Raw genomic sequence first — 114,239 nt, 5'->3', positions numbered from 1 at the left:
GGGCGGCCCGCCCGCAACGCGCCGGAGGCGCGAGTCTGCTAATCAGCGGTAGTCCGGCTCCAATTCTCTCGCCGATCAAGTGCGTCGATATTGCAAACGCGCCATGCACCTCCGGTGCATTGCAGGCGGGGACGCCTGCGCTCCCAGCCTTGCGCGCTCTCGTCGTAGTGTCGCGGCATGACAAGAATGGGCTGGCGCTACTTCATACGGCTAAAGTGTTACGAAATTTCAAATCTCTCTTGAACACTGCGATTTATTTGTTGACATTCCAGCAAGCAAGTTGCATACGAGCAATAGACGCGTATTGAGCGAATACATATCTGGAAAAAATGGAAGACGTTTTCTTCGCAGCAAAGGCTGGCAAGAAATGCGAGAATTTTATAGTATGTAAGGTTTTAGTATTTTACAAGAGTTGCTTAACAAGAACATGGTACAATATATGCGGCATAGTAGCCGATTGTGTACAACATGTGGGTCCGCTATTAACTGGTCTTGAGACGTGACAATACCAAGGTTTGCAAAGTGGATGTCGAATTGGAGAAGATGAGGTACAAAGCACCATATTATAAGTTGACAAACAATGCGCATTCTGCCACTACTTGATCAGAGTCGTACAGTAACTGTCAGCTTTCTATCAAAGGGAGAATTGGTATGGCAACCGTTGGCGTGCACAACAACCTTACAACTATCGGCCCAGAGCTAAGCCTATTAGCTTCTCAGGCAGCGACGGCGATAGACAGACACATCGCAGGTAAGGCAACGGACTTCCGGCCAGTTGAGCAACTAGTAGACTTCTTGGGAGGCACTGTGGATGCGTCCAATGCGCGTTCAGCCGAACATATGTTCGTGATGCCTGGAACCTTGGAAGTTTTCGACAAAGCCATTTCCCTGTCGAAGACTGGAAGTCCTATTACCACTGTAAATGTCTTGGCGGAGGAAGCGAGAAAAATAATCGCCCGCCTTAGCGATAGCGTTACAAACAAACAAGCCGAACAACTTCCGCAACTTCGAGATTTCTGCGCCGCGTTCTCAATAGCAACTTCAAACTACTTGCTTAGAGTCCACGAAATGGGGCCTACGCACCCGAATCGTAGGTAAGCTCGATTCCGATGTTCACATCTCGTGACTTCGCGATTCAGCGACTCCAAGTTTTTCTTGAAGAGTTAGAAAGACTCAAGAGTTCAACATTTCCATACACGCACTCTTTGGATGCACTAGAGATACTATGCGACGACGTTAGCAAGCACATTGTGAACCTTGAATCGCTGGACGAGTCCAGCAACCCCTTGGTTATCGATGCCGCCTGTAAAGCATCGACCGCACTACTCCAGCGATACCATCCATATGCAGGATTTTTGTTAAGGGCTACAAATGTTCGCAATGCGTTTGAAGTGTACGGCCCTGTCCTCCGGATTGCACGACAGATCTTGGGGCCCGATACGAGACTTGTTTTGTCTTCAGAATGGGAGTTTTCGCCATATACATATATCGACAATGCTTCATTCAGCGAATTCGTCTTAATTGGATTACCCGCATCTGAATCTTCGAACCCACTCCTTCTTCCGACCGCCGGCCACGAACTCGGACACACCATATGGAATAAGAAAGTTGACCAAATAAAGTATTCCGAAAACTTAACCGATGGTGTATTGGAGTACATTAGAAATACTTGGTCCGAATATACGAAAAACTACTCGGAGATAAGTATTCAAAAGTCTGAACTTGGCAGTGATATGTTCGCTCAAAGAACATGGGCTCCTGCTCGCGATTCTGCATTCAGGCAAGCGGAAGAAATATTTTGCGATTTCGTAGGAGTCCGGATATTCGGGGAGTCGTACCTCTATGCTTTTGCGTATCTCGTTGCACCGGGTTCTACGCGTCGAAGCCCGATGTACCCTTTGGACCGTGTCCGGGCGCAGTATCTAATGTTGGCAATGCAGAAGTACGGCTCTACCTCTCCGTCAAATTACGATTCACTATTCACTCAAAGCGGCGCACAGGTCGACTACATGCAGACTGCTGCGGATTCAGCAGTCGAGAAAATCATCGACGACCTACTCCAGGATGCGGACAGTATAATCTCAGGAGCAAAGATCCCGTGCCCAGACCCTGCCAAGACATCTGAAATCTACCAGTCGTACAAACGCTTGGCGGTACCAGCGAGGTCATCCATCCTACTATCCAATATTTTAAATGCCGCATGGCTGGCATACCAAGACCCTGAGCTTTGGGCCCAACTGCCTCAAATTAATGACACTTCCTGTGTGCTTAAAGAGTTGGTGCTGAAGAACGTTGAAGTTCTAGAAATCGAGAGTCGATTGCAGGCTAACCAATGATTATTAAGGCAGACATCATTGCAGATCGATTGGAATCCTGTGAATCAGGTGCAGATCCGCTCGTAATCACTCCTCAGCCGGATATCGCCGCATTGCGCAAAAGCGGATCTGCTTCAATAGACCTTCGCCTTGGCACTTGGATCAGCACAATGCGCAATACAACTGTACCATACTTGAAGGTCTTGGAGCCTGACGACGCCAGTCCAAACGAGAATCAATTGACGAAGTCTCACTACGTCCCTTTCGGCAAGGACTTTGTGTTGCATCCGAACGCGTTTGTGTTGGGAGCCGTTTTGGAGTGGATCAGACTTCCCAAGGACTTGGCGGGTTACGTGATCGGCAAGTCCAAATGGGGGCGAAGAGGCCTCATCATCGCAACTGCGACAGGCGTACACCCCGGATTCACCGGATGCTTGACTCTGGAGATTACCAACGTGGGCGAAGTACCTATCTGTATTCAACCCGGAATGTCCATCTGCCAGTTGTTTCTTCACGAGGTGGGGTCAAATACTAAGGCTACCGACCCAAGCCTTCTCAGTGGCAACCGTAAACCGGTTCTCGGGACTATCAGACCGGACAGCGTTGCTATGCGGCTGAGTACCCCTATAGAGACATTAAGCTAATCATGCAATGAAAGTATTTTGCTCTCTATCAAGGTATGCGCATTCTTGAGAGTCACCCCAACAGCCCCGCCAGCGCCTTAAACCGCGGCGCCAGCGCCCCATACGCCGCCTGGTATTCGGAGAACCAGGGGTCGTAGGCGTCGGCGGCGGCTTTGTTGGGTTCCAGGCGGCTGATCTCCTTGATGATGTTGTCGCAGCCCTCCTCCACGGTCTTGTACATGCCCGCGGCGACGCTGGCGAGGATGGCGGCGCCGTAGGCGGGGCCTTCGTCGACGTTGATGGTGACCATGGGGGCCTTGCCGGTGTCGGCGAGCATCTGGCGCCAGAGTTTGCTGCGGGCGCCGCCGCCGGAGCAGCGGACCTCGCGCACGGGCACGCCCATGCCGCGCATGATTTCGAGGCTGTCGCGCATGCCGTAGGCGACGCCTTCGAGGACGGCGCGGGTCATGTGGGCCTTGGTGTGGCGGAGTGACAGGCCGATGAACGCGCCTTTGGCGTCGGGGTCCTTGTGGGGGGTCCGCTCGCCGGTGAGATAGGGCAGGAAGAGGAGCCCTTCGGCGCCGATCGGGATACTCTCGGCCTCGGCGGTGATGTATTCGTAGGGGTCCTTACCACTTTCCCGGCCCGCTTCGACTTCGACCTGGCAGAGGGCGTCGCGGTACCAGCGGAGGGCGCCGCCGGCGCTGAGCATGACGCCCATGACGTGCCACTTTCCGGGGACGCTGTGGCAGAAGGTGTGGACGCGGCCCCCGGGGTCGGTGCTGACGTCGTCGGCGAAGGCGAAGACCACGCCGCTGGTGCCGAGGGACGAGGAGATGACGCCGGTGCGGACGATGCCGCAGCCCACGCCGTTGGCGGCCTGGTCGCCGCCGCCGGCCACCACAGGGATGCCCGCGGGCAGGCCGGTCCTGGCCGCCGCCGCGGCGGTGAGGGTTCCGGTCACTTCGGGGCCCTCGAAGGATGGCGGCATGAAATCCGTGTCGATGCCGAGGAGCCCCATGAGTTCGGTGTGCCAGCGGCGGTTCTTCACATCGAAGAGGAGCGTGCCCGAGGCGTCGGCCACGTCGGTGGCGAACTCGCCCGTGAGAAGCAGGCGGATGTAGTCCTTCGGGAGCAGCACCTTCTTGACGCGCTCATAATTGGCGGGCTCGTTGTCGCGCAGCCAGAGGATCTTCGGCGCGGTGAAGCCGGTCAGCGCGGGGTTGGACACCATCTCGATGAGGCGCGCTTCGCCCACCTTGGACGTGATGGCGTCGCACTGCGCGGCGGTGCGCTGGTCGCACCAGAGGAGGGCGTTGCGGATGACCTGGTTATCGGCGTCGAGGAATACGCTGCCATGCATCTGGCCGGTGAGGCCGATGCCCTTGACGTCGCCCGGGTTGACCTGGCTGGCGAGTTCCGACAGCGCGGTGTAGGCGGCCCGCTCCCAGTCGGCGGGGTCCTGTTCGGCCCAGTTAGGTCTTGGGGCGTGGAGCGGGTACTCCACGAGGGCGGAGGCAAGGAGCTCGCCGTTTTCGTTCATGGCGATGGCCTTGGCGCCGCTGGTGCCGATGTCGAGTCCCAATACGATGCCCATGGTGTCGCTCTCCTGTGCCGCGATGGGGTTGTGGTTTGCACTTTTATACCGGGCGGCGCGCGCGCGGCGCAAGGCGCGGCCGGGCGGCTGCGGGCGTATTGGCGCGCCCGGAATGGGTTTGGTACAATCAGCGTTTCAATACTGGCGCGCAATCCGGGCCTGCCGTACGCTGTTCCGGGCGCCACGAGGCTGTATATGGGCTTAATGACCGCGGAAATATCTGCCCGGCATCTGGCGCCGCTGTGCCGGCAGATGGCGACGAGCTATGATGCCGGGATCCCCGTGATCCGCACGCTTGACCTGATGGCGGACAACGCGAAGGATGCGCGTTCGAAGCGGGTGCTTCGAGCGATGGCGGAGGATGCGCGGGGCGGGGCGACCCTCGGGGAGGCCGCCCGGCGCCAGCAGAGGTACCTTCCGCGATTCTTCATCGAGCTGCTGCATTCCGGCGAACTCGGCGGGCGGCTGGACGTGATGCTGCGCGACATGGCGGACTATTACGAGGACCGCGTGGAGATGCAGCGGAAGATCGTTGGCGCGATGGTGTATCCGGCGCTGCAATTGACCGCCGCGTGGTTCCTGGGCACCTTTGCGCTGGGCCTGATTGGCAAGCTGAATTTCGACGCGCGCGAACCGTTCAACCTGGGCGCGTATTTTGAGCAATACGTGGCGTTTCAGGGCCTTTCGATGGGCGCGCTGGCGCTGGTCTGCGCCGCGATAATCGTGCTGTCGCGCCTGGGCGTCATCCGGTGGAGCTGGAGCCTGATCCTGCATTATCTGTGGCCGCTGAACACGGTGAACAAGAAGTTCAGCCTGGCGCGCTTTTTCCGGAGCTTTTCCCTGCTGCTGGGCAGCGGGATGAACATCAAATCGTGCATTACAAACGCGGCGGCGATTTCGGGCGACCCGCGAATCGAGCGGGATCTGTTGAAGGCCGTGCCGCGCGTGGCGGAGGGCGCGACGCTTGTGGAGGCCTTTGCGCCGTGCCGGAGCCTGACGCCGGTGGCGCGCGAGATGCTGCTGGTGGGGGAGCATTCGGGGAACCTGGAGCAGTCGCTTCGCAAGGTTTCGGAGTACCACCTGGAAGAAGGCCGTCACGCGGTGGCGGTGGCGAGCAAGATCCTGGGGGTGCTTATTGTGCTGGCCGTGGGCGCCACGGTGGGCTTCATCATCATTTCGTTTTATTCGAAGTACTTCAGCCTGTTGAATTCCATCTAGCCGTATTGATGGCCTCATACCGAAGATTTGGAGGTAATTGACGATGACCCAGCAGTTCGACGACGCATCCCAGGAGCCCCGGGACTATGCCAAGTTTGTTTGGGGCGGGGTGGCGGTCCTGATCGCGGCCATGATCTTGTTTATGATCACGCGCGGCCAGAGTACGCCCCGGCGATCGGAAGTCACGACCAAACACATCCTCATAGGCTACGATGGGGGCGATCCGGCGGACAAGGCGCGCGCACTTGCGCTTATCAAGGAGATTCGGGAGAAGATCGTGAACGGCGACGCGAGTTTCGCGGAGATGGCGCTGCGTTATTCCAATGATCCCCTGAGCGCGCGGCGCGGCGGCCACCTGGGCACGCACGGCAAGGGCGAGATGTCGGAACAATATGAAAACTACTCCTGGAACGGGCCGATCGGCGAATTGAGCGAAATCCTGCAATCCGGCCATGGCTACCACATCATGGTCGTGGAGGATCGCTATATCTCCCCGTCGGACGCCTATGAAGAGGATTTGGAGCGCCGGATCAGGACGAACGAGGGCGCGGCGCCAACGGGTGAATAAGGCCCGTGATCCGGCCGGGAGCTATTCGGGCGTTTTCGCGTAGAAGGCGGCGAGATTCCGAATGACCTGCGGGCCGTTCAGCCAGTGTCCGAACACGACGCTTAGAACGGTGATGATGGCGGATTCCAGCGGGGTGGTGACGCCTTCCTGGGCCACCCGCGGCCGCCGGCTCAAGGTTTTCAGGTGGGACATTGGGCCAAACCTCCTTCATGCAGTACCCCTGCAATTGTATGCGTGAGGATAGCACGCGGGCCTGGGCCGTTTCCCGTTTTTGTCCCCTCGGGCCGGTACGGCGCCAGCCAAGCCGCGCGCATCTGATGCCATAAACAGTTTGTTTTAATGGAGTTACAGAGTTACATGCCCCGATTGACCATCGACGGAAAATGCTTGGAACTGGACCGTGGCGCGGCGATCAAGGACGCCTGCGAGGTGCTCGGCGTGCCATTTGGTTGCGCTGCCGGGAGTTGTGGGACGTGCGTGCTTGTGATTGAGTCGGGCATGGACAACCTGATGCCCCGCAACGCCATGGAACTGGACATGCGCCTGCGCCCCAACGAGCGTCTGGCCTGCCAGGCGCGCATCCATGGGGGCGACGTCATCGCGACGTGGTAGCCCCTGGGCCGCGGCATGAATCGTGGGGAACTTTTGTCCCCGGTTACGGGATATAGCCCTTGCGTGTATTGTACAGTACACGGGATGCGCGCCATTCCCGGCGCCCCGACACACGCATCTGGGAATCGGACACGTGCGGCGCTCCCGGCGCCGCCCCCGGCCACTTGCCCCGCGGGCAAGGCCAGCCACACGAAGGGATGTATCTAATGGGACCCCGTACCCCCCTCCCGCGACGTTTGACCCCCGGCTTCTACGTTGCGGCGCGACTGCTGCCGGCAATTCTGGCGGCGGCGGCGTTTCACGCATACGCGCAGCCGAGCTTTGATTTCGGCGACGGGCGCCACGGATCGTTCACGGCTCCGCCGGGCGAGACCACCGTCCAGGATCTCTGGTCGCAGGTGCGCGGCGGCTCCGACCCGGCGGCCTACAACCCGTCCGCCGCCGATCAGGTGCCCAACCTGGAGAATCTCACGATATCCAGCGGGGGCGTCCTTACGGTCAGCCCCTACAGCGGAAACGCGGGCAGCGCGGTGGATCCGTCACTCGGGGGCGTGCTTCGGCTGAAGGTGCGCGGGACCCTAACGATTGAGGCGGGCGCCTCGATCAGCGCGACGGGCAAGGGGTACCGGGGCGGGACGATGGAGGGCGGCGCGCCGGGCCTGATCGGACAACAGGGCGACTCTTGGGGCAATGCGGGGACGATCAGCACCAACGCGAATCGCGGCGGCGGCGGCGGTGGCTTTGGCGAGATCAACAACGGCAACAACCCGGGCGCGGGCGGCGGCGGCGGCCACCGCGAGGCGGGCGCACGGGGCACGACCGGCCAAGGCTCGCAGACGGGGGGCCTGGGGGGGCAATCCTTTGATTCGGCGGCGTCGGCGTTTGGACAGGGCTTCCGGGACACGTATCCGTTCCCGCGCTTCGGCAGCGGCGGCGGGCGCGGCGGCCAGGTGGCCAACTTTGCGAACGTGGCCGCGTTCGGCGGCAACGGCGGCGGCGTCATCATCATTGAGGCCGCGCGCATTATCAACAACGGCGCGATCGAGGCCGATGGCGCTCCCGGCGGATCCAATCTTTCCGGCGGTGGCGGCGGCGCGGGCGGCAGTATCCTGATCCAGTCGCTATCCGAGTCCAACGGCGCCGTAACGGTGGCCGGCGGCGCGGGCGGCGTGGGCACGGTCCTGGGGAACGATGGCGGCGCGGGCGGCAGGGGAATTCTGCTGTGGGATACGCGGTACAAACTGGACACTTCCGTGACTGGCCAGGGCAGCATATCGCTGTCGCCGAGCGGCGGCCTGTACACCGCAAACGCGATTGTGGAGTTGACGGCGGTTCCGGAGGATGGCTGGCGCTTCGATCGCTGGGAAGGCGACGCCGACAGCACGCTGAATCCCGAGCTGCTTGAAATGGACTCCAACAAATCGGTCCGGGCGGTGTTCGTGGAGTTGCCGACGCTCAGCGTGACGCCACTGGTGCGCGATATTGGCCCGAGCGGCGGGAATCTTTCGTTTAACGTTTCGGTGTCGGGAAGCGCTGGAGCGATTGACTGGACGGCCGCCGTGGATACGGGCGCCGATTTCATCACGATCAATATGGGTTCGGTTGGCGTCAATGACGATGTGATCACGATTTCGGTGGCGCCGAACCCATTGGAAGAAGCCCGGACCGGCACGCTGCTTGTATCTTCGCCCGATGTCTCTGGCGAACCTGTAACCTTGACGGTCAACCAGGGGCCGGCCACCCCGGTGCTCTCGGTGACGCCATCGGACCCCATTGTCCCGGCCGTGGGCGAAGAATTGGTCATTCGCGTGAGCAATGTGGGCACCGGCTCGTTTGATTGGAACGCGTTTATGCTGACGGGCCAGGGCTTCGCGAGCATAACGTCGGGCGGCATGGGGACCAACGACGGGACTTTTGTCGTGACAGTGGCTCCAAATCCTTCGGCGCTCCAGCGCACGGCGACCTTGTCGGTGACGGCGCCGGGCGCGCTCAATGCGCCGGCCACGGTCACTATCACGCAGCAGGCGGGCGCGCCGCTGCTTCAAGTGACGCCATCCAGCCAGCTGATTGGATCCGCGGCGGGCACGGCGTCGCTGACGGTGACGAACGGCGGTACGGGGTCGATGAACTGGACGGCGGCGGTGGTAGAAGGGGCTTCCTTCGCCACCATCACGGGCGGTTCGAGCGGCACGGACGCGGGCCTGATCACGGTGACGTTCCAGACGAACACCGCGATGGAAAACCGCACGGCGCGCCTGCGCGTGGAATCGGTTGACGCGGCGAACAGCCCGGTGGAGGTCACCATCACGCAGACCGCGCAGGAAGCGGTCTTGCTCGTGTCTCCGGAGACCCAGTCGGTGGGGTCGAGCGCGGGTATGGCCAGTTTTCAGGTGCAGAACGCGGGCACGGGGACCATGAATTGGACCGCGTCGGTAACGAGCGGCGCGAACTTCGCGTCGATCACGGGGGGTACGTCGGGGTCGAACGATGGCGCCATCACGGTGAGCGTAAGCGAAAACAGCAGCATGGAAGATCGGACGGCGACGATTCGCGTCGTCGCGCCGGGCGCGGCGAACAGCCCGCAGACCGTAATGCTGGTGCAGACGTCGCGCACACCGGTGCTGCGCGTGGTGCCCCTGGAACAGTCGGTGGGGTCCGCTGGTGGCGCGATCAACATCACGATAGAAAACGGGGGTACGGGAACCCTGAGCTGGACCGCGTCGCTCGAAACGGGCGCGGATTTCCTCTCGATCACCTCGGATTCGAACGGTACGAACGACGGCGCAATTCAGGTGACGGTGGCTCCGAATCCGCGCGCGTCGAACCGGACGGGGACGGTGCGCCTGGAGGCGCCGGGCGCCGCGGACAGCCCGCGGACCGCCACGATAGTGCAGCTCGGCTGCGAAACCCTGGACACTCCGGAAAATCTGTCGGCAAGCGACGGGGTGTTTGATGATCGTGTGGAACTCATCTGGAGCGCGGTGCCGAATACGATGATGTACGAGGTTTTCCGCGCGCCCCTGCTGGAGCCGGACCGCCGCGAACTCATCGGCACGTCCGAAGCCCCGCGCTTCTCGGATACGCTGGCGAAGGCGCCAAGCTACGTGCTTGTGAACCGGGGTTGCTTCAACCCCGGCGAGTTCATCGTGACGAATATCATCTACCACTATGAAGTCCGCGCGGTGAATGCGTGCGGCGCGAGCGGATTCAGCAACCGGACAACGGGCTACCGGGGCCTCCCGATCCGGGGGAACGGCGGCAGCACACCGTCAATCCCCGAGGACGTTCTTCCCGTGGAGAAGCGGGATGAAGGCCATGTGATCGGTTTGGAGACTTCGATTGCGCTTCGCCTGACGGCAACCGATGCGATCGATCCCGGCAGCGCCTGGGCGCAGATCGGCGGCGAGCCGGTGGCGGCCGAGGCCCTCGCATGGCGCGCGACCGATGGCGCGGACGGATACGACGGCTGGATTGTGGTTGCCGGCGAGGTGCTGCCGCCCAAGGGCGGGGCGTTTGTGGTGGACGCGGGCGCCTCGACGGTCTCGGGTGAACCCGTGGCGGCAAGCGCTCGGTTCTATCGCGCGGGCGCTCCGGAGAAAGGTGCGGGCAACGCGCCGCTGTCCGTCGAGCCGTTTGTCTTCGGCGATGCGGAGGCGGGCCAGTTCCTGGCGGGCCGGGGCGATGTGTACCAGGTGCTGCCGTCGGAGCTCTACCCGGATCCGGTGCTGGTCCAGATTCCCGTGCCGTCCGGTGTGGCGGCGGGCGATGTGGCGTTGTACTATTTCGCGTCCGACGAGCGCGGATCCGGGTGGTATCCCGCGGATCGGGTCATCGGATGGCTGGCGGCGCCGGTTACCGTGACCGAGGATGGCGCCTACATCGAGATCCTGATCCACCATGGCGGCATCGTGCGCGCCGGGCTTGCGCCGGGTGTTCCGGTCCCCGTGGCGGGGGCGGTGTTCCCGGCGGATTACGGCACGCTGCTGGTTTTTGTTGCGGCGCTGGCCGCAATGGCCGGACTGGGCCGGCGCCGGGCGGCGCGAAGCCGCGGCTGAGCAAGCAAAACAACGAATCGCGGCGGCCGCCCTCCCTCGGGAATGGCGGCCGCCGCTGTTTCTTGGGGTTGCATTGAATAATGGAATCGGGGGCATTGCGCGTTTGCCGTGCAGTTGATACAATGCCTTTCTTTTTGAGGGATTATCGATGCGCACACTGATATTTGGATGCCGGGGACAGCTGGGCCGCGATCTTTTGCGGGTTTTTGAGCGGGCGGGGGAAGCGCAGGGCCATGATCTGCCGGAGTTGGATATTGCGGACGAGGTGGCGCTACAGCCGATCGTGGAGCAGTTTGGTCCGGATCTCCTGATCAATGCCGCGGCGTATACCAATGTGGACGGCGCGGAAGACGACATGGCGGGGGCCTTCCTTTCGAACGAAACGGGCGCGCGGAACGTGGCGGAGCTGGCCGCGCACCACAATATACCGGTGGTGTATTTCAGCACGGACTATGTGTTTGACGGGACGAAACGCACCCCTTACACGCCGTCGGACCCCCTGGCGCCGCTGGGGGTGTATGGCAAATCCAAGGCGGCGGGGGAGCACGCTACGGCGGTGGCGAACCCGCGCCACTTCATCCTGCGGACGGCATGGTTGTATGGCCCCGGGGGGAACAACTTTGTGGAGAAGGTGTTGCAGGCGGCGGCATCGCGCCCGGAGTTGAAGGTGGTCGAGGATGAGGTGGGTTCCCCGACGCACACGCTGGACCTCGCGGAAGCGACGCTGGCGCTCGCCAGGACGCACGCCTACGGCATCTACCACGCGGTGAACCGCGGCGCGTGCAGCCGCTACGAATTTGCGCGCGCGTTTCTGGAGATGGGGGGCGTGCATACGCCGGTGCGGCCCTGCGCCTCCGCGGAGTATCCGTCCCGGGCCGAAAGGCCGTTGTATTCGGTGCTGGATCCCTCCGCGCTGGAGGCGGCGAGCGGCTACTCGATGCGGCCCTGGCGCGAGGCCCTGGCGCACTACCTGGAGCGCCGGAACGGGACCGGCTGAGCCGCGCGGCGGTCTGGCCCTCAGCCCGGCGCGCCACCCTCGTCGAAGCGGCGGATGACTTCGCCAACGATCCCGGCGGCGATCGCGACGCAGCCCGCGTCCATATTGTCCGCGCTGTCGAAACGCGTGTGGTAGAAGCGGGCGGGGGCGGGGTTCATGGCGACAAGCGCGGTGGCCTTGAGGCGCGCCCGGGTGAACGCCGCGGCGTCGGTGGCGCCGAGGGGAATGGTTCCAATGCGCGCCGGGTGGCCGCAGGCGGCGGCGGCCTCGGCCACGAGTTGGCTCAGCGCCTCATCGTTCCTCACGGTCCCGTTCAGATCGCCCTGGTACACGGTGAAATGATCGCGGTCGCGGATCGTGTCGAGGACGAGGATGGCGGTGTCGGCGTCGCGCAGTTCCTTCGCGTGGCGCGCGGCCCAGGCGCTGGCGCCGCGGAGGCCGGCTTCCTCCGAGCCGGTGATGAGGCACGCGATTTCGGTGTTTTCGAACGAAGATTCCGCTTCCCGCAGGGCGCGTATGACGCCGGCGGCGAGGAAGACGCCGGAAAGGTTGTCATTGGCGCCGGGCACGGGGCTGTCGAAGTCGGTGAAGAAGAGTGCGAGGACAAACGCGGGTACGAGGAGCGCCTGGAGTCCGCCGAGCCACCACAGGATTATCGAGCCGGGGTCGCCCATCCAGATCGGTATGCTGGCCACCTGGAGCACGAGGGCGGCGGGTAGCGCGGCGAGGCTGTAGCGCACGAGCCAGGGGAACGCCTTGGGCCAGAGGACATGGTACCTCCACTCGAAGGCGGCGTCCATGTGCGCGTTGAGGATGATCCGGCGTCGGGTTTCGCCCCGGGGCGCCCACCGCGCGTAGACGTTGAGGGATTCCGACTGCGGGTAGAGGGCATCGAGCATCGGGTGGTAGTGCACGAACTGACGCCAGGTCACGAAGAAGGCGAGCACGCCGGGTAGCAGGGCGAGCGGCGGGAGAAACCACCACACGGCGCACGCAACCAGCATGAGGACGCCCGCGACGGTCTGAAAGCGCATGAAGGCTTCGGGCGCGACGGGGAACGGCTCGCGCTGGACTTCGGTCGCGCCGAGTTCTTCGAGGCGGGCGGCCACATATTCCTGCGCGGCGCGCTCGCCTTCGCTGCCGGGGCCGCGCGGGCCAAAGGTATCAATAATGTGGCGGGCTTGATCCAGGACGTATTTCGCGCAGGCCGCGCGGGCTTCGGGGGAGAGCATCATTCGTAAAACCAGGCGATCGGGATGGAGCGGAAGCGCGAATCGATGCGCCCGTTCGCATCGCCCGCGACATAATAGCTGATGAGGGCGCGCCCGCGGTCGAAGGTGACGCTGGTGTAGGCGTAGCCCGTGGTAAACGACGCGGCGTCGGGATCGGCGTCCTCGATGTTCTTCTTGTGGATCCAGGTCTTCCCCTCATCCTTCGAGATGGCGACCGTCAGCGGGGCGCGCGGGCCGCCGTGGCCGGCGCCTTCCACATAGCTGTCGTTCCAGATCAAGAGCAGGTCTCCCGTGGAGGGAATGCGGCGCAGGGTCGATGGCGCCTCCGGCGCGCGCACGCCCCAGTCCGCGGCTTCCGTCCAGGTGTCGCCGCCATCTCCGGAGTAGGCCGCGGCAATGTGTCCCAGTTGGGTGCGGATGATCATGAGGATGCGCCCGTCGCGGAGTTCCAGCACCTCGGGCTCCATGGCGCCGCGCTTCGCGTAGTCCACCTCGCCCGCGCCCGCGCGCCAGGTGTGGCCGGCGTCGTCGGAAATCCACGTGCGGCACTTGAAGTGGTTGTCGGTGTGCACATTGGGCGAACTGGCGACGGGAACCAGCAGGCGCCCGCTGGACAGGCGGATCACGCGGTCGTTATTGAGGACGTGGTAGCCCGGGGCGTCGGTGACGAGGCGCGATTCGCCAAAGGTGGCGCCACCGTCCGACGATCGGCGCAGGTAGACGTCCAGATCGTCGACCTCGTTCTTCCGCAGGTAAAACATGCCGACTTCCACGTCGGAGAGTTCCTGGAAGGTGACGGACATCACGTTCTTTCCGCCCGTGTTTTCCTGCAGTTCAAAGGAATCGCCCCAGGTCTGTCCGCCGTCCGAGGAAATCCGCCCGATAATGTGGGCTCGTGCGAAATCGCTTCCATCCCCGATGAATTCCGTGGTGGCGTACAGGTAGCGCCCATCGTTCAGGACGTGGATATCGCCCTCGCTGTAGCGCGGGTTCTCCGCCGTGGCGGGATAGAGATCGCGCGCGAAGGCGCCCTCGGGGAGACCGCCCTCCCGCGCCAGCATGATGAGCGATTGCGCCGCGCGGAGCCGGGTGTCGAGGTTCGGGTCGTCCAGCAGGGAGACGAGGGCATCGCGCGCGCTGGCCACGCCGAATTCGCCGGCGAAATTCGCGGCCATGGTGCGGATGGCGGGGTCCTCGGCGGCCAGGTTTTCCAGGAGCCCCGCGACGCCCTCCGGATCGCCCAGCCCGGCCAGTGCATGGGTGAAGAACGAGCGCACGCCGGGGTCCTCGAAGCGTTCCCGGCCCGCCCGCAACACGGGGATGTCCTCGGCCGATCCAATTTGCCCGAGCGCCCAGGCGGCGATGCGGGCCACGTCCGGATCGGGCGCGGCGGCCTGTCCGCGGAGGTGTTCGAGTGCGGCGGCATGGCCCCAGTTCGCCAGGGCGGCGGCGGCCATGATCGCCTTCGACGGCGGGCCATCGCCTTCCAGGGCGGCGCGCAGCGCGTTCCCGTCGCCGATTTCATTCACCTTGAAGAGGCTCTCCGCCGCGTGCACATGGGCGTACGGATCCGCGCCCGCCAGCAGGTCGAGCATGACGCGGGCCCGGGTGCGATCGCCCGCGCGAACAAGTTCCCGCGCCAGCCCGCACTGGCGCTGGCCGTCGGTTTCGGCGGCCAGGCGCGGCGCGAGCGCGGCGGTAACCTCGATGCCGTGGCCCGCGAGGGAGAGTCCTTCGGCCGCGTGCATCGCGGGCCAGAAATCGGGATCGTCGAGACCGGCGCGCAGTAGATGTACGCACCGGTCGCGCAGCGGCCCGTCGAGCGCGATGGGGGCCGCGCCGGCGAGGGCGGAGGCGGTCAGAAGGGTCATGATCAGTGTGATACGCGCAACTTCTTGCATGCGTGGGCTCCTGTGGGTGAAGAACGGTGGACGGACTCAGTATAGGATCCGGTGGGCTTCCGCGCCAAGCTCGCGTACACGGCGGGGCGCGGCGCGTGGTGAGAAAACGGCGATAACAGCGGAAACGCCAGAAAATGGGAGCGTTGCGCGCCTGTCCATGATCGGGAGAATAGCAGTTGGTGCTAGTGTCCTATATTATATGATTTGAATCGGGCCGGGGCGCCGGGCTATGATCAGGGGCATGAGTGAACGCCTTGTAGTTCGGAATCGCGTGCGCGAGTTGCGCGTTAAGCTTAAGTTGCGGCAGGCCGACCTGGCAAAGCGCGTGGACGTCACCCGGCAGACGATACTGGCCATCGAAAAAGATCGGCTGAACCCGTCTATCCGGCTGAGCCTGAAGATCGCCCGGGAATTGGGGCGTCCGGTGGACCACGTGTTTTATCTGGAAGAACCCGCCGCAGCGGGGCCATTGTGCGAAGATATGGCCGTCGCGGGCAATTGATTCCGGCGGTCGGTGGAGCCATTGCAGTAAGGATTTCCCGATGATTCGCCTGTACGCGCGAGAAGATCTGGACGATCTGCTGGAGACGTGGTACACGGCGTCCCGGATGGCGCATTCCTTCCTTCCCGACGAGTTCTTCGATATCGAGCGCCACAACATGACGGATATCTACCTTCCGATGGCGGATACCTACGTGTGCGAGGACGAGGGGCGCGTGGTGGGCTTTATCGCGCTGATCAAGAACGAGGTCGGGGCGCTCTTTGTGCATCCGGAGTTCCACGGGCGCGGGTATGGCCGCGCGCTGATGGACCATGCCCGCCGGATGCGCGGCGATCTGGAAGTCGAAGTGTTCAAGGAGAACCGTATCGGCCGCGAGTTTTACCGGCGCTACGGGTTCACCTTTCACGAGGAGCACGTGCACGAGGAGACGGGGGAAACGCTGTATCACCTCGTGTACACGGAAAACCGCGCCAACACGCCACGCACCTGAGGGCGGGTGTATCCGCCGTACGCGGGTGTCGAAAGAAGCCACCGGTCCATACGGCGCCTTCGCGCCATTCCGCGGAATCAATGGCGTGGTCCGAGGGGCGCCGCATTTCGCACGCGGATGGACCAAACGCCACCGCCGCCGTTGAAGGCCCGCGCCCCGCGCCGTATAATCGGATCGGCTCGCTGGAGCCCCGGGCAGACGCATTGAGATTCACAGGGAAACGCCGAGGAGGGCGACCATGGATCAGCCATCGAACACATCGGAACGCAGGGCCTTCATGACGGGAAGCATCGCCGGTCTCGCTGGCGCCGCCGCTCTGGCCGCCGGATCCGCCGCGGCCAGCGCGGTGAAGCGGACCGGGCTCGACCCGGACGGCGCTCCCGCCGCGGATTCGGGCTACACGCCGGGAATCAAGGCCGAAGGCGGGCAGACGGTCGTATTTGTTTCCGGACAGGGCCCCGAGGACTACGACGCCGATATGGAAACGCAGATGCGCCAGACCTTCGACCGGATCGGGAAGGTTCTGGCCGAGGCCGGGGCGGGTTTCGAGCACGTGGTCATACTTCGATCCTACTTTGTGGACATCGCGCGGGACCTGCCCGCGTACCGCAAGGTGCGCAAGGAGTACCTGAAGCAGCCGTATCCCGCGTCCACCGCCGTGGGGACGCCGGCGCTGGCGATTCCCGGTCTTCAGTTCGAGATCGAGGCGGTCGCCATCCTGTAGCCGCCCGCCCGCGCCGTTGACTCGCGTTTGCCGCTGGCGGCGTGGGCGCGCCTCGGCTATAATGGCGGGTCACAGGAGAGTCCGCATGCGCATCGCAGTGAAATCCCGCCTGCCGGTATTGTGTGTCGCCCTTGGCATTGCGTGCCCCGTGCTCGCGAGCCCGGAAGATTTCTTCGAGAAGAAGATCCGCCCCGCGCTTATCGACAACTGCTTTGGTTGCCACAGCAGCGCGACCGACGCGGTGAAAGGCGAGTTGCTGCTCGACTCGGCGGCGGGCCTGGCCCGCGGCGGGAAATCCGGGCAGCCGGCGGTGACGCCGGGCGACCCCGCGGCGTCGCGGCTGATGCGGGCCATCCGGTACCAGCACCCCGAGCTTCAGATGCCGCCGTCCGGGCCGCTCCCCGAGACCGTGGTGGCCGATTTTGATCGCTGGATCCGCGAGGGGGCGGTCTTTCCCGAGAGCGATGCGCCCATCGACCTCTTCGCGAGCGCGCGAAAGCACTGGGCCTTTCATCCGCCGGCGCCGCAGGCGCTTCCGGCGGTCCAGGACACGGCCTGGCCGCGCACGGAAATCGACCACTTCATTCTGGCGAAGATCGAAGAGGCCGGGCTCGCCCCGGCGCCGGAGGCCGATCGCCGCACGCTGATCCGGCGGCTTTCGTTTGGTCTGCTCGGCCTGCCGCCCGCCCCGGAGGAGGTCGTCGCGTTTGAGAACGACCCCGATCCGAGGGCCTACGAGAACCTCGTGGAGCGCTATCTGGCGTCGCCGCACTATGGCGAGCGCTGGGCCCGCCACTGGCTGGACGTGGCGCGCTACGCCGACACGAAGGGCTATGTCTACGGCGGGCGCGAGGAGGTGAAGTTCGTCCACAGCCACGTGTACCGGGACTGGGTTGTGGACGCCATGAACCGGGACCGCCCGTACGACGAGTTTCTGAAGCTCCAGATCGCGGCCGACGAGATGTCGGATGAATCGAGCCGCGCGGACCTGGCGGCGATGGGTTTTCTGACCCTCGGCCAGCGTTTCCTCGGCGTTATGCCGGACATTGTCGACGACCGAATCGACACGGTGACGCGCGGCCTCATGGGGCTCACGGTGAGTTGCGCGCGCTGCCACGACCACAAGTTCGACCCCGTCCCGATTGAAGACTACTACTCCCTGTACGGCGTCTTTACCGGCAGTTCCGAGCGCCGCGTGCCTATTGAACCGGAGTACGCCGAGGATCCGGCCTGGGCTGAGTTCACCGCGGAGATGCAGAAGCGCGAGCAGGCGCTGCGGGAACGATTCCGGGAAGAAACCGAGAAACTGGAAACGCGCCTGCGCAGCCAGGTCGACCGCTACCTTGCCGCCGTCCCCGACGCGAACAAGCTCCCCACCGACGAGTTCTACGAGATCCGCAACGAGGAGGACATCAACCCGACGATCGTCCGGCGCTGGGCCGCGTACATCGCCCGGCTGGGCGAAGACGACCCGGTATTCGGCCCGTGGAACCGGCTCGCGTCGATCCCGCCGGACCAGTTCGCGGACCGCGCGCCCGAAGTGCTTGCCCGCTATGCGCCGCCGCGCGATGGCGACATCGTCCTGGCGTCCGCCGCGCAGTCCGCCACCCAGGCCGCCGCGCCGGTGTTGGGCGCGCTGCTTGAAGGCGCCGCGCCCGATTCCCTGACCGACGCGGCCCGGCGCTACGGGGCGCTGTTCAAGAGCGTGGAGGACGAGTGGATCGCGCTGGTCAAGGCCGCCGAGGAGAACGCGGTGGAGGCGCCCGCGGCCCTGCCCGACCCGGGCCGCGAGGCCATCCGCCAGATCATGGTGCGCGACGGCTCTCCCATCCGCGTCCCGGAAGGCGCGATTGTCGATCTGGAGTGGATGTTCGCCGAGCCGGCCCGCGTCGAGCTCGGTCGGCTCTACGCCGAGATCGACCGCTGGATCATTGAGTCCCCGGCGGCTCCGCCCTTCGCCGTGACGCTTGCCGACAAGCCCGACATGCCCGCGCCGCGCGTGTTCGGCCGCGGGAATCCCGCGAACCCAGGGCCGCAGGTGTCCCGCCAGTTTCTGGAGATCCTCGAAGGCCCCGGGCGCCAGCCCTTCCAACACGGAAGTGGGCGCCGCGAAATGGCCGAGGCGATCGCCAGCGCGGACAACCCGCTGACCGCGCGCGTGATGGTGAACCGCGTCTGGGGCTGGCACTTCGGCGAAGGCATCGTCGCGACGCCGAGCGATTTCGGCACGCGCGCCGCCGATCCGAGCCATCCGGAACTGCTGGACTGGCTCGCGGACTACTTCATTGCGGAGGGCTGGTCCATCAAGCAGATCCACCGCCAGATCGTGCTTTCGTCGGCCTACCGGCAGTCGAGCGCGTCCCCGGCGGACGATCCGCGCGTTACGAAGGCGATGCAAGTTGACCCGGAGAACCGTTTGCTTTGGCGTTTCAACCGCTACCGCCTCGATTTCGAGTCTCTGCGCGACGCCATCCTCTTTGCGTCCGGCGAAATCGATCTCGCGCTGGGCGGGCGTCCGGTGGACATTGCGCGCGAGCCCTACCCGGCCCGCCGCACGATCTACGCGCGCGTCGACCGCCAGTTCCTGCCGCCGGTGTTCCGCATGTTCGACTTCCCGAGCCCCGACATGCACAGCCCGCGCCGCCTTGACACCACCGTGCCGCAGCAGGCGCTATTCCTCATGAACAACCCCTTCGTGCAGGCCCAGGCGAAGGCTTTCGCCGGGCGTGCCGCCGAAGCCGTTCCGGAGGCGGGCACGGACCGCATTGCGTGGTTCTTCCAGCACGCCTACCAGCGCGCAGCCACGCCGGAGCAGGCCGCGCAATCCCTGGCGTTTATGGAGTCCGCCATTACGCCGCCGCCGCCGCCCGCCGTCGAGCCGTCCGCCTGGACCTACGGCTACGGGCGCTTCGACGAGGCCGCCGGCGCGATGGCCAGTTTCACGCCGATCCCGCACTTCAACGGCACGGCCTACCAGGGCGGGCGCTCCTGGCCCGATGATCGGATTGGCTGGGTACAGATCACGGCGGAGGGCGGCCACCCGGGCAACGATCTCGACCACGCCATTGCCCGCCGCTGGACCGCGCCCGAATCCGGCGTGTACAACATCGAGGGGCGCATTGTGCACCAGAGCCCCAATGGCGACGGCATCATGGCCCGCATTCTGAGCAGCCGCCACGGCGTGCTGGGCGCGTGGATGGCGCACAACAGCCAGGCCGACACCAATCTCTACGGCATTGCGGTGGAAGCCGGCGACACCCTTGATTTCGAGGTGGACATCCGGAAGGTGCTCAACAGCGACGAACACCTCTGGGCTCCGGTCATCACGCGCGCGGACACGGAAGACAGCGCCATGGCGAAGCGCTGGGACGCCCGGGCCGAGTTTGCCGGCCCCTGGACCGCGCCACCCGAACCGCTGGGCGCGTGGGAGAAGTACGCGCAGGTTCTCCTGTCGTCCAACGAGTTCATGTTTGTGGATTGATCGCCGTCCCGCCGCCCCGGCTTTGATTTCGGGCCGCTGGCGTGTATGCTGGCCCGATACGCAATCGAAGGAGGCTCTATCGCATGCGAATCACCCCGCGCCGCACGTTGTTTGCGGCTGTACTGCTTTTCCCCGCGCTTTCCGGCGCCGCGACCCTGCATGTGGGCACGGCGACGACTTCCATTACCCCGGACGGCCCGGTGGCGCTTTCCGGGCAGATGCACACGCGCGTGGCGACCGAGGTGGAAACGCCGGTGCTCGCCAATGTGCTGGCTATTGAAGCGCGCGAAGGCGACGCGGTCGCCGATCAGGCGGTTTTCGTCTCCTGCGGGCTGGTGGCCATTCGCGGGGGCATCCGGGAGATGGTGCGGGCGGCGGTGGCCGAGGAAATCCCCGATCTCGACCCGCGCAAGGTTATCCTGAGCGCGACGCACACGCACACGGCCCCGGTGATGCTCGATGACACGTACGCGATCCCGGAGGGGGTGATGGCCCCGGCGGCCTACCGCGAATTCTTCACGAAGCAGGTGGTGGCGGCGATTGCGGAGGCGTGGTCGGCACGGCGCCCCGCGAAGGCGGGCTGGGGCATGGCCCACGCGGTGATCGGGCACAACCGGCGCATGGTCTATGCGGACGGGACCGCGGTGATGCACGGGAGCAAGACCGATCCAGCGTTTCGGGGCATTGAGGGGCCGGACGACACGGGCGTGGAGGCCTTGTATTTCTGGGACGAAAGCGATCGCCTGATCGCGACGGCCTACAGCCTGGCGTGTCCGGCGCAGCGGGCGGGGAGCGGCAGCGCAATCAACGCGGACTTCGTGCACAATGTGCGGGAGACGCTGAAGGCGCGGCACGGCGAGGAGCTCGTGGTGCTCGCGTGGATCAGCGCGGCGGGCGACATCACGCCGCATTTGCAGATCCGGAAGGAGGCCGAAGCGCGCATGCGGGATGCCCGCGGCGTGGACGAGATCGAAGAGATCGCGCGGCGCATCGTGGACGCGTGGGAGGAGGCGTACGCGGGCGCGCAACAGGAAAAGTCTGACGACATTCCCTTCACGCACCAGGTGGCGGATATCACGCTGCCGGAGCGCATCGTGACGAAGGAGGAAATGGAAGACGCGCTCGCGGAGTCGGTGAAGTTCCTCGGCGACCCGAAGTACAACCGCCGGGGGGTGTGGCACCGCAAGGTGGCCGAACGCTACGAGCGGCAGCAGCGCGGCGAGATCGTGCCGTACATCATGGACCTGCACACGCTGCGTCTGGGCGATGTCGCGATTGCGACGAACGACTTCGAGCTGTTCCTCCAGTACGGGATCCAGATGAAGGCGAAGAGCCCGGCGCTCCAGACCTTCCTGATCCAGCTCTGCGGCCCGGGCACGTACGTCCCCACGCCCTACGCCGAATCCGGCGGCGGCTACAGCGCGATCGTGCAGAGCAACGACGTGGGCTCGGAAGGCGGCCAGGTGCTTACGGACGAGACCGTGAAGGCCCTGAAGGCGCTCTGGGCGAAGTAACGGGGGAACGCCGGCCCTACTTGCCGTACGCGATGGGCGCCCACTTCAGGTCGTCGTCGGTGAGCCCCAGGTCTGTGACCACATCCGCGCAGGTGCGCCCCGAATCGTTGTCGGGATAGCCCAGGCTGGGGATGGCGTGGGCATCGGTACCCAGGGTGAATTTCACGCCGTGGCGGCGCGCTTCCCGGATGAGATCGCGGAACCACTCCAGCGCGCGATCGGCGTGCCGCGGGTTGATCTCGTAGGCCATGTTCACCTCGGCGGACTTTTTCAGCACGGCGGTCAGGCGCTCGGTGTCGTAGGCCTTCAGGATCGCCATGAGCCCCTCGTGATCGAAAATCTTGTTCAGCTTCTGGTGGTAGAAGGGGTGGCCGATGGTGTCGGCGTAGCCCAGTTCGGCGGCGCCCCACAGCATATCGAGGTAGTGCGCGGCGTAGTTCTCCGGCGTGGCGGGCGCGGGGTTCTCCACGTGCCTGAGGTGGTAGTGGTTGCAGGAGACCAGGCGGTAGTCGAGCATCGCGGCGATTTCTTCCCCCACGGCGCACAATTTCGGGTTGATCATGGTGGATTCCGTGCCGATCATGACCTTCATGGCGCCCGGAGACGCCGCCTCGGCTTCGCTCCGGTTCGCGGCGACCTTCTCCTGGAATTCCTCGCGCTCGTCCAGGCGATCGATGTGTTCGGAAATGCCCATCAGGTCGAGGCCATACTCGGCGTTGGTCTTGATCATATCGGCCACGATCATGTCGTCCTTGCCGCCGGCGCGCCAGGTGTGCATGTGCCAGTCCTGGCGGATACGGTAGGCGGCGGACGCGCGGCGGGCCGGGGCGAGGGCCGCGAGGGCGGCGGCGGAGGTCATGAGGAAGTGGCGGCGGCTGAGGCAATGGTGCGGCATCGTGGTCTGCTCCGGTTGGGAAATCGAGTCTGCCCGCCATCCTAACAAACACGCGGCGGGAAGCCCAAGATTACGAAGTTGTAATGAATCCTCCGGCGGGCCTGTCATCTTCGCCGGTTACAGTTGGGACAGATGGCGGCGGCGCCATCGGGAAAGACTGTGAAGCCCGCCCGGAATCGGGCGCAACAACCACCGGAGGACGGTACCATGAGCAGAATCGAACGGATAGAGAAAATGGCGGCCCGCCTGGCCTGCGGCGCGCTGGTGATGGGCGCGATGGGCATGGCGTCCGGCGCGGCCGCCCAGGAAAGCGCGCCCGAGGCCATTCAGCCCCCGGCGCCCGCGGCGGCGCTCGACGCCCCCGCCGCATTGCCGGGCGAACCCCTGACGCTTGCCGAGCGGCCCGCCCCGCGGCGCGACGGCGATCGCCCGGAACGCGGCGATTTCCGGCGTGGCCCCGAGGGCGGTGATCGGCCGGAACGCGGCGACTTCCGGCGCGGCCCCGAGGGCGGCGATCGCCCGGAACGCGGCGACTTCCGCCGTGGCCCCGAGGGGGGTGATCGCCCGGAACGCGGCGACTTCCGGCGTGGCCCCGAGGGGGGTGATCGCCCGGAGCGCGGCGACTTCCGGCGCGGCCCCGAGGGCGGCGATCGCCCGGAGCGCGGCGACTTTCGTCGCGGCCCCGAGGGCGCTGGGCGTCCCGGGCCGGAAGGGATGAAACGCGCTGATGGCCCGCGCGCGCAGGGTCCGCGGCCCGAAGGGCGTGGCGGCGACTTCCGCCAGGGCCCGCCCCGGCCCGAATTCCCGGGCCCCGGCCCCATGGGCGAAGGCCCCGACGGCGCCCCCGGCCCGCGGCGTCCCTTCGGCCCGCCCGCCTTCTCGGAACTGGACGCGGATGGCGACGGCGCGGTCACGGAAGCGGAGTACAACGCGTTCCACGAAAAGCGGATGGAGGAAGTGCGCGCGCAGCGCCGCCCGGACCGAATTCCCCAGGCGCCCCCCGCCCCGCCCGTGGTAGAATAACCCCGACGTCCAATCGGCATCGCGGATGCCAGCCGCCGGCGCGCCCCCCCGGGAACGCGCCGGCGGCGTCCTATTTCCAGCGGGCGCGAAACACGCGCAGAAAGCCCCCACCCCCGCGCCCCTGAAGCCTCCAGCCTCAAGCCTAAACACCTAAAGCCTAAAGTCTAAACGCCTAACCCCTGAACACCCGCTCCCGATGCCACGCCAGCAGCGCCGGGTCCGGAAGAAAACGGCGCGGCATCCGCAACGCCGCGCCCTCCACCTCCAACACCGCCCGCGCGCCCGCCATCCCCAGCTTCCGCACCCGCGGCGACACCACCACCCGGAAATCCGCATCCACCGCGATCAGCCCCCGGTCAAACGCCTTGTCGTGAAGCACATTCAAACAAAGCCCATTCCGCGGATTCGTCCGGTTCCCCGCATCCGCCGCCCACGGCACAATATGGCTTCCCACGAGCAACTCCGGCGCCGCCAGCCCCGTGATGCAACACGCCCCGTCATACGACGACAACACCGCCCGCCGGAAAAACCCCTGGTTCACCCGCTGCCGGACCACCGCCTCGCGGGTTTTGCCCTCGGGGAGGGGGATGTCTTCCTCCAACAGCGGCGCGCCAGCCGCCGCCGCGCCTGAATCCGCCACCGGACCAAGCGCTTTCCCCGTGCGCTCCGCCCAAAGCCGCTCGCTCTCAAACGCCATCCCGTTCCAATCCGCAAAAAACTCCGCCCAAGTCGCCCGGTCCAGCTTGCTCACGTTCGACGCCCCCTTGCGCGGCAACGACGGATCAATCGCCGCAAAATTCGCCAGCTTATAGCTCACCGACCCCGGCGTCCGCCCCAAAAGCTCCGCCAGCGCAATGATCTCGGGATTCCGGATGTGGATCCGCCCAAACGGCGTCTTGCAGTAGAGATTGATTGCGAGGATGAGCTCCTCCCGGGTCCAGGGCTTGGAGGGCTTAGGCATGTGGGGCTCCGCTCAAATGAACGGCTGATTCGAACCTGCCAATACACATGCCACGATCCACGTACGCTACTTGCGTTTCGGCGATGCAGCCGTGGAAGCGGAACCACCCGACTTCGCCGGGCGCGTGTGGGCAAGGGTATTCTGCTTCCAGGTCGGCCAGCTTGACACTTGTTTCCGCGCGTACTCCAGATGCGCCATAAATGCGTCCTGTGAATTCGACTTCGCTTTTGAAGCGGCCCGTGAAGATTTGCTCATTTTCTCTATCACCTAATATGGTTCAAAAATATATTTGATGCTTCAAGTTCTTTTTCCAGGTACGAAACCGGCAACATCTGTACTCTGAGTTTGGCACTTTTCCTGGCAATCGTCAGGGTCTTGCCTTCAGCATCTTTGCGTCTCAGCGGCTTTCCCGATCCGGTGTGAATCGAGAAGAGCTCGGCAAATCGCCTCGCACCGATACCCACGAACGGCTCGAAGAGCACCTTGGTCTTGCTCGTAGTTCTCTTTCCAGACGTTGTAAGGTCCAGTTTGATTGAATCATCGTGAAACTGCAAGGCTTTGCTTTTCGGGTACGGCTCAACATAGACAACTCTCCTGATTCCTGACGCAACGATGTGTTTTGCGCAGTTGTGACAGGGAAATGTTGTGCAGTAGAGTGTTGCGCCACGGGTACTCATATTCTGCCGGGCGCAGGAAAGTATGGCTTCCATTTCGGCATGGACCACACGCCCATATTCCGTGATGTCGTTTATGCTGCTCCGTGCGATTGAACGTTTTACGACCGCTTCATCGACACCCTCCTTCAGGAAGTCAGAAACGCTTCCAAGAATGTCGTCGACGATTTTATCCTTTTCGATCTTATTCGAGTCGCAACCGCGTGTGTGGTCCCTACCTTTTGGCGCATCGGCCACCACACCTTTATAGTTCATGGTCGGCCAATAAAGACCTCCGCCGAACTTGGGACAGTCGTTGGCGCCCATGGAAAGAATTTCGTCGTCCCTGGCAATCACGGCGCCGACCTGGCGCGAGAGATCGGCCGACCTCAGCGCGGACGAGAACGCCATGAACATCGCGAATTCGTCAAAAGTTGGCGTATTGTAGACCTGTCCGAAGAGAATGTCCAGTATGCGCTGAACGCAATTCTTACGGTGCTCCTCGGGTGCTCCGGCATCCACAAAGAAATCGGCAAGTTGGAATGTATCCCTGGTCCTTTGGCCGAACTCCATGTGCTCGTCTTCATCTCGTTCCACTAGCTTTTTGGCCTTTGGAAGAGAAATCTGGTCATCCTCAATCAAGTGTTTTGTCCTAAGGTCTTTCTCCTCATATACCCCCACGACGTAGAACCCGTCACCGTAAATGTCCCGGAGCGCGTGGATTTCGTCAGGGTGCTTTAGCGACCGGATGAGAAAGGCGCTTCGGGCCTTTGGCTCAAGAGGCTTGTCGCGCTCCTGTGAGATCCGGGCGGCAACTCCAAAGGCGAGAATCGCATTGTCGCCGGTAAGTCTGCGGGCTTCATTTCCTGCGTCCATGAGAGCATTTATACGTGCCGCCTTGTCGGTTTTGGAATACCGCTTTACGGCCGCGATTTTTTTGATGATTTGCTCGGAAATATGGACCGTTTGAGCTTCATAGGAGAAGCCCCGAAGTCGATCCGAGAAGACCTTTATGACGCCGTCTAGGTCGGTGCCAACCGCTCCTACAAGCCCGATTACAAGCTCGGACTTGCTATAGCCCGAGAAGCTCTCGCTCGAAACGCCCATGTTTTTTGCCCCAATTAATACGGATTACATGTGTTGTGGTTCTAATTTCACAATTTAGGCGGCGGTTTGTCAAGAAATAAATGGATTGTGTGTCCACCGCCCGCCGGAAAACCCTGGTTCACCCGCTGCCGGACCACCGCCTCGCACGTCCTGCCCTCGGGGAGGGGGATGTCCTCCTCCGGCAGCGGAATATCCGCCTCCTCCCGCGCGACCTCTCCAGCGACTTATCCGTTAACGCCGCCAGCCGTTGTTCGCTTTCGAATACCATCCTGTCCCAATCCGCAGAAAACTCCGCCCAAACTTCACGGTCGAGTTTGCTGACATTGGCATAACCCTTGCGCGGCAACGCGGGATCGATGTTGGCAAAACTCGACAACTTGAATACGATCGAACTGGGCGTTCGGCCAATGAGTTGTGCAAAGCGGATTATTTCGGGATTCCGCATATGGATCTTCCCATATGGGGTCTTGCAATAGAGGTTTATCGCGAGGATGAGTTCCTCGCGGGTCCATGATTTGCGGGGCTTGTGCATGTAACTTCTGGGTACTCGTGGTTGACATTGTAGGCTCTAAGAGGCAAAACGACCAACCGGCATTGCGAGAACGTATCTAGCGAGCTCAGAGCAAATTACTAATGCTATCGAGCGCTGTAACAAACCCGGCACGGTTCGGCGTCATTAGTTGCAATTTGTCTATACGTCTGCACGTTGTACACTTCTCACGACCATGTTGAAATCGTTAGGTCAAAATCGTAACCTTGGTATGCATTGAAACAGCGTTTTGACGACTTGCTACTATGATAGGAAGCCACGTAATGTCTGCACCTGATGACGAGAACGACCTGGAAACTGAAAGTGAAGAAGACGAAGCGGAAGTTAGTGTAAATTACGAGATTGCCACATATCCCTCTGATTTTACGCTCTCTGGAATTTCTCAGATGTGGATCGACGGGGATATAGAAATTCCAGATTACCAGCGCGAATTCGTATGGTCTATCAAGCAATCGTCTTTGCTAATTGACTCGTTCCTTCGAGGGCTTCCGGTTCCACCGGTGTTCTTCTATGTCGACGAAGACAGCAAAAACATAGTAATTGATGGCCAGCAGAGAATACTAAGTGTTGTATTCTACCTTGAGGGCTACTTCGGGAAGGAAAGCACTCATGGAAAGCGACAGGTGTTCCGACTGACCGGTATTGGAGAGAACAATCACTTTAATAGGAGGACATTTGACGAGCTGGCAGAATCCGATCAGCGGAAACTGAAGCAGTCAGTCCTTCGCGCGATTAACATAAAGCAATTACGCCCAATTGGGGAGAGCACGAGCGCGTACCATATTTTTGAACGATTGAACACTGGTGGCGTTCCACTGAAGCCCCAAGAAATTCGCAATTGCGTGTTCCGTGGTGAATTCTGCCAGTTGCTCAAAGAAGCAAACACGGATCCCAATTGGCGAAAGATCTTGGGGCGCAAGAACATCGATAAGCATCTGAGGGATGTGGAGTTCATCCTAAGGGTATTCTCGCTTGTCGGTTCAGCGGGAGGTTATGAGAAGCCCATGAAGGAGTTTCTCAATGTCGAAATGGGGAAGCACCGCAGTGGCAAGACTTCAAAAGTACGGGAGTTCTTCAAGGCTTTCCCCATTGTGACAGATCTTGTCGTTCGAAACCTTGGAGAGCGTCCATTTCATATTCGAGGCCCATTAAACATTTCCGTCCTTGATTCGGTGATGTCTGTATGTATAGAGAATCACAGAAAACTGACAGGATCCCGAAATCTTAAGAAGAGATTTGAGCACCTTCGCCAAGACCAGGACTTCATTGACGCTGCCACAGTGAACACAACGGACACAAAGACAGTTAACAATAGACTGACAATCGTGTGCAGAGCATTGCTGGACCAGTAAATGCAATACCAACACCACTTTGAGCATGCAGATGATATCATTGCCCACTGGCGCGACTTAGTTCCAACACTTAGCGATCCGCTCTTGAGTCCTAAGTATGTGGGATTTGCGTCGATAGCCGGGGTGACGGTATATGAGTTAGCGATAAAAGAAATTTTTATATCATTTTCGCAGAAAAAACATAGGATTTTTGGTCATTACGCCGAGTCGCACTTCAGTCGGATAAATGGCCGAATCCGGGTCAAGGATATCAAGGAAGAATATATACCGCGTTTCGGTCAAAAGTACGTGAATAGGTTCTGTCTGAACGTTGAAAAGAAAGAAAAAGATCACCTCCGTCAATACAAAAGGAATATAAGGAACTCGTACGCGAACATGATTGCTTGGCGAAATCAATTTGCCCATGAGGGTCAAATAAACACTACTGCCACATTCGACGAAGTCGTAAAGGCCTACGAGGACGGAAAGGAAATCATACACTGCCTCGCGAGATCGATGACAAGATGATAGGGCCCTTTACGCGTGGCTATGGGCCACAAATCCCTCAACTTGATGAGTTCCACACCACCAGAGAGTCTATTTTTACATGCTACGAAAGTAGACCGTCGTTTACTGGTGGATTCTCCTCTGGGCGCGCCTACACCGCACGCTTCATTCCCCGCAGGCGATCTCCATCATCCGTTGGCGCACGGCAGGGGTGTCCCAGCGGGCATTGGCGGCGGCTTTCATGCGCTGGAGGAAGGCGTGGGCGGTCAGGGGGGTGGTGGGTGGCTCGGGGGTGGGTTGGAGCGCGATGATTTCGTGCCAGACGTGGTCGGCGCTGGTGGTGGGGTGTTCCTGGAGGCCGTCGAGGCCGACTTCTTCGGGGAGGAACCAGGTTTTTTCGTGGTAGCAGGGCTGGACTTCCTCCGGCGAAAGCGCCCCGCGGAGGACGGCTTCGCCGAAGGTCTTGTAGTTGTGTGCGTCGCGGTAGAGGTATTCGATTCGGGTGTTCATGGCCGCTCCTTTCGCGCGGTTCGGTGGCCCGGGGGTATGGAGCGTAGTATACCCTGGGATGCGGGGAGTCGGGCATGTCCGCGATCCTGTTGCGCCTCGCGGCGCTTTGGACAGGCGGGACGCCTATCCTACGTTTGCGCCTTTCGGCGCTGAACACAGCCGAGACGCCCGCCTCCGGCGCGTCATGAGTCTGTGCCACTTTCCCTTCGGGGTGGTCTTGGTGGGGGGGCAGGGGAACTTTTGGGGTTGGGCTCACGTTGCCGCGGACACGAATGTCCGCGATCCTGTTGCGCCTCGCGGCGCTTTGGACAGGCGGGACGCCTATCCTACGTTTGCGCCTTTCGGCGTTGAACACAGCCGAGACGCCCGCCTCCGGCGCGTCATGAGCCTGTGCCACTTTCCCTTCGGGGTGGTTTTGGTGGGGTTAGGGGAACTTTTGGCGGTGGGCTCACGTTGCCGCGGACACGAATGTCCGCGATCCTGTTGCGCCTCGCGGCGCTTTGGACAGGCGGGACGCCTATCCTACGTTTGCGCCTTTCGGGGTTGAACACAGGCGGGACGCCCGCCTCCGGCGCGTCATGAGCCTGTGCGACTTTCTTTTCGCGGTGGGTTTTGCGGCGGGCCGTGGGCGTTGACTGGGGGGCGGGGGCGGTCTACACTGCGGGGGCGTTGTGTGAGCCGTACTTTTTGCGAGGTGATTTGTGATGTGGCGTTTTTTTCGTGTTCTGGCCGCGTTTGCGGGATTGCTGTGGTTGCTTCCGGCGGGGGCGGCGGATCGCCCGAATATCGTGTGGCTTTCGGCGGAGGATATTGGCCCGCACCTGGGCTGCTATGGCGATGCGGAGGCGCGTACGCCGCGCCTGGACCGGCTGGCGGCGGAGGGGACGCGCTTTGCGCGGGCGTATACGACGGCGGGCGTGTGCGCGCCGAGCCGGTCGGCGATTATCACGGGGATGTACCAGACGTCGCTGGGCACGCAGCATATGCGGGGGAAGGCGTCGCTGCCGGTGCATATCGGGCCGTTTACGGTCGCGCTGCGCGCGGCGGGGTACTATTGCACGAACAACAGCAAGACGGATTACCAGTTTGACGCGCCGGCGGGGACGTGGGACGAATCGAGCAACCGCGCGCACTGGAAGAACCGCCCGGAACCGGACCAGCCGTTTTTTGCGGTGTTCAACTACACGGGCTGCCACGAGTCGGGCATTGAAAACGAGGAGAAATACCGATCGGTGACGGAGGGCATCGCGCCGATCGATCGGGCGGCGGCCGCGAAGACGTTGCCGCCGTATTACCCGGACACGCCGGTGACGCGGGAGGACTGGGGCCGCTATTACGACGTGATCGCGGCGCTGGACCGGTGGGCCGGTGAGCACCTGGCGGGGCTGGAGGAGGCGGGCCTGGCGGACGACACGATCGTGATCTTCTGGTCGGACCACGGGGCGGGCCTGCCGCGGGCGAAGCGCTGGCTTTATGAGTCGGGGACGCGCGTGCCGCTGATTGTGCGTATACCGGAGCGGTTCCGCGCGGCGGGGCAGGGCGCGCCGGGATCGGTCGATGAGCGGCTGGTCAGCCTGATGGATCTGGGGCCGACGGCGCTTCGGCTGGCGGGTCTGGACGCGCCGGGGCACGTGCAGGGCCAGGCCTTTCTGGGCGCGGGGATTCCGGCGCCGCGCGCGTATATCCATGGTGCGCGGGACCGCATGGACGAGCGCTACGACATCATCCGAATGGTGCGCGACGCGAAGTACCGTTACATCCGGAATTACGAGCCGTTCAAGCCGTACTACCAGTATATGAACACCCCGGAAAAGGGCGCGACGATGCGCGAGATCCGGCGGGCGCAGGCGGAAGGGGACGCGGCGCCGGCGGTGGCGCTGTTTCTCGCGGACCGGAAGCCTTTCGAGGAGCTGTACGACGTGGAGAACGATCCCCACGAGCTGCGCAACCTCGCGGAGGACCCGGCGCACCGGGAAGCGCTGGAGCGCCTGCGGCGGGCGCACCTGGACTGGGTGGCGGAGACGCGCGACACGGGCCTGATTCCGGAGCCGCTGCTGGTGGCGGAGGCGGAGGCGGCCGGGAGCGCCTGGGCCGTGCTGAATGGGCCGGACGGCGCGGCGCGGATGGAGAGAATCCGGGACGCGGCATCGCTGGCGCTGGCGGGCGCCGGCGCGCGGGAGCGGCTTGTCGGGCTGCTGGCGGATCCGGATCCTGCGGTGCGCTACTGGGCGGCGACGGGCCTGGGGAACCTGGGCGCGGCGGCGGCGGGTGCGGGGGCGGCGCTGCGGCCGATCCTGGAGGACCCGGCGCCGGTGGTGCGCGTGGCGGCGGCGCGGGCCTTCGCGCGGATGGGCGAGCCGGAGGCGGCGCTGCCCGTGCTGGTGGCGGTGGTGGACGGCGGTGCGCAGTGGGAGCGGCTGCACGCAGCGATTGTGCTCGATGAAATGGAAGAGGACGCGCTTCCGGCGCTGGATGCGATGCGGCGGAACAAGGCCTACCGCGAGGAGATGGTGGCGCAGGGCAAGTATACGGTGCGGGTGCTCAACCGGGCGCTGAACGAACTGCTGGGGACGAACGAGACGGTGGATTGAGGGGCGGGTTTTGTTGGTGAGCCGCTCGCCCGGGGCCTGCTGGCATGTCGGACGGGCAATGTACGACGGGCACACGAAGTGGTGGAGTCCCATCGCGTGGCACGGGGTTGGACGCGTACTTGGGGCCTTGCGCATGTCGGACGGGCACTGGACGACGGGCACACAAAGTGGCGGAGTCACATCGGGTGGCACAGAGTTTCCTGAAGACTATGAGGCGTTTCAATCGCGGTCGCAACGACGTAACCATCTTATTAACAGATACTTACAAAATGTCAATTTCATACTAATTTGTGTCAAATTAGTATGAAACGGGGTTGAAGCCAACCGGGCGGGCCTCTTGGCCGCGCCTTGCACCGGCTGGCGCGGGGCCCTACACTAGACGGTTTGGCGAAGTCGCAAGAGGATACCGAGGAGGTGTTATGTCCGCGTTTACCTGGCTGACGCGCTGTCTGGTGGCCGTTGTTTTCGGGGTGGCGCTTGCCGCCGTGGCGGCGCCGCCGAATATTGTGGTGATTGTTTCCGATGATCAGGGGTACAACGACCTGGGCGTGACGAATGACGCGATCCTTACGCCGAATCTCGACCGGCTTGCGTCGGAGGGCCTGCGGCTGACGGATTTCTACGTGGCGTGGCCGGCGTGCACGCCGTCGCGCGGGAGCCTGCTGACGGGGCGTTACCCGCAGCGGAACGGGCTGTACGACATGATCCGGAACGACGTGGCGGATCTTGGGGTGGAGATCACGCCGGAGGACTACCCGTATACGCCGGAGCGGATTCTGGGGATGGACACGCGGGAGATGATGATCTCCGACATCCTGAGCGATGCGGGCTATGCGTGCGGGGTCTTCGGCAAGTGGGACGGTGGCCAGCTCAAGCGCTTTCTACCGCTCCAGCGGGGCTTCGACGCGTTTTACGGGTTCACGAACACCGGGATCGACTACTACACCCACGAGCGCTACGGCACGCCGTCGATGTACCGGGACAACATGCCCACGGTGGAAGACAAGGGCGCCTACGCGACGTATCTTTTCGAGCGGGAATCGCTGCGCTTTCTGGAAGCGCGCCGGGAGCAGCCGTTCTTTCTCTATGTGCCGTTCAACGCGCCGCATGGGGCGTCCAACCTCGATCCCGCAATCCGGGGATCGGTGCAGGCGCCGGACGAATTCCGCGCGATGTACCCGGAGTTGCTTTCGGAGGCCGGGCTCCAGAAGGGCCAGCGCTACGGCCAGGAGGCCATGGTGCCGAACAGGGCGGAGCGCGATCTGGGGTATAAGGCCGCGGTCACGTGCATGGACGCCTCGATCGGCAAGATTCTGGACGCCCTGGAGGCGCATGGGGTCGCGGACAACACCATCGTGATCTTCTTCTCCGACAACGGCGGTTCCGGCGGCGCGGACAACAGCCCGCTGAACGGGCGCAAAGGCCAGGTGCTGGAAGGGGGTGTGCGCGTGCCGTGCCTGATCCGGTGGCCCCGCGTGACCCGGCCCGGGACGGTGTCGGACGCCTTCGTGACCGCGCTGGACCTCTTCCCCACGCTGGCGGCAGCGGCGGGAGCGCCGCTGCCCGAGGGCGTGGTGATCGACGGCTACGACATCCGGGCGGCGCTCGGGGGCGGGGCGTCCCCGCGCGAGGCGATGTTCTGGCAGCGCCGCGAAGAGAAGGCCGCGCGCGTGGGCCATTGGAAATGGGTGGATGCGAAGCGCGGATCGGGGCTGTACGATCTCTCGGAAGACATCGGGGAGCAGAACGACCTCTCGAAAGAGCGCCCGGAGATTCTGAAGATGATGCGGGAGCGTTTCGCCGCGTGGCGCGCGGAGATGGACGCGTCGGAACCGCGCGGCCCGTTCCGGGATTTTTGATCCGTGGGGCGGCGTCTGGCGTTTCCGCGCCCTGGCGGTGGCTCCGGTTTCGGCGCGCTTTCGCGGGCGGGAAGGCGTCCCCTGAACCGGCATATAGGCGACGCCCTGGAAGATTCCGAATCGTGATGCGGGTGCGCGATCCACGTCAGACGGCCGAAGCGTTACGCAGACAGGAACACCTGTTTCCCCGCGTTTCCGCCGGGTTTCAGTAGCGCAGGGGGGTGAGGGGGCCGCCTTGCTGGTGTTCGAGGAGCCGCTCGCAGAGGCGCCAGCAGAACCACTGCATCCGGGGGATGTGGAAGGGGCCTTTCCAGATATTGCCCTTGAGGGGGACGGAGAGGCGTCCGTCGCGGTGGAGGTAACCGAACCACTCGCCGAATTCGGGATCCGGGAAGTGGGCGTGGGCCCAGTCGTGTATCTGGGTGTGCATCCGGGCGTATTTTTCGTCGCCGGTCAGGGCCCAGGCGAGCAGGGTGGCGATGATGGTTTCGTTTTGCGGCCACCAGAACTTCATGTCGTGCCAGTATTCCTGGACGGGCAGGCCCTTGACGTCGCAGAAGTAGCGGATGCCGCCATGTTCGCTGTCCCAGCCGCGCTCCCACATCCAGTCGAGCATGGTGCACCCCAGTTCGACAAGGCGGGGGTCGTTGTCGCGGATCCACGCCTCGTGCAGGATGAACCACGCGGCTTCAATGGCGTGTCCGGGGTTGAGTAGGCGCCCGTCGAAGTGGTCGATGAGATCGCCCTCCGGCGTGGCGGTTTCGAGGACCGCTTTCCACTCCCGGTTCACGAAGTTGCGGTCGATGGCGTCGATCGCGAAGTCGATGTCGGCGTTTGCGCTTTCATACCCGATCGTGTCCCGGAGGACCTGGGCGGTGTTGATGCGGATCATGTGGGGGCCCATACCCTGGCAGGGGCGTGTGCCGGGCTCCATCTTGGGCTTGATCCAGCCGGGCGTCTCGTTGAAATCGACGAAGCGCTGGTAGTGCTCGATCGCGCGATCGCGGGGGCCTTCATCGCCGGAAACGCGGGCCCAGGCGGCCAGCGCGATGGCGGCGAAGGACTCGGTGAAGACGTAGCGGCGCTTGCGGAGAGGCTTTCCTTCGCGCGTGGCGAGGAAATACATGTGGTCGTCCGGATCGTAGCCCGCGCGCTCCATGAACTCGGCGGTTGAGGCGGCGGCGGCGCGCCATTCCGTGCGGTCCTCGATGTCGTGGAGGAGTGTCGAAAGGAGCCAGGTGAAGCGACCCTGTTGCCAGAGGCCCTTGTCGGTGTCGATGACTGCGCCGTCCCGGTTGAGGCAGGTCATGATACCGCCATAATCGCGATCGAATCCGTGGCGCAGCCAGAAAGGCACGGTGTCGTTCAACAAACCATCGCGATAGGTGGTGGCCAGCGACTGCAGGCGCGCCGCATCCAACCCTGTATGTGCTGTCATCGATCCGGAACTCCTCAACCCAGAATGGCGGGGATCATACAGAAATCACAGGGCCTTGCGCCAGAGAAAAATCATCGTAAGGCTTCAGTGGAATGAAGTTGGGTTGACTCCTCTGCGACACAAAGATGCGCCGCAATGGAAGTGCGGATCAATGGGAGCGCGGGTCGAAGCTGCGCCGTGGTGGACGGCCCGCCCGCAACGCGCCGAAGGCGGGAATCTTTTTGGTGGTGGTGTCCAGGCCGAATTGTCTGCCCGATCACTTGTGCCGTTACTGCAGACACGCCATGCACCTTCGGTGCATTGCAGGCGGGGACGCCTGCGCTCCCAGCCTTGCGCACTCTCGCCGTAGAGTTGCGGCATGACGATAAAGTGCTGGCGCCACTTCGTACGGCCAACGTGTCATTTATCATCTTGTTCAGAAGGCCTGGCCGTTGAGGTGGAGGTCCGCGAGTTCGGCGATCCGGTCCTTGTCGAGCTTGGGAAAGAGGACCTCGGGGGCGTTCAGCGGCGCGCCGGCGGGCAGGTCCTCGTTGGCCTGGATCCAGGCATCGGTTCCGCCGTCGGGCCCGCCCTGGGGCAGCGCGATGTTGAGGATGCCGGCGAGTTTTGCGGCGCCGCCGGGGAGGAAGGGGGCCATGGCGTAGCAGAGTCCGTGGACAATCTGGCAGCAAACGTAGAGGGTGGTCGCGGTCCGCTCCATGTCGGTCTTGCGGGTGGTCCAGGGGGCCTTGGCGTCGAAATAGACGTTGGCCTTGCGGCCGATGTCGATGAAGCGCTCGAGGGCCTGGCGGAACCGGAAGCCTTCCAGGGATTCGGCCACGGCGTTGAGGCCGGCGGGAATGGCTTCGAGCATGGCGCGGTCGTCCTCGTCCAGCGCGCCCGGGTGCGGCACGTGGCCGTCGAAGTTCTTGACGGTCATGGTGAGGGAGCGGTGGACGAAATTGCCGACCACATCGCACAGTTCGCCGTTGTAGCGCTGCATAAAGTCGTCCCAGTCGAAATCGGCGTCCTTCGATTCCGGGGCATTCGCGCAGAGGTAGTAGCGGATGACGTCGGGGTCGAACTGGTCGAGCGCCCACTTGACGGAAATCATGTTGCCGCGGGACTTGGAGCCTTTTTCGGACTTGCCGGTCTGGCGGTTGAAGATGTTGAGGTATTCATTGCCGACGACATTGTCCGCGGCGATGAAATCGCCCTGGCCCTGGAGCATGGCGGGGAAGATGACGGCGTGGAAGGGGATGTTGTCCTTGCCGATGAAGTGGACCAGGCGGGAGTCCGGCCCTTTCCACCAGGCTTCCCAGGCCTTCGGGTCGTTTTTCACCTCGATGCCCCACTGGCGGGTGTTGGTGACGTAGCCGATGGGGGCGTCGAACCAGACGTAGATACGCTTGCCCTGCGCCTCGGGCGCATCGAGCGGGATGGGGACGCCCCAGTCCGTGTCGCGGGTGATGCAGCGGGTGCGGAGGTCATCCACCCAGCTGTGGGCGATGCCCTTGACGTTGGCGCGCCATTCGGGGTGGGTGTCGAGCCATTCCTTGAGGCTGGCCTGGAATTTGGGCAGATCGAGGAACCAGTGGCGCGAGTTTTTGAGCACCGGCGTGGAGCTGTCCCCGGGGATGTTGGCGCGCGGATTCACGAGGTCGTGGGGCGGGTACTGGGCGCCGCAGCTTTCGCACTCGTCGCCGTTGGCGTCCTCATAACCGCACTTCGGGCAGGCCCCGCGGACGTAGCGATCCGGGAGGAAACGGTCGGATTGTTCCGAATACCACAGCTCGATGTCTTCCTGGTGGATATAGCCGCCCTCGTGGAGTTTCGTGAAGAACTGCTGGGTGGTGTCGGCGTGGAGGTCCCAGGAGGTGCGCCCGTAGATGTCGTAGGAGATGCCCAGGCGCGCAAAGGCGGCCTTGTTGGCCTCGTGATAGCGGTCGATGACCTCGCGGGGGGAGATGCCCTCCTTGAGCGCGGTGAGCGTGATGGGAACGCCGTACTCGTCGGAACCGCCGATATAGAGGACCTTTTCGCCCCGGAGGCGCTTGTAGCGGACGTAGATATCGGCCGGCAGGTAGGCGCCGGCGATGTGGCCCAGGTGGATGTGGCCATTCGCATAGGGCAACGCGCTGGTAACCAGGGTGCGGGTATAGTTATGTTCAGAAGCCATGATAATTTGGGCCTGTTTCCTGATGGTGTGGATTGGGGTAGCAAGCCCCGTATTCTACCGCATGGGCGTGGCATGGTCCAAGAGCCTCGCGCGGCAAGCGATTGCCCCGATCCCTCCCGGACAACCTTCGGGACGACTTCGTGCATTAATGGGATCGACAAACGACATTGGAAAAGAGCCGCACCTTTCTACCGGTTAGTCACGGAGATATGCGCATGGAATTGATATTGCCCAAAGGACTCGACGAATTCGTGAAGGCACAGGTCGCTTCCGGGCTTTACGAATCGCCTGAGGAGGTGTACCGCGATGGGCTTAGACTCCTCAAAGAGCGGAAAGAGGGTGAGACCTTGAAATTGGAGCGGCTGCGCCGCGACCTGGCCATCGGGATAGAGCAACTGGATCGTGGAGAGGGCGTTCCGTTTGTTGTGGACGATATTGTGAAACTGGGAAGGCAAAAGCGGGGCCGGTGAAGCGCTTGGTCCCGACCTCGAATAGCATCCGCGCCGCTACCGGATCAGTATAGGGGCATGGACGGATCGATTCTTCGGGCCCATTCCTGGATCCCGCCACGGACGTTGGATACGTTTTGGAAGCCTGCTTCGCGCAGGATGCCAACGGCCTTTGCGCTGCGAACGCCCGATTTACAATGGACCAGAATTTCGCGGGCCGGATCGAGCTCGTCCAGCCGCGCGGGAAGTTCGCCGACGGGTATGAGGATGGCCCCGTCGATACGGCAGATTTGCCACTCCTCGGGATTGCGCACGTCCAGGATGTCGAAGTCGTCCCCCCGGTCCAGCCGCGCCTTCATTTCTTGGACGGTTGTTTCTTGTTGCGCATCCGTATCCCCGGCCGGCGCTTCTTCGCCCCGGATGCCGCAAAACCATGAATAGTCGATGAGCTTGGTGAGGGAGGGGTTTTCGCCGCAAACGACACATTCCGGGTTGCGCGCGATCTTCACCTCGCGGAACCGCATATCGAGCGCGTCGTACAGCAGCAGGCGCCCGATCAGCGTCGTGCCTTTTCCGAGGATCAGCTTGATGGCCTCCGTCGCCTGGATGCAACCGATGACGCCGGGCAGAATGCCGAGTACACCGCCCTCGGCGCAACTGGGAACCACCCCGGGCGGAGGCGGCTCTTCAAAGAGGCAGCGGTAGCATGGGCCGTCCGGCGGTTTAAAAACGGATGCCTGCCCGTCGAACCGGAAGATGGACCCGTAGATGCTGGGTTTGCCCAATAGCACGCAGGCGTCATTCACCAGATAGCGCGTCGGAAAATTGTCCGTGCCGTCGATCACCATGTCGTAGGGCCGGATGATGTCGAGCGCATTGTCACTGGTCAGGCGCGTATCATGCGCATCGACTTCGATCTCGGGGTTTATATCCCGGATCCGCTCGATTCCCGAGTCCGTCTTTCGGCGGCCGACATTCCGGGTTCCGTGCAGGATCTGGCGCTGCAGATTCGAGAGTTCCACGTCGTCGAAATCCACCAGCCCCAACCGCCCAACCCCGGCCGCGGCTAGGTACAGGGCCGCGGGCGAACCCAATCCCCCCGCGCCGACAATCAGCACCTTCGCGGCCTTCAGCTTCCGTTGCCCGTCCATGGCGACTTCCGGCATGATCAAATGCCTGCTATAGCGGGCGATCTCCGGGGCAGACAAGTCTGGCGGATTGTTTGGAGACATGGCCGTGTTCCTATCCGCCCGCCATCGAGCCCACGACGAGAAAGGGTTCCGCACCCGTCGCAATGGCTTCCGGGAGAAGTGAATCCGGCGCGTCGTGGGACAGGTCTTGATTGCAGGCGTAGAACCGCACAAAGGCCCTGCGTTTCCGGGTTACGTGGTCCCGGATGGTCCCCCTGAGCATGGGGAAGCGGTCCTCGAGCGCATCGAGCACCGCGCGCTGCGTCACCTCGCCATCCAGATCAAGCGTGACTTCGCCCTCAATGCTTGCCAGCGTCTTCAGGTGGGCGGGCAGGATGACGCGAATTTGATGGCTCATAATATCACCGTGGTTCCAACGTCTCGAATTCATCAAAAGGCATTGAAATTTTTCCAGGACGTCATTCCCGCGAAAGCGGGAATCCAGCGGGTCTCGTCGGTTTGTGCGTTCGCGTTTCTGGATCCCCGCTTGCGCGGGGATGACGGATACGCTCTTATTTCCGTACAGTAGGACGTAAATAGTAAATCAACAGGCCCTTTCACGGGGATGACGGCCGTCAGCATGTTTACTAGATCGCCATAGCCCTGAACTGTATCAGCCGACCACCGCATGAGGGGCTTGTTGCGTCTATGCAACTCCTGGCTTACGGAAGCACCTGGGCTTCGACCGATAAGACGGACGGCAGATGGCTGACGATGGGGGTCCAGCTATCACCCGAATCGGCCGAAGCGAATACCTGGCCGCCCGTGGTGCCGAAGTAGACGCCACACGGGTCGAGCGTATCCACCGACATCGCATCCCGCAGGATGTTCACATAACAATTCTCCTGGGGCAACCCCTTGGTCAGCGCCTCCCACTCGTTGCCGCCGGTTTTGGAACGGTACACGCGAAGCTTTCCTTCCGGCGGATAGTGCTCGGAGTCGCTCTTGATTGGCACCACGTAGACCGTGTCGGGTTCGTGGGCATGCACTTCAATGGGAAATCCAAAATCCGACGGTAGATTGCCGCTGATTTCGTACCAGTTGTCGCCGGCGTCGTCGCTGCGCATAACGTCCCAGTGTTTTTGCATGAAGAGGACATCGGGCCGCGCCGGATGCAGCGCCATGCGGTGGATGCAATGCCCCACCTCGGCGTTGGGGTCGGGGATGTAGAGCGAGCTCAAGCCGTTCGTAATGGTTTTCCAGGTCGCGCCGCCGTCGTCGCTTCGGAAGGCGCCGGCCGCGGATATGGCCCCGAAAATCCGATTGGGATTCGTGGGATCGAGCAGAATGGTGTGGAGCCCCATTCCACCGGCGCCCGGCGTCCAATTCTCCCCGGAAGGGTGGCCCCGCAGGCCCGCCAGCTCTTGCCACGAAACGCCGCCATCCGTCGAGCGGAACAGCGCGGCGTCCTCGACGCCGGCATAGACCGTTTCGGGATCCGTCAGTGACGGTTCCACATGCCAGACACGTTTAAATTCCCATGGGTGTTGGGTTCCATCGTACCACTGGTGTGTCGTAAGGGGTTTTCCCGTCTTTTCGGAGGTGTCATAGGCGAATTTGTTGCTTTCGCCCATGGGCATTCCATCCGGCGTCGTCGCCGGCTCCCCGGGGGGCGTCCCGGGCTGGAACCAGGACTTGCCGCCGTCATCCGAGCGCTGGATAATCTGGCCAAACCAGCCGCTGGTCTGCGAAACATAAATCCGGTTCGGATCGGCGGGCGATCCCTTCATGTGGTAGATCTCCCAACCGGCAAAATGCGGGCCGCTGACGTCCCAGGTCCCGCGTTTGCCATCCGATGTGAGAATGAAACCGCCCTTTTTCGTACCGACAAGTACTCGTACCGTACTCATTTGTGGCTCCTTCGGTGTTCGTGATCGGTTCTACGGGAACGTACGGATAGGTCTGGTGATCGACGATTGCCGCACGCCAAAAAGGACAATTCTCGACCCGCGGACGCCCGGCTCCGGAAGAGTTTTTCAGACCCACATTTTCCAGTATACAGAAAAGCCCCCCGGATCGAAGGCCGGAGGCTGCTTTCTTCGGTAACCGACGGAAGTGGGAGGCAGGGTCTGTGGAAGACCTGGATACAGCCGGTCGCGCGCACTGTGGACGAACATGGCGGCTGGGGCGTGGAGACCTGGCTGGGTCTTGATTCGATTGATAATGGAATAGGGTATGGCATACGGTGTTTCCATTGCTTCTTGCGGCGTTGATGCCGGAGGGCGTTTCTTCCTGGAGATGTATCATGCGCGTTCATTCGCTTGCGGCCTGGGCCGCGCTGCTTCTGTTTTGTGGGCCGGTTGCGGCGGAGTTGCTTCCGACGAAGGTTCGGGCGCCGCAGTATCCGCTGAAAACGCAGCGGATGCTGCTGAGCGATGCGGACATTGCGCTGGCGCGCGAGCAGGTGGCGCGCTACGAAACAGCGAAGGGCATTGCGGATACGATCGTCAAGCGGGCGGACGCGTGGCTGGCGTGGGACGACGCGGCTTTGCGGGCGCTGGTTCCGACGGCGGACGTGCCCCGCGCGTTTAACGTGGGCACGGCGGGCTGCCCGCAGTGCGGGAAGGCGATCTACGAAAAGGGCGGGACGTACCCGTGGATTATCGATCCGAAGAAGCCCTTTCAGGTGACGTGTCCGGTGGACGGGAGCACCTATCCGAGCAACGACTACGCGGCGTACTACGCGGGCGGGCTGAATGATCGCACGCTGCTCACGGGGGATTATCCGGATGACGGCTGGGGCTGGGCCGGGCCGGATGGCCACCGGTACTGGTTTGTGGCGTATGCGAATCACTGGACGTGGCGGAACCATGTGATTCCGGCGGCGCACTACCTGGGGCGCGCGTACGTGCTGACGGGCAACCGGGACTACGCGCGGAAGGCCGCGGTGCTGCTGGACCGTATCGCGGAGGTGTACCCGAACATGGACTACCACACGCAGTCGCGTTACGGGCAGATGCAGGCGGCGAACGGCGCGCGGTACGAGGGCAAGATCGTCAACCTGATATGGGAGACCGGGGTGCTCACCATGATGGCGGAGGCCTACGACTACGTTTGGGACGCGATCGACGACACGACGGTGGCGGGTAAAACGGGGGAGCAGGTGCGGGCGAATATCGAGGCGAATCTGCTGGAGGAAGGCATCGACGCGTACTTTTCGGGCAAGGCGCGGGGGAACTTCGGGATGCACCAGAAGGCGCTGGTGTACGTGGGGCTGGCGCGACAATACGGGAAGCAGGACGAATGGTTTGAAGGGCTGTTGAACGACGCGGGCGACAATTACCGGATGACGGGGTTGAACTACGCGCTGTACAACCTGGTGTACCGCGATGGCGCGCCCTACGAGACGGCGCCGGGCTACAACTTTTCGTGGGTGGTGAACCTGACGACGGTGGCGGAGGCGCTGACCCGCGCGGGCTACGATGTGTACGGGATTCCGAAGATGCGGCGGCTGTACGACGCCGTGCTGGATGTGGTGAACGTCGGGAAGCACACGCCGTCGGTGGGGGACAGCGGTTCGGTGTATGGCGGCCTGGTGGGCTTGGATCCGTTTGTATACCAGAGCGCGTGGCGCGCGTATGGGGATCCGCGCTACCGGGATCACCTGCAGTCCTTCGGGGCGGTGGGCGAAGCGGGCATCCGGCGATTCGAGAGCCTCTTCGCGCCGATTGTGGAGGCGGGGGAACCTGCGTCCACGCCCGTGCGGTCGCGGCTGCTGGACGGCTACGGGATGGCGATACTGAACAACCCCGCGAACACCGTGTCCCTGGCGCTGTATTACGGATACGCCGGCGGCCACGGCCACTACGACCGGCTGCATTTCGAACTGTTCGCCAACGATCAGGTGATGATGCCGGACCTCGGATATCCGGACTTCATGAACGCGTATGTCCCGGGGATCTTTTCGTGGAGCAAGAACACGATCGCGCACAACACCGTGACGGTGAACGCGCAGCGGCAATTGGTGAACAAGCCGGGGACGGTACACCTGTTTGCGGACGCGGGCTTCGCGCGGGCGCTGGACATCGACGCGGCGGCCACCTACCCCGAGACCGACACCTACCGGCGCCGGATGATGCTGATCGATCTCGACGGTGCGCGTTCCTACGCGGTGGACTGTTTCACCGTGGCGGGCGCGGACAGCGCGCAGCACGACTACAGCCTGCACGGCCCGCCGGGGACGTTTGCGGCGGTGGACGGGGAATGGTCCGATCCGGCGCCGGGCACGCTGGCGGGTCCCGATGTGCCCGTGGGCTATCTGTACGACGAGCCCGAGATCGCCGGGGCGGATTATACCGGGAGCTACGCGAACTACCGGGGATCGGGTTTCCAGCACCTGGAGAAGGTCCAGCGGCTGACGGGCGGCGCGGCGGCGGGCGTGTGGCGGCACGAGCGGGATGCCGACGCGCGAATCCGGATCGATCTGCTGGCGCCGGACGCCGAGATCCTGCGCGCGGAGGCCCAGGTGTCGCCGATCACGCACACCCAGCGGCTCACGTACCTGATCGCGCGGCGGACGGGTGACGCGCTGGCGTCGCGGTTTGTCTCCGTGATCGAGCCGCACCGCGAATCGCCCGCGATCCAGTCGCGGCGGCTGTTGCCCGGGGACGGGGTCGCGCTGGAAGTGCGCTGGGCGCTGCCCGGGGGCGAGTCCGGGCGTGATCTTGTGCTGATAAACACGGAGGGCGGCGTAATGCGCCGGGAGGCGGAGGGCGTCGAGACGGACGCGCCGATGGCGCTCGTGCGCTTTGCGGGGGAGGGCGCCCCCCGGTACTGGATGGCGGCCGGGAGCTACCTGCGCATCGGGGACGAGCGCATTGAACAGACGCCGGGGATCGCGGGCGCGGTAACGCGGGTGGAGCCGGAATCGGGACGCGTCCACGTGGCGCTGGACGGCGCGGCGGCGGATCTATCCGTCGCCGGCGGGGGCATTGTCCATTTTGAGAACGCGTACCGGCGCGCCGCGCATCCGGTGGCTTCGGTGGAGGCGACGGCGGAGGGCGCGGTTATTACCGTGGCCGACGATCTCCGGGTGGGGCGGATTCGGGTTGCGGTGGCGCGGGAGGATGGGCTGGCGACGGCCACGGGACTGGCCTTTGCGCCGGTGTATGACGGGACGTATGCGGCGCATGAGGACTTCTCGGCCTTTGTGCCGCTGCGCGCGGTGAAGGGGGGCGTTGCGCTATTTGCCGAGCCGGGGGACGTCGCCGCGGGGTTTGTGGCGGGGGAGGATGCGTGGATCGTGAATGCGGGCCCGGGCGACCGGGTGGAAGTGACCCCGGTTCGGTTTCGGTAGGGGGGTTAGCGGGTACAGCCTCGGGCGGGTGTTGGGGTGGTTTTTTTGGGGTGTTGGGGTGGAATTTCCGCCCGATGCAGTCCCCTTGGGTTGCCCGATGCAGTCCCCTTGTGGCCGGGCGGGGCGTCTGCGGTATGATGGCGAATCAGGCTTCGCGTTGCGAGAGGAGTTCCCATGATGCGTTATTGCGCCGTTGGTATTGCGTCCTTGTTGTGTTTTTCGGTGTTCGCCGCGCCGCCGAATGTGGTGCTGATTATCAGCGACGATCAGGCGTGGGGCGATTACAGCTTCATGGGCCATCCGCATATTCAGACGCCGCATATCGACCGGCTGGCGTCGGAGGGCTACACCTATACGCGGGGCTATGTGCCTGCGAGTTTGTGCCGGGCGAGCCTGATGACGCTCGCGACCGGGTTGTTCCCGCACCAGCACAAGATTACGGGGAACGACCCGCCCAGGGGCACGGACCGAAACCTGATGCTGAAGCATATTGACGCGGCGACGACGGTGGCGCATCTGTTGGGCGAGGCGGGGTATGTTTCGCACCAGTCCGGCAAGTGGTGGGAAGGGCACTACAGCCGGGGCGGTTTTACGCGCGGCATGACGCATGGCGACGTGAACCGCGGCGGACGCCATGGCGACGAGGGCTTGAAGATCGGCCGGGAAGGGCTGGCGCCGATCGAGACCTTCCTGGACGAGACCGGGGGGAAACCGTTTTTCCTGTGGTACGCGCCCTTCCTGCCGCACACGCCGCACAACCCGCCGGAGCGCCTGCTGGCGAAGTACCGCGCGGAGGGGCGGAGCGAGTTCGTGGCGAAGTACTGGGCGATGTGCGAATGGTTCGACGAGACCTGCGGGCAGCTGCTCGGCCTGCTGGATCAACGCGGCCTGACTGACAACACACTGGTGGTGTATGTGACGGACAACGGCTGGATCCAGCTGGAAGACCGGAACGGGTTCGCGCCGCGCAGCAAGCGATCCCCCTACGACGGGGGCCTGCGCACGCCGGTTATCTTCAAGTGGCCGGGCACGATTGCGCCAGGGCGGAACGAAACCGCGCTGGTGAGCAGTGTGGACATCGCGCCGACGATCCTGGCCGCCTGTGGCGTGACGCCGCCCGGGTCGATGCCGGGGGTCAGCCTGCTGAATGGCCCGCCCGCGGACCGGGATCAGGTGTTTGGGAGCAATTTCTCGCACGACGTGGCGGATTTGGATGCGCCGGCGAAGAGCCTCGAGAACCGCTGGACGGTGGCCGGCGAGTGGAAATTGATCGTGCCGGCGGATCCAGCGGCGGAGCCGGAGTTGTACCACATCACGGCGGACCCGGGGGAGTTGAATGACCTGGCGGCCGCGGCGCCCGAGCGGGTGGCGGAACTGAAGGCTTCGATTGACGCGTGGTGGACGCCCTGATGGGGGGCAGGGACGGCAGAGACTTCAGGGACGGCAGGGTGGCACGGTGGCTTGCAATGGCGGCGGGCGCGATTTCTTCTTGACAAATTTCTCTCTTTTCGATAGTTTCATACGGGCCGGTTGGTTCCGGCGCCAGACGACACGAGGAGAGACGTTCGCCATGGGCTTCTTACTGGGTGTGCTGATCGGCGGGGCGTTGGGCGTGATGGCTGGGGGGTTGCTGGCGCGCGAGCGGCGCGGCCGCCAGGTGGCGGCGGCGATCCGGGAGGGGCGGATATCGATTCACGACGCCAGCGGCGCGACGGTGCGGGCGGAGGATTTCGGGGTAATCCTGGACGACGAATTCCGGGACGCCTGAATCGAGGTGAGGTATGGACTCGATGGGGAACGGGAGCCCCGGGGAGACGCCGGCCCGCGCCGCCGCAAAGGATTACGGCGCGGGCCGGCGCTGCGTTTGTGCGGCGCTAATAGAGCGCGCGCAGCACCATGGCGAGGCCCAGGGCGAGTAGGGGAATTCCCGCCAGGAGCCCGGCCAGGGAAAGGATGAGGACGAGTCCGATTGCGCTCGCCGCGAGGCCCGCGAGGAGCGTGATGCCGATGCCGAGCCGCCGCTCGATGGCGGAGGCGGCGCGCCAGAGGGCGCGGAAGGGCCAGGCGAGGATGCGCCCGAAGCGGGGCGTCCGCGCTGCGGTATGGGGGTTCCGGGTGTCCATTACGACAGCCACGCGTGCAGAACGGTGATCGCGATGACGGCGGCCATAATGGCGAGGTGCGGCCGGGATACCTGCGTTTCCATGGGATGCTCCGGGGTCACTTGCCGCTGTTCAGGCGCTCGTCCCAGTCGTAGTCGGGCGAGGTGACGATGTTTTCGATGCGCTGGATGCGTCGGTCGAGGTTGTCGAAGGTGTCCTTGAGGCGGCGCAGGGCCATGCTCCGGTTGGTGCTGTAGGAACTGTAGAACTCGGCGTCGCTGCTGGAGTCGAACGGAATCACCGGCTCCGGCTTCATGATCAGCGCGGCGATGATGTACGCGATGCAGCCGGGCCAGAGGCCGGTGAACAACGTGCCGGCGATGGCCAGGAGGCGAAATCCATTCACGGAGAAGTCGAGGTGTTCGGCGACGCCGCGGCATACGCCGAAGATGAGGCCGTCGCGGGAGCGGTAGGGCCCGCCGTGCCGGGATTGGTTGGTGTGGGTCATGGTTGGGGTCTCCCAGGATGGGTTGGCGGCTTACAGGTATCGCAGGAATTGGACGCGCTTGCGCGTGGCATGGCTTCAGCCCTCTCATTTGCGGTCGCGGTCGAGCAGGATGGTTTCCAGGGATTCGACGCGCTCTTCCATCTTTTTCAGGCCGTAGAAGATTTCCTGCATGATCTGGGATTCGTCTTCGCTCAGGCCGCCGGTGACGCGCCCGCCGAGGACCCGCACGATCATGTTGGACACGATGTAGAGGCCGCTGAGAATGGCGCCGAAGACAATGGCGACAATGAGTACAGTATCCATGGTTTGGTAAGTCCTTCTTGATTTTTTCGGCGAACAGGCCGGGATCCGGTCTGGGCGCGTTCCAGGCGGCGCCGCGTCATGATGAGTGGATTAGCCGTTGCGCAGGCGCTCGTCCCAGCTGTATTCGCGCGCGGTGACCGCGCTTTCGATGCGCTGGATGCGGCGGTCGAGGCTCTCGAAAGAACTCCGGATCCGCTGCAGGGTGGCCGGTCGCTCGGCGGCGCCGCAAGCTCCATACGCGTCGTCGGACGCGAGGGATCCCGCGGGCTCCAGGCGCATGACGAGCGCGGCAACGAGGTAGGCGACGACCACCGGGAAGAAGCCGGTGACGATGAAGGCCGCCACGCACAGGACGCGCATCCAGAAGGCGGAGAAGTCGAAGTAATCGGCCAGGCCGCGGCAGACGCCGAAGAGCAGGCCGCGGCGGCTGCGGTAGAGGCCGGTGGTGGTGTGGTGACGCATGGGGTATTCCTCCGTGGGGCTACGGTCTATCGTTCGGCGTGTTCATTACGCGGTATGGGCGGCGGGGTCGAGCGCCAGGCCTCGGATCGTTCCATCAGTATCGTTTCCAGCGCTTCGACGCGCCGGGACATGCGGTCCAGGCCGCGGTGTAGTTGCTGGATCATCTCCGTCTCCTCGCGGCTGCACCCGCGCACGGGACCGCTGGCCGCTCGCTTCACCAGGATATAGAGCAGCGCGGCGCATCCGGCGAAAAGCAACATTCTGATTGCGAGCGTGCTCAGGATCATGATTTGTGTCCTCCTCCATCACCGGCCGTGCGGGCCGCGTTCGAGCAACAGGGTTTCGAGGGCCTCCAGGCGTTCGGTCAGGGATTGCGCCTGGCGGTGCAGGGCCCCCAGCTCCGCGCCGTCGGCGGGCGCGGCCACCGGGGTCCGGCCCCGCAGCATCTTCAGCGCGATGAGCGCCGCGATGGCGAGCCCGAACAGGATGACGCCCACCGTCGCGGACGCCACAACGACCCCCGCCCAGGATGTGAACGGCGCTTGCGGGGCCGCATAGCCATGGCTGGAAGAGTTGTTGTAGTAGACGGCGTCTACCACGGCGCCGGCCTCCCGCGGATGCAAGAGGTGAACCTCTTCGCGGGGAACCACCGTGGCGTACATCGGGGCGCCGATGGCCACCACCACGGACAGCACGCTGAGGGCCAGCAGGCCCACGAGTCCGATCGCGGCGATCGCGGCGGCGAGTTTTACGATTCCCTTCACGGCAGTACCCTTTCCGGTTCCGGCATCAGACTATCCCAGCGCGCGGCGCGCGCACCGGGCCGATTGCACCCGGTGCGCGGCCGGAATTACGCGCCAGTCGTTTCGCCGTGCTGCCGCGCCTTCATCGCCGCCAGCTCCTTCTCGATCTCGTCGTCGGTTTCGAGCTCCTTGAACTGGTCGGCCAGGGAGGTCTTGCGGCCATAGTTGACGAGTTCGGCGTCGGCCTCCATGCGGTCGATGCGCTGCTGGAAGTTGTCGAAGCGATCCAGGGCTTCGGAGGTGTCGTAGCGGCGGATCTGCTGCTGCGCCTTCTTCTTGGTGTTCGCGTTCGTGTGGCGCTGTACCAGGGTCCGCTGCTTTTCGCGCGCGGCGCTGAGCTTGTCTTCGAGCTGCATGATATCACTCTGGCACTGGGTGACCAGGGTTTTCGCCTGCTCCAGCTCTTCCTCCAGGGACTCGGCGCGCTCCACGTGCCGGCGCTTCTCCATCAGCGCTTCGCGGGCCAGGTCTTCCCGGCCCTTGTTGATGGCGAGCTGGGCCTTGGCGTCCCAGTTCTTGGCCAGGTCGAGCACCGTCTCGATCTCGCGCTTGATCTTCTTCTTCGTGGCCATGCCGCTGGCGCAGTTGGCCTTGATCTCGATCAGCGTGTCTTCCATTTCGCGGATCATCATTTTGACCAGTTTTTCCGGATCCTCCGCCTTGTCGAGCATGGCGTTGATGTTCGAGCTGATGATGTCGCGCACCCGTGTGAAGATACCCATGGTGGACTCCTTTTAGACCGCCCGGACCCATTCGGTCCGGCCGGCGTTGGACAGGGCGGGCGCCGCCGCATCGGGCGACCACCCCGCCGTTGTTACTGTGTGGCGGTTGGTTTTATTCGACGGCCGGGCCGCATAGCCCAGCTCGGCAAAGCGCAGTGCGCATTCGGGGCAACGCCGGTCGATCGCCAGGCCGGCGCGGAACAGGAGCGTTCCCGGAATGGGGGCGCACCAGACGATACGCGCCGGGATGGCCCACGGGGCGCCCTGATCGGCGTCGGCGGGGACGAGGTGGACCCGGTGGCCGGGCCGCAGATAGCGGCCCAGCCGAACCGAGGCGCCGGTCCGGCTGATGTTCAGCCAGGCGGCGCGCCCCGCGTTGCCGCAGCCCGACACGTAGTGCAGCGTGCCCGCCAGGGGGGCTCTCAGCTCGCGTACGTGGGTGGTGGACGTTGCCATGGTATTCGCTTTCCTTTGGGGGGCGTTGCTTCTGCCAGAGATAAGGCAAGGGGTGTGCCAGAACGTGGATTTGTTGGAAGTGGTTGGTGGGAAGGGGGTTGTGGGAAACGGCGGGGTGGGGTGGCTTGGTGGTGTCGGCTAAGGGTTGGGGGATTGGGCCAGATCGTGGTATTCTGGGCTGCGCGCGGATTGCAGGGACGACAGGGACGGCAGGGACCTAAGGGACTTGATGTAACACAGGGTTCGCGGGACGGATGGTTGGAGGATGGGTGATGTACGAGCCAGGTGACACGTATCCCGATGCGCTGCCGGATGCGCTGGGCGAGTCGGAGGTCTTTCTCGACTTCCAGGAACGACTCAGCCGGGTCGCGGCGGTGGACCGGCCGGTGCTGCTGATTGGCGAGCGGGGTACGGGCAAGGAGTTGGCGGCGCGCCGGGTGCATTTCTTGTCGCGGCGGTGGCAGGAGCCGCTGGTGGAGCTGAATTGCGCGGCGCTGCCGGCGTCGCTTATTGAGTCGGAGCTTTTCGGGCACGAGGCGGGGGCGTTTACCGGGGCGCAGCGGCAGCGGCGGGGCCGCTTTGAACTGGCGAACGGCGGCACGCTCTTCCTCGACGAACTCGGGAATATTCCGCTCTCCGTGCAGGAGAAGATTCTGCGGGTGGTGGAGTATGGCCGTTTTGAGCGGGTCGGCGGCACGGAGCAGGTGTCGGTGGATGTGCGGATCGTGGGGGCGACCAACGCGGATCTGCCCCGGCTGGCGGAGGAGGGGCGGTTCATGCGGGATCTGTTGGACCGGCTATCGTTCGAGGTGTTGTATCTTCCGCCGTTGCGGGCGCGCCAGGAGGACATTCTGCTGCTGGCGCAGCATTTTTCGAGCCGGATGGCGTTTGAGCTGGGGCGCAAGACGATTCCGCGTTTCAGCGCGGCGGTGGAGAAGGCGCTGAACGCGCATCCGTGGCGGGGGAATGTGCGCGAGCTGAAGAATGTGGTGGAGCGGGCGGTGTACCAGGCGCGGGGGGAGCTTATCGACCGGGTGGTGTTCGACCCGTTTCACTCGCCGTTTGCGCCGTTGCCGGTCGGCGAGGGGTCGGTTTTGGCGGGCGGCGAGGCCGCGCCGGTGCGCGCCGCGGAAGAGGCCGGGCCGGCGGTTGACCTGGCGCGTCCATTTACCGAGCAGGTGGCGGCGCTGGAGCGCCGGTTGATTCAGGCGGCGCTGGAGGAGGCGCGGTTTAACCAGCGGAAGGCGGCGGAATTGCTGGGCCTGACCTACCACCAGTTTCGGGGGCTCTACCGGAAATACGAGGGATCGCAGGCGGGGCCGGGTGGCGATATTTCGCCGTAGATCCTTGCATACGCGGTGGCGGGCCTGATAGAACTGTATGCATCGAAACGGGGGTATGCTCTAACACTGGAATGTTCCGCACCGAGGTCACCAAGCGGCTCGCATGGCACGGATACCGAATCGTTCGACAATGATCAAGGTTTGTTCCGCGGCGATCCTGCTGATGATTGCGGCGGGCGGGGTTTTTTTTGTGCTTGCGCCGTACCAGGCGAGCCGGTTGCGGGCCGATATTCTGGGGCGGCTGCACGCGTCGGGCGAGGATCCGCTGGTGCTGGTGACGGCGGCGGAGGACGGGGCGTATTACCAGCTGGGGACGGTGTTGCGGCAGCACCTGGACGCGTTTCATTCGTATAAGCTTGACGTGCGGGCGACGCAGGGATCGGTGGAAAACCTGCTGCTGCTGCAGGAGGGGAAGGCCGACCTGGCGCTGATCCAGGGCGGGCTTGCGGCGGACCGCGCGGGGGTGCTGGCGCTGGCGAACCTGGGGCGGCAGTACCTGCACCTGGTGGTTCCGGCGGATTCATCTATTGAGAACTTTCGCGATCTGGCGGGCAAGCGGGTGGGGGTCGGCCCGGCGGGCGGCGGTTCGGACGCGCTGGCGAGGAGCGTGCTCGGGTTTTTCAGCTTTACGGAAGAGACGGTGCAGGTGCAGGATCACGAGCCGGACCTGCGCAAGGCCTTCCTGGATGGCGAGATCGACGCGGCGTTCACCGTCTATTCGCTCTTTTCGCCGGCGATGGAGCGGTTGCTGGGGGAGGGCTGGTACCGCCTGATTCCCGTGGACGAGGCGGAGGCGGTCGCGCGGTATCTGCCCGGCGTCTTCGCGGAGTCGCTGCCCGGCGGCCTGTATGGCCCCGATCGCACGATACCGCCGCACGGGGGCGCGCCCTTTCCGACGCTGGCGGTCAATACGCTGCTTGTGGCGCCGCAGCCGCTGCCGCACCGGCAGGTCTACACGATACTGGAACTGATTTTCCGGGGGGACTTCCTCCGGGCGGCGCGGCTGACGGACCTGACGGAGGCGGGCGCGCAGGAGGCGCTTCATCTGCCGCTGCACCCGGCGGCGGAGGCGTTTTACAGCCGGCACGACCCGATTTCGGCCGACCGCTTCGAAATCCTGTCCTTCTTCCTGGCGGGGATCGTGTGCCTGGCGAGCGTGTTTCATTTTCTGTCGGGCCGCCACCGGCAGCAGATCCAGGCGGAGAAGCGGGCGGCGATCCGGCCGTATTTCGAATCCATGATGGATTTCGGGGATGAGATCGAGACGGCGGCGAATCCGGCGAAGCTCACGCGGCTCATCCACAAGATCATGGCGACGCAGCGGGGTGCGGAGCGGGCGTGGCTGGAGGGGCATTTTGACACGGAGGATATGGAAAACCTGTACGCGGTGTACAGCCTGCGCTGCGACAACGCGTTCCACAAGATATTCGACCTGCACCTGCAGGCGATGCGCGGCCTGAACACGGTGGAGCCCGCGCGCCCCATTGCGGAGGACACCGGAAGCTACCGCGAGATACCCGCGCCCCGATTCGAGCGGGAGGAGGAATCGCACGCGCCGGAGCCCTGGGGGAGGCGCCCGCGGGTTGAACGCGATCCGAAGCCTGTATTCCGGTACCAACAGGACAGCGCGGAGGAGGCGGCGGGCGGCGACGGCGATGGCGATGGCGATTATTTCAGCGGCCCGGCGCTGGCCGGGATTGATACAACGAAAAGCGAGCTGGCGGAGCGCCTGCCGGGCCGTTATGACCCGACGCTGCTGTATGACACCGAGGTGAGCGGCGCGGGATCGGTGCGGGTGCGGAAATCGAAGCCGCAGGCGGATTTGCAGGCGGTGGTGGCGCCCGACGTGCCTTCCGAGCCGGATGCGCCGGCGTGGGAAGCCATGCCGGAGGCGGAGGCGGACATCGTGGCGCCGGCCCCGCTTATGCCGGAGGCGGAAGACGATGGCTATGCGGAGGAGGAGGGCCCGGATCAGATGATGCTGTTTTGAGGGCGCGGCGCGCGCGGGTACGGTCGTTTTTGGGTCTCCGGCGGGGCTGAGAAAAAAGTGCTTGCGTCAAGTAATTACCCGTGCTATACTTTTACTGGTGTTCGTGATTTCAACCGGTCTATATGGGGTATGGAAAAACTTGTACAACCGGTTGAGAAAACGCTTGACGCACCGAATTGAAGTTGGTATACTACGCCCCGAATGCATGGGGTGTACCTGTACGGGCCAGCGGTTTGGCTGGCGCCTGTGCGGGGGACCACTGGACTACACCATCGGGACCGATTCCAAATCCGAAGGCGAAAGGAGGGATGGTAGCGCGCTAGAGATAGCCAACCTTCAGGGATCGAGCAAAATCCGAGTTAGCACACGATATAGGTAAAAAGGTGTTTCCCTGGCTGCCGCCGGGTTGAGACCCGCCGCGCGGAGTGGTTCCGCGCGAGAATGCAACAAGAAACGGAGATAACGCACCATGCGTTCCTTTAAGATTATCATGATGGCAGCGCTTGCGCTGGGCGTGGTTGGCGCCGCGCAGGCCGAGCTGCAGAATGTCGAGCTGGACGGCTCGATCCGCATCCGCGGCAACTTCTACGACTGGGACAACAACATCTTCATCAACGGCGGTGAAGATCAGGCGTGGGTCGAGCACCGCACGCGTCTTGGCGCGAAGGCGGACTTCACCGACGACGTGTCCCTGTACATCGAATTCGACGCGTACAACACCTGGGGCGACGCCTTCCGCTCGAACTTCATCAGCGGTCTTGACTTCGCCAACGGCGGGAACAACGACAATGTGGACATCTACCAGTCCTACATTGAAGTGAACAACGCCTGGGGCCTTCCGCTGCGCACGCGCATCGGCCGTCAGGAGCTTCAGCTGGGCAGCGAGTGGCTCATTGGCAACAATGACACCGCCGCTTTCTTCCCCGGCCTGTCCTTCGACGGTATCCGCACCACGTACGCGACGGACATGTTCTCCGTTGACCTGCTTTCGTTCAAGCTGAGCGAGACCTTCAACGACTTCGCCGACGGCGACGTGAACCTGTACGGTATCTATGGCAGCTACCTCGGCCTCGAAGACTGGCAGTTCGACCTGTACTGGCTGTGGCTGACGGAAGATGAAGCGGTCCGCAACGCGGGCGCGCCCGTCACGAACGCCACGCTGGCGGCGCTCGGCGTCCCCGGCACGCTTGCCAAAGACACCGACATCCACACCATCGGCCTCCGCGGAGCTGGCACATTTGGTGCATTTGACCTTGAAGCAGAAGTAGCGTATCAGTTTGGCGAAATCGACCGCCAGGACCCGTTCTGGTTCGGTAACAACGACCTCGACTACGACGCGTTCGCGTTCAACATCGAAGCCGGTTACACCTTTGACATGGCCTGGACGCCCCGCGTCTACCTGGGCGGCGCCTTCTTCGAGGGCGCGGATCAGGACCGCGGCTTCTGGGACTTCCTGTTCGGCAACACCAACAACGACCTGAGCTTCAACCGCCTGTTCAGCAACTGGGAATACAGCGAGTTCATCGAGAACACCGAGCTGTCGAACGCCTGGGTGCTGCGTGCGGGTATCAGCGCGATGCCGACCGAGAAGATCTCCCTGCTGCTTGCCGCCAGCTACTTTGAAACCGACGAGTCGAACGACGCGGGCGGTTTCCTGTGGTGGCGCAATCCCCAGGACGACACGCTGGGCTGGGAAATCGGCCTCTACGGTGATTACCAGTACAGCGAAGACCTGGTCTTCCGCGCCGGTTACGCGCACTTCTTCGGCGACGAAGACGGCCTGAACGGCTTCAACAACAGCGCGCTGAACGGCTTCGCCGCTCTCGTGCACAACACGGGTCGCCGCGGTGGCTTCCTGGGCCTGTTCGGCAACCGCAAGGACGACGCCGACTACAACTACCTGTTCTGGGAAGCGGAGCTCAGCTTCTAATTCCAGCAACGGTAAACACCGTTTGAATCAAAAGCCCTTGCAGGTTCGCCTGCAAGGGCTTTTTTTAGGCATTGGGCTGTAGGCTTTAGGCTTTAGGCTTTAGGCTTTAGGCTTTAGGCTTTAGGCTTTAGGCTTTAGGCTTTAGGCTTTAGGCTTTAGGCTTTAGGCTTTAGGCTTTAGGCTTTAGGCTTCAGGCTTCAGGCTTCAGGCTTCAGGCTTCAGGCTTCAGGCTTCAGGCTTCAGGCTTCAGGCTTCAGGCTTCAGGCTTCAGGCTTCAGGCTTCAGGCTTCAGGCTTTAGGCTTTAGGCTGTAGGGAGGAGGAACAGGAGAATCTGGGGATTCGTGGGGCTGCGGGCGGGTCTGGTGGCGGCGCGGCGGGATGCGGTATACTTCGTTGTAGACGAACCAATAACGAACTTAGCGGGAATCAGGATGGTGGAACGGGCATACGCGCGAATCGAAAAAGGCCTGGTGCGCCTTGGAAATGCCTGGATGGAGCGGCGCTGGAGCGCGTTTCTGGGCACGACCATAGAGTTGCGCGTGCCGGCGGGGGGCGCGGATTGCCTCTCGCGCAAATCGCCGGAGTTTCACGTGGATTACGGGAATCGCCCGCTGGCGGCGATGGACCTGGGCGACCTGAACTGGAGCGATTCGGTGGACGACCTGGGGGCGGCGGTCACGCTCGATCTCCAGGGTCCGGGGGTCGCCATTCGGCTGGAGACGTGCCTGTATCACCGCGCGCCGGGCCTGGTTCGGCAATTGTCGGTTACGAATACCGGCGGGGACGCGGTGGCCATCACGCGCGCGGCCGCGGAGGTTCTACCCCTGGATCCCGACCGTTTCCTGTCCCGGAGCGTGCAGGGGGAGGCGGAATTCAGCCTGATGGCGGCGGGCGAACCGGTTCACTACGCGGGTCTACGGGGGGCGGAGGGCCAGTTTCTGCTTGGGGCCTTTCGCCGGGCGCGATTCGCCCTGTTCCATCCGAATCCGGCGTACTGCGCGCCGGTGTGGGAAGGGAGTGTATCGCTGGGCCCCGGGAAGACGTGGCAGGCGCCGCCGGTTTGCCTGTACTGGCTTTCCTCGGCGGGCCCGGCTCCGTCGGAGGCTTTACAGGCCTTTCACCGCCAGTGGGAAGCGCGCAACGCGGCTATTGGCGCGTTCCACCCATCGAGCAACTGACAGAAGCCAAACCGCCGGCGGGCCGGAAGCCTCCGGCGCGAGATGGGCGCCATTCATACCAACCTTGCGTGCCGGCAGCGCCGAGCACGCCCCCTTTTATCCCGATCCCACCATTGGCGGTCGGACAGATGGCCAGGAGATGCCAAGAAGTGATAACGGAAGTAGAAATCACCGCCGTGGGGCATGGCGGCGCGGGGATCGGCCGTGTGGATGGCCAGGTGTGCTTTGTCCCGTATGGCCTTCCGGGCGATCGGCTCGAAGTAAAGATTACGCGCGCCAACAAGAAGATGCTCTGGGGCGAGGTGGCGTCGGTGCTGAGCGCGTCGCCGGACCGGACGTCGCCGGAATACCCGGGCTGGCAGCCCAGCGGCGTAAGCACCTGGTTGCATTTCCGGTATCCGGCGCAGGCGGAGTGGAAGCAGCGGATCGTCCGCGACTGCCTGGCGCGCATTGCGGGAATTTCCGATGTCGCGCTGGAGTGGGATGAGGATCCCGCGCTTCGGACGGGCTACCGAACGCGGGCGGAGTTTCACGGGGATGGGAAGCGCTTCGGGTTCTACGCGCTGGGCAGCCACGAAATCGTGGACACGGCGCAATGCCCGCTGTGCCACCCGGCAATGAACCGGGCGCTCGGGAAGTTGCGCGAGCTCGAAGTGAAGGGATCGGTGACGGTAACGGTGAATCCCGAGGGAGAAGATGTCCTGGTCTGGACCAGCTTTCTGAACCGGAAACTGCGGGACCGCTTTGCGCAGTCGAACACGCCGCGCGACGAGCGCCCGCCCGCTATGTTCCTGTTTGACGGCGTACCGGTCGTCAATGGGGCCTTTTCACAGTCCAGCCTCTTGTTGAACCGGCGGCTCGTGTCGGCGGCACATGAATTCGCCGGGGACCGGGGCGCGGTCCTGGACTTGTACTGCGGGAGCGGCAACCTGAGCCTGGGGCTGGCGGAACGGTGCGACGTGCTTGGCCTGGATCACAACAAGCCGGCGATCCGCGCCGCCCGCCGGACCGGCAGGGGCCGGTACGAGAACGGCAACGAAGCCCGGATGAACAAGGAATTGACGGAAGGCGCCTGGAAGACGGTCGTACTCGATCCGCCCCGGGCGGGGGCAAAGTCGCTCGTGCCGGCGCTGGCGTCGAGCCGGGCGGAATCGATCGTGTACGTATCGTGCGACCCGGCGACACTCGCGCGTGACCTGAAGGGCCTCTATGAGGGCGGGTGGCGAATAGACCGCATTCGGGCGATCGATCTCTTCCCGAACACGCCCCACGTGGAGACGGTCTGCCTGCTCGCGCGGGGATAGCGCCGTGCTGCCGGGTGACCGCCGGGCGGCCTCGCGATACCGGCAGGGCAATCGCATTCAAACCCGATCGCGGCATTTGGACGTAAATCGGGTTGGTTTGGAGCCTTGACTCCGTGAGCGTGTTGGAGCGCCGGCATCTCTGGCAAGGTCAGGGATTCGCCGCAGGCGCAATACCAGCGATCCTTTGCGCCTTCGGCGCTTGGGCAGGCGGGACGCCTGCGCCACTTTCCTTTCGAGGTGGGCTCTTGTTGCCGCGAACAGGATTGTCCGCGATCCTTTGCCGCGCTTTCGGGTGGTCGGGGGCGGCCGGGTGGCTGCGGGGGTGAAGCATATCCGGCACAGCCTTTGCGTGCTTTCCTGACGGGGATATCACCAGGACGGGCACGAAGTCCACGAAGGAAAGAAGTAGGAGGGGGATTGATATTCATGCGAAGGCGCGAAGGCGCAAAGGAGACGATCGAGGGCGCGATGCGGGGTCACGGCGGGCGGGGGATTGGATTCGGAGCCACAAAGAGCACAAAGAACACAGGGCATCCTCACGCGCCGCCCAACGGTGGCGTCCTGGACCCAATGCGGTTGCCTGGCGCCGGCGCGTTGATCGCCGCGCGCAAGCCCGCGTATACTCTCCGCATGAACCGATGGGTCAAATACGCGCTCGTCACGGCGCTCGCCCTCGTATACGCGCTGGGCATGCCCGCCCATATTGCGCTCGATCATGCGCATACCCACGATCACGAAACCGGCGCGCACCCGCACGGCCCCGAAGACCACCACCACGAGAGCCAGAACGGCCACGAGTGTGGCGATCACGATCATCCCGGCCATGGCGCGCCGGAGCACGCCCACCTTCACAACCTCGCGGATCCCGGCGTTGATCATGCCGTCGGGGAGTCCCACTGTCACCGGCATCCCCTGCCACACCATCATCCTGGTGACGGAGACCACGGACACGATCTGCTGAATCACCGCACGGGATCGAAGCGGATACTGGCGCCCGCGCCCGACATCTTGCCCACCATCCTGCCGGTGCTCGACGCGCTGTGGCCCCCCACGCCCGCGCCCGTCACGGAATCCTTCCTCCTCCCGCGCGATCACCTGGTCGCGTCACTGCAGCGCCGCCGGGGCCCGCCCCGGGCCTGATACAGCCCCGCACCCTGTATCGCCGACAGCAGGCGGCGCGCGCCCGCGTATAACGGGACCGCGCCCCCAAACCTGAACCCAGGAACCGCGACGTATGTCCATGCTACGCGCGGCTGCCGGCGCGCTGGTGGTGTTGATTGCCCTCTCGGGCTGCCAGCACATTCCCCGGGAACCCCTGCATCTGGACGAGATCCGCGCGGCCCTCGAAGCCCGCCCGCTCGATCCGGATCCCGTGCGCGCCTACGCCGAAGAACTGCAAACTTTGACGAGGAGCCAGACAGGCCCGTTTGACACGGAAGACGGCCTGAGCCTGGCCGAAGCCGAGGCCCTCGGCCTATGGTACAACGCGGACGCCCGCCGTGCGCGCCTGGAGGCCGATAGCGCCGCCGCGCGCACTAACAATGCCGGACGCTGGCCCGATCCCGAACTTCTGCTCGGGCGGGGCCGGCAGGAAATCGATGGGCCTGACGGCGTGGATCGCGCCTGGATCTCGGAAATTGGCCTGGCCATCACGGTGCCCATCTCCGGCCGGCCGCGCGCCGAGCGCCGCTACCTCAACAGCGAGCACGCCGCCGCCCTGCGCGCCGCCGAGGCCGCCGAATGGGAAGTCCAAAGCCGCATTCGCGAGACCTGGATCGCCTGGTCAGAAAACGTGGAGCGTCTCGCCCTCCTCGACGCGCACCTCGATACGCTCCGACCCCTCTACGATATGGCGCGCGCCTTGCTCAACACCGGCGAACGTTCCCCCACCGCCCTGGGGCTCATCCTCGTGGACTACGACCGCACCCGCGCCCGGCGCGCGCTGCTCGAAGGCGCCAGCGAAGAGGCCCGGCTCGAGGTCGTCCACACCCTGGGCCTGTCGCCCGATGCCCCCATTACCTTTCTGCCGTCCCTGGCGCCGGACCTCGCGCTCCCGGACGCGCCGGAAGTCAGTCCCAGTCACACCGTGATCGCGTACCGCCGCGCGGCGTATGAAGCGGCGGAGGAACGGCTGCGGCTGGAACTGCGAAAACAGTACCCCGACATTACCTTCAGCCCGCTGCGCACCAGCGATCGGGACGAAACGGCGCTGGTGCTGGGGCTCGGCGCGCCGATTCCCGTATGGAACGCGAACCGCCCGGGCATCGCGGAGGCGGCCGCCGAACGCGATCGCGCGCGCCTGGAAGTTGAGGAGGCGTGGCGCGATCTTCTCGCCGGTCTGCGGCGCCGCCAGGCCCGCCACCAGGCCAGCGCGGCGGCCCTCGAAACGCTTCTCAACGGCCCCGCGCGCATCCTCGATACGCAGCTGGCGCAGGCGCTGGCTCTGCTGGACGCGGGCGAACTCGATCTCCCGCTGCTCTACGACGTGATCCGGCAAACCCTGGAAACACGAGAACAGATCCTGCAAACGCGGGCGGAAAACGCCCGGGCCGCCGCCGGTATTCACGCCGCCATACAGACGGCCGCACCCCTGGCCGATCCGAACGAGGAGAATGCGCCATGAATGGCATAGAACCAATCCGCGCCCGCCTCAGGGCCGCCGCGCTTTTCGGGGCCATGATCGTGCTCGCGGCCATCGCGCCGGGGTGCGGTTCTGGCTCCGCGCCCGCCACAAATCCACCCGAGAACGCCGCGAAATCGGATCCCGCGGATCCGGCTCCAGCCGCCGGCGGGATTGAACTGACCGAGGGCATTCGCGAAAACCTGGGGATCCGCTTCATTGACGTGGAGCGCCGCGCCATTGCCGATACCCGGCGCGTGCCCGGCGTCTTTGAACTCCTTCCCGGCGCCCGCCACGAATACCGGGCCCCGCTCCGCGGCCGCGTCACGCCCCGGGTCGCCCTCTTTGAGGAGGTTCAGGCCGGCGACCTGCTGGCCACTATCAACTCGCCCCAGTGGCGCCAGTTGCAACATGAAGCGGTGGAGGCCGAGGGCGAGATCAAGATGTCCGAAGCCCGGCGGGATGTCGCCCGCGCGCGCCTTGCGGAAACCCGTGGCCTGCTCACGAAACTCGACGACCGCCTCGCAAACCTGGCCGCCGCCGGCGCGCGCGATGCGGTGCTCGAAGCGGAGGCCACCGCCCTCCGTGGAAGCCTGCCCCGGCTGGAAGCCGAACTCCGCGAGCAGGAAGCCGCAGTAAGCGAGGCGCACGAACACTACCAGTCCCGCCTCCGCACACTGGCCTCCATTACCGGCCGCACCACGGAAGCCCTGGACGAATTCGTTGGCGGCGAGCACGTCTGGACCCGCATTACGGAGTTGGAACTTCGCGCCGAAGCGCCGGGGCGGGTCGCAACCCTGGACGCGGCGTCCGGCGCCTGGCTCGAGGAGGGCGCGCTCGTCCTGGTCACGATCGCGGCGGATCAGGTGCACTTCCACGCCGAGGCGCCCCAATCCGATATCGGACTCTATCAGGAGGGGCAGACCGCGCGTATTGCGCCGGCCCAGGGAAGCACGGTTGACCTGCGGGAAACCGCCGCGGGCACGCTCCAGCTCGGGCTTACGGCGAAAGAAGGCGCCCGCACCGTTTCTCTGTACGTGAAGCCCGAGATCACGGCTCCGTGGATGCGCGCCGGCGTTGCGGCCTTCCTCGAAGTCACCTTGCGGGGTGGCGCCCGCGAATACTGGGCCATCCCGAAATCCGCGGTGATACAGGATGGCCTGGAACAGGTCTATTTCCGCCGCGACCCGAAGGATCCCGATCGGGTATTGCGGGCCGTCGCCGACCTGGGAGAGAGCGACGGGCGCTGGGTGGCCCTGCGCAGCGGGGTCAAGGCGGGAGACCAGGTGGTGATGGAGGGCGCCTACGCGCTGAAACTCGCCGGCGGAACCGATCGCGCCCCCGACGGCTACCACTACCACGCCGACGGCTCGCTGCACACGAACCATTGAGATCCGCGACATGCTGAAAAGACTCATCGCATTTTCACTCGACAACACGGTACTCGTGCTCATCCTCGCCGTCATGACCCTCGGTCTGGCGGGCTACACCGCCTACCGCATGCCCGTCGACGTCTTTCCCGAGCTGAACGCCCCCACGGTCGTACTGCTCTCGGAAGCCGGTGGGCTCGCCGCGGATGAAGTCGAGCAGTACGTCACCTTCCCCCTGGAAAGCGCCGTGAACGGCCTCCCCGGCGTCCGCCGCGTCCGCAGCAGCAGCGCCATGGGCCTCTCCCTCGTCTGGGTGGAATTCGACTGGGGCCACGACATTTACCGCGCGCGGCAGATCGTGGGCGAAGGGCTCGCGGCGGTCCTGGAGCAGCTGCCCCCCCGGGTGCATACGGAAGTCGCCCCCATCACCGGAATCACCGGTGAAATCATGCTCATGGCGCTTTCCTCGCCAACGGGCGTGTGGTCCCCGCTGGAACTTCGCGCCTTCGGCGAATTTGAATTGCGGCAGCGCCTCCTCGCCGTCCCCGGCGTGGCCCAGGTGGTCGCCATCGGCGGCGAGCTTCCCGAGTACCAGGTGAACGTCCGCCAGGACGACCTGCGCCTCTACGGGCTCACCGTCACGGATGTGCTGCGGGCCGCCGAGGAGGCCCACAGCATCGCGAGCGCCGGCTATCTGACCAATGTCCAGGGCGTCGAGCTGCCCCTCCGCCAGGACGCACGGGTATCCTCCGCCGAGAACATCAGGAACACCATCATACAGCACGTGGACGGCGTACCCATCACGATTGGGCAGGTCGCCGAAGTTCAGCTTGGCCCCGCGCCGCGCCGCGGCACGGGCGGCTCCAGCGGCGGCGACGCCGTGGTCATCGCCATCAAGAAGGCCCCCTTCACCAACACCCTCGAAATCACCCGAAACGTGGATCGCATGCTGGAAGACCTCCAGGCAACCCTGCCCGAGGGTGTCGTCCTGGACGCAAACGTCATGCGCCAGGCCGACTTCATTAACCTCTCCGTCCGCAACCTCGTGCATGTCCTGCGCGACGCCGCTCTATTTGTCAGCGTGGTACTCGTGCTCTTCCTGCTCAACGCCCGCACCACCGTCATCACACTCGTCTCCATTCCCCTCTCCATCGCCGCCGCCTTTGTCGCGCTGGACTGGCTGGGCATGACCATCAACGTTATGATCCTCGGCGGCCTCGCCATCGCCATAGGCGAACTCGTGGACGACGCCATTATCGACGTGGAGAACGTCCACCGGCGCCTGTCCGAGAATGCGCGTCTCCCCGAGAGCCAGCGACGCCCCCGTGTGCGTGTCGTCTTCGACGCCAGCAACGAGATCCGGGCCTCCGTCGTCTTCGCCACCGCCATCATCGTGGTTGTCTTCGTGCCCCTGCTCTTCCTCCAGGGCATCGAAGGGCGTTTCTTCCGCCCCATGGGCCTGGCCTATATCACGTCCGTACTCGCTTCCCTGCTCGTCGCGCTGACCGTCATCCCCGCGCTCTGCAAACTTCTCCTGCGCGATGACGCGGCAAGCCACGACAAGGAAGGGCCCCTCGTGCGCTGGATGAAACGCCTCTACGCGCCCAGCCTGCGCCTGGCCCTGCGCTTCCGAAAAACCGTGCTCGCCGGCGCTTTCGCCGCCACCGCGGCAAGCCTCGCCCTCGCCAGCACCTTCGGCACGGATTTCCTGCCCGCGTTCAACGAGGGCGCCTTCACCATCTTCACCGACGCGCCCCCCGGAACCTCCCTGGAGGAAAGCAACCGCATGGTTGAGGGCATCGACCGGCGCCTCGCGCAGATCCCCGGTGTAAGCGGCGTCGTCCGCCGCACCGGGCGCGCCGAGCGCGACGAACACGCGCATGGCGTCAACCGCAGCGAGATCACGGTCAGCGCCGGCCCCGGCGCTTCCAGGGACGATATCCAGCGCGCCATTGACGACGTGCTCCAGGACACGCCGGGCCTTCAGACCGAAGTGGGGTCCCCGATCGGGCACCAGCTTTCCCATGTCCTCTCCGGCACCCAGGCCGCGATCGCGATCAATATCTTCGGGCCCGATCTCGGCACCCTCCGCGAAATCGCCCGGCGGCTGGAGCTCGCCCTGGAAGACGTGCCCGGCGCGCGCGATATCCTGGCGAACCGCGAGGCCATGGTCGCATCACTCCCCATACGCTACCGCCACGAGGACCTCAAGCGGTGGGGCCTGAACCCCGCCGACGCCGCCCGGCAGGTGGAGGCCGCCTTCAACGGCGCGATCGCCGCCACCGTCAACGAGGGTGTGCGCCGTTATGACCTCGCCGTGCGCCTCCACCCGGAGGACCGCCAGGGCCCCGAGCAGGTTCGCCAGTTCCTCCTGCGCGGCAAGGGCGGCGCCCTCGTTCGCCTGGAGGAAATCGCGAATATCGGCCCGGAAAACACCCCCTTGGGCATTCAGCGGGAAAACGGCCAGCGCAAGGCGGTCGTCTCCCTCAATGTCGCGCAGGGCCACAACCTCGGCGACGTCGTCGAACGCGTGCGAAACGTGGCCACGCCCATCGTTCGGGAATACGGCTACACGGTCAGTTACGGCGGCCAATTCGAGGCGCAGCAATCCGCAAGCCGCGCCATCCTGCTGATGAGCGCCTTTGTCGCCGTTGTTATCCTGGTCCTGCTCTCCAGCGCCTTCAACTCCACGCGCGCGGCCGTCCTCGTCATGGCCAACCTGCCGCTCTCGCTCATTGGGGGCGTCCTGGCCATTTACCTCACCGAGGGCCCGGGCCTCCTGCGGAACACCCTCGGGCTCCTGGGCCTCGGCGAATACCAGGCCCCGGTCGTCTCGATCGCCAGCCTGGTCGGCTTCGTCACCCTGTTCGGAATTGCCGTGCGCAATGGCATCCTGCTTGTCAATCACTACGCCCATCTCATGCACGAGGAAGGAAAACCCTTCGACGAAGCCATCGTCCAGGGCAGCATGGAGCGCCTCATCCCCATCCTCATGACGGCGCTCACCGCCGTGCTCGGCCTCCTGCCCATCGCCATGGCCATGGGCGAGCCCGGCAGCGAGCTCCTGGCGCCGCTTGCCGTCGTGGTGCTCGGCGGCCTCACCACGTCCACCTTCCTCAACCTCATCGTGGTGCCGGCCGGCTACGATCTGCTCTTCCGGAACAATCCCATCGAATCCCGGCAACAGGCCGCGCGTGTACTTGAAATGGAAACCCATAACGAAAGGAAGACCCCATGAGGAAGACCCTGAATGCCCTGCTGATCGCCCTCCTCGCCGCCGGATGCGGCGGCCAGACCGCCACACAGACGGAATCGCCGGCGCCCGCCGAGGCCCAGCCCGCGCCCCAGGCCGCCGCCCCGGCGGAAACGCCCGCGCCCGCCCCCGCCGAAACCGAGGCCGCAGCGCCCGCGTCTTCCCCCATCCCGATGCGCAACTTCGCCGCCGTGAGCATCGGCCCCTACCAGGTCCAACCCATGTATGAGGAGGAAATCCCCGACGGCCACTACAACCTTCGCATCGCCGGCGCCGAATTCAAGGCCGTCCGCATCTGGGCCGGCCTCGAGGACCCCGGCGACGTCATGGTCGTGAAGACCGAAGTCGAAAACGACTACATGCACGGCCACGTGGAAGTGCCCAGCCCCATCCCCGCCGAATACGCACTGTGGATCGAAATCGAAGCGCCCGATGGCCAGCTCCACACAGGCAGCACCCCACTCGAACCCGCCAATTGAACTCGCCAATACCGCGGGGCCAGGCGGCACGCGTGCCGCCCGGCCCGCCGCGTTCCCGCCATCCCGAAAAAGCAGGCGCGGGTGGCGAGGCCTGTTGCCTCGCCACCCGCGTTGAACCCTGCATGCGCCGTTGTGTGTCGTTTCGGTTATTCGCCGATCGGGGCGTCCGCGGCCGTCGCGTCCGCGCCATTCGCGAAGCGGATCACGCCGCTGGCGTCGGTGAAGAAGCCCTTGCTGCCGGTCGTCCCGTAGGCCGCGGCGTTCGCATTGGCCGTGAAGTTGTTCGCATCGCCGCCGAGCACGAAGTTGTACCCGCTCTTCGTCGTGCCATCCCACGTGCCGTCCAGGAAGGGCGGGGTCGCGCCCGTCAGGTCCGCAAACGCGGCGGTGTAGGTGTAGTTCGCGGCGTGGTAGGCCACTTCGGCGCCCACGATGGTGCGCAGGTTGCCAATCGCGCTCGATTCGTTCGACTGCATCCGCGAACGAAGCAGGTTCGGAATGGCGATCGCCGCGATAATGGCGATAATGGCGACCACGATCATCAGTTCAATCAGCGTGAAACCTTTGTTCGACTTTTTCATGAGCAAATCCTCCGGTTGGTAGTTTGTAAAACCATGCGCCAGGCGGCGTCCGCGCCGCCTGCTGACTGACTTCAACTGTCGCCTTTTACAGGGCAATCGGCATGCCAGTTTTTGCCACAATAGCGCAAAACGTTTACAAATAACCGGTTACAGCGGACACGCCTCTCGGAGAGGCCGCCTCCCGAAGCGCGCCGGACGGCCCATTGCGCGCATTGTGCGGCCTAAAGCGACAAAAAATGTCACGCCGGCCCGCGCGGTGGGGCCGCCGGCTTGCAATGGCCCCGCCCACCGCACACAATGATCCGCGAGGCGCGCTTATCCCCGAGATTAAACTGGAGATTCCAACGTGGCTGCGGTACTCGGCCTGCTCATTATCATCCTGCTCTCCGTGATCGTGAATCGCATCGGGACGGTTGCGCTTACCCTCACCGGGCTGTCCCGCGAAATGGCGCGCTTTCAGGCCCGATCCGCGTTCAGCACCACCGGCTACGTCACCAGCGAGGCCGAAGCGATCGTCAACCACCCGGTCCGCCGCCGCATCATCTACACGCTCATGTGGGTCGGGAATGTCGGCCTCGTCGGCGTGATCGCCACCGCCGTCTCCACCGTTACCGTAAGCGAGGAGGACCCCTACTCCCTCGGCGCGCGGCTCGGCATCATGGCCGCCGGCCTGGCGCTATTGCTGGTGCTCGCCATGAGCCGCTGGGTGGACGACCAGCTCTTCAAGCTCATCGGGTGGGCCCTCCGGCGGTGGACCTCGGACGAGATCCACGATTACCGCAGCCTCCTGAACCTGGCGCAGGGCTACAGCGTCACCGAACTCCCGATCGAAACAGGGGACTGGCCGGTCGGCAGGCGCCTCGACGAGCTGCGCCTGTCCCAGGTCGGCGTCAACGTCCTCGGGATCCGCCGGGAAGATGGCGATTTCGTCGGCTCCCCCGTGGGGGGCACATACGTGCGCAACGGCGACCGGCTCATCGTCTACGGCGCGCGCGCCGATGTGGCGCGCTTCATCCAGAGCCGCGGCGAGGCCGATGGAGCCCGGGCCTTTCAGCGCCTCGTTGACGAGCGCGCGCCCGAAGTCGCCGCGGCGGAAACCCGGCGCATGCAGGAGGAGCGGAAGCGGCTGAAACAGCGCCTCGCCCGGGAGGATGATGGCTAACTGGCCTCGCGGCGCGCCTCGCCGCCCTCGCCGCCCCCGGATCGCTCCCGCGCCTCCAGATCCCGAGCCAGCGCGGAATAGGCCGCTTCGTGCTGGTCCACCATCGCCTGGCGCCGCCGCGCGGCAATCACCATCAGGATGATCACGATCGCCACAATGGAAAGCCCCTGTAGGAGCGCCAGCTGGCTGTCAAACAGGCTCGCCGTGTTGCGCAGCAAAATCCCGCTGATCCCCATCGCCACCGCGATCAGGTAGATGAAGAACACCGCCTGCCGCTGCGTGAAGCCAAACCAGACCAGCCGGTGCGACAGGTGGTCGGGCGCGCAATGATCGATGATAGCGCGCAGGGTCCGCGTCTCGCCGCGTGCGATGCGCGCGATAATGATGTACGCGAAGTCGAACAACGGCACGCCCAGAATCAGAATCGGGATCGTGCACGAAATTACCCGGTTCGGCGTCCATTCCCCCATGACCCCCAGCGCCGCAAGCGTGAAGCCGAGGAAGAAGCTCCCTGAATCGCCCATGAACACCAGCGCCGGCTTGCTGTTGTAGATGAGAAAGCCCAGGTTCGCCCCGATCAGCCCCACCGCAAGCATCCCGAACCACGAAAGGCTCGTTTCCGTGCGCGCCGCCGCCCACGCCTGCAGCGCGATGACAAAAAACATCCCCGCCACAATCACCGCAAGCCCCGACGCCAGGCCATCCATATTGTCCGTCCCGTTGAATGCGCTCGTCACCCCCACGATCCAGAGAATGGTCAGCGGCACGTCCAGCAGGGGATTCTGAAACACATTGATGCGGACCCCGAATCGCGACAGAATAAACGTTGCGGCGACCAGCGTGATCAGCTTATAGAAACCCGGGATCCCGCCGAAGTAGTCGTCCAGCGCCCCCACCGCCAGGCAGATGAACGCGCCCAGGAGTATGCCGTTCATGCCGTCGCTCCGGTAGCCCGGCAGCAGCACCGCCACCGCAAACGCCGCGAAAATCGCCAGCCCCCCGCCGCGCGGCACGGATCGCGTGTGAATCTTGTTGGAGGCGGGGGCGTCGACCATGTCCAGGCGCCGGAGCAGCACGATCGCGAGCGGCGTGAGGATCGACGCCAGAACAAACGCCGTACAGCCCACCATCAGGTAGGTGCGCGGCCAGTAACCTGGCAGATTGAATAACATCCGTGTTATCCCTTGCGCCGCGCCCCGGCGCGCGGCAGGCCGTGGGCGGATGGTATGCGGCGATGGGCGATGGCCCGGCGCGCACAGCCCAGAAGATCGCGGCGCATGGCGCGGCTTAAGCGCCCGCGCGCTGCCCATCCGCCCGTTCAAGAAACGCCAGCGCCGATTGTAACACAAACTCCGCCTCCCGGCGAGCCAGCGCCGGATAGAGCGGCAGCGAAAGCGCGCGTTCGTGCCGCAGGTCCGCTTGCGGACACGTTCCGCCGGCCAGGCGGTGCAACGGAAGGTGCACCGGGCGGCTCGCCCCCACGCCCAATTCACGGAGCCACGTCATCATCGCCTCCCGCGCCGGCGTCTCTATCACGTAGCGGTAATGCACCCGCCCCTCCATACGCGGGCGCAATACGGGAGACCCCGCCAGACCCTCATGGTACAGGGCGGCCAGCGCTGCGCGGCGCTCCACAAATTCCGGCAATCGCGACAGCTGCACGCGCCCCATGGCCGCCTGAAAATCCGTCATCTTGTAGGCGTAGCGCGTCTTGAAGTCGTCCCGCCTGTCATAATCCCGCAGGTCGCGCGCCTCGTCCGCGATGCCCTCCTCGTCCGTCAACAACATGCCGCCTTCTCCGGTCGTCATCATCTTCGTCGCGTAAAACGAGGTAATCGCCACGCGGGTGGGCGGCGACGCCGGGCGCCCGAAGGACTGCGCAAGATCCTCGACCACCGCCGGATGCGGCGGCAGCGCCGCCGGCACACCAAACAAGTGCGCGGCGATCACCGCCGACACGTCCGACGGGACGCACGCGGCATCCAGATTGCCGTCGGCCCCCACGTCGCACGGAACCGGATCCGCGCCCGCCCACCGCACGGCCTGCGCCAGCGCCGCACAGGCGTACGAAGGGACGGCCACCCGGTCCCCGGGCTTCACGCCGAGCCCGATCAATGCCAAGTGAAGCGCCGCCGTGCCGCTGTTCACCGCCACCGCGTAGCGGCGCCCCGCGAAGGCCGCGCAAGCCTCCTCGAAGGCCGCCACCTCGCGCCCCTGCGCGATCTGGCCGCTCTCCAGCACCCGCGCCACCGCGCGGGCTTCTTCCGGGCCGATCGCCGGCTTGCTGTGCGGGATCACAGGGGCCTCCCCAGCAGGATTTCCCGCGAATCCGGGCCGCATTCCATCAATAAATCCACGATGGATAGATCCGGCTCGAAGGCCCCGTGCCTCTGCGGGTAGGGTACCGCGCGCCACTCCTGGGTCTTAATCGAAATTCCCGCATCCTTCAGGGCGGTCGCGTCCAGGTAGGCGTCCACGGCATACGCTCCGGTAAGGTAGGCCGTGCCGCCGGCCGCGCGTATCAGACGCGCCAGCCGATCCGTCGCGCTTCCACCCGCACCCATCTCCGACGCGTACAGTACCGGCGTGCCGATATCCAGCTCGCGGAGAAAGTAGGCGAGCATCGCCCGGTTCAGCGCATTGAGCGATTCCCATTCGCGCGCGTAAAACGGCTCCATACCCGCCGCATAACGGTCAAACCAGCGGGCGCGTCGGTAATGCTGCGCAATGCTGCGCCAATGCTTCCGCGCCCAGCGGCGGCTATTGTCGATCCGCACCGATTCCAGATTCTGCCCGAAGCGATCATACACCGGCACGGTCAACATCAGCGGCCCTTGCGGCGTCTTGATGCGGTTCCGGTTCTGATACCCGTTCTTGTTGTATTGGGCGTTGTCCAGCACGACAAACACATCCGAACAAAGAATCTTATGAAAGTATCGCAACCACGGCAGATAATGCGGCTGATGAATCCCAACAAGCACGAAACCACGACTCCCGCTACCGGCGCAATCCCGCCGCCCGCGAAACGACTATACGCCTCAAGGCGCGCGCGCGTCCAGCCCGCCGCCAGGGATCGCCAAGTTTGGCGCGCACACTTTCCCGACAGCAGTTTCCCGCCCTCGCGCACACGCCCCCGCCGTGATCTATACTGGCCCCCAGGCGCCGTCCGGCGCGCCCGGAGATACCATGCTCTTCACGATTGAAATGCTCGTTCTCGGCGTCTGCGTCGGGATCATCAGCGGCGCCCTCGGGCTCGGCGGCGGCGTGTTCATGGTGCCCGCGTTTCTGTTCTTCGCCCCCGGCATCGACGCGCACACCGCAAAGGGCTCCAGCCTGCTCGTCATCTTCTTCGTCGCCACCATCAACGCCTGGCGGCTCAATCGCCACGCCGAGCGCGTGCCCTGGGCCCTGGCCGCGCGGCTCGCGGCGGGCGCGATCGCCGGCGGCTACGGCGGCGCCTGGCTCACCACGAAGCTCCCGGAAACCGCTGTGCTGGCCGTGTTCTGCGCCCTCCTGCTGGGCATGGCCTGGCGCCTCGTCGCAGGGGCCACGGCGCCGGAGCCCAAGCCGGGAAAACGGCCCCGGTGGCTGAGCAGCCCCCTCGTCGGCGCCTGCGGCGGACTCGCCGGCGGCGCCACCGGCACGGGCGGCGGCCTCATCCTCGTGCCCCTCACCCTCCAGGCCGGCCTCACCACCAACAAGAACGTTACCGCCGTGTCCAATCTCGTGATGGCCGCCATCGCCGCCTCCGGAAGCATCGCCCACCTGCGCGCCACCGCAACGGCGGCGGGCGCCTGGGTGATCGGGCACGTGGACCTCTCCCTCGTCCCCTGGGTGCTCGTTGGCGCGCTTGCGGGCGGCGTCGCGGGCCGCCGCATCAACCAGCGCCTGCCCATCGCCCGCCGCCGCCGCGTCCTCGCCGCCGTCCTGCTCCTGATTGTCGCGGGCCTGCTGCTCCGCGAGTGGGCCCCCTGGCGTTAATCCCGCGCCACGCCCTCCTCCGCCTTTGCGCGCAACAGCGCCTCATAGACCGGCTGCAACGTTTCGTCACCCGGCATGCGCGCCAGAATCCGCTCCAGGATCTCGATACCGGCGTCGTATTCCACCCAGCGCAGATACATCTCGCCCTGGATCCGGCCGATTTCGCGCAGGTAGTACTGCGCGTTCCAGTCCGTCGGATCGATATCGAGCGACTCCAGGAAGAGATCCGGCGCGCGCGATCCCATCAGCATGCCCCCGTAATACTCCCGCAGGCCCTTCATGTCATGCTTGTGCGCCTGGTGGCGCCGCTCGATCCGCGCTAGCAACGCCGGGTCGGCCTCCGGGCCAAACAGCGGAACGGGGCTTGTCATGTGTTGCTCGATCTCCCTTATGGACTCCGCCTGGGTCCGCGAATAGACCAGCTTCGGCGCCTCAAACTCCGCCCACGGCAGGTCGTCCCGCATGATGGATCCCCCTTCGACAAACGCGTCCAGCCCCGCTTCGTCCATCAGGTAGCACGCCACCACCGACTCAATATCGTAGAAGCCCACGTCCTCCAGCGCTTGCCGGAGCGCCGGATTTTCAAAGTGCGCCTGAATGCGCGCGGCGTCCAGGTGAAGCGGCGTGCCGGATCCGATCAAGAATAGATCCGCATTGATAAACCAGGCCGTATAGTGCGGAAAGACGGTCGTAAACGTCCGCGCAAGCGACCGCACAATTTCCGGGTTCAGGCTGTGCAGCGGGATCCACTGGGACACCAGCCCGCCCGGATTCAACCGCGCCAGGCAGAGTTCATAGTACTCCCGCGTGTAAAACGTGGATACGCCCGCCAGCGCGAGCGGCATCGGCTCAAACGTGATCACGTCGTAGCCGCGCGGGGACGTCAGCAGAAAGTTCCGCCCGTCGTCCACGTGAAACGTGACTTCCGGCCGCTCGATCACCCCCAGATTGTCCGTTTCAAAATACGGCGCCGCCGCCAGTACCTCCGCCGAGATGTCCACCGCGTCGATCCGTTCAAAATCCGACAGCGCCAGCGTCCCGCAGGTGATCCCCGATCCGAAGCACATGAACAGCACGTCCCTCGGATCCCGGTCGAACAGCAGCGGCAGCACCCCCTGCAGGCGATTCATCTTCACCCCCTTCTCGATCGATGTGGTCGCCTGCACGCGATTAATCCACAGCACCCGGTCGGCCCCCGAGCTATCGTCCGCCGGCTCCGATACCGCCACCGTGCCCTCGACGCCCTCCGCGTAATGGATCACACGGTGATCCTCGGGGATGTACCCCGCGGTCAGCGCGCGGTTCACATCTTCCGGCGCGCGCCGGAAACTGATCGCCAGCAGCAGGGCGCACGCCACGGCCCCCGCCACCTTGGCCGGCAGGCCCCAGTCCCGGCCCGCCAGCACCACGGCAAGCCCCGATCCAACCAGGACCAGCCCGAAGAACACAATGCCGCCGTGCGTCCCCAGCAGCGGGATAGCCAGGAAGCCCCCCGCGATGGACCCCAGCACGCCGCCCACCGTATTCGCGCAGTACAAGCGCCCCACATCGCGCCCGAGCGTCTCGCGATGCCGGCTCGCCGCCTTCACCACCAGCGGAAAGGTCATCCCGAGGAAGAAGGTCGGAATGAACAGCGCCTGAAACGCCAGGAAAAACTTCCCGCGCACGACCGCCCCCCAGTCGCCGCCCCTGCCCCCCTGCAATTCCATCACCCGCGCGGGCATATCGCCCAGAATTCCGAGCATGTAAATGCTTCCGGCGCCCGTCGCAATCAGGGAGGTCGCCAGCAGGAGCGCCGGCTGGCGAAGCCGATCCACCACCAGCGAGGCCGCCGCGCTGCCCAGCGCAATCCCCAGCAGCAGCGTCGTCAACATGCTGGTGTAGGCGTAGGTCGTGCCCAGGAAGATGATCGAGAGCAGCCGCGTCCACAACACCTCTAGTCCCAGCGAGCAGAACCCGGACAGGAAGAACACGCCGATGATGAGGTACTGCCACGGCGTTATCGGCCCCGCCACCGCGACCGCCACGGCGTCGTCTCGCGCGCCCGCGGTCTCGTGCCGCCGCGACACGGCCCAGGCGGCCACGCCGACGGCAATGTTCGCCACCGCGCCAATCAACGTCGTCTGCGTGTATCCGAATCGCGCGATCAGGAAAAAACCCGTCACGAAACAGCCCGCCACCGCCCCGAGGGTGTTGAGCGTGTACAGCGCGCCAATGGGCATGCCCCGCACCGACGATTCCCGCGTCACAAAACGCGCCAGCAACGGAAGCGTGGCGCCCATCAGGCAAACCGGGACGAACAGCAGGACCAGCGCCAGCAGCGCCCGCAGCCCCACACCCATCGCCCGCGAAAACTGAAACTCCTTCAACAGCGCGACCACCAGGCCCTCGCCATACAGGATCGAAGCGATGAAGAACAGCGCCCAGACCCCGATAATGCATTCGAAGACGCCGTACCACCAGAGCGGTCGTGAAGTCCGGTCGGCAATCCGCCCGCCCCACACGCTGCCCACACCCAGACCGACAAAAAAGATCGAGAGCACCGTGCTCACCGCATAAGACGTCGTCCCGAAGAGCAGCACGAGCTTGCGCGTCCAGACGACCTGGTACAGCAGGCCACAGGCCCCGGAAACAAAAAAGAACGCCAGCACAAGCAAAAACAGGCTGGCGTGCGGAGAAAGGCGCTTGGGAAACGGCATCGCGGTCAAGGGTACTGCTCTTCTCTTGTTACGGGCGAAGCGTGACTGGCTCCGCCCACTTTCCCGCCACGGGCGTGGCATTACTGGCGCGTAGCGCCTCCAGCGCCCCCTCGGGCGTCGTGGCGACCGAAAACAGGTCGCACTGGTCCGCGCGCACCAGGTCCAGCGTCACCATGTCGGCAAAATACGCCATCAGGCCGTCAAAGGCCCCGCCCGTGTTCAAAAACACTATCGGCTTGGTATGGTACCCCAATTGCCGCCCCACCAGCACCTCAAACAACTCCTCGAGCGTGCCGAACCCCCCGGGCAGCACCACGAATCCGTCCGCGCGCGCCGTCATGATCGCCTTGCGCTCGGACATGGTCTCCGTGACAATCAACTCGTCGCAGTCCCGGTAGGTCAGCGCGTCCACGTGCAGCTTCTCGGGGATTACCCCGATCACGCGGCCCCCGTGCGCGTGCACGCTCCGCGCGACCTCCCCCATCAGGCCCACTTTCCCCGCGCCATAGACCAGCGTCAAGCCGGACTCGGCCAGAAGCTGGCCAAGCCGGGCCGCCGCGGCTCCGAAGGCCGGAGCCGCGGCGTCGCTCGACGCGGCAAATACGCAAATCTGTTTCAACGTCCGGACTTCCCGGTCATGCGGTGTCCTCGCCATCCCGCGTGCGCCGGGAACAACCGAACAGCATCGCCAACAGCAACAGGGCCATCAGCGCGTCTCCGCCCGAGACGCCGGTCCCGGACGCGCCAACGCCGTGGCACGCCGCCGGCTGCTTCGGAGGATCGGGATTTTCGCCGGGCGGCGGCGGCGGCGTACTGGCGGCCCGCATTGGCGCGGAAACCGGCACGATCATCCCGCCGCCAACCGGGGCCGAAACCGTGAAGGTGGTGTAACCGTTGGCCTCGCTGCGAACCGAGTAGCTCCCTTCCGGCACCGAGGGGAACACATACACCCCGTTGTCATTCCGCTCCACGGGATTGTACGCGCTGCCCTGGAGCGACACCTTGGCCGTCACCAGCCGCTTTTGATCGTGCTGGTCCCAGACCGTGCAGATTACCGTCGACGCGAGAATCGCCGATCCCTTCGCCAGGAACGGCTCGAAGTCCTTCGGGCCCTGAATCAGGGCGTCGATCTCCGCCGGATCGTCCGTGCCCCAGTCGTTGTTCTCCATCCGGAGCGTGACGCCCGTTTCATTCAGCACCGCAACCGGCGTCTCCACGGGCGCCTCGATCTCGGTCTGGAAGTTGAAGGTATTGAAACCGCTGCCCGCGTCATTGCTGGCGCTCAGCCCGGAGTCATCAACCATCGCCGTGCTCCGGACGTAAATGCCCGCCACCGAGGGATCGCGGAACAGCGACTTCCGGATCACCGGCACGCCGCCCGAGATGTCTACGCCAACACCCAGGTCCGTGAAGTCGCAGCGCTCGATAAGCGAACGGGACGCCCCGGATCCCCGCGCGTCGATACCGGTGCCGCCCCGGGCCGACGGCATGCCCGTGAACTTCACGCGGCGTACGCTCATGGCGCTGCCGTTCAGATCCAGCAACACGTCCTCTTCGGACATCGACTGGATCTCCACGTCCTCGACCCGCGCGCCATCCGCGCCAACGATCTGGCCCTCGATTACGGCCACGGCCCCCTGCCGGCCGGCCAGCGTGACGCCGGGACTCAACACGGCGTCGCCGGGGTAGATGCCTTCCTCCAGAATGATGCGCACCGGCCCGCCGCCATTCATCGCGTGCAGATCCAGCGCCGCGCCTATCGTCATCAGCGGGCGCGCCGCCGTGCCGTCGTACTCGTCCGATCCCGCCGGCGACACGATTATCGTCGGATTCGGGTCGTTCCCGTCTGACGGATCGCTTTCCTCCTGGAATTCTTCATAGTTCGTCAACCCGTCGCCATCCAGATCCTCGTCGCCGTCCGACGGATCCAGCGGATCAAGGCCATACTCGACCTCGAAGCCATCCGGCATCCCGTCACCGTCCGTGTCCGGATTCGCCGGATCGGTTCCCGCCGCCGCCTCGTCACAGTCCGAGAGTCCATCGCCATCGCTGTCCAGATCCGGATCGTCGCACGGCGGATCGGTCGTGGTCGTCAGCTCTGCTTGCACCAGAAAGCCGTCGCCATTGGCGTCAAGCGCGGCAAAGATCTCCGGCGTAATCGACGCCAGGTACGCCTGCGCCTCCGCCAGGCTCAGCCGCCCATCGCCGTTCGCGTCGGCAGCTGCGAAGCCCGCCAGCAGCGTGGCGGCCGCCTCTTCCACCGGCGGCGGCTCGCTGGGAGCCCCGGCAACATTCTCGAAGAACAACATCGGGGCGGAACCCCCGGAGCTGGAGAGCGGCCCGCCCGCGAAGGCATCCAGATCGCCGTCCCCATCGATATCCACCAACACCGGCGAAGAAAACACGCCCGTCCGGAAACCGTTAAACGGATTCGCAACGCCGGATATCTCCTCGAACGTCCCGGGAAGGGCCGGCCGCAGGTTCTGGGCGTAGCGGATGCGGCTGGGAGTCTCGCCGTAGTACGCGCCGAAGTCCGTGTAGAAGACATCGAGATCGCCATCGCCGTCCAGGTCCCCCACGGTCGCGAAGCCGTAGGTCAAGTAGCCCAGAATGCCGCCGGCGCTGCGGAGACCGGCCAGCGGGTTGTCCGCGCTCTCCCGGAAGCGCGGCGCGCCTCCCGTGTTCTCGTAATAGGTGACTGCGCTTCCATAGAACAGCCGGAAAGCGATAAGATCCAAATCCCCGTCGCCGTCCGCGTCCACGAAATGGAACCGCGAGATGCCGCCCTCCCCAAACAAGTCGCCGAAGGGGCTGTCGTGGAGCGCCACCGGGTTGAAGACCGGGTTGCTGGCGGACCCCGCGTTCTCGAAATACTGCGGCAAACCCTGGAAGTTGGCCGCCAGCGCGTCCAGATCGCCATCCTCGTCCACATCGGCAAAGGCAAGCGCCGGCAGCGCCGTGCTGAATACCACGCCGTCGAAGGGATTGGCCGCGCCCTCGCGCTCCGCAAAGGCCGGGGCCGTCGGGGAGCCGGTGTTCTCGAAGTAGCGTACGCGCGCGCCGGAACCGTAACCCTTGTCGTATATATCTCCCCCCGGCGGGATCTCGGTCAGGAACAGATCCAGATCGCCGTCCGCGTCGATATCGACAAACGCCAGTTGGACCGCGTAGCCGACCGCCACGCCGTCGAGCGGGTTATCGGCCCCCGTGCGCCCCCGATAGACCACGGGCGGCGGAGCTGTCCGGTTCTCGAAGTACTGCAGCGCGCCGCTTTCACGGCCCGTAACCAGATCAAGATCGCCGTCCCCGTCCAAATCCCGCAACGCCGCGCCACACAAGAAGCCCGCGCGCACGCCATCAAACGGGTTTAGTGGCCCGCGGCGGATCGTAAACACGGGCGCCGAACGCGTTCCCGTGTTTTCCGCGAAGATCACCTCCGTCGCCAGGCCGTACTCGCCGCCAGGGGCGGCGCCTGGAAAAACCAGATCGAGGTCGCCATCGCCGTCCACGTCGCCGAACGCCAGGAACAGCGCAAATGAGCCGCCCTCCAGGCCGGAAACCGGGTTGGCCGCCCCCGTCCGCTCCGTAAAGACCGGCGCCGAGGGCGTGCCGGTGTTCTCGTAGTAGCGCGCCACGCCACCGTACCCCGAACCGCCCTTCGCGCCCTGATAGTAGGGGTGGATCCCGAAAAGATCGAGATCCCCATCGCCGTCCACGTCGGCCAGTACAAATTGCAGCGTGTACGGAGCTACGCCCGCTACCGGATTGGACTCGCCGATCACCTCCACAAACACCGGGGCGAGCGCCGTGCCCGTATTCTCCAGGAAACGCGCGCCCTGACCGCCCGCGCCCGGCGCGATGACGTCCAGATCGCCGTCCCCATCCAGATCCCCCAGCGCAATCCCGCCCCCGCTCCCCCCAGCGGCGTCCAGCAATTCGAGCGGGTTCGCGGATCCTGTGCGCTGCACGTAGCGCGGGGCCAGGCGGGAACCCGTATTCTCAAAGAACCGAACGCGCCCCGTCAGGCTCGTCACAAACAGATCGTCGTCGCCGTCCCCGTCGATGTCGCCGAATACCGGCGTGGAGAACCGGTAATCACGGTTCAGCGCGGAAAGCGGGTTCCGCGCTTCGCGCTGGAGCTCGAACGCCGGAACCGGAATCAACCCCCGGTTCTCGATGTACAGGAAGTCCCGGGACGTCCCGCTGTAATCGCCGACGAGAACCACGTCCACGTCACCATCGCCGTCGATGTCGCCCAGCGCGGGAAGGCGGCGAAGCGAGGCCGTCATCGCGCCGAGCGGGTGATCTACCCCGCTCAATGGTGAGAACACCGGCGCCGCCGGCGTACCAAAGTTCTCGAAATACTGCACCCGGTCGATGTGGTATCCCGCGCCGGACGCGGGAGCCGCCATCATATCCAGATCACCATCGCCGTCCAGATCACCGAAGCTCAGAAACGCGCCGTATTGCAGCAGCACCTGCTCGAACGGATTGTCGCTCCCCGTCTGCTCGGCGAACATCGCCGACTGCGCCGTTCCAATATTCAGAAAATAGCGCACATTCGAGTCAGGCGCCGCAACAACCAGATCGAGGTCCCCGTCGCCATCCAAATCCGCAAGGGCCGAGGATGCGCCCGATACCCCCGCTATTAATTCGAAGAAGGGGCTCGCGTCGCCGGAAACCTCCACAAACGCGGGGGACGACGCCGAACCGGTATTCTCATAGTACACGATCTCGCCGGAAGGCCGCGTAAGGATAAGATCGAGGTCGCCATCCCCGTCCAAATCGCCGGCGGCGGGCAAGCCATACGCGTTGGGGATATCGGCGAATGGATCGGATCCCTCGGGCGCCGGGATAAAGGTCCGCCCGTCGGGATACGTCGTGTTCAGGAAGAGGCGGGGCCTGCCGAACGCCTGCCCGGCGATCATGTCGAGGTCGCCGTCCTGATCCAGATCCGCAAACACCACCCCGGACCGATAACCGGACTCAATCCCAGCAAACGGGCTCGTCGCCAGGGAATGCGCCGAAAACGACTGGCGCAATGCGGTATCCGTGTTTTCGTAGTACTGCACCTGGCCCTGGCCCAGATTGAAGAAGCTGTACGCCACTCCCGATCCCGCGAACAGGTCGGTGTCGCCGTCGCCGTCCATATCCGCCCAGGCCAACCAGGGGGTTCCGCCCGAAAGCGACACGTTCGCGAACGGGTTCGAGCCGCCCAACGCGCGCTGAAAGGTTGGGGCGGTCGCGCTCCCCCGGTTTTCGATGTACTGGACCCGGCCCAGCGTGTACCCGTACGTATAAGAGCCGCCCGCCACCACCAACACGTCCAAATCGCCGTCGCCGTCAAAATCGGATAACAGCGGCCCGAAATAAACGCCCGAGCTCAACGTGCCCGTGAACGGGTTGTCCGCCGCCAACCGTTCGGTAAAGATCGGCGATTGCGCTGTGCCCGTGTTTTCATGGTAGCGCACGGGATCGCCGTACCCGTGGCCAGTCAACAAGTCCAAGTCGCCGTCGCCATCCAGATCGCCCAGGGCGAGGCCGCGCAAACTGGCGTAACCGAACAGCCCGCTCAATGGGTTCTCCGCCCCCTCCCGCTCCACGTACCGCGCCGATGCGGACGTGCCCGTGTTCTCGAAATACCGGACGGACTCGCCCAGGTACGCTTCCGCCAGAATGGCGTCCGCGTCCCCGTCCCCATCCAGGTCGGCAAACAGTAGAAATGCTCGGGAGCTCCGCAATTCGATCGCGCCCAGCGGATTCTCCGATGGTTCCCGGCGTTCGAGCACGGGATTTTCCGCGCTGCCCGTGTTCCGGAAAAAGGCGATGCGCCGATCGGGCGTAAGCGCAAACACGTCCAGGTCGCCGTCGCCGTCAATGTCCACAAACGCGGGCCGGTTCGCCCCCTCCTCCCCGCCCAGGCCGGCCAGCGGATTCGACAGCCCCGCCTGCTGCACATAGTACGGGCCGGATTGCGCCGGGGCGGGGCCCGCCAGCGTCGCCAGAACCGCCGCCGCCAGCAGCAGCGGCGCCCGCGCGCAATACGCCACCCCCGCAAGCAGCGAAACATTGCGCCGGTGCGGGTGAAGAAACTGGCGGACAAAGGCCTTCAGCGCGCCGCGCCCGCCCGACCAGTACGGGAGCAGCGCCGCGTACATTCGCCGGCGGCAGTGCCGGTAGAACGCACCGCGGGTCGTGAACCGGCGCAGGAAGCCTCGGAGCGAGGCCCAGCGGCGCTCCCCGCCCTCCAGGCCCTGCAGCGCGGGCAGCCGTTGCGCCGCCAGATGACGCCGCAGCGCCGCCGAGGCGGCCTCCATCTCCTCCCGGGGCAATTCGAGTGCGGGCCGCTCTTCCCGCTTGTGCGACGGTATCCCGATCATCACGTGGCCTCCGTGTCCGGGCCCGGGGGTCCGGCAGGTTCTCGCGGTTCATCCGCGCTGCCCCAGTAGGTCGTTTCCGGTAGCGAAAGCCCCCGCAGGTGCACGTCGTTCAGCGTGCCCAGAATCCCGGGCCGGCGAAGTCCCGGCAACACCTGAACATCGTAGATCTCTTCGCAGGAATTCAGATATTCCAGCTGCCCCACCACCGCCCCCGTCGGCAGGTGCACCGCCAGTACCCCGCAGAATATCTTCTGCTCGCGCGCCAGCGGCAAATCCCCGAAGGTATGCGTCTTCCGCAGCAGCGAACACCCGATGAATACGTGATCCCCGATCCGCGCCAGCCCGCGCACAAACGCCGGCATACGCGTTACCGTCTCCCACGTCCCCGTCTCCGTGTCCACACGCGCCAGCTCACCCGACGCCGATAGAAGCACGTAGAGCGACCCATTGTACACGCGCGGAGAATGCGGCATCGGCAGATCCCGCGCGATAATTGCGTTCGTTTCCACATCCACCAGCACGCCCCCGTTCAATTTCGCGTCCCGCCAGCCCTGCGGCGTGTCCGTCGCGCCATGGGCCGTCACGTAGCGCGGCGCCCCGTCGACAAGCGCCATGCCGTTCAGATGGCAACGGTCCTCCGGCGCCAGCTTCGTGATAAATGGCGGCTGCCACACCGGAACAAAACTGTGCCGCGCATCGAGGCGGAAGAGGCAGGAAAAAAGCGTGTTGACCCCCACCAGCCCATCACGGCCAAACCCAATATCGTGAATGTTGAGCTGGCCGCAGTAATGCACGGATCGGGGCAGAAAAAGGCTGTCGTAATAGCCCGGCTTGCGCGGGTAGCTCGCCCCAAGCCGCGCGTCGTTCGCGAGCATCGTTACGCCATGCCGCGTCGCCACCGCCATCTGATCCCCCGACAGCGCCAGGCCCATCGGCGTATCAAAGCTTCGCGGCAGCTGGATCAGCCGTTCGCCATCCGAACTGACAAGCACCACCTTCCCCGCCTGGTACGTCGTAAGCGCCAGCGAACAATCGAGTTCCGCAAGCAATTCCGGAAGCGAAGGCGTGAAACGGCTGCTGAAGGGCGGCAGCGCCTGTTTCAGGGGTGTTCCCGTTCCCATTGCTCGCTCCGGCGCCCGCACGCGGCGCATGATCCATCAGGAAGGCGCGTCCATATCCGAGCCAGGCGGCATGGGACGGCCACACACTGCTGCTACGTACTACTGCTCCCCGTACGTTGGCAGTCTAATCGGGATCAGCCGCGCTTGTCAACCGGTATCGCCGGGGCAATCGCATTTTTAGCGCTTTAGCGGAATGAGGCGCCCCCGGTGTGAAAGCATGTCTCGGTCAAGAGAGCGTGAATCCAGGGATCGCGGACATTCGTGTCCGCGTCAAAGTGAGCCCACCTCCAAAAAGTTCCCCTCACCCCACCAAAACCACCCCGAAGGGAAAGTGGCACAACTCAATGACGCGCCGGAGGCGGGCGTCTCGGCTGTGTTCAGCGCCGAAAGGCGCAAATGTAGGATAGGCGTCCCGCCTGTCCAATGCGCCGGAAGGTGCAAAGGATCGCGGACATTCGTGTCCGCGGCAGGAGGTGCGCAAGACTTCATGTGATTGCTGCGCTTGTGTATAGACGCCAGTACACCGGTGGGTGCTTCATTCCGTTCGTTTGTTGCCGATAGTCCAATTCTGACGCCACGGCATCGTCCTGGCGCCATCACCGGGCTCCCGTACCGGGGGCTGGCCACGGACTTGGACCCAGCCGCTCTCTTGTAAGCGCCGTCAAGACAGGGGCTTGCCGGAAATTGTCGGGTTCTGGCCCGGAAATTGCTCAGTACCTGATGCACACCGGCGAAAACGCCGATGAGACCCCATGGAAAGTGCGGACGCCGGCCGGCAACGGCCAGCATGGTTTGCCCGGGCCGGAGTGGTCGTGTTGAATTACGAGCGCATTCGGCGGACCCGTGAACCGCGAGCAAGAAGCACTGTACGGAGCCCGAAGGCAAGGAGACGAATAGCATGGCGAAAATCGTGATCAAGGACCTGGATATGGCCACCCCGGTGACCCCGGAAGACGCCGCCCTCGTGAAGGGCGGCCCCCTGGAAATCCGCGAACTGACCATCAAGGCCATCGTGAAAGCCCCGGACCTGAAATCCTGACCCGGCTCAGAACAGGCCGTGGCTGGCGCCGCCATCCAGTGGAATCGCCGCGCCCGTGAGGAATGCGGCCTGGTCCGACGCCAGAAAGGCCACCAGCGCCCCAAACTCCGCCGGGCTGCCAATACGGCCCACCGGAAGCACTTCGCCCGCCTGCCGCAACACCGCCTCCAACGGCATGCCCGCCGCATCCGCGCGCGCCTGACAGAGCGAACGCATCCGGTCCGTGTCAAAGGCCCCCGTGCACACGCTATTCACCAGCACCCCGTCCCGCGCCACTTCGCCGGCCAGGGTCTTCAAGTACCCGGTGAGCGCGGGCCGGAAGATATTCGACAGCACCAGGTTCGGAATCGGCTCCCGCACCGAACTGGACGTCACCGCAATGATCCGCCCCCATTTCCGCGCCCGCATCCAGGGCAGCACCGTGCGGATCGCGCGGACCGCCGATTTCAGCGTCAGTTCGCAGGCGGCGTCGAGCGCTTCCAGACTCAGGTCGGCCGCCGGCCCCGGAGGCGGGCCGCCCGCGTTGGTCACCAGGATATCCACCGCCCCGAAGCGCTCGCGAACCCGGTGCAGGTACGCTTCGAGCGCCGGCCCATCGGTCACATCCAGGGCTTCGCCGAAAACCCGGTCCCCGAATTGTTCCCGCATCTCCGCCACGGTGTGCTCGATCCGCTTTGGGTCGCGCCCCGAAATGGCGACGCGCGCCCCTTCCGCGGCCAGCGCGGCGGCGATGCCCCGCCCGATGCCGGCGGACGACGCCAGGACCGCCGCGGCGCGATCCGTAAGGTTCAGGTTCATGGCGTGTCCTTTCGTGCGGCGGCAAACCGGCGGCCAGGCCCGGCGCCGCCAATTCCAGTGCGCATGGCGCCGGGATCAGGAAACCCGGCCCCGGCGTTTGCTATACTACCGCGATCTTGAGGCCAGCCCCAACCCCCCCGGGAGTACGATGTGAAAGCCCTGCTCGCACTCGAAGATGGAACCGTGTTTGAAGGCCGCGCCGTGGGCGCCGCCGGGGAAGCCACCGGCGAACTGGTGTTCAACACCAGCATGACGGGGTACCAGGAAATCCTGACCGATCCCTCCTACGCCGGCCAGGTCGTCACCATGACCTACCCCCACATCGGCAACTACGGCGTCAACGCGGAGGACGTCGAGTCCCGCCGCCCCTTCGTCAGCGGTTTCGTCATGCGCGAATGCTGCTTCGAGCCGAGCAACCACCGCGCCACCCATTCGCTCCCCCAATATCTGAAGGACAACGGCGTGGTGGCGATTGACGGCGTGGACACCCGCAAAATCACCAAGCTCCTCCGCGTCAAGGGCGCGCTCCGCTGTGTCATCAGCACGCAGGATCTCGACGGCGCCTCCCTCGTCGCCAAGGCCCAGGCCGCGCCGAGCATGGCCGGCCAGGACCTGGTGAAGGACGTGACCGTCAACGAACCCTACGAGTTCCCGGCGGATGGCGAGGCGCGGTATAACGTCGTCGCCCTCGATTTCGGCATCAAGCAGAACATCCTGCGGCTCCTGGCCGAGGCGGGCTGCCACGTCACCGTGATGCCCTCGACCACAAGCGCCGACGACATCCTGGCCCGGGAACCCGATGGCGTCTTCCTCTCCAACGGCCCCGGCGACCCCGCCGCGCTCCCCTACATCTTCCCGACGATCCAGCGCCTGATTGACGCCGATATTCCCCTGTTCGGCATCTGCCTCGGCCACCAGATTCTGGCCCACGCCCTCGGCGGCTCCACCTACAAGCTGAAGTTCGGACACCGCGGCGGCAACCAGCCGGTCCAGTTCCACGAGAACGGGCAGGTTGAGATTACCGCGCAGAACCACGGCTTCGCCGTGGACCCCGGCTCCCTCGATCCGGAGCAGGTCGTGGTGACGCATACCCACCTCAACGACAACACCTGCTCCGGCATGGCGCACAAGACCAAGCCCCTCTTCAGCGTCCAGTACCACCCCGAGTCCTCCCCCGGACCCCACGACAGCCGCTACCTCTTCAAGCGCTTCACGGACCTGATGGATCGGGCGCGGGCGGCGGCGGCGAACTGACTTCCTCCGCCGCGGACGCCGCGGCGTCCGGCGCGCCCGTTTCAGGGCCGGCGGGCGGGGCCATGTCCCGCTGCGCCGCCTCAATAAACGGCGCCAGCCGGTTCAGGGCCTTTTCCGCGCTCCGGCGGCGCCCCAGGGAATAGAGCGGCGCCTCCGCGGCCGCCGTGTACAGGGTCACGCGGCACGTGGGCCCGAGCACCAGGTTCCCCAGCAGAATCCCCAGCGGCGCCGCCGCGCAAAACAAGGCGAACACATACGCGGGCGTGCTCCCCAGCGCGGCGGCGAACACGGCGCACCCCGAGAGAAAAACCAGCAGCGACCCCGCAAGCCAGTTGCAGGTCTTCCAGCTCGGTGACGGGCCCAGCACCACCGCCTGAATGTCCCGGTAGTAGTAGCGGCGCACCTCTTCCTGAAACAGCGCGATCTCCCGGCTCAGGAGGTATTCTTCCGTCAGCCAGAGTTGTTGGCGTTGCGCGGCCCAGCCGAAATACTTGACGGAACGGCCCGGCAGCCGGCTTGCAGTTTCCATATCGGCGTATCCTCGGTTCGCGGCAACGCGGCGTTACAGCAGTTCCGCGACGGCATACACAATAAACGCGGCCCAGGTGACGAAAATCAGGCCCGCCAGCAGCACCGCCAGCACCATGGCCCAGCGCCGGTGCGGCACCGGGCGCCAGGGCTCCCGCCAGTAACGCCACGCCACATAAAATGTCACCGGCGCAATGAAACCGCCCAGCCCGAAGAACGGCATCGTGATAATCGAGAGCAGCACCACCCCCAGCGCCAGGCTGTCGTAGTGGATGTAGGCGTTCCGTCCCCGCCCCGCGGCTCCCCCTTTCGCACGGCGCTGGACGCACGGCGCGCACAGGTGCTCGCCGTTCCAGTCCACATCGCACAGCCCGCACAGGAACTTCCCGCAACCGTCGCACACCACCGTCGCCTGTTTGTCCGGGTGGTTCATGCAACTCGCCTGGCTTTCGTCCAGCAGGCGCTGGCCACGGTCCCCGGCGGTTTCCCGAAACAGCGCCGGATAGACCCAAACCCGCGAGGCGGTCCGGCACACGGGGCAGCCAAGGGTCCCCGCGCCCGGAACCGGCGGAAGCGCCAGCGCGGATTCGCAGGATCCGCATCGCACGATGGTCTTGCGCATGCCGCCCCCTCAGCGCGCCCGGATCACGCGCGTGTCGCAAATGTGATCGTGGAGCGCGCGCTTCTGCGCGTCGAACGCCGCCATGATAAAGCCGATCATCAGCGTAAGCTGGCTCACGATCGTGGCGAAGTAGCGGCCCAGCGCGCGGCCGTAGCTGACCCGGCCTCCGTCGCTCATCACCACCTTCAGCCCGCAGACCATCTTGCCCGGTGTCGCCGCGAATTTGCCGACGAAATAGGTTTCGTACGTAAGGCCGATTAGTATCGAAATGATCCAGAATACCGCCACAACGCCTATCATCATCATCTCGGACGCCGGCGCGTCCCCCTGCCGCGACGCCATCCGCATGATCAGCACCTGCTGCAACACCGAAAGCGGGATGTTCACCACGGCGATGATCACCCCGTCCACGAATCGCGCCGCAAACCGGATCCAGAACCCCGCGTACGGCATCTGGCCGGGGAGGACGCCGCTCTCGCGGATCCGCTGGAAGTACACCGGCTTGCAGTCCGCGCAGATCAGGTCGTTCTCGTACGCGACCATCTCCCCCGCCGGAAAACTCCGCCCGCACTCGGCGCAGGGCCGGAGCGCGGCCTCGCCCGCCCATTCGCCAGACCACATCTCGCCCGCCGGTTGCGGGCCCGCGTCCGGCGCGGCTTCGCGCAGGGGCGCCCAGTCCACCATCCCGTCGCGCCACACCAGCGTATCCACGTCAATGACGCCCGACGCCACCAGCGCATCGAACTCGGCGTCGTCCACCGGGCCCATGCGATCATCCCCACGCGCGTAATACCACTCCAAGTTACTGCCCTCCTCGTTTGGGTTCCTGCGTCGATTGTCTCCCCGCGGAGCCGACGCCATTACAGCACACCGCCCGCGCGCGGTTCCAACGGCGCGATCCGTCCCCGCGCGCGGCGCATCCCGCCCCGCCGCCACAACATCCGGGGCCGGTTCCGAAACTGGTCCGCCGCCTCCCGCCTCGTTCATAATGTCGTGGTCGCCGCAGCCGAGGACCTCCGCCATGTTTCGCCTCCGTTACACCCCATTGTTTTTGCTCGCCGTCCTCGCCGCGCCGCCGTCGCCGGCGGAAGCGCCGCCGAACATCCTGATCCTCTTCGCCGACGATCTCGGTTACGGCGATATCGGGTGCTACGGCAGCGCGATCAAGACCCCGAACGTCGACCGGCTCGCGGCGGAGGGCATGCGCTTCACCGATTTTTACGCGGGCCACCCCAACTGCTCCGCCTCGCGCGCGGCGCTGCTGACCGGCCGGATCGCGCCGCGCACGGGCGTTTACAGCTACATCCCGCCCGATCACGGCATGCACTTGCCCCCGGACGAGATCACGCTGGCGCGCCTCCTGAAAAACGCCGGCTACGCCACCGGGCTCTTCGGCAAATGGCACCTGAGCGCCCTGGACGGCCCGAGCCAGCCCGCGCCCGCCGCCTACGGTTTCGACTACACCTTCTGCACGCGCAACAACGCCGAGCCTTCGCACCGAAACCCGGACAACTTCTACCGCAACGGTGAGCCGCTCGGCGTGCTGGAGGGCTACTCCTGCGATCTGGTCGCCGCCGAGGCCATTCGCTGGCTCGAAGGCCGCGCCCCGGACGCCCCGCCCTTCCTGGCCTATGTCGCCTTCCACGAGCCGCACCAGAAGATCGCGTCGCCGCCCGACCTCGTCGCGGAATACCGCGCGGCGGGCCACGAGCACCCGGAATACGCGGCGAATATCGCCAATCTCGACCGCGCCATCGGGCGCATTCTCGACACCCTTGACCATTTTGGGGCCGCCGCCAACACCGTCGTCGTGTTCGCGTCGGACAACGGCCCCTGGCGCGAGGGTTCCCAGGGCCCCTTGCGCGGCAAGAAATCGGACGTCTGGGAGGGCGGCATCCGCGTGCCGGGCGTGTTCCGATGGCCCGGACATATCCCCGCCGGCGCGACCTCCGGCGAACCCGCCGGCGTGGTGGATCTGCTCCCGACACTCTGCGCGATCACCGGTGTGGAACCGCCCGCGGACCGGCGGATCGATGGGACGAGCCTGCTCCCGGCCTTCCAGGGCCAGCCGCTACAGCGCCAGACGCCGCTCTTCTGGTTCTTCTACCGGACCAGCCCCCAGATTGCCCTGCGCGACGGCGACTGGGGCATCGTGGGCTTCATCGACGATCCGGTTCCCCAGCGCACGCACTGGCTCGCGGCGGAGGACATGCCCTTCATCAAGACGGCCGTCCCGGCGCGCTTCGAGCTCTACAACCTCCGCCAGGACATCGGCCAGCGCCACGATCTGGCGTCGTCGGAACCCGACCGCCTGGAAGCCATGCGGCGCGCACTCCTCGGCCTGCACCGGGAGGTTGTCGAAGAAGGCGATGACTGGACCGAGGCGATACGCGGCTACACCCGCCCCTGAGCATGCGCGCCGCTACAGGCCCCACTGCTTGCGGAGCTTGCTGAGGGAAAGCTGCGTCTGTTCGGCGCGCTCCATCGCCTTCACGAAGGGCGCCGCCGTGTGCGCCATCGCGCAGAGCAGCTCCAGATCCTCGTCGCTGAACCACTGGTCCGGCTGGCTCCGCAGCACGACAATGCCCACGCGCTTCTCCGGGGTCACCAGCGGCGCCGCGGCCAGCGCCTGTGTGACGCCCTCCGCCTCGGCCGGCCACAGCAGCCCGCTCCGCCGGAAGAAGGCCGCCTCGATAATCTTCCGGGGGGCGTCTTCCGGCGCGTCCACAATCTCGCCCGCGGCATTGAAGAAGGTCAGCGTGCCGCGCTCTTCGATATAGCGCGCGAGCCAGCAGGTTTCGGGTTCAAACGCGATGCCCAGCGTCTCGTGCAGCAGCATGGCGATCTCCTGGATAGTCTGCGTCTCGCTGAGCACGCGCGCCAGCCGGAACAGGCGGCTCAACGCATCCACCCCGCGCGGGCCGAGCGCCCGCACCTCCTCCAGACGGCTCTCGTCCACGAACATGCTCCGGTCAACCGCCAGCGACCGGCGCCCCGCGGCCTCCGCCGGCTCTTCCGGCTCCGCCGACCCGTTGGCCGCTTCCTCCAACACGAAATGCGCCGTGCCCACCGTGATCCGGTTGCCCGGCCCGATCGGCGTGTTCTTCACCGGCTGGCCGTTCACCAGCGTCAGGTTGCTGCTGCCGAGATCGCGCAGGTGCACCGCGCCGTTCTGAAGATAGATCTCGCAGTGACGGCGGGACACCGTCGGATCGTGGACCGTGATATCGCACTGGCCGCTCCGGCCGATGAATATCGAGGCGGCGCCGATGGGCCAGCACTCGCCCTCGGTCTCGCCTTTGGTCCGCCGCAACCGGTACATACGTCTTGCCTTGTCGTTTCTTTCGGGATCGGGCGCGCGCCGGGGCGCCACGATCGCCCGAGGCCGCGCGCGTAATTGTACCACGTCACGTACTGCTGCCCGTCGCGATCAGCAGCTTCCCGCGGTACGGGCGAAAGCCCACGTGAATGGTAATACGATCGTCCGGCGTCTCGATATACAGCGGCCGCACATCCAGCACATCCCCCCGAGGCGTGATCCGCATCCGCGACGTATCCAGCCGCACCTGCCCGAACACCCCCGATTCCTTTACCGCCTGCAGCGCCACCCGGAGCGCGCGCCGGCCATTCCCCTTTTCATCCCGGAAATCGTTTGCGATCAACGTCATGAACAGGTCCACGCTGTTTTCCTCGAAGGCCCGGGACATCGTCCGCAGCACCGCGTCGATCTGCTCCTCGTCGCTCATACCCTCCGTCACGGCCAGGCCCTCGCCCGCGCCCGGCGCCCAGACCCCCAGGAAATTCCGAAGGAAATAGGCCGTCCCCAGCGCCAAAAGCACCGCCGCCACAATCCCCGCCGCCCGGAGTATCCGCCGCACGGGGAACGCCACCGGCGTGTCGTGCTGGATCAGCTCCGGGGGCAACGCCGCCGGACGCCCAGCCGCCAGCGCCCGCCGCGCTTCCAGCAGCGCCGCCTCGATACGGTCCAGGGATTGCCGCACACCGCGCCACCCCTCTGCGGCGCGCCCGCTCCCGGCCAGGTCCTCCAGAGTAGGAGCCCCCGCCGTAAGCCGGTTGATGCCCGCCGTCAGGCCGTACCCGCCCTGGCGCCAGTAGGTCAGGATCGGAAAGTCGCAGGCCAGCGCGCTGCGGATCGCCAGGTACTCCGCCTCAAGCGATTCACGGCCGCCGCCGGATGACTGCGCGGCCTGGAGCAACGCCCCCAGCCGACGCCAAACCTCGCCCAGCGCCGCGCACTGCTGCTCGTACGACGCCAGTTGTTCCTCGGTCACACCCTGCCCGTGCCGCTTTGCCACACGACCACTCCTCGTCAAGTCTCACTGCACCCTAAACGATAGCGGCGGCGCGGCCCTGGATCAAGCTCCGCAACCCGCCCGCCGGGGCGCGCTCAGGGCGTCCACAGGTATCGGCGTTTCGCGGTGGCGCCCTTCAGATTGGGCGATTCGTCGGGCGGGATGGCCACCTCGTCGAGAAACCGCGCGCCCAACCGCTCGATCGTCTGGCGCGACGCCGCATTGTCGGGATCGCAGGTGAGGAGCGCCGAGGCCATGAATCGCCGGACGCAGGGGGCCAGGGCTAGGCAGGCCTGGCGCGCATAGCCATGGCCCCGGTGCGCGGGATCGACCATAAACCCCACGTGGCCCACGTAGCGCACGCGTTCGGCGTCGCCGACGCGCAGGTTGATGTGCCCCGCGTCAATGCCGACCGCTGTGAGGATGCGGAAGTGGTAATAGGGAAGAAAGCCGCGCGACACGTCGGGCGGCACGACATCCGCCAGGCGCAACGCGACATCGCCGTACGCCAGGGCGGACGGCGGGTCCGGGAGAAGCGAAAAATCCGATGAATGGGCCACGGGCAGCGCGCTCCTGATTGCCCGAAGCGTAGCATGTTCGCCGCCGGAAGTTCAGCGGCCAGCAATGCCCGCCCCTCAGCCCTTCGCCTGCTCCTTGGCCCAGGTATCCTTCAGGGTCGCCGTGCGGTTGAACACGGGCGCGCCAGGCGCATGGTCCCGGCTGTCCGCGCAGTAGTAACCCAGCCGCTCGAACTGTACGCGATCCCCCGGCGCAACCTGGGCCAGCGCGGGCTCAACCGGGCAGTCCACCCGCACTTCGAGGCTGTCCGGATTGATATTCGTGGTCCAGTGCTGGCCCTGGCGGCCCCGGTTCGGATTTTCCTTCGTGAAGAGCTGGTCGTAGTTGCGGACCTCGGCGGAAACCGCGTGCGCCGCGGACACCCAGTGCAACGTGGCTTTCACCTTGCGCCCGTCCGGGGCGTCCCCGCCGCGCGTGGCGGGATCATAGGTGCAGCGCAACTCAACGACCTCGCCGGTGGCGGGGTCGCGAACCACCTCCGTGCACGTGACGAAATACGCATAGCGCAGGCGCACTTCGCGGCCCGGGGCCAGCCGGAAGAACTTCTTCGGCGGGTCTTCCATGAAATCGTCCCGCTCGATGTACAGCACCCGCGAGAAGGGCACCTCCCGCGTCCCGGCCTCGGGATCCTCGGGGTTGTTCACCGCCTCCAACCGCTCCTCCTGGCCCTCGGGGTAGTTCTCGATGACGACCTTCATCGGGTTCACCACCGCCATATAGCGCGGCGCGGTCCGATTCAATTCCTCGCGCACAAAATGCTCCAGCCACGCATAGTCCACCGTGCTGTCCGCCTTAGCCACGCCCACCGCCTCGCAGAAATTACGGACGGCGCGCGGCGGGAAGCCCCGGCGGCGCAGCCCGCAGATCGTGGGCATGCGCGGGTCGTCCCAGCCGTTCACATAATTGCCCTGCACCAGCGTGAGCAGGTTGCGCTTGCTCATCATGGTGTAGCTCAGGTTCAGCCGCGCAAATTCGATCTGCTGGGGGTGGTGGATGCCCAGGGCGCGAATATACCAGTCGTAGAGCGGGCGGTGATCCTCGAATTCCAGCGTGCAGATCGAGTGCGTAATGCCCTCGATCGAGTCGGACTGCCCGTGGGTGAAATCGTACATCGGGTAGATCTTCCACTTGCTGCCCGTGCGGTGGTGGTCCGCCTTCAGAATACGGTACATCACCGGATCCCGCAGGTTTAAGTTCGGCGCGGCCATATCGATCTTCGCCCGCAATACCTTCGCCCCCTCGTCAAACTCACCCGCCGCCATCCGCGCAAAGAGATCCAGGTTCTCATCCACCAACCGGTCTCGGTACGGGCTGTTGCGGCCCGGTTCGGTCAGTGTCCCGCGATACTCCCGCATTTCCTCGTTGCTCAAATCGCAGACAAAGGCCTTGCCCTCTTCGATGAGCTTGATGGCCCACGCGTGAAGCTGGTCGAAATAGTCCGACGCGTAGTACTCGTGCTCGCCCCAGTCGAAGCCGAGCCACCGCACATCCTCCTTGATCGACTGCACGTACTCGTCCTCTTCCCTGGTCGGGTTCGTGTCGTCAAAGCGCAGGTGGCACACGCCGTTGTAGCGCTCCGCCAGGCCGAAATTCAGGCAGATCGACTTCGCGTGCCCGATGTGCAGGTAGCCATTGGGCTCCGGGGGAAAGCGCGTGACCACCTGGCCCCCGTTCTTGCCCTCCGCAATATCCTGCTCAATGATATTGCGGATGAAATTGGAGACTTTGCGCTCCTCGGATTTCTCGGGGCTGGCGGATGGCGTCATCGGGTCTCTTTCATGGCGTGGAAATGCGGCGGGGGCGCGCGCGTGGTTACGGATCGAGATTGGACGGGCCGGCCGCGGCGGAAAACGACCGGAATCACGCCCGGTATTATCCGGCGCCGCCCGAGATCGGGTCAAATTACCGGCAAATCGGCGCCCGCTCAGCCTCTTTCCCGGGCCAGCGCGTCCCACGTCGCAAACACGGCCCGGACATTCTCCGGGCGGGCCGCCGGCCCGAACTCGCACTGCGCGATGCAGCCCCCATCCCGCCAGAGCGCCCCGTGAACCGCTTTCACGGCGTCCGCCACCGCGCCGGCGTCGGGGCCGGGCAACAACTGCTGCCGGTCGATCTCGCCCCAGAACGTGATCCGGCCGGCGAAGGGCGTCAGCGCATCGATCCCCATGCAGAAGAGTTGGGAATTGATTGCGTCCACCCCCAGTTCGATCAAGTCGGGCAAAATCGCCAGGATATGCCCGTCGGAATGCATGAAGATCTTTTTGCCCGCACCGTGCGCGATCTGGACGTAGTCCCGGTAGAGCGGCAGAAAGATCGCGCGCCAGAGATCGGGATGAATCAGCAGGCGGTCCTGCGCGCCCCAGTCGTCCATGAAATTCAGCGCGTCCACGTCGGTGCGCGCCCAGGCCTCCAGTTGCGCGCAGTAGATTTCGTGCATCGCCCGCATCAGGGCCTCCATCGCGGGCGGCGGGGCCAGCAGATCCATGTACAGGTCCGCCGTGCCGCGCAGGAATTGCAACTGTTCAAAGGGCCGCGGGCAACACGCCCCGTGTACAAAGCGATCGGTCTCCGCGCAAAACCGGTTCGCCGCGTCCCGGTCCACCGTCAGCCACTCCCGGGGCAGGCGCACTTTTTCCGCATCCGCTGCCCAGTCGCGGATCAACGGGGCCTTCACCTCGCCGATCAGTCCCGCCTGGATGTTTTCGAAGACGCACCCCCACTCGTCGCGATACCGGCCGGGGGTGTAGGGGTCGCCGTCGGTAACGACCGGCGAACGCAGGCACGGCGGCGCGCCCTCGATGTCGTCGGGGTAGTCCGCCCGGATGGCCGCCAGTTCGCCCGGATGATAAAGCTCCGCCCACGGCAGCGTCCACAATTGCCGGGGCGCGCGCCGGGGCGATTCCCGGCGCAGTGTCTGATAGACCAGTTCCCTCGGTGTTGCGGCCATACGCGGCGGACTCCGGCGCGATGCGGCGCCGCATCAATCCTACCGCCGGCCCCATTCCCCGCGCAACAGGCCGCTACTCCCGATCCGCGGATTCCTTGTCCGGGCGGCTGCTGGCATGGAGACCGACCGTTACCCACGCGATCCGGGCCAGGGTGATCACCGGCAGCATCGGGTTGATCAATTCGTTCAGCGCCCCGTGCCACCGCTTGCCCAGGTGCGCTTCCCAGTAGTTGGCAATGGCGAAAATCAGGCCGCCCGCGCCCGCAATGATAAAGGCGATCCGGAACCCGGCCAGGTGCAGGTGCTCGATAACCTGGCCCGCCAGGATGGGCGTGAAGCCCAGCGAAAGCGCCGTGCCCAGGATCCACATGTTCGTATAGCCCACCTTGTGCGTCTCGTCCACCACGCGGATCATATGCCGGTGCGTCAGCGTCCAGTACGCCACGCCGAGCAGGTTCGTCGCCACATAGGCCGGCGGCAGCACCCAGCGCGTCCACGCGGCGTCCGGCGGCATCAGCAGATAGGCGAGCGCGCCCGCGGAATGCCCCACAATCGCCAGAAGCGCCGCGTATCCCGTGCCCATCTGCTCCGCGTAGCGGCCCCAGTAGTGGATCGTCAGGAGGACGCCCAGGTTGCCCGCGGACAGGATCAGCATGATCTTCAGATCCGTGAATCCGAGCTGGTCGCGCATGTACAGCACGATGCTGGCGTTAACCCACGTCAGGCACATATAACAGAGCCCGGTGGTCGTCACGAAGCGCATATAGGGCTTGTCCGCCCAGGCCGCGGAGTACGACGTGAAACTGTTCTGCGGGAACTCCGGGTTGTAGGTGGCGCGCCCGCCCGGAACGCGCGACAGCCACCCCGCGCTGATCAGGCCCGCCGCGATCCCGAACGCGTAGATCACCATGAAGTGCCCCACCCCCGGGCTCCGGCCCAGGATCGCCGCCTGCCCGAGCGTCACGGCAACGATACAGAGCTGCGCCAGCGCCGTCTCCGTGCTGAAAAACGTATTCTGCTCCTCGTCCGGAACCACTTCGTGTAGCCACGGGAACCAGCCGCCCACCCCCGCCGCGCGCACCAGGCAGAAGCTCAGCACCGCCGCCAGCAGCACGATCCACGCCGCCCGCGGGCCGTGTGCGCTCAGCGCCCAGGGGATGAGGAACACCAGCGACGCCGCCAGATTGCGCCCGATCCACGTCGCGATCATCAGCTTCTTCGGCCCGAAGCGCGTCACGAGCGGGATCGTCGCCATCACCAGCAGCATGGACAGCGGCATGAACGAAAGCAGGAACCCCACCCAGGAGGCCGGCATGTCGATCGTCCGGCCAAACAGCACCACCACCGGCCCGACCAGCGAAAACCACGACAGCACGTTGAACGTGCTGAACACCAGAAACCGCCGGGGCGGCTGGCTGAGCCTTCGAAAATCACTGAGAATCGGTATACCCAACGCGGGTTCTCCTTGAATACACGGGCGCCGGCCCCCGGCGGCCACTCCCCGGGCGCTACACCGCCTCCCGGTAGTCTTCATCTTCCGGGGGAACGTAGCGGTTGCTCGAATGCAGCCCCACCGTCACCCAGGCAATGCGCGCCAGGGTGCGGACCGGGAGCATGGGGTTCACCAGCTCGTCCAGCGCGTGCCGCAACGGCTTGCGTTGATGCACGACCCAGAAGTTGGCGAGGCCCGCCAGGATACCGCCGATGCCGGAAATCGCGAACGCGATCCGGAAGCCCGAGAGGTGAAAATGTTCGATTACATAGCCGGTCGCAATCGGGGTTAGCCCCATCGCGATTGCGGTGCCTACGATCCACACGTTCGTATAGCCCACCTTGTGCACCTTGTCCACCAGGCTGATCATGTACCGGTGCGAAATCGTCCAGTACGCCGCCCCCAGCAGCGTCGTGCAGATCAGCACGACGGGAAACAGCCACACCGACCACGGGGCGCCGGGCGGCAGCAGCAGGTAGCACAGCGCCGCCACGGAATGCCCCAGCATCGAAAGCAGCGCCGCGTAGCCCGTGCCGCTGTAATCGGCAAACCGGCCCCACGAGTGGATCGTCAACAGCACGCCCAGGTTCCCCGCGCCCATCGAAAGCATGATCGGCAGGTCCGCGAAGCCGAGGATATCGCGCATGTACAGCACCACGCTCGCGTTGATCCACGCGAAGCCCGAGAAGCACAGCACCGTCGTCGAAACAAACAGCAGGTAGCCCCGGTCCTGGAGCGCCGCGCGGTACGCCAGAAAGCTGCTCGTCGCCCGGCCCGCCTCGCGCGGAACCCGGTCCCCACCCGGCACCCGCGTCAGCCAGTAGGCGCTTACAAAGCCCGCCGCGATCCCGAACCCGTTGATGCAAAGGAAACGCCCCACGCTCGGATCCCGGCCCAGCACCAGCGCCTGCGCCACCGTCGCAACCACAATGCAGCCCTGCGCCACCGCCATCTCCGTGCTGAAAAACCGGCTCTGCTCACGCGCCGGAACGATGTCGTGCAACAGGGGAAACCACCCGCCGATCCCCGCCGCGCGGGCGATACAGAACCCCAGCACCGCCACCAGCAGCACGCCCCAGCCCGCCGGCGGCCCGCCCGCCTTCAGCGCCCACGGCACGAAGAAGATGAGCCCCGCCACCGCGCTCTGGAGCGCCCAGGTCACCACCAGCAGCCGCCGCGAACCCAGCCACGTCACGAGTGGTATCGTCACGATCACCAAGAGCGTCGAAAGCGGCAAAAAGGACATCAGATAGCCGATCCACGAGGCCGGCATCTCAATCTTCCGCGCGAAGAGCACGATCGCCGGCCCCACGATCGAGAACCAGGTAAACACGTTGAGTGCGCCGAATACCAGAAACTGCCGCGGCGGCTGGCTCAGCCGGCGGATATCGCTTACGAGTGGAAAACCCACGTTGGGAACTCCTGATACAGAGGGGCGTGGCGCCGGTACGGCGCGCCGGGGTGGGCCCGGACGAGCCGGGTTGCGCCGGAAGATACACCGCGGCCCCCATGGATGTCCAGTGAAAAGTAAAAAGTCATGGTCCCCGGCGCCGGAAGGCCGGTCGGACGCCCGAAACGGCCGGGCTCGCTAGAACGGCTCGTCCAGCCGCTTCACCGGGCCGCAGGTCAGGATCGTTGCGGCCTGCTGGTGCCGGCGCACGATAAGCTCGTCCCCCTCCACCAGGTGGACGTACTGATCCGCCGAATCGTAGGCCAGCACCGCCGGACCGCGCGTAATCCGGACCCGGAACTCGGTGTCGTCCGGCACAATGATATGGTCAACATGCGCATTCGTCGACTTGAAGGCGATTCCAAGCCCCGTCGTGAAGATGCCGCGGGTAATCTGGGCGAAATAGGCCGTGCTCCCGAAGGGCGTGCACACGACAAACCCGTCTCCCAGCAGTTCCAGGCCATTCTCGTAGGGGTCGCCGTTCAACCACAACTGGAAGCGCACCGCGCTGTTGATCAGCCCCATGTGCACATTGAATTCGTTCAGCGCCACCACGTCGCCCGGCAGCAGCCGCTCCTCGCCGCGCATCACCTCCGCCCGGATCTTCGTATAATTGTTCCGGACCAGTTTTCCCGCCGCCAGCCCCTGCAGGACCTCCCCCGCCGGGTGCGGAATACAACGGTGGCCCCGCCGGCTGTTGAGCACCGGTACCTTCGGGATCCCGGGAAACGCCCGCTCCGCGGCCAGCAGCGTACCGTCCCCCCCGTAACACACCACCACGTCCGGCTTCTCCTCCACCAGGTGGAGATTCGAAAAGCCGTTCAGCTTCTTCTTCAGGGTGTCCGCATGCGAGCCAAAGAGGCTCAGGCGCACCGGCTTTGCGTCCCGTGCGGCGTGCGATCGTGTGGCCATGGATTCGGTCCCAGCCCGGCCGGGCGGCGAATCGCCTGGGGACGGGTCTTGCAGGTTTCGGTCGCGACCGGGCTCCGCGCGCACAGCCCGGACCCGCGGACGCCGGCAGGTTTCTTGGAGCCCCCAGTATACCACGGATTTACAAAACGCGCGACGTAAAGCGGCGCGAGAAGAGGAAGGTCACCGCGACCATGAGCATCAACAGCACGCTGTAGGAAAACGCCGGCCCCACCGCCGCGCGCCACTCCATGTTGATCTTCACCGAAATCGGGACGTTCCCCGGCTGGTACAGCAGGATCGACGCCACAAACTCCCCCAGGCTCGTCGCAAAGACCAGCGCCGCGCCCGCCGCCACCGCCGGCGCCACCAGCGGGACCACGATGCGCCAGAAACAGTAGCGCTTCCGCGCCCCCAGCGTGCGCCCCGCCTCCACCAGCGTCGCGTCGAACGTCTCCAGCGCCGCCCCGACCATACGGGTCAGCAGCGGGATGCTCCGCACGAAGTACGCCAGCGGCAGCAGCCAGACCGTGCCGTAGATCGGAAGCCACGGGTCGTTGAACGCAACAATCAGGTTGATCGCGATCACCGTCCCCGGAAGCGCCCACGGGATCATTACAATAAAGTTCACCCAGCGCCCGCCGGGACGCCGCCGCGCGATCAGGTACGCCGCCGGCAGCGCGACCCCCAGCGTGGCCACCGTCGCGATCGCGCTCATCCACAAGCTGTTGCGGATCGGCGCCAGCGCGCTCGCGCTCGAAAACAACCGGCTGTAGTTTTCCAACGTCATGGCCGTCGGGATCAGCTCCGTGTGCCACGCCGAATAATCCGCGAAGGACAGCCACAGAATCGTCAGGTGCGGCAGCAGCAGCCCTGCGATCGCCAGCCAGGCCAGCGCCCCCGCCAGAAAGCGGCCCCGCGCCGTGGAAAGCGGGCGCGGCGCCCCCTTTGAGCCCGATCCCGACCCCGCCCGCGCCGAACGGAACAGCAGGATTCCCAGCAGCGAAATCGCCGCCAGGATGGCCGTCAGCGTGAGCGCCGCCCCCTCGTTGTACTGGTTCCGCTCCGTGTATACCGCCACGCTCAGCACCGGAAAACGCTCCGCGAAGAAATACGGCGCGCTGAACGACGCGCAGGAGGACATGAAGGTCAGCAGCGACGCCCCCGCCAGCGCGGGACGCAACAGCGGCAGCGTCACCCGGAAGAAAACCCGGGCGCGCGAGGCCCCCAGCGTCCGCGCCGCCTCAAGCTGGTATTGGTCCAGCCCCGCCAGGGCCGGCCCCGCCATCGCGTAGAAAAACACGTAAAAGGAATAGGTGTGGATCAGGAGAATCGCCCACGGGCCCGGAAGCACGAGCCCCGGCATCCCGAGCACCTGGTCCGCAAACCGCGTGACGATGCCGTCCTTCCCGATGAGGTAGTAGAAGCTCAGCACCCCCACCAGGGGCGGCAGGGTAAACGGGAGATACGCCAGCCCGCCCAGCACCCGGGACCCCGGAAACCGGTACCGCGTCAGCGCCACCGCCAGCGCCGTACCCACGATCCCCGCGCCCGCCACCGATCCAAACCCGATGACCAGCGTGTTCCGGACCGCCGTCCACGCATAGCCCCCCCGGATAACGTCCAGATCCCACTGCCGCGCCGATTCCACCGCCAGCCGAAGCGTCGGGTACAGCACCGTCGCCCCCAGCACCGCCAGGCAGAATAAAAGCGCGCTCCGGTCGAGGCGGGCGCGCGAAGAGCCAGGGGGCGTGCCGGTGCGCACGGCGGCTAGAACGCGTCTCGCGGCAGCGCGATATCCTCTTCGACGTACTGCCGGATCGCCTCATGATCCTCGGGATCAACCTTCGTGAACAGGATCGCCACCTTGAAGTGATCGTCGCCCTGATCGTCCGGTTCACAGCGCACCACAATCCCCTCCGCGTCGATGCGGTGGTCCACCGGCGCCGGCAGGTCCAGCGCGATGCGAAGCCGCGTCATCAGCGCCACCGGTTTCACCGTATGGCACAAAACCCCGTTCGCACTGATATTGTCCACATGATTCAGCACGCCCGGACCGCCCGAATCCTCCACCACCGGCATACCGCGCCGGCTGCGGGGATAGCGGCGCCGTTCATTACCCTCTGTCCGCATTTTCGCACCTCTACGTTGAACGCTTGCGACTGCCCGATTACAGGGCTTCATGGTACCGGATGACGCCCGGAATTGCAATGCGCGAACGCGTCGCGCAGCGCCCGCGCCGCCCGGGCGAACGAAAACCATAAATTACTGAAATAAAACAGTTTACGCTATGGTTCCGCGTGATTGCCCCTTGAATCGCGCACCAATAAGGCGTAAAATCGCGAGACGTTGGGCCGCCAGACCCCTGCGGCGGCGGCCTGCCGTGGTTCGTCGCGCCTTACACGCGGCGTCCCACGCGCGTCGCTACCGCCCCTGAAGTCCCTGCGTCCCCCGCACCCCACAACCCAAGGAGTCCATCCCCATGCGAGCCATGGTCCTTACCGGCATCCGCGCCATGGAAATGCGCGAGGTTCCCGATCCCCGGATCGAGGCGCCCAATGATGTCCTCATCCGCATCGCCCGCGTCGGCGTCTGCGGGTCCGACGTCCACTACTACACGACGGGCCGCATCGGCGCGCAGGTCGTGCGGTATCCCTTCGCCGTGGGCCACGAATGCGCCGGTGTCGTGGAGGCGGTGGGCCCGGCGGTGACGCACGTGCGCGTGGGGGATCGCGTGGCCATCGAGCCGGCAATGCCCTGCTTCGAGTGCGACCAGTGTAAGGCCGGCCGCGCCCACACCTGCCGCAAGCTCCGCTTTCTCGGGTGCCCCGGCCAGGCCGAAGGCAGCCTCTCGGAATACATCGTCATGCCGGAGCACTGCTGCTTCAAGCTCCAGGACGAGACCACACTCGAAGAGGGCGTGCTCAGCGAGCCGCTCGCCATCGGCGTCTACGCCTGCCAGCTCGCCGGCGATCTCCAGGGCAAGCGCATCGGCATCCTCGGCAGCGGCCCGATCGGCCTGAGCGTCCTCATGCCTGCGCGCGCCCAGGGCGTCGGGAAGGTCTACATGACCGACAAGATCGACGCGCGCCTGGAACTGGCGAAGCAGACTGGCGCGGACTGGACCGGGAACGTGGACCAGATCGACGCGGTCAAGGCCATCGAAGAGGCTGAGCCGCTCCTGCTCGATTACGTGTTCGAATGCTGCGGCCAGCAGGACGCCGTGGACCAGGCCGTCCGCATGCTGCGGCCCGGCGGCAAGCTCGTGATGATCGGGATCCCCGAGGTCGACCGCATCTCCTTCCAGATCGACCTCATGCGCCGCAAGGAAATTTGCTTCCAGAACGTCCGCCGCCAAAACGAGTGCACCGGCAGGACCATCGACCTCATCGAAGACCGCACCCTCCCCGCGGCCACGATGGTCACGCACCACTTCCCCTTCGAGCGGACCAAAGAAGCCTTCGACCTCGTCGCCGCCTACCAGGACGGCGTCATGAAGGCCATGATCACCTTCGATTAAGTAGGATAGGCGTCCCGCCTGTCCAGGTCCCGAAGGGACCACCCAAAGTAGGATAGGCGTCCCGCCTGTCCAGGTCCCGAAGGGACCACCCAAAGTAGGATAGGCGTCCCGCCTGTCCAGGTCCCGAAGGGACCGCCCAATGTAGGATAGGCGTCCCGCCTGTCCAGGTCCCGAAGGGACCAGCCAGTGTAGGATAGGCGTCCCGCCTGTCCAGGTCCCGAAGGGACCAGCCAGTGTAGGATAGGCGTCCCGCCTGTCCAGGTCCCGAAGGGACCAGCCAGTGTAGGATAGGCGTCCCGCCTGTCCAGGGACAGCCGGGACGGCTATCCTACTTTGAAGACAAACGAATCGCCTGCCCCACATTAGAAAGCCCCAGTCATGAAAGCAGCCGTCATCACTGCCCCCGGCGTGATCGAAATACAGGACGTGCCCCGGCCCAGTCCCGGCCGTGGCGAGGTCCTCCTCAAGGTCGGCGCCAGCGCCCTCTGCGGCACCGACCAGCGCGTGCTCCGCGGCGAAAAGCCCGTCTCTGTCAAGATCATCGGCCACGAAATCGCCGGCGTCGTCCAGGAAGTCGGCCCGGGCGTCACCGGCATCGCGCCGGGCGAGCGCTACGCCGTGCAGACCGTCATCGGCTGCGGCGAGTGCCCGCCCTGCCACCGCCACCACCAGATCCGCTGCCTCAAGGGCTTCAAGGCCATTGGCTACGCCTGGGACGGCGGCTTCGCCGAATACATGATCATGCCGCGCGAAGGCGTCGAGCAGGGTTGCCTCATCCCCATCCCGGACGACATGTCCGACGAAGTGGCCACGCTGCTCGAACCGCTCAGCTGCTGCATCAACGGCCTGCGCTTCTTCCCCTTCGAGGAAATGAAACACGTCGTCATCCTCAGCGGCGGCATCATCGGCGTGCTCAACGGCCTCGTCGCAAGGGCCTGGGGCGCCGAAACCATCACTATCATGAACCGCTCCCAGGGCCGCCTCGATCTCATCCGGGAACTCGGCCTGCACTTCGACCACCTCGTCAACACGAGCACAACGGACCCCGTCGCCTGGGTGAAGGAACACACGGACGGCCTGGGCGTCGATGGCGTCGTGGCGGCGGCTTCCGCGAAGGAACTCATCCCCCTCGGCATGAACCTCCTCGCCCTGGGCGGCCACCTCTCCCTCTTCGCGGGCGTTGCGAAGGACGATCCCTTCGAGCCCATCGACCTTAACCAGATCCACTACCGCGAGCTGCACCTCCACGGCGCGAACAGCTCCGTCCGCCGCGACTACGAAGAGGCCATCCGCCTTATCGAGACCGGCCTGATCGACCCCATGCCCCTGATCACGCACCGATTCGCCCTGGATCAGTTCAACGAAGCCTTCAAGACCCAGGCCGATCCGGCCATCCAGTCACTCAAAGTGGTGCTGCAACATTAGATCGCCGAAAAGAGTAGGATAGGCGTCCCGCCTGTCCCGTTGCGCCACAAGGCGCAATCAGCCGGCGCTCCCAATACAAACGTCCCTTAAGTCCTTTACGTCCTTTAGGTCCTTAGTCCTTCACAGGAAACACCCCATGAGCTACTTCCAGAAATACGCCGCGCAAATCGAAACCTTCGTCAAGGTCTGCCACCAGCTCGCCGCCAACAAATACGTCACCGGCTACGGCGGGAACGCGGCCTGGAAAATGGAGGACAACGTCCTCCTCATCACGCCCACCCAGATGAACAAGGGCGACATCCAGCACGATGACGTCGTGTTCATCAACCTCCAGGGCGAAAAGCTCGAAGGCAAAAACCGCCCCACCGGCGAAACGCCCATGTACCTCAATTTCTTCAACGAGCGCCCCGACATCCAGTCCGTCATCCACTGCCACCCGCCCTACACCAACGCCTTCACCATCACGAAGGGCGAAAACCACCTCATGCGCCCGCTCTTCCCCGAGACCATCACCGAAGTCGGCCCCGTGCCCGTCGTACCCTTCGCCCAGCCCCTCACCCAGGAACTCGCCGACAACTTCCTGCCCTTCCTGCAGAAATACAACGCCTTCCTGATGGAAAACCATGGCCTCGTCATTCTCAGCCGCCTCGACATCAACTGGACCATGATGAACACCGAGCTGCTCGAAATGACCTCGCTCCACATCCACAGCGCCATCGTCCACGGCGAGATTAAAGAGGTAAGCCGCGAAGAAGTGCGCAAGATGGACGCCATCATGACCGGCCGCAACCTCCCCTTCATGGGCGCCCCCGGCGTCAACAAATCCCTCGAAGACATCTTCTACCCCGAAGGATAACCACGCAAGCGCGCCGCGGGCGGGTCGGGCATCCCACCACAAGCACGCATCTCGCCATTCACCCCGTCAGCGAACGGCATAACAAGAAAGGCGCACGCCGTCGAACGCCACTTCCGCTTCTCGCGTATAGTGCGCGTCGAGCCAGGCGGCGATCCGTTCCGTGTCGGGCCGCCAGGCGAAGGTTGTGCCCTCCGTGACCAGGAACCAGATCCGGGACGCGCCCGCGACCGCCGCCTCCTTTGGCTGCGGCATGAGGCCGTGGGCGCGCAGGATCGGCTCGTGCCCCATCGTCCGGATGAAGAGATCCTGGTCATCCAGGGACCAGCCGATACGCACCTGATCGCGCGGTAAGTAGTGCTGCATGGAATAGGCGGGGAAGTGGCTCGCGTAGAGGAGGCGATCACCGGGCCGCCAGGCGTCTTCGAGGTGGCGGGCGGCCGCGCGGAAATCGACCTTGTCCCACATCGCGAGGCGGTGCATGGGAATCGGGTGGAGGCGCCCGGCGTAGAGATCGGCCAGGACGGGGACGGTGAGGCCGGCCAGGACGGCGATCGCCACGAGGCCCGCGCGGCCCAGGGTGGCGGCGCCCCACGCGACGCCCAGAATGGCGGCGGCGGCGGAGAAGAGGAAGAGCCGGTGCTCGTAGAAGGAGAAACTGGCCTGGCCCCAGATCAGGGCGCAACCTAATGGCGGGACCCACGTCATCAGCGCGACAAACGCCGCGGCGATGGGGGATTCGCGGGCGCGGCGGAAGCCGGCGGCCCACAGGCCGAGCGCGATCAGGAAAAGCGGCCAGTAGGCCCATACGGCGGGGCTGAACCCGGCGAAGAAGGTCTTGAACGTGATGAACGGCGTCTTCCAGTCGGGGCTGGGATACCAGGGGATCTCGATCAACTGGGTTTCGGCGTGCATCACAAAGGCGCGGTGGATCGCGGGCGCGATGAGGACCATCAGGAGGGCGTTCCAGCCGGTCCAGCGCCAGAAGTGATGTGGATAGCGCCAGATCACCGCCACAAAGACGAGGTTCAGGGTGAAGATCAGCCACATCGCGAAAAAATGGCTGTACATGAGGAGGGCAAGGGCGCCGATCATGCCCGCCCACTGCCAAGGGCGGTTTTCTTCCAGCGCGCGGATCATGAATCCGGTGGCGAAGATGGCCAGCAGCACATAGAGGCTGTAGACGCGCAATTCCCGGGCATAGTAGATGGGCAGCGGCGAAATGGCGAAGAGCGCCAGCGCGAACAGGGCGGCGGTCTCGTCGCGCAGGAGCCGCCGCGCGAGCAAGTAGAATGCGGGCATCGCGGCCATGCCAATCAGGCACGGCAGGAGGCGCAGGAGGAAGTCATTCCACGGGCTGGTTGCGGGAAACCCGGCAAGCGCGACCGCCTCCATCCACGCGCGGACGAGGAGCGGATGCACGGGCGGCTCCGCGGCCACGTCCGGGTCCAGCAGCGTGGCCGGGGCGACGCTGTGTCGCGCCTGGTAGAGGCTCGCGGCTTCGTCGTACCAGAGGCTGTCGCCGCCGAGATCGTAGAGGCGCAGGGCGGCGCCCAGCAGAAACAGGGCCGCGATCAAGGGCCGCCGCCACGCGCAATCCCGGGCCGGCGGCGTCACGCGGCGCCGATGACCGCCCCGTCGGGTATCACGGCGTTCTTATAGACGACCACGATGCCGTCGCGGATGGCGTAGCCGTCGCCGTCGTAGTCCTTGAGGCGCTTGGAACCGCGGATAGTGACGCCCTTCCCGATGCGGGCGTTGTGATCGATGATCGCGTGGCTGATATTGGACTTTTCGCCGATTCCGAGATGGGGGCGTCCGTTGTCTTCGTGATGGTCCTCGAAATACTCCGCGCCCAGAACGATGCAATGGTCCAGGGTCGCGCCGGGGTGGATAATCCCGCGGATTCCGACGATGGAGTTGGAGATCTTCGCCCGGGTCACGCGGCTGCCCTCGCAGATAATGGCGTTCTTGATGTGGGCGTCGGCAATGCGGACGCCGGGCAGGGCGCGGGCGTGGGTGTAGATCTGGTTGTGCTGGTCGTTGAGCTTGAAGGGCGCGTTCTCGGTGGTCATGGCCATGCTCACGTCGAAATAGGAGCGGACCGTACCGATATCTTCCCAGAAACCCGAGAACATGTGGGCGTAGACCTGAAGGGATCCCAGGGAATTGGGGATCAGTTCCTTGCCGAAGTCGACCCATTCGACGTGATCCATGAGGAGGCGTTCAAGCACGTCCTTGTTGAACACGTAGACGCCCATGGACGCCAGGTAGGGCCGTCCGCTGCCGTTCAGGCCGAAGTCCTCGAACACCTTCTCATGCGTCACGAAGGAATCGAGCACCGCGTCGTCCGTCGGCTTCTCGACAAACTCCCGGATGCGCCCGCTCTTCAGCACCTTCATGATCCCGAAGCCCTGGGCGTCCTCCCGGCTGACCGGCAGCGCGGAGACGGTGATATCGGCGCCCTTGCTCAGGTGGGTGTGCAGCAATTCACGGTAATCCATGCGGTAGAGCTGGTCGCCCGAGAGGATCACGTAGTAGTCCACCGACTGATCGAGGATGTGCACGAATTGCTTGCGGACGGCGTCGGCGGTGCCCTGGAACCATTCATTGCCGCTGGCGAGATCGGTTTGCTCGGCGGCGAGCACTTCCACCATGCCGCTGCTGAACATGTCGAAGCGGTAGGTGTTGTTGATATGGCGGTTGAGCGAGTGGCTGTTGTACTGCGTGAGGACCGAGACCCGGTTGATCTGGGAGTTGATGCAGTTGCTGAGCGGGACATCAACCAGGCGGTAGCGCCCGCACAGCGGCACGGCGGGTTTCGCGCGCACCTTGGTCAGGGGGTAAAGCCGGGTGCCCCGGCCGCCTCCCAATACAATCGCTCCCACATTCCGCATGATATCCGCGTCGGTCAGCGGTCCGGCTATCGTCCCCATCCTGCGTCGCTCCTGTATTTGGCCAAAGGCGGGTTTCGGCCGGCTCTTCCCCCAATACACGCCGCCATTGTATGCCCGCGGGCCGCGCGGGTCAAAATCGGCCCCGCACTCACGCTTCGGAACCGCCGTGTGCTATGCTTCCCGCACCTGCACAACTCCCCTTCCATAAGGTATCCATCAACACGTGACAACGCCACATCGCCAGAAGGATGAACCACGCTGGGCGGGCGTGCGCGAAATCACGGTCATGTCCGGCCCGATCATCCTGGGGTCCCTCTCTTTCGCGGTCATGGAGTTTATCGACCGCGTCATGGTGAACAAGCTCGGCACGGAGGCCCTGGCTGCCGTCGGTTCGGCCAGCATCTGGTCGTATACCGTGAGCACGCTCTTGCTCGGTATCGTGGGGTGCGTGGGGGTATTCGTGGCGCAGTGCCTGGGCCGGGGAGAGCCGCGGCGCTGCGGCCGCTACGCCTGGCAGGGGCTGTACCTGTCCCTCATTGCCGGCCTCATCGCGGTATGCTTCTATCCCGTGGCCCCCCTGCTTTTCGGGCTGATGGGGCACGAACCCGCCGTGACGGCCCTGGAACTGGAGTATTTTCAGGTCCGTCTCTTCAGCTACCTGCCACTCGCCTTCGTAACCACGCTGGCCGCCTTCTTCCAGGCCTCCGGCCACGCCGTCGTCCCAATGTTTGTGGCGATTATCGGTACGCTGGTGAACATTGTCCTCAACTACATGTTCATTTTCGGAAACTGGGGCGCGCCGGCGCTGGGTATCGCGGGCGCGGCGTGGGCCACCAACGCCTCGATGTATCTCCAGTTCTTCCTGCTTTTCGCCGTATTTCTAAGCCCCGTCTACCACCGGCACTTCGGGACCCGCGGCGATATCCGGTTCAACCGGCCAATGGCGACCGAGCTGCTGCGCGTGGGCGGGCCGGCCGGCGGCATGATGTTCCTGGATGTGGCGAACTGGAGCATTTTCATCAGCTTTGTGGTCGGCCGGCTTGGCGCGGCCCCGCTCGCGGCGAACAACGTGGCCCTGAGCTTCATGCAGCTCTGCTTTATCCCGGCCTTCGCGCTGAACCAGGGCGTTTCCGCGATTGTCGGTCAGTGGATCGGGCGGGGCGATTTCGAACGCGCGAAGCACCGCACGTTCACGGCGCTCCGCATGGCCATGGTATACATGGTGACGCTGGGGATATTCTTCGCGATCTTCGGCGCGGAACTGATCCAGTTCGTGTTCGCCCCGGAGGAGGAGCTGGTCACGCGGCTCGGCCACCAGCTGCTCATCGTGGCCGCGGTCTTCCAGATTTTTGACGCGATCTGCATTGTCATGGGCGGGGCCCTCCGCGGCGCGGGCGACACCCGCTGGATGCTGATGGTTACCTTCGTCAGCGCGTACCTGGTGTTCATTCCGTCCGCCGTGGTGCTGGCGTTTCCGCTGGGCGGCGGCGCGCTCGGGGCCTGGATTGGCGCCGCCATCTACATCGCCGTGCTGAGCCTCTTCATGTGGTTGCGATTCCGCGGCGAGCGCTGGCGCGGCATTAACATCTTCTCGGAGACGCGGCGGGACGCGGACTGAGGGGCGCCCCGGCGTTACCTCAGGGCGCGGGGCGGGCCGCCGGCAGCCGCTGCGCCACCGGGCTTTCCACGTGTCCCGGGGGCCGTTGTCCGGCGCCCGGGCGTCCGGTATCGCCCAGATCCGCGCGGGCGGTTTCCGCCAGGGCGGTCAGCCGCGCCACGATATCGGGGTAGTCCTCCGCAACGTTGTGCTCCGACGCGATGTCCTCCACGACGTTAAAGAGCAGCGGGGCGGTCGCCTGGCCCGGCGGGAAGTGCGGGTGGCGCGCGTTTGCGTCCAAGGGCGGGAAAAGCTTCCAGGGGCCCGACCGCACAGCCTGCAACTGCTCCTCCTGGTAGTAGAAGAACGCGTCGTAGGGGGATTGCGCGCCCGGCGTTCCGTGGAGCAGGGGCGCGATGTTGTGGCCGTCGATCCGGCGTCCCGCGGGCGGCTTGGCCCCGGCGAGCGCGGCAAAGGTGGGCAGCAGGTCCATGGTGGTCGCCAGTTCCGCGCAGGTGGTTCCCGCTGGCACGGCGCCGGGCCGCCAGGCGATCGTGGGAACGCGAAAAGCGCCTTCGCCGGTGGTGTATCCCGCGCCATGGAGCGGGCGATTCGATCCCCGGCTGAGGTCGGCCCGATCCGCGTGAATGGGCGCGCCGTTGTCCGAGGTCCAGATGACCAGCGTGTTTTCCGCAATGCCCAGCGCTTCGAGTCGGTCGAGGATCTGGCCCAGAGACCAGTCGAGTTCCTCAACCGCGTCGCCCCAGGGCCCATTCCTGCTCTTGCCCCGGAATTCCTCGCTCGCGAAGGGCTTAGACGTGCTGCCCGGCATGGCCTGCGGCATATAGAGAAAGAAGGGTTCGTCCCGGTGCGCCGCGATCCATTCGAGTGCGCGCTCCGTGTAGCGCTTTGTGAGGCCGTTGCGGTCGCAGGGGGCCTCGATCACGGTCTCGTTCTCCATCAGCGGGAGCGGCGGCCACTGCGATCCGTCCTTCTCCCAGACGCGCTCGGTCATGTCGTCGGAATAGGGCACGCCGAAGAAGGTGTCGAAGCCTTGGCGCGTGGGCAGGAAATCCGGCTGATCGCCGAGGTGCCACTTGCCGATGATGGCGGTGGCGTAGTCGCGATCCTTGAGGACTTCGGCGATGGTTATTTCGTCGGGGTTCAGGCCATAGGGCGATACCGGGCGCAGGACGAGGCCGTCGCGCGGGTTCGTGTGCATGCCGACGCGCTGCGCGTAGCACCCGGTGATCAGGCTGGCGCGCGACGGCGTGCAGACGCCCGCCGTGACGTTGAAATGCGTGAAAATGCGGCCTTCCTCCGCCATGCGGTTGAGATGGGGCGTGCGGTGCAGCGTGGAGCCGAAGGGCTCGATATCGCCGTAGCCCAGGTTGTCGCAGAAGACCACGATGAAATTCGGCGGACGGTCGGCGGCGGCGGGAATGCCAGGCAGGGTCAGGGCGAGCACGGTGCAAAGAATGAGCGCGACTGGGCGTGTCATGGGAAGTCTCCAGGGGCTGCTGCGGCTACCGGGGTACGATACCGGACGGTGGCGCGGCATCGCCAATGCGCGGAAAAAGGCAACCGGTTTGCCCGCGGCGGCCCGCAACCTGTCATAATGGCCCGGCAGCAAGAAAAAGGAGGCTCATCCGGTTTGAATGTACATCGGCAACGATGACGGCAAATGTGAGTAGATTGCTCGGTTGTCATTTCCGGGCGGCGATGCTATGAGCGGATAGAAGATTCTCTGGAGCTTGTCTGTAGCGCAGACGGTATACTCGGCAGCAGAACTGGATGCCAACGCATTCTTTCGGCCCGAAGGGACAACGCAGTTTTCAGCCCGGACAACGCCCAGGGTTTGAGCAGTGGGTTTCTCATACGCCCTGAAAGGGCAGCGCCGTTGAACTTCAGAAACGCTGGGCTGGCTCACTGCGCTGCCCTTTCAGGGCGGGGAAGTTGGTGCCCCCGTGTTCCCCGGGCGTTGCCCGGGGCTGGGAGCTGCACTGGCCCTTCGGGCCGGAAGAGCAGTCGATACGATTAAACCAACTGAGGTCTAAACCGGCAGACATTGGCGGTTCCGGATAGTTCGGGCACGGAGAAACGCCTATGAATAGTCCCGTACGCTCAAACCGGATTAACCAAAAAAGGAGGCTCCCCATGCATCGAAGCATCGCCCTGTTGATTTTCCTCGCCGTGGCCCCGCCGGTTCTCGCGGGCGGCTACACGATCCAGCTCGACACGATCCATTCCGGCTATGACAAGAAGACGTGCTGGGTGCACCCGCGCGCGGGCACGATCCCGGGGGATTCGCCGATTGTGGTGCTGACGATGCAGAAATTGCTCCTGAGCGGATCGGATATCTTCTATGCGCTGAACGAAATGCGCACCGACGATCTCGGGGAAAACTGGAGCGGCCCGGTGGAGCACGACACGCTGGGGCGGCGTCCGGCGGAGGGAGACCGGACGCAGGTGGTGTGTGATTTTACGCCTAAATGGCACGCGGCGAGCCAGAAACTGCTGGGGACCGGGCACAACGCGCTGTACGGGCCGGACAACAAGCTGGTGCACAACCGTCCGCGGAGCACCGCCTACGCCGTTTACGCGCCGGAAACGCGGACGTGGTCGCCGTGGCGGACCATGGAGATGCCGCCGGCCCCGATCTTCTACAACAGCGGCGCCGGCAGCACGCAGCGCGTGGACCTGCCGGACGGCGACATCCTGCTGCCGATCTACGGCAAGTCGGAGGCGCCGGGGCCGTATGGATCCACGGTGATGCGCACGCGGTTCGACGGGGAGACGCTGTCGTACGTCGAGCACGGAGACGTGCTGTCCATCGACATCGACCGGGGCCTGTACGAGCCGTCGCTCGCGCAGTGCAACGGGCGTTTTTTCCTGACGATGCGCAACGATCGGGCCGGTTACGTGGCGCACGGGACGGACGGGCTGCATTTCAGCGATCCCGTGAAGTGGACTTTCGACGACGGCGAAGAACTGGGCAACTACAACACGCAGCAGCACTGGGTGACGCGCGGGGACACGCTGTACCTGGTCTATACGCGGAGGGGCGCGAACAACGACCACGTGTTCCGGCACCGCGCGCCGCTGTTCATCGCGGAAGTGGACCAGGAGCGGCTGTGTGTCAAGCGCGCGACGGAAAAGGTGCTGGTTCCGGAGCGGGGCGCGCGGCTGGGGAACTTTGCGGTGACCGAAGTAAACGAACACGAGACCTGGGTGACCGTGGCGGAGTGGATGCAGCCCGCCGGCGTGGAGAAATACGGGTCGGACAACAGCGTGTACGTGGCGCGGATTCGCTGGGAGTAGGGGGACTGCATCCGGCTGGCCAGTGCGCCCAACACTGGAACCCAGGCCCCAAACCAGCCGGTGGCTGTACCCCAGGGGACTGCATCCGGCTGGCCAGTGTGCCCAATGCTGGAACCCAGGCCCCAAACCAGCCGGTGGCTGTACCCCAGGGGACTGCATCCGACTGGCCAGTGCGCCCAATGCTGGAACCCAGGCCCCAAACCAGCCGGTGGCTGTACCCCCAAAACAAACCAGCAGCTGACTGCTCCAAAAAACACACAGGCGGGACGCCCACCACGGCGCGTCGTCGACCTGTGCCACATTCCTTCACAGGTACTCTTAAGAACCAAGGTGAAGCGTGCAAAGAACGTGGCACAGCCGTCCCGGCTGTGTACCGGTTGCGAAGCAACCGGCGTCATGAACGGCTGTACCCCAGGGGACTGCATCCGGCTGGCCAGTGCGCCCAACACTGGAACCCAGGCCCCAAACCAGCCGGTGGCTGTACCCCCAAAACAAACCAGCAGCTGACTGCTCCAAAAAATACACAGGCGGGACGCCTGTGCCTGGAGTTTCTACCTTTTGGGGGCCAGGTTAACAGTTCGTTCTTTCTCTATCGTACAGTTTTTTTCTTCCTCGTCGCTTCTTCCGCGCCTGCATAAGTCGGTCATTACAAATAATGCTTGACAGACCGACTCTATTGTGCTTTAATCTTGTCAGGTAGACAGGAGAATTGCACGATGAATGATGAGTTGCGCGATACGATATTGGAGGCTATGGAACAAGGCTTGGATGCGCAGCTTCGGGCAGTGCGCCGGTTGCGCAAGGGAGAAGATCCCCAAGAGAAGCTACGGCCCAGAAAAGGTAGGTCGCAAGTAGATATGGCGTATGACATACTTTTGAAGGCCGGTCAGCCCCTTCATGTCAGTGAGATTCTGGAGCGCATTGACAGGGCCTTTGGGGTTGGCGTGGATCGGGAAAGCCTGGTCTCTTCGCTTACCAAGAAGGTGGCCCGGGGGGACCGCTTTGTCCGCACGGACAAGAATACCTTCGGGCTCGAAGGGGGCAGGCGATGAGTCTCTTACACGAGTGGCTCGACATTACTGCCCGCTGGCGCGACGCTTTTACCCAGGAGCGCACTGCGGTGCGCGCGGTGCGGCAGGGACTGGGGTCTCTGGTATGTCTGGGGCGGCGCACGATCACGCGGGCGCTTTGGGCCTGTGGCCGGGAAAATCTGCCGTGGCAAGCCGAGTATCACCTGTACGGGCGCGCCAAGTGGGACCCTCAACAGCTTTTTGACCCTATTTGGGATGGGGCATTGCCCTTGTGCGGAGGCCCGCTCGTGGGCGTTGCCATCGACGACACCAAGCTGCATAAGACCGGCCGGTGTATTGTCCAGGCCTTTCACCAGCGCGACCCCCTGTCCCCGCCCTTCCATACCAACCTCATTCTGGGCTTGCGCTTCTTGCAGGCTTCTCTGCTCGTGCCGCTGCACCACGCCGGCCCCTTCAGCTGCCGCGCACTGCCTGTGCGCTTCGAGGAGTCTTCCCCCGCCAGAAAACCCGGCAAGAGGGCAAGCGATGAAGACTGGGAAGCCTACAAGCAAAGCCGCAAAGAGAATAACCTCTCGACCCATTGCGTGAAAATGATAGGCAACTTGCGCGCCAGCCTGGACGCCGCTGGCGCCACGAAGAACATCCTGGTCGCGTCCCTCGATGGCAGCTTCTGCAACCGCACCGTCTTCGGGGCCGAACGCGACCGCACCCAACTCATCGCCCGCACCCGCAAGAATGCCAAATTGTGCCATCGCGCCCCGGAGGGCTCACGGCGCTTCTATGCCCAGGAGAAATTTACCCCAGAGCAAGTACGCCAGGACGACACCATCGCCTGGGCGACCACGAAAATATTCTACGGCGGCAAACGCCGGAAGGTCCGCTACAAGGAGATCAAGAACCTCTACTGGCAAGGCGGCGCGCGCCGACTCCCCCTGCGCCTCTTCGTCGTCGCTCCTACCCCGTACCGCAAGCGAAAAAGCAGCAAGCGCTACTACCGCCAGCCGGCTTACCTGCTTTGTACCGATATGGTTCACGCCGCCCAAAGACTACTCCAGATCTACTTCGACCGCTGGCAGATCGAAGTCAACCACAGAGAAGAGAAAGACACCCTTGGCGTCGGCCAGGCCCAGCTCTGGAACCCAAACTCCGTACCCAAACAGCCCCCGCTGGCCGTCGCCGCCTACAGCGCGCTGCTACTGGCCGCCCTCAAGGCCTTCGGGCCCGAGCGAAATGGCAAATACGCACCCCTCCCACGATGGAGAAAGCACGCGACACGCCCATCGTGCCTCGACCTAATCACATTGCTGCGCAAAGAGATGGACGAACAGCCCCAATTGCTGCAACCACTCGGCATAAACACGTCAAGAACAAAAATGGCAAGCGCCGCAGCTGCGTGATAAGGTAGAAACTCCAGACACAGGCGGGACGCCTGTGCCACATTCCTTCAAAGGTACTCTTGAGAACCAAGGTGAAGCGTGCAAAGAACGTGGCACAGCCGTCCCGGCTGTGTACCGGTTGCGAAGCAACCGGCGTTTCATCCTTAACGACTGACGCAACGCGTCATGAACGGCTGTACCCCAAAAGCAAAGGTTCTCCACGGGTACAGGCACCCTCGCTTCCTGGTGGACGTTCCACGCCTTCGCGGCGCCGCGTACTGGGGCTCGGGAGCCAGTCCCCTCCATTTTCTTCGAACCCTTCCCGTCGGGCGGTGTCATACTGGATATCGCGGGGCTCTTCCGAGCCGACGCGAGGCAACCTGTAGCCGTTACTTCGGTATAGAAGCCGAATGAGCCCGCGCGGCGAATCACCGCCGCGACGCCAGGAGGGTTGGAGCGATGCGTATTTGTAAGGCAATGCCGTTTGTCATGTTGGCGGGCCTGGTGGCCTGGCTGGGGACTGGTTGGGCGCTGAGTGCGGCCTTTGCGCCGGTGCTGGCGCAGGAAAGCCCCCCGCCGGGCCGGGTGGACCGGGAATCCTTCGAGATCCAACCTGAATCGGGCGGGATGGTCGCCCGGGTCACGCTGCACAACCCGCGCGACGTGAGATCCAGCGAGTTGTTCCGCGTCACGATCCAGAGCATGGCGGGCCAGGTGCGGCTGGACGCTTCGCAGCGGGTGACGCTGGAGCCCGGCGCGAATTCGATCGCGCTGCCGCTGGGCGGGGCGCTACGCGGCGACCAGTACGCCGACAGCCTGGTGCGCTACGCCCTGGGAGGCGGGGCTGCCCGCGAACAGGGCGGCTTTCTCTTCGTGGATGTGTTCCCCCAGCTCGAAACCCGGCTGGTGGGCTTTTCGGAACTGCTCGCCGGGAGCCGCGCCTCCTTTCAGGTGGTCGCGTTGAACCACGCGACCGGCGCGCCGGTGTCGGGGGCCGACGCGGAAATCACGCTGATCCGCGATACGGTGCGCCACCCGCTGTTCTCGGGCAAAACCGGTGAAAACGGGACGTTGGACGCGCACTTCACCGTGGATCCGGCGCTCGCCGGGACGTGCCAGGTGGAGATCCGGATGGCGGCGGGCGGTTATGGGGAAGATGTGCTGGAGCAGCCCGTCACCGTGCGGCGGAAGTC

Annotated in this window: 91 protein-coding genes (1 of these 91 running past the window's edge); 45 read left to right on the top strand and 46 right to left on the bottom strand. The window is 64.8% G+C overall.

What is annotated here, in order from left to right; genetic code table 11:
* Positions 1-651: 651 nt before the first annotated feature.
* Genes KF886_08045 through dcd form a run of 3 tightly spaced genes read left to right on the top strand, consistent with a single transcriptional unit; the run spans position 652 to position 2,959 of the window.
* Positions 652-1,098: a hypothetical protein gene (locus tag KF886_08045; GenBank protein MBX3177295.1), complete on the top strand. Its 447-nt coding sequence runs from the start codon at positions 652-654 to the stop codon at positions 1,096-1,098.
* Positions 1,099-1,109: 11 nt separating this feature from the next.
* The gene (locus KF886_08040) at positions 1,110-2,336 is read left to right on the top strand and encodes a hypothetical protein (protein ID MBX3177294.1); all 1,227 of its coding nucleotides are present in this window, start codon (positions 1,110-1,112) and stop codon (positions 2,334-2,336) included.
* Positions 2,333-2,959: a dCTP deaminase gene (gene dcd / locus KF886_08035; GenBank protein MBX3177293.1), complete on the top strand. Its 627-nt coding sequence runs from the start codon at positions 2,333-2,335 to the stop codon at positions 2,957-2,959. The genes KF886_08040 and dcd overlap by 4 nt, the downstream gene beginning before the upstream one ends.
* A gap of 52 nt (positions 2,960-3,011) precedes the next feature.
* Here the strand turns inward: dcd and xylB are convergent, their stop codons facing one another.
* Entirely contained in the window at positions 3,012-4,535 is a 1,524-nt protein-coding gene (xylB, locus tag KF886_08030) for a xylulokinase (protein MBX3177292.1), read from the bottom strand.
* 195 nt (positions 4,536-4,730) lie between these two features.
* On the opposite strand from xylB, the gene KF886_08025 reads away from it, so the two are divergent.
* Complete coding sequence (locus KF886_08025; GenBank protein MBX3177291.1) at positions 4,731-5,753, top strand: type II secretion system F family protein; 1,023 nt, start codon at positions 4,731-4,733, stop codon at positions 5,751-5,753.
* Positions 5,754-5,796: 43 nt separating this feature from the next.
* Complete coding sequence (locus KF886_08020) at positions 5,797-6,321, top strand: peptidyl-prolyl cis-trans isomerase (protein ID MBX3177290.1); 525 nt, start codon at positions 5,797-5,799, stop codon at positions 6,319-6,321.
* A 21-nt stretch (positions 6,322-6,342) separates the two neighbouring features.
* Here KF886_08020 and KF886_08015 read toward each other — a convergent pair whose 3' ends face one another.
* A complete protein-coding gene (locus KF886_08015; GenBank protein MBX3177289.1) occupies positions 6,343-6,513 on the bottom strand; it encodes a hypothetical protein in 171 nt (56 codons plus the stop codon).
* Between the two features lie 165 nt (positions 6,514-6,678).
* Between KF886_08015 and KF886_08010 the strand changes: the two genes are divergently transcribed.
* From KF886_08010 to rfbD, 3 genes are all read left to right on the top strand, one after another.
* Positions 6,679-6,933 (top strand): (2Fe-2S)-binding protein, encoded by a 255-nt coding sequence (locus tag KF886_08010; protein ID MBX3177288.1) that lies wholly within the window; start codon positions 6,679-6,681, stop codon positions 6,931-6,933.
* A gap of 206 nt (positions 6,934-7,139) precedes the next feature.
* Complete coding sequence (locus tag KF886_08005; protein ID MBX3177287.1) at positions 7,140-10,988, top strand: BACON domain-containing protein; 3,849 nt, start codon at positions 7,140-7,142, stop codon at positions 10,986-10,988.
* A gap of 148 nt (positions 10,989-11,136) precedes the next feature.
* A complete protein-coding gene (gene rfbD / locus KF886_08000; protein ID MBX3177286.1) occupies positions 11,137-11,985 on the top strand; it encodes a dTDP-4-dehydrorhamnose reductase in 849 nt (282 codons plus the stop codon).
* Between the two features lie 20 nt (positions 11,986-12,005).
* Here the strand turns inward: rfbD and KF886_07995 are convergent, their stop codons facing one another.
* Complete coding sequence (locus tag KF886_07995; GenBank protein ID MBX3177285.1) at positions 12,006-13,220, bottom strand: M20/M25/M40 family metallo-hydrolase; 1,215 nt, start codon at positions 13,218-13,220, stop codon at positions 12,006-12,008.
* Positions 13,217-15,118: an exo-alpha-sialidase gene (locus KF886_07990; GenBank protein ID MBX3177284.1), complete on the bottom strand. Its 1,902-nt coding sequence runs from the start codon at positions 15,116-15,118 to the stop codon at positions 13,217-13,219. The genes KF886_07995 and KF886_07990 overlap by 4 nt, the downstream gene beginning before the upstream one ends.
* A gap of 241 nt (positions 15,119-15,359) precedes the next feature.
* Between KF886_07990 and KF886_07985 the strand changes: the two genes are divergently transcribed.
* From KF886_07985 to KF886_07965, 5 genes are all read left to right on the top strand, one after another.
* Positions 15,360-15,620 carry a helix-turn-helix transcriptional regulator gene (locus KF886_07985; GenBank protein MBX3177283.1) on the top strand — a complete coding sequence of 87 codons (261 nt, stop codon included), beginning with the start codon at positions 15,360-15,362 and terminating at the stop codon, positions 15,618-15,620.
* Positions 15,621-15,660: 40 nt separating this feature from the next.
* On the top strand, positions 15,661-16,110 hold the full coding sequence (locus KF886_07980) for a GNAT family N-acetyltransferase (protein ID MBX3177282.1): 450 nt from the start codon (positions 15,661-15,663) through the stop codon (positions 16,108-16,110).
* Between the two features lie 238 nt (positions 16,111-16,348).
* Entirely contained in the window at positions 16,349-16,834 is a 486-nt protein-coding gene (locus KF886_07975; GenBank protein MBX3177281.1) for a hypothetical protein, read from the top strand.
* An 85-nt stretch (positions 16,835-16,919) separates the two neighbouring features.
* A complete protein-coding gene (locus KF886_07970) occupies positions 16,920-20,315 on the top strand; it encodes a PSD1 domain-containing protein (GenBank protein MBX3177280.1) in 3,396 nt (1,131 codons plus the stop codon).
* A gap of 83 nt (positions 20,316-20,398) precedes the next feature.
* A complete protein-coding gene (locus tag KF886_07965; protein MBX3177279.1) occupies positions 20,399-21,829 on the top strand; it encodes a hypothetical protein in 1,431 nt (476 codons plus the stop codon).
* A gap of 16 nt (positions 21,830-21,845) precedes the next feature.
* Here the strand turns inward: KF886_07965 and KF886_07960 are convergent, their stop codons facing one another.
* Positions 21,846-22,724, bottom strand: coding sequence for a hypothetical protein (locus KF886_07960; GenBank protein MBX3177278.1), 879 nt, complete (start codon positions 22,722-22,724; stop codon positions 21,846-21,848).
* Between the two features lie 207 nt (positions 22,725-22,931).
* Here KF886_07960 and KF886_07955 point away from each other — a divergent pair, with 207 nt between their 5' ends.
* Complete coding sequence (locus KF886_07955) at positions 22,932-23,747, top strand: hypothetical protein (GenBank protein ID MBX3177277.1); 816 nt, start codon at positions 22,932-22,934, stop codon at positions 23,745-23,747.
* A gap of 172 nt (positions 23,748-23,919) precedes the next feature.
* Here the strand turns inward: KF886_07955 and KF886_07950 are convergent, their stop codons facing one another.
* Together KF886_07950 and KF886_07945 are read right to left on the bottom strand one after the other, a co-directional pair.
* A complete protein-coding gene (locus tag KF886_07950) occupies positions 23,920-24,708 on the bottom strand; it encodes an HNH endonuclease (protein ID MBX3177276.1) in 789 nt (262 codons plus the stop codon).
* A 263-nt stretch (positions 24,709-24,971) separates the two neighbouring features.
* A complete protein-coding gene (locus KF886_07945) occupies positions 24,972-26,468 on the bottom strand; it encodes a cytidine deaminase (protein ID MBX3177275.1) in 1,497 nt (498 codons plus the stop codon).
* An 813-nt stretch (positions 26,469-27,281) separates the two neighbouring features.
* On the opposite strand from KF886_07945, the gene KF886_07940 reads away from it, so the two are divergent.
* Both KF886_07940 and KF886_07935 read left to right on the top strand, forming a co-directional pair.
* Positions 27,282-28,370, top strand: a complete 1,089-nt coding sequence (locus tag KF886_07940; GenBank protein ID MBX3177274.1) for a DUF262 domain-containing protein — start codon at positions 27,282-27,284, stop codon at positions 28,368-28,370.
* Entirely contained in the window at positions 28,371-28,877 is a 507-nt protein-coding gene (locus KF886_07935; protein ID MBX3177273.1) for a hypothetical protein, read from the top strand.
* Between the two features lie 144 nt (positions 28,878-29,021).
* Here KF886_07935 and KF886_07930 read toward each other — a convergent pair whose 3' ends face one another.
* Positions 29,022-29,366: a hypothetical protein gene (locus tag KF886_07930; GenBank protein MBX3177272.1), complete on the bottom strand. Its 345-nt coding sequence runs from the start codon at positions 29,364-29,366 to the stop codon at positions 29,022-29,024.
* A 704-nt stretch (positions 29,367-30,070) separates the two neighbouring features.
* On the opposite strand from KF886_07930, the gene KF886_07925 reads away from it, so the two are divergent.
* The gene (locus KF886_07925) at positions 30,071-31,957 is read left to right on the top strand and encodes a sulfatase (protein MBX3177271.1); all 1,887 of its coding nucleotides are present in this window, start codon (positions 30,071-30,073) and stop codon (positions 31,955-31,957) included.
* Between the two features lie 419 nt (positions 31,958-32,376).
* Positions 32,377-33,816, top strand: coding sequence for a sulfatase-like hydrolase/transferase (locus KF886_07920; GenBank protein ID MBX3177270.1), 1,440 nt, complete (start codon positions 32,377-32,379; stop codon positions 33,814-33,816).
* Positions 33,817-34,021: 205 nt separating this feature from the next.
* Here KF886_07920 and KF886_07915 read toward each other — a convergent pair whose 3' ends face one another.
* The gene (locus KF886_07915; GenBank protein MBX3177269.1) at positions 34,022-35,236 is read right to left on the bottom strand and encodes an AGE family epimerase/isomerase; all 1,215 of its coding nucleotides are present in this window, start codon (positions 35,234-35,236) and stop codon (positions 34,022-34,024) included.
* A gap of 433 nt (positions 35,237-35,669) precedes the next feature.
* Positions 35,670-37,412 carry a methionine--tRNA ligase gene (metG, locus tag KF886_07910; GenBank protein ID MBX3177268.1) on the bottom strand — a complete coding sequence of 581 codons (1,743 nt, stop codon included), beginning with the start codon at positions 37,410-37,412 and terminating at the stop codon, positions 35,670-35,672.
* A gap of 215 nt (positions 37,413-37,627) precedes the next feature.
* On the opposite strand from metG, the gene KF886_07905 reads away from it, so the two are divergent.
* Entirely contained in the window at positions 37,628-37,882 is a 255-nt protein-coding gene (locus KF886_07905) for a type II toxin-antitoxin system ParD family antitoxin (protein MBX3177267.1), read from the top strand.
* A 44-nt stretch (positions 37,883-37,926) separates the two neighbouring features.
* On the opposite strand, the gene moeB is transcribed toward KF886_07905, so the two are convergent.
* The 3 genes from moeB to KF886_07890 form a co-directional block, all read right to left on the bottom strand.
* On the bottom strand, positions 37,927-39,093 hold the full coding sequence (gene moeB / locus KF886_07900) for a molybdopterin-synthase adenylyltransferase MoeB (GenBank protein ID MBX3177266.1): 1,167 nt from the start codon (positions 39,091-39,093) through the stop codon (positions 37,927-37,929).
* A 10-nt stretch (positions 39,094-39,103) separates the two neighbouring features.
* Complete coding sequence (locus tag KF886_07895) at positions 39,104-39,409, bottom strand: MoaD/ThiS family protein (GenBank protein MBX3177265.1); 306 nt, start codon at positions 39,407-39,409, stop codon at positions 39,104-39,106.
* 304 nt (positions 39,410-39,713) lie between these two features.
* Positions 39,714-40,901 carry an exo-alpha-sialidase gene (locus tag KF886_07890; protein ID MBX3177264.1) on the bottom strand — a complete coding sequence of 396 codons (1,188 nt, stop codon included), beginning with the start codon at positions 40,899-40,901 and terminating at the stop codon, positions 39,714-39,716.
* A 395-nt stretch (positions 40,902-41,296) separates the two neighbouring features.
* Between KF886_07890 and KF886_07885 the strand changes: the two genes are divergently transcribed.
* From KF886_07885 to KF886_07875, 3 genes are all read left to right on the top strand, one after another.
* Positions 41,297-44,347, top strand: a complete 3,051-nt coding sequence (locus tag KF886_07885; GenBank protein MBX3177263.1) for a heparinase II/III family protein — start codon at positions 41,297-41,299, stop codon at positions 44,345-44,347.
* Positions 44,348-44,521: 174 nt separating this feature from the next.
* Positions 44,522-45,757 (top strand): sulfatase, encoded by a 1,236-nt coding sequence (locus KF886_07880; protein ID MBX3177262.1) that lies wholly within the window; start codon positions 44,522-44,524, stop codon positions 45,755-45,757.
* 160 nt (positions 45,758-45,917) lie between these two features.
* Positions 45,918-46,115: a hypothetical protein gene (locus KF886_07875; protein MBX3177261.1), complete on the top strand. Its 198-nt coding sequence runs from the start codon at positions 45,918-45,920 to the stop codon at positions 46,113-46,115.
* 106 nt (positions 46,116-46,221) lie between these two features.
* Here KF886_07875 and KF886_07870 read toward each other — a convergent pair whose 3' ends face one another.
* The 8 genes from KF886_07870 to KF886_07835 form a co-directional block, all read right to left on the bottom strand.
* The gene (locus KF886_07870; protein MBX3177260.1) at positions 46,222-46,470 is read right to left on the bottom strand and encodes a hypothetical protein; all 249 of its coding nucleotides are present in this window, start codon (positions 46,468-46,470) and stop codon (positions 46,222-46,224) included.
* Positions 46,471-46,567: 97 nt separating this feature from the next.
* Positions 46,568-46,957, bottom strand: coding sequence for a PspC domain-containing protein (locus KF886_07865; protein ID MBX3177259.1), 390 nt, complete (start codon positions 46,955-46,957; stop codon positions 46,568-46,570).
* Between the two features lie 84 nt (positions 46,958-47,041).
* On the bottom strand, positions 47,042-47,260 hold the full coding sequence (locus KF886_07860; GenBank protein ID MBX3177258.1) for a hypothetical protein: 219 nt from the start codon (positions 47,258-47,260) through the stop codon (positions 47,042-47,044).
* Between the two features lie 90 nt (positions 47,261-47,350).
* Positions 47,351-47,722: a PspC domain-containing protein gene (locus KF886_07855; GenBank protein ID MBX3177257.1), complete on the bottom strand. Its 372-nt coding sequence runs from the start codon at positions 47,720-47,722 to the stop codon at positions 47,351-47,353.
* Between the two features lie 26 nt (positions 47,723-47,748).
* Positions 47,749-48,009 (bottom strand): hypothetical protein, encoded by a 261-nt coding sequence (locus tag KF886_07850; GenBank protein ID MBX3177256.1) that lies wholly within the window; start codon positions 48,007-48,009, stop codon positions 47,749-47,751.
* 18 nt (positions 48,010-48,027) lie between these two features.
* On the bottom strand, positions 48,028-48,486 hold the full coding sequence (locus KF886_07845; protein ID MBX3177255.1) for a hypothetical protein: 459 nt from the start codon (positions 48,484-48,486) through the stop codon (positions 48,028-48,030).
* Positions 48,487-48,572: 86 nt separating this feature from the next.
* Positions 48,573-49,247, bottom strand: a complete 675-nt coding sequence (pspA, locus tag KF886_07840; protein MBX3177254.1) for a phage shock protein PspA — start codon at positions 49,245-49,247, stop codon at positions 48,573-48,575.
* Between the two features lie 12 nt (positions 49,248-49,259).
* A complete protein-coding gene (locus KF886_07835) occupies positions 49,260-49,703 on the bottom strand; it encodes a PilZ domain-containing protein (protein ID MBX3177253.1) in 444 nt (147 codons plus the stop codon).
* A gap of 272 nt (positions 49,704-49,975) precedes the next feature.
* Between KF886_07835 and pspF the strand changes: the two genes are divergently transcribed.
* The 10 genes from pspF to KF886_07785 all read left to right on the top strand — a co-directional run bounded on the left by pspF (position 49,976) and on the right by KF886_07785 (position 65,171).
* Entirely contained in the window at positions 49,976-51,046 is a 1,071-nt protein-coding gene (gene pspF / locus KF886_07830; GenBank protein ID MBX3177252.1) for a phage shock protein operon transcriptional activator, read from the top strand.
* A gap of 130 nt (positions 51,047-51,176) precedes the next feature.
* Positions 51,177-53,036, top strand: a complete 1,860-nt coding sequence (locus KF886_07825) for a TAXI family TRAP transporter solute-binding subunit (GenBank protein MBX3177251.1) — start codon at positions 51,177-51,179, stop codon at positions 53,034-53,036.
* A 469-nt stretch (positions 53,037-53,505) separates the two neighbouring features.
* Positions 53,506-54,966 (top strand): alginate export family protein, encoded by a 1,461-nt coding sequence (locus KF886_07820; GenBank protein MBX3177250.1) that lies wholly within the window; start codon positions 53,506-53,508, stop codon positions 54,964-54,966.
* A gap of 432 nt (positions 54,967-55,398) precedes the next feature.
* Positions 55,399-56,145 (top strand): hypothetical protein, encoded by a 747-nt coding sequence (locus tag KF886_07815; GenBank protein ID MBX3177249.1) that lies wholly within the window; start codon positions 55,399-55,401, stop codon positions 56,143-56,145.
* Positions 56,146-56,294: 149 nt separating this feature from the next.
* Positions 56,295-57,449: a class I SAM-dependent RNA methyltransferase gene (locus KF886_07810; GenBank protein MBX3177248.1), complete on the top strand. Its 1,155-nt coding sequence runs from the start codon at positions 56,295-56,297 to the stop codon at positions 57,447-57,449.
* A 426-nt stretch (positions 57,450-57,875) separates the two neighbouring features.
* Positions 57,876-58,589 carry a hypothetical protein gene (locus KF886_07805; protein MBX3177247.1) on the top strand — a complete coding sequence of 238 codons (714 nt, stop codon included), beginning with the start codon at positions 57,876-57,878 and terminating at the stop codon, positions 58,587-58,589.
* 94 nt (positions 58,590-58,683) lie between these two features.
* Entirely contained in the window at positions 58,684-60,072 is a 1,389-nt protein-coding gene (locus KF886_07800) for a TolC family protein (GenBank protein ID MBX3177246.1), read from the top strand.
* Entirely contained in the window at positions 60,069-61,460 is a 1,392-nt protein-coding gene (locus KF886_07795) for an HlyD family efflux transporter periplasmic adaptor subunit (GenBank protein MBX3177245.1), read from the top strand. The genes KF886_07800 and KF886_07795 overlap by 4 nt, the downstream gene beginning before the upstream one ends.
* A 10-nt stretch (positions 61,461-61,470) precedes the next feature.
* The gene (locus KF886_07790; protein ID MBX3177244.1) at positions 61,471-64,677 is read left to right on the top strand and encodes an efflux RND transporter permease subunit; all 3,207 of its coding nucleotides are present in this window, start codon (positions 61,471-61,473) and stop codon (positions 64,675-64,677) included.
* Positions 64,674-65,171 (top strand): hypothetical protein, encoded by a 498-nt coding sequence (locus KF886_07785; protein ID MBX3177243.1) that lies wholly within the window; start codon positions 64,674-64,676, stop codon positions 65,169-65,171. The genes KF886_07790 and KF886_07785 overlap by 4 nt, the downstream gene beginning before the upstream one ends.
* Before the next feature lie 146 nt (positions 65,172-65,317).
* Here the strand turns inward: KF886_07785 and KF886_07780 are convergent, their stop codons facing one another.
* The gene (locus KF886_07780) at positions 65,318-65,752 is read right to left on the bottom strand and encodes a prepilin-type N-terminal cleavage/methylation domain-containing protein (protein MBX3177242.1); all 435 of its coding nucleotides are present in this window, start codon (positions 65,750-65,752) and stop codon (positions 65,318-65,320) included.
* A 346-nt stretch (positions 65,753-66,098) separates the two neighbouring features.
* Between KF886_07780 and KF886_07775 the strand changes: the two genes are divergently transcribed.
* Positions 66,099-66,914, top strand: a complete 816-nt coding sequence (locus tag KF886_07775) for a TrkA C-terminal domain-containing protein (GenBank protein ID MBX3177241.1) — start codon at positions 66,099-66,101, stop codon at positions 66,912-66,914.
* Here the strand turns inward: KF886_07775 and KF886_07770 are convergent.
* The 3 genes from KF886_07770 to KF886_07760 form a co-directional block, all read right to left on the bottom strand.
* A complete protein-coding gene (locus tag KF886_07770; protein MBX3177240.1) occupies positions 66,911-68,086 on the bottom strand; it encodes an undecaprenyl/decaprenyl-phosphate alpha-N-acetylglucosaminyl 1-phosphate transferase in 1,176 nt (391 codons plus the stop codon). The two genes, KF886_07775 and KF886_07770, sit on opposite strands and share 4 nt — an antisense overlap.
* A gap of 115 nt (positions 68,087-68,201) precedes the next feature.
* Positions 68,202-69,212 (bottom strand): DegT/DnrJ/EryC1/StrS aminotransferase family protein, encoded by a 1,011-nt coding sequence (locus KF886_07765; GenBank protein MBX3177239.1) that lies wholly within the window; start codon positions 69,210-69,212, stop codon positions 68,202-68,204.
* On the bottom strand, positions 69,209-69,895 hold the full coding sequence (locus KF886_07760) for a WbqC family protein (protein ID MBX3177238.1): 687 nt from the start codon (positions 69,893-69,895) through the stop codon (positions 69,209-69,211). The genes KF886_07765 and KF886_07760 overlap by 4 nt, the downstream gene beginning before the upstream one ends.
* Before the next feature lie 205 nt (positions 69,896-70,100).
* Between KF886_07760 and KF886_07755 the strand changes: the two genes are divergently transcribed.
* Positions 70,101-70,895 (top strand): sulfite exporter TauE/SafE family protein, encoded by a 795-nt coding sequence (locus tag KF886_07755; GenBank protein MBX3177237.1) that lies wholly within the window; start codon positions 70,101-70,103, stop codon positions 70,893-70,895.
* Here KF886_07755 and KF886_07750 read toward each other — a convergent pair.
* The 4 genes from KF886_07750 to KF886_07735 are packed head-to-tail and all read right to left on the bottom strand — an operon-like array spanning position 70,892 to position 81,095.
* The gene (locus tag KF886_07750) at positions 70,892-73,603 is read right to left on the bottom strand and encodes a fused MFS/spermidine synthase (protein MBX3177236.1); all 2,712 of its coding nucleotides are present in this window, start codon (positions 73,601-73,603) and stop codon (positions 70,892-70,894) included. The genes KF886_07755 and KF886_07750 overlap by 4 nt on opposite strands.
* 19 nt (positions 73,604-73,622) lie before the next feature.
* The gene (locus KF886_07745) at positions 73,623-74,213 is read right to left on the bottom strand and encodes a TIGR00730 family Rossman fold protein (protein MBX3177235.1); all 591 of its coding nucleotides are present in this window, start codon (positions 74,211-74,213) and stop codon (positions 73,623-73,625) included.
* Positions 74,214-74,229: 16 nt separating this feature from the next.
* Positions 74,230-79,974, bottom strand: coding sequence for a VCBS repeat-containing protein (locus tag KF886_07740; protein MBX3177234.1), 5,745 nt, complete (start codon positions 79,972-79,974; stop codon positions 74,230-74,232).
* Positions 79,974-81,095: a TIGR03032 family protein gene (locus KF886_07735; GenBank protein ID MBX3177233.1), complete on the bottom strand. Its 1,122-nt coding sequence runs from the start codon at positions 81,093-81,095 to the stop codon at positions 79,974-79,976. Before KF886_07735 ends, KF886_07740 begins: the two co-directional genes overlap by 1 nt.
* An 898-nt stretch (positions 81,096-81,993) precedes the next feature.
* On the opposite strand from KF886_07735, the gene KF886_07730 reads away from it, so the two are divergent.
* Entirely contained in the window at positions 81,994-82,134 is a 141-nt protein-coding gene (locus KF886_07730) for a hypothetical protein (protein ID MBX3177232.1), read from the top strand.
* A gap of 6 nt (positions 82,135-82,140) precedes the next feature.
* Here the strand turns inward: KF886_07730 and KF886_07725 are convergent, their stop codons facing one another.
* A complete protein-coding gene (locus KF886_07725) occupies positions 82,141-82,932 on the bottom strand; it encodes an SDR family oxidoreductase (GenBank protein MBX3177231.1) in 792 nt (263 codons plus the stop codon).
* Positions 82,933-83,082: 150 nt separating this feature from the next.
* Here KF886_07725 and carA point away from each other — a divergent pair, with 150 nt between their 5' ends.
* Positions 83,083-84,186, top strand: a complete 1,104-nt coding sequence (gene carA, locus KF886_07720) for a glutamine-hydrolyzing carbamoyl-phosphate synthase small subunit (GenBank protein ID MBX3177230.1) — start codon at positions 83,083-83,085, stop codon at positions 84,184-84,186.
* Here the strand turns inward: carA and KF886_07715 are convergent.
* Genes KF886_07715 through KF886_07705 form a run of 3 tightly spaced genes read right to left on the bottom strand, consistent with a single transcriptional unit; the run spans position 84,143 to position 86,137 of the window.
* Positions 84,143-84,715, bottom strand: coding sequence for a hypothetical protein (locus KF886_07715; protein ID MBX3177229.1), 573 nt, complete (start codon positions 84,713-84,715; stop codon positions 84,143-84,145). The genes carA and KF886_07715 overlap by 44 nt on opposite strands.
* A gap of 33 nt (positions 84,716-84,748) precedes the next feature.
* The gene (locus KF886_07710) at positions 84,749-85,336 is read right to left on the bottom strand and encodes a B-box zinc finger protein (protein ID MBX3177228.1); all 588 of its coding nucleotides are present in this window, start codon (positions 85,334-85,336) and stop codon (positions 84,749-84,751) included.
* A 9-nt stretch (positions 85,337-85,345) separates the two neighbouring features.
* Complete coding sequence (locus tag KF886_07705; GenBank protein ID MBX3177227.1) at positions 85,346-86,137, bottom strand: RDD family protein; 792 nt, start codon at positions 86,135-86,137, stop codon at positions 85,346-85,348.
* Positions 86,138-86,357: 220 nt separating this feature from the next.
* On the opposite strand from KF886_07705, the gene KF886_07700 reads away from it, so the two are divergent.
* Positions 86,358-87,746: a sulfatase-like hydrolase/transferase gene (locus KF886_07700; protein MBX3177226.1), complete on the top strand. Its 1,389-nt coding sequence runs from the start codon at positions 86,358-86,360 to the stop codon at positions 87,744-87,746.
* A gap of 12 nt (positions 87,747-87,758) precedes the next feature.
* Here the strand turns inward: KF886_07700 and KF886_07695 are convergent, their stop codons facing one another.
* The 10 genes from KF886_07695 to KF886_07650 all read right to left on the bottom strand — a co-directional run bounded on the left by KF886_07695 (position 87,759) and on the right by KF886_07650 (position 99,159).
* Entirely contained in the window at positions 87,759-88,658 is a 900-nt protein-coding gene (locus KF886_07695; GenBank protein ID MBX3177225.1) for an FHA domain-containing protein, read from the bottom strand.
* An 85-nt stretch (positions 88,659-88,743) separates the two neighbouring features.
* Positions 88,744-89,652, bottom strand: a complete 909-nt coding sequence (locus tag KF886_07690; GenBank protein ID MBX3177224.1) for a hypothetical protein — start codon at positions 89,650-89,652, stop codon at positions 88,744-88,746.
* Positions 89,653-89,744: 92 nt separating this feature from the next.
* Entirely contained in the window at positions 89,745-90,209 is a 465-nt protein-coding gene (locus KF886_07685) for a GNAT family N-acetyltransferase (GenBank protein ID MBX3177223.1), read from the bottom strand.
* A 75-nt stretch (positions 90,210-90,284) separates the two neighbouring features.
* A complete protein-coding gene (locus KF886_07680; GenBank protein ID MBX3177222.1) occupies positions 90,285-91,994 on the bottom strand; it encodes a glutamine--tRNA ligase/YqeY domain fusion protein in 1,710 nt (569 codons plus the stop codon).
* 158 nt (positions 91,995-92,152) lie between these two features.
* Complete coding sequence (locus tag KF886_07675) at positions 92,153-93,175, bottom strand: methyltransferase (GenBank protein MBX3177221.1); 1,023 nt, start codon at positions 93,173-93,175, stop codon at positions 92,153-92,155.
* A 73-nt stretch (positions 93,176-93,248) separates the two neighbouring features.
* Positions 93,249-94,628, bottom strand: coding sequence for a hypothetical protein (locus KF886_07670; protein MBX3177220.1), 1,380 nt, complete (start codon positions 94,626-94,628; stop codon positions 93,249-93,251).
* A gap of 55 nt (positions 94,629-94,683) precedes the next feature.
* Positions 94,684-96,078 carry an MFS transporter gene (locus KF886_07665; protein MBX3177219.1) on the bottom strand — a complete coding sequence of 465 codons (1,395 nt, stop codon included), beginning with the start codon at positions 96,076-96,078 and terminating at the stop codon, positions 94,684-94,686.
* A gap of 177 nt (positions 96,079-96,255) precedes the next feature.
* A complete protein-coding gene (locus tag KF886_07660; GenBank protein ID MBX3177218.1) occupies positions 96,256-97,029 on the bottom strand; it encodes an NAD(+)/NADH kinase in 774 nt (257 codons plus the stop codon).
* Positions 97,030-97,168: 139 nt separating this feature from the next.
* The gene (locus KF886_07655) at positions 97,169-98,791 is read right to left on the bottom strand and encodes an iron ABC transporter permease (protein MBX3177217.1); all 1,623 of its coding nucleotides are present in this window, start codon (positions 98,789-98,791) and stop codon (positions 97,169-97,171) included.
* Between the two features lie 5 nt (positions 98,792-98,796).
* Entirely contained in the window at positions 98,797-99,159 is a 363-nt protein-coding gene (locus tag KF886_07650; GenBank protein MBX3177216.1) for a PilZ domain-containing protein, read from the bottom strand.
* 349 nt (positions 99,160-99,508) lie between these two features.
* Here KF886_07650 and KF886_07645 point away from each other — a divergent pair, with 349 nt between their 5' ends.
* The 3 genes from KF886_07645 (at position 99,509) to KF886_07635 (ending at position 102,827) form a co-directional block, all read left to right on the top strand.
* Positions 99,509-100,546, top strand: coding sequence for an alcohol dehydrogenase catalytic domain-containing protein (locus KF886_07645; GenBank protein MBX3177215.1), 1,038 nt, complete (start codon positions 99,509-99,511; stop codon positions 100,544-100,546).
* Between the two features lie 378 nt (positions 100,547-100,924).
* Positions 100,925-101,971 carry an alcohol dehydrogenase catalytic domain-containing protein gene (locus KF886_07640; protein ID MBX3177214.1) on the top strand — a complete coding sequence of 349 codons (1,047 nt, stop codon included), beginning with the start codon at positions 100,925-100,927 and terminating at the stop codon, positions 101,969-101,971.
* Positions 101,972-102,107: 136 nt separating this feature from the next.
* A complete protein-coding gene (locus tag KF886_07635; protein ID MBX3177213.1) occupies positions 102,108-102,827 on the top strand; it encodes a class II aldolase/adducin family protein in 720 nt (239 codons plus the stop codon).
* Between the two features lie 66 nt (positions 102,828-102,893).
* On the opposite strand, the gene KF886_07630 is transcribed toward KF886_07635, so the two are convergent.
* Positions 102,894-104,402: a glycosyltransferase family 39 protein gene (locus KF886_07630; GenBank protein ID MBX3177212.1), complete on the bottom strand. Its 1,509-nt coding sequence runs from the start codon at positions 104,400-104,402 to the stop codon at positions 102,894-102,896.
* 35 nt (positions 104,403-104,437) lie between these two features.
* Complete coding sequence (locus KF886_07625; protein MBX3177211.1) at positions 104,438-105,721, bottom strand: glucose-1-phosphate adenylyltransferase; 1,284 nt, start codon at positions 105,719-105,721, stop codon at positions 104,438-104,440.
* Positions 105,722-105,944: 223 nt separating this feature from the next.
* On the opposite strand from KF886_07625, the gene KF886_07620 reads away from it, so the two are divergent.
* Entirely contained in the window at positions 105,945-107,339 is a 1,395-nt protein-coding gene (locus tag KF886_07620; GenBank protein ID MBX3177210.1) for an MATE family efflux transporter, read from the top strand.
* 19 nt (positions 107,340-107,358) lie between these two features.
* On the opposite strand, the gene KF886_07615 is transcribed toward KF886_07620, so the two are convergent.
* On the bottom strand, positions 107,359-108,819 hold the full coding sequence (locus tag KF886_07615) for a sulfatase (protein ID MBX3177209.1): 1,461 nt from the start codon (positions 108,817-108,819) through the stop codon (positions 107,359-107,361).
* Between the two features lie 656 nt (positions 108,820-109,475).
* Here KF886_07615 and KF886_07610 point away from each other — a divergent pair.
* The 4 genes from KF886_07610 to KF886_07595 form a co-directional block, all read left to right on the top strand.
* Positions 109,476-110,639 (top strand): exo-alpha-sialidase, encoded by a 1,164-nt coding sequence (locus KF886_07610; protein MBX3177208.1) that lies wholly within the window; start codon positions 109,476-109,478, stop codon positions 110,637-110,639.
* Positions 110,640-111,355: 716 nt separating this feature from the next.
* Positions 111,356-111,691 (top strand): hypothetical protein, encoded by a 336-nt coding sequence (locus KF886_07605; protein ID MBX3177207.1) that lies wholly within the window; start codon positions 111,356-111,358, stop codon positions 111,689-111,691.
* On the top strand, positions 111,688-113,067 hold the full coding sequence (locus tag KF886_07600) for a transposase (protein MBX3177206.1): 1,380 nt from the start codon (positions 111,688-111,690) through the stop codon (positions 113,065-113,067). Before KF886_07605 ends, KF886_07600 begins: the two co-directional genes overlap by 4 nt.
* 438 nt (positions 113,068-113,505) lie before the next feature.
* Positions 113,506-114,239, top strand: partial view of a hypothetical protein gene (locus tag KF886_07595; GenBank protein MBX3177205.1) — the beginning only. 4,225 nt of this gene lie beyond the right edge of the window; only the first 734 of its 4,959 coding nucleotides appear in the window; its start codon is at positions 113,506-113,508; its stop codon lies off the right edge, out of view.

Source organism: Candidatus Hydrogenedentota bacterium (assembly GCA_019637335.1).
Taxonomy (GTDB): Bacteria; Hydrogenedentota; Hydrogenedentia; order Hydrogenedentales; family JAEUWI01; genus JAEUWI01.
The sequence above is the reverse complement of the archived record's forward strand: the minus strand, read 5'-3'. Positions and strand labels throughout refer to the sequence as shown.

Coding starts and splice junctions, on each gene's coding strand:
- KF886_07610 (MBX3177208.1), top strand. CDS start 109,476: ATGCATCGAAGCATCGCCCTGTTGATTTTCCTCGCCGTGGCCCCGCCG.
- KF886_07890 (MBX3177264.1), bottom strand. CDS start 40,901: ATGAGTACGGTACGAGTACTTGTCGGTACGAAAAAGGGCGGTTTCATT.
- KF886_07785 (MBX3177243.1), top strand. CDS start 64,674: ATGAGGAAGACCCTGAATGCCCTGCTGATCGCCCTCCTCGCCGCCGGA.
- KF886_07635 (MBX3177213.1), top strand. CDS start 102,108: ATGAGCTACTTCCAGAAATACGCCGCGCAAATCGAAACCTTCGTCAAG.
- KF886_07955 (MBX3177277.1), top strand. CDS start 22,932: ATGAGCAGAATCGAACGGATAGAGAAAATGGCGGCCCGCCTGGCCTGC.
- KF886_07645 (MBX3177215.1), top strand. CDS start 99,509: ATGCGAGCCATGGTCCTTACCGGCATCCGCGCCATGGAAATGCGCGAG.
- KF886_07800 (MBX3177246.1), top strand. CDS start 58,684: ATGTCCATGCTACGCGCGGCTGCCGGCGCGCTGGTGGTGTTGATTGCC.
- KF886_07935 (MBX3177273.1), top strand. CDS start 28,371: ATGCAATACCAACACCACTTTGAGCATGCAGATGATATCATTGCCCAC.
- KF886_07865 (MBX3177259.1), bottom strand. CDS start 46,957: ATGACCCACACCAACCAATCCCGGCACGGCGGGCCCTACCGCTCCCGC.
- KF886_07920 (MBX3177270.1), top strand. CDS start 32,377: ATGTCCGCGTTTACCTGGCTGACGCGCTGTCTGGTGGCCGTTGTTTTC.
- KF886_07795 (MBX3177245.1), top strand. CDS start 60,069: ATGAATGGCATAGAACCAATCCGCGCCCGCCTCAGGGCCGCCGCGCTT.
- KF886_07695 (MBX3177225.1), bottom strand. CDS start 88,658: ATGTACCGGTTGCGGCGGACCAAAGGCGAGACCGAGGGCGAGTGCTGG.
- KF886_07945 (MBX3177275.1), bottom strand. CDS start 26,468: ATGGGCGTTTCGAGCGAGAGCTTCTCGGGCTATAGCAAGTCCGAGCTT.
- KF886_07875 (MBX3177261.1), top strand. CDS start 45,918: ATGGGCTTCTTACTGGGTGTGCTGATCGGCGGGGCGTTGGGCGTGATG.
- KF886_07950 (MBX3177276.1), bottom strand. CDS start 24,708: ATGCCTAAGCCCTCCAAGCCCTGGACCCGGGAGGAGCTCATCCTCGCA.
- KF886_07650 (MBX3177216.1), bottom strand. CDS start 99,159: ATGCGGACAGAGGGTAATGAACGGCGCCGCTATCCCCGCAGCCGGCGC.
- KF886_07930 (MBX3177272.1), bottom strand. CDS start 29,366: ATGAACACCCGAATCGAATACCTCTACCGCGACGCACACAACTACAAG.
- KF886_07925 (MBX3177271.1), top strand. CDS start 30,071: ATGTGGCGTTTTTTTCGTGTTCTGGCCGCGTTTGCGGGATTGCTGTGG.
- KF886_07730 (MBX3177232.1), top strand. CDS start 81,994: ATGGCGAAAATCGTGATCAAGGACCTGGATATGGCCACCCCGGTGACC.
- KF886_07880 (MBX3177262.1), top strand. CDS start 44,522: ATGATGCGTTATTGCGCCGTTGGTATTGCGTCCTTGTTGTGTTTTTCG.
- KF886_07965 (MBX3177279.1), top strand. CDS start 20,399: ATGCGAATCACCCCGCGCCGCACGTTGTTTGCGGCTGTACTGCTTTTC.
- KF886_07895 (MBX3177265.1), bottom strand. CDS start 39,409: ATGAGCCATCAAATTCGCGTCATCCTGCCCGCCCACCTGAAGACGCTG.
- KF886_07940 (MBX3177274.1), top strand. CDS start 27,282: ATGTCTGCACCTGATGACGAGAACGACCTGGAAACTGAAAGTGAAGAA.
- metG (MBX3177268.1), bottom strand. CDS start 37,412: ATGGCTTCTGAACATAACTATACCCGCACCCTGGTTACCAGCGCGTTG.
- KF886_07680 (MBX3177222.1), bottom strand. CDS start 91,994: ATGACGCCATCCGCCAGCCCCGAGAAATCCGAGGAGCGCAAAGTCTCC.
- KF886_07885 (MBX3177263.1), top strand. CDS start 41,297: ATGCGCGTTCATTCGCTTGCGGCCTGGGCCGCGCTGCTTCTGTTTTGT.
- KF886_07975 (MBX3177281.1), top strand. CDS start 16,349: ATGGATCAGCCATCGAACACATCGGAACGCAGGGCCTTCATGACGGGA.
- KF886_07625 (MBX3177211.1), bottom strand. CDS start 105,721: ATGCGGAATGTGGGAGCGATTGTATTGGGAGGCGGCCGGGGCACCCGG.
- KF886_07980 (MBX3177282.1), top strand. CDS start 15,661: ATGATTCGCCTGTACGCGCGAGAAGATCTGGACGATCTGCTGGAGACG.
- KF886_07815 (MBX3177249.1), top strand. CDS start 55,399: ATGGTGGAACGGGCATACGCGCGAATCGAAAAAGGCCTGGTGCGCCTT.
- KF886_07600 (MBX3177206.1), top strand. CDS start 111,688: ATGAGTCTCTTACACGAGTGGCTCGACATTACTGCCCGCTGGCGCGAC.
- KF886_07855 (MBX3177257.1), bottom strand. CDS start 47,722: ATGCGTCACCACACCACCACCGGCCTCTACCGCAGCCGCCGCGGCCTG.
- KF886_07710 (MBX3177228.1), bottom strand. CDS start 85,336: ATGCGCAAGACCATCGTGCGATGCGGATCCTGCGAATCCGCGCTGGCG.
- KF886_07990 (MBX3177284.1), bottom strand. CDS start 15,118: ATGCAAGAAGTTGCGCGTATCACACTGATCATGACCCTTCTGACCGCC.
- KF886_07740 (MBX3177234.1), bottom strand. CDS start 79,974: ATGATCGGGATACCGTCGCACAAGCGGGAAGAGCGGCCCGCACTCGAA.
- KF886_07605 (MBX3177207.1), top strand. CDS start 111,356: ATGAATGATGAGTTGCGCGATACGATATTGGAGGCTATGGAACAAGGC.
- KF886_08010 (MBX3177288.1), top strand. CDS start 6,679: ATGCCCCGATTGACCATCGACGGAAAATGCTTGGAACTGGACCGTGGC.
- KF886_07725 (MBX3177231.1), bottom strand. CDS start 82,932: ATGAACCTGAACCTTACGGATCGCGCCGCGGCGGTCCTGGCGTCGTCC.
- KF886_07850 (MBX3177256.1), bottom strand. CDS start 48,009: ATGATCCTGAGCACGCTCGCAATCAGAATGTTGCTTTTCGCCGGATGC.
- KF886_07700 (MBX3177226.1), top strand. CDS start 86,358: ATGTTTCGCCTCCGTTACACCCCATTGTTTTTGCTCGCCGTCCTCGCC.
- KF886_07870 (MBX3177260.1), bottom strand. CDS start 46,470: ATGGACACCCGGAACCCCCATACCGCAGCGCGGACGCCCCGCTTCGGG.
- KF886_08045 (MBX3177295.1), top strand. CDS start 652: ATGGCAACCGTTGGCGTGCACAACAACCTTACAACTATCGGCCCAGAG.
- KF886_07985 (MBX3177283.1), top strand. CDS start 15,360: ATGAGTGAACGCCTTGTAGTTCGGAATCGCGTGCGCGAGTTGCGCGTT.
- KF886_07970 (MBX3177280.1), top strand. CDS start 16,920: ATGCGCATCGCAGTGAAATCCCGCCTGCCGGTATTGTGTGTCGCCCTT.
- KF886_07615 (MBX3177209.1), bottom strand. CDS start 108,819: ATGACACGCCCAGTCGCGCTCATTCTTTGCACCGTGCTCGCCCTGACC.
- rfbD (MBX3177286.1), top strand. CDS start 11,137: ATGCGCACACTGATATTTGGATGCCGGGGACAGCTGGGCCGCGATCTT.
- KF886_07805 (MBX3177247.1), top strand. CDS start 57,876: ATGCGAAGGCGCGAAGGCGCAAAGGAGACGATCGAGGGCGCGATGCGG.
- KF886_08020 (MBX3177290.1), top strand. CDS start 5,797: ATGACCCAGCAGTTCGACGACGCATCCCAGGAGCCCCGGGACTATGCC.
- KF886_07770 (MBX3177240.1), bottom strand. CDS start 68,086: ATGTTATTCAATCTGCCAGGTTACTGGCCGCGCACCTACCTGATGGTG.
- xylB (MBX3177292.1), bottom strand. CDS start 4,535: ATGGGCATCGTATTGGGACTCGACATCGGCACCAGCGGCGCCAAGGCC.
- KF886_07835 (MBX3177253.1), bottom strand. CDS start 49,703: ATGGCAACGTCCACCACCCACGTACGCGAGCTGAGAGCCCCCCTGGCG.
- KF886_08040 (MBX3177294.1), top strand. CDS start 1,110: ATGTTCACATCTCGTGACTTCGCGATTCAGCGACTCCAAGTTTTTCTT.
- KF886_07790 (MBX3177244.1), top strand. CDS start 61,471: ATGCTGAAAAGACTCATCGCATTTTCACTCGACAACACGGTACTCGTG.
- dcd (MBX3177293.1), top strand. CDS start 2,333: ATGATTATTAAGGCAGACATCATTGCAGATCGATTGGAATCCTGTGAA.
- moeB (MBX3177266.1), bottom strand. CDS start 39,093: ATGTCTCCAAACAATCCGCCAGACTTGTCTGCCCCGGAGATCGCCCGC.
- KF886_07780 (MBX3177242.1), bottom strand. CDS start 65,752: ATGAAAAAGTCGAACAAAGGTTTCACGCTGATTGAACTGATGATCGTG.
- KF886_07820 (MBX3177250.1), top strand. CDS start 53,506: ATGCGTTCCTTTAAGATTATCATGATGGCAGCGCTTGCGCTGGGCGTG.
- KF886_08005 (MBX3177287.1), top strand. CDS start 7,140: ATGGGACCCCGTACCCCCCTCCCGCGACGTTTGACCCCCGGCTTCTAC.
- KF886_07755 (MBX3177237.1), top strand. CDS start 70,101: ATGCTCTTCACGATTGAAATGCTCGTTCTCGGCGTCTGCGTCGGGATC.
- KF886_07675 (MBX3177221.1), bottom strand. CDS start 93,175: ATGGCCGCAACACCGAGGGAACTGGTCTATCAGACACTGCGCCGGGAA.
- KF886_07735 (MBX3177233.1), bottom strand. CDS start 81,095: ATGGGAACGGGAACACCCCTGAAACAGGCGCTGCCGCCCTTCAGCAGC.
- KF886_07860 (MBX3177258.1), bottom strand. CDS start 47,260: ATGGATACTGTACTCATTGTCGCCATTGTCTTCGGCGCCATTCTCAGC.
- KF886_08025 (MBX3177291.1), top strand. CDS start 4,731: ATGGGCTTAATGACCGCGGAAATATCTGCCCGGCATCTGGCGCCGCTG.
- KF886_07995 (MBX3177285.1), bottom strand. CDS start 13,220: ATGATGCTCTCCCCCGAAGCCCGCGCGGCCTGCGCGAAATACGTCCTG.
- KF886_07960 (MBX3177278.1), bottom strand. CDS start 22,724: ATGCCGCACCATTGCCTCAGCCGCCGCCACTTCCTCATGACCTCCGCC.
- KF886_07905 (MBX3177267.1), top strand. CDS start 37,628: ATGGAATTGATATTGCCCAAAGGACTCGACGAATTCGTGAAGGCACAG.
- KF886_07660 (MBX3177218.1), bottom strand. CDS start 97,029: ATGGCCACACGATCGCACGCCGCACGGGACGCAAAGCCGGTGCGCCTG.
- KF886_07825 (MBX3177251.1), top strand. CDS start 51,177: ATGATCAAGGTTTGTTCCGCGGCGATCCTGCTGATGATTGCGGCGGGC.
- KF886_07640 (MBX3177214.1), top strand. CDS start 100,925: ATGAAAGCAGCCGTCATCACTGCCCCCGGCGTGATCGAAATACAGGAC.
- KF886_08015 (MBX3177289.1), bottom strand. CDS start 6,513: ATGTCCCACCTGAAAACCTTGAGCCGGCGGCCGCGGGTGGCCCAGGAA.
- pspA (MBX3177254.1), bottom strand. CDS start 49,247: ATGGGTATCTTCACACGGGTGCGCGACATCATCAGCTCGAACATCAAC.
- pspF (MBX3177252.1), top strand. CDS start 49,976: ATGTACGAGCCAGGTGACACGTATCCCGATGCGCTGCCGGATGCGCTG.
- KF886_07715 (MBX3177229.1), bottom strand. CDS start 84,715: ATGGAAACTGCAAGCCGGCTGCCGGGCCGTTCCGTCAAGTATTTCGGC.